The organism is Pseudomonas sp. WS 5532, from assembly GCF_012985445.1.
Taxonomy (GTDB): Bacteria; Pseudomonadota; Gammaproteobacteria; order Pseudomonadales; family Pseudomonadaceae; genus Aquipseudomonas; species Aquipseudomonas edaphica.
Genome location: NZ_JAAQWK010000010.1, coordinates 57672 through 173014, shown reverse-complemented (window position 1 = coordinate 173014; position 115343 = coordinate 57672). Strand labels below are relative to the sequence as shown.

At 61.3% G+C, this 115343-nt stretch carries 93 protein-coding genes and 1 pseudogene (2 of these 94 cut by a window edge); 57 read left to right on the top strand and 37 right to left on the bottom strand.

Translation table 11 applies throughout. The features are described 5' to 3' along the window. Positions 1 to 810, top strand: partial view of a TonB-dependent receptor gene (locus HBO23_RS18655; protein WP_138450278.1) — the 3' end only. The gene continues 1269 nt to the left of window position 1, outside the view; the window shows 810 of its 2079 coding nt (coding positions 1270-2079); the start codon falls outside the window, past its left edge; it ends in the stop codon at positions 808 to 810. A 131-nt stretch (positions 811 to 941) separates the two neighbouring features. On the opposite strand, the gene HBO23_RS18650 is transcribed toward HBO23_RS18655, so the two are convergent. The 8 genes from HBO23_RS18650 to glnE form a co-directional block, all read right to left on the bottom strand. Beyond that, a complete protein-coding gene (locus HBO23_RS18650) occupies positions 942 to 2384 on the bottom strand; it encodes a lipopolysaccharide kinase InaA family protein (protein ID WP_170039091.1) in 1443 nt (480 codons plus the stop codon). Beyond that, positions 2384 to 3136: a lipopolysaccharide kinase InaA family protein gene (locus tag HBO23_RS18645; protein WP_017138511.1), complete on the bottom strand. Its 753-nt coding sequence runs from the start codon at positions 3134 to 3136 to the stop codon at positions 2384 to 2386. Before HBO23_RS18645 ends, HBO23_RS18650 begins: the two co-directional genes overlap by 1 nt. Next, positions 3133 to 3867 carry a lipopolysaccharide kinase InaA family protein gene (locus HBO23_RS18640; RefSeq protein ID WP_138817155.1) on the bottom strand — a complete coding sequence of 245 codons (735 nt, stop codon included), beginning with the start codon at positions 3865 to 3867 and terminating at the stop codon, positions 3133 to 3135. Before HBO23_RS18640 ends, HBO23_RS18645 begins: the two co-directional genes overlap by 4 nt. Beyond that, positions 3867 to 4673, bottom strand: coding sequence for a lipopolysaccharide core heptose(I) kinase RfaP (gene rfaP, locus HBO23_RS18635; RefSeq protein ID WP_017138513.1), 807 nt, complete (start codon positions 4671 to 4673; stop codon positions 3867 to 3869). Before rfaP ends, HBO23_RS18640 begins: the two co-directional genes overlap by 1 nt. Beyond that, entirely contained in the window at positions 4670 to 5794 is a 1125-nt protein-coding gene (locus HBO23_RS18630; RefSeq protein WP_017138514.1) for a glycosyltransferase family 4 protein, read from the bottom strand. The genes rfaP and HBO23_RS18630 overlap by 4 nt, the downstream gene beginning before the upstream one ends. Beyond that, entirely contained in the window at positions 5794 to 6855 is a 1062-nt protein-coding gene (gene waaC / locus HBO23_RS18625; protein WP_170039089.1) for a lipopolysaccharide heptosyltransferase I, read from the bottom strand. Before waaC ends, HBO23_RS18630 begins: the two co-directional genes overlap by 1 nt. A gap of 1 nt (position 6856) precedes the next feature. After that, complete coding sequence (gene waaF / locus HBO23_RS18620; RefSeq protein WP_170039087.1) at positions 6857 to 7891, bottom strand: lipopolysaccharide heptosyltransferase II; 1035 nt, start codon at positions 7889 to 7891, stop codon at positions 6857 to 6859. Between the two features lie 229 nt (positions 7892 to 8120). Next, positions 8121 to 11060 carry a bifunctional [glutamate--ammonia ligase]-adenylyl-L-tyrosine phosphorylase/[glutamate--ammonia-ligase] adenylyltransferase gene (gene glnE / locus HBO23_RS18615; RefSeq protein ID WP_170039085.1) on the bottom strand — a complete coding sequence of 980 codons (2940 nt, stop codon included), beginning with the start codon at positions 11058 to 11060 and terminating at the stop codon, positions 8121 to 8123. Between the two features lie 383 nt (positions 11061 to 11443). Here glnE and aceE point away from each other — a divergent pair, with 383 nt between their 5' ends. The 4 genes from aceE to msrA all read left to right on the top strand — a co-directional run bounded on the left by aceE (position 11444) and on the right by msrA (position 19458). Further along, positions 11444 to 14089: a pyruvate dehydrogenase (acetyl-transferring), homodimeric type gene (gene aceE, locus HBO23_RS18610; protein ID WP_017138519.1), complete on the top strand. Its 2646-nt coding sequence runs from the start codon at positions 11444 to 11446 to the stop codon at positions 14087 to 14089. Between the two features lie 11 nt (positions 14090 to 14100). After that, positions 14101 to 15738 (top strand): dihydrolipoyllysine-residue acetyltransferase, encoded by a 1638-nt coding sequence (gene aceF, locus HBO23_RS18605; RefSeq protein WP_170039083.1) that lies wholly within the window; start codon positions 14101 to 14103, stop codon positions 15736 to 15738. A 306-nt stretch (positions 15739 to 16044) separates the two neighbouring features. After that, positions 16045 to 18738: a GGDEF and EAL domain-containing protein gene (locus HBO23_RS18600; protein ID WP_017138521.1), complete on the top strand. Its 2694-nt coding sequence runs from the start codon at positions 16045 to 16047 to the stop codon at positions 18736 to 18738. 72 nt (positions 18739 to 18810) lie between these two features. Then, positions 18811 to 19458: a peptide-methionine (S)-S-oxide reductase MsrA gene (msrA, locus tag HBO23_RS18595; RefSeq protein WP_017138522.1), complete on the top strand. Its 648-nt coding sequence runs from the start codon at positions 18811 to 18813 to the stop codon at positions 19456 to 19458. 96 nt (positions 19459 to 19554) lie between these two features. Here the strand turns inward: msrA and rlmJ are convergent, their stop codons facing one another. Then, positions 19555 to 20391, bottom strand: coding sequence for a 23S rRNA (adenine(2030)-N(6))-methyltransferase RlmJ (gene rlmJ, locus HBO23_RS18590; RefSeq protein WP_017138523.1), 837 nt, complete (start codon positions 20389 to 20391; stop codon positions 19555 to 19557). Positions 20392 to 20641: 250 nt separating this feature from the next. Here rlmJ and HBO23_RS18585 point away from each other — a divergent pair, with 250 nt between their 5' ends. Continuing rightward, positions 20642 to 21919 (top strand): O-acetylhomoserine aminocarboxypropyltransferase/cysteine synthase family protein, encoded by a 1278-nt coding sequence (locus HBO23_RS18585; protein ID WP_170039081.1) that lies wholly within the window; start codon positions 20642 to 20644, stop codon positions 21917 to 21919. Here the strand turns inward: HBO23_RS18585 and HBO23_RS18580 are convergent. Both HBO23_RS18580 and HBO23_RS18575 read right to left on the bottom strand, forming a co-directional pair. Next, a complete protein-coding gene (locus tag HBO23_RS18580; RefSeq protein WP_170039079.1) occupies positions 21905 to 22630 on the bottom strand; it encodes a DUF4123 domain-containing protein in 726 nt (241 codons plus the stop codon). The genes HBO23_RS18585 and HBO23_RS18580 overlap by 15 nt on opposite strands. A 15-nt stretch (positions 22631 to 22645) precedes the next feature. After that, on the bottom strand, positions 22646 to 24658 hold the full coding sequence (locus HBO23_RS18575) for a type VI secretion system tip protein VgrG (RefSeq protein ID WP_170039077.1): 2013 nt from the start codon (positions 24656 to 24658) through the stop codon (positions 22646 to 22648). 186 nt (positions 24659 to 24844) lie between these two features. On the opposite strand from HBO23_RS18575, the gene HBO23_RS18570 reads away from it, so the two are divergent. Continuing rightward, the gene (locus HBO23_RS18570; protein ID WP_099548069.1) at positions 24845 to 25333 is read left to right on the top strand and encodes a DUF2165 domain-containing protein; all 489 of its coding nucleotides are present in this window, start codon (positions 24845 to 24847) and stop codon (positions 25331 to 25333) included. 139 nt (positions 25334 to 25472) lie between these two features. Here the strand turns inward: HBO23_RS18570 and putP are convergent, their stop codons facing one another. Beyond that, positions 25473 to 26957, bottom strand: a complete 1485-nt coding sequence (gene putP / locus HBO23_RS18565) for a sodium/proline symporter PutP (protein ID WP_017138528.1) — start codon at positions 26955 to 26957, stop codon at positions 25473 to 25475. A 460-nt stretch (positions 26958 to 27417) separates the two neighbouring features. On the opposite strand from putP, the gene putA reads away from it, so the two are divergent. Next, a complete protein-coding gene (gene putA, locus HBO23_RS18560; RefSeq protein ID WP_017138529.1) occupies positions 27418 to 31371 on the top strand; it encodes a trifunctional transcriptional regulator/proline dehydrogenase/L-glutamate gamma-semialdehyde dehydrogenase in 3954 nt (1317 codons plus the stop codon). Between the two features lie 210 nt (positions 31372 to 31581). Beyond that, entirely contained in the window at positions 31582 to 33384 is a 1803-nt protein-coding gene (locus HBO23_RS18555) for an acyl-CoA dehydrogenase (protein WP_170039075.1), read from the top strand. Here HBO23_RS18555 and HBO23_RS18550 read toward each other — a convergent pair. Next, positions 33381 to 33674 carry a cell division protein ZapA gene (locus tag HBO23_RS18550; RefSeq protein WP_017138531.1) on the bottom strand — a complete coding sequence of 98 codons (294 nt, stop codon included), beginning with the start codon at positions 33672 to 33674 and terminating at the stop codon, positions 33381 to 33383. The genes HBO23_RS18555 and HBO23_RS18550 overlap by 4 nt on opposite strands. Beyond that, positions 33671 to 33901, bottom strand: coding sequence for a hypothetical protein (locus tag HBO23_RS18545; protein WP_017138532.1), 231 nt, complete (start codon positions 33899 to 33901; stop codon positions 33671 to 33673). The genes HBO23_RS18550 and HBO23_RS18545 overlap by 4 nt, the downstream gene beginning before the upstream one ends. A 277-nt stretch (positions 33902 to 34178) precedes the next feature. Between HBO23_RS18545 and HBO23_RS18540 the strand changes: the two genes are divergently transcribed. The 5 genes from HBO23_RS18540 (at position 34179) to trxC (ending at position 43366) form a co-directional block, all read left to right on the top strand. Then, positions 34179 to 35804 (top strand): methyl-accepting chemotaxis protein, encoded by a 1626-nt coding sequence (locus tag HBO23_RS18540; protein WP_170039073.1) that lies wholly within the window; start codon positions 34179 to 34181, stop codon positions 35802 to 35804. Positions 35805 to 36065: 261 nt separating this feature from the next. Further along, on the top strand, positions 36066 to 37808 hold the full coding sequence (locus HBO23_RS18535; protein ID WP_017138534.1) for a potassium/proton antiporter: 1743 nt from the start codon (positions 36066 to 36068) through the stop codon (positions 37806 to 37808). Positions 37809 to 37864: 56 nt separating this feature from the next. Beyond that, positions 37865 to 41203, top strand: coding sequence for a mechanosensitive channel MscK (gene mscK / locus HBO23_RS18530; protein ID WP_017138535.1), 3339 nt, complete (start codon positions 37865 to 37867; stop codon positions 41201 to 41203). A 48-nt stretch (positions 41204 to 41251) separates the two neighbouring features. Then, on the top strand, positions 41252 to 42715 hold the full coding sequence (gene selO / locus HBO23_RS18525) for a protein adenylyltransferase SelO (RefSeq protein WP_170039071.1): 1464 nt from the start codon (positions 41252 to 41254) through the stop codon (positions 42713 to 42715). Between the two features lie 216 nt (positions 42716 to 42931). Further along, positions 42932 to 43366 carry a thioredoxin TrxC gene (gene trxC / locus HBO23_RS18515; RefSeq protein ID WP_017138537.1) on the top strand — a complete coding sequence of 145 codons (435 nt, stop codon included), beginning with the start codon at positions 42932 to 42934 and terminating at the stop codon, positions 43364 to 43366. A gap of 125 nt (positions 43367 to 43491) precedes the next feature. Here the strand turns inward: trxC and HBO23_RS33680 are convergent, their stop codons facing one another. After that, the gene (locus HBO23_RS33680) at positions 43492 to 43713 is read right to left on the bottom strand and encodes a DUF6124 family protein (protein WP_346343060.1); all 222 of its coding nucleotides are present in this window, start codon (positions 43711 to 43713) and stop codon (positions 43492 to 43494) included. 478 nt (positions 43714 to 44191) lie between these two features. Continuing rightward, positions 44192 to 44962: a ParA family protein gene (locus tag HBO23_RS18510; protein ID WP_017138539.1), complete on the bottom strand. Its 771-nt coding sequence runs from the start codon at positions 44960 to 44962 to the stop codon at positions 44192 to 44194. 317 nt (positions 44963 to 45279) lie between these two features. Here HBO23_RS18510 and HBO23_RS18505 point away from each other — a divergent pair, with 317 nt between their 5' ends. The 20 genes from HBO23_RS18505 to HBO23_RS18410 are packed head-to-tail and all read left to right on the top strand — an operon-like array spanning position 45280 to position 62675. Next, complete coding sequence (locus HBO23_RS18505; RefSeq protein ID WP_099548064.1) at positions 45280 to 45999, top strand: beta-ketoacyl synthase chain length factor; 720 nt, start codon at positions 45280 to 45282, stop codon at positions 45997 to 45999. Next, complete coding sequence (locus HBO23_RS18500) at positions 45975 to 46787, top strand: lysophospholipid acyltransferase family protein (protein WP_017138541.1); 813 nt, start codon at positions 45975 to 45977, stop codon at positions 46785 to 46787. Before HBO23_RS18505 ends, HBO23_RS18500 begins: the two co-directional genes overlap by 25 nt. Then, a complete protein-coding gene (locus HBO23_RS18495) occupies positions 46765 to 47034 on the top strand; it encodes a phosphopantetheine-binding protein (RefSeq protein WP_017138542.1) in 270 nt (89 codons plus the stop codon). Before HBO23_RS18500 ends, HBO23_RS18495 begins: the two co-directional genes overlap by 23 nt. A gap of 9 nt (positions 47035 to 47043) precedes the next feature. Continuing rightward, positions 47044 to 47298 carry an acyl carrier protein gene (locus tag HBO23_RS18490; protein WP_003187949.1) on the top strand — a complete coding sequence of 85 codons (255 nt, stop codon included), beginning with the start codon at positions 47044 to 47046 and terminating at the stop codon, positions 47296 to 47298. Then, positions 47295 to 47840, top strand: a complete 546-nt coding sequence (locus HBO23_RS18485; RefSeq protein WP_017138543.1) for a membrane protein — start codon at positions 47295 to 47297, stop codon at positions 47838 to 47840. Before HBO23_RS18490 ends, HBO23_RS18485 begins: the two co-directional genes overlap by 4 nt. Then, positions 47837 to 49507, top strand: coding sequence for an acyl-CoA synthetase family protein (locus HBO23_RS18480; protein ID WP_170039069.1), 1671 nt, complete (start codon positions 47837 to 47839; stop codon positions 49505 to 49507). The genes HBO23_RS18485 and HBO23_RS18480 overlap by 4 nt, the downstream gene beginning before the upstream one ends. A 55-nt stretch (positions 49508 to 49562) precedes the next feature. Further along, positions 49563 to 50297 carry a glycosyltransferase family 2 protein gene (locus tag HBO23_RS18475; RefSeq protein ID WP_017138545.1) on the top strand — a complete coding sequence of 245 codons (735 nt, stop codon included), beginning with the start codon at positions 49563 to 49565 and terminating at the stop codon, positions 50295 to 50297. Further along, complete coding sequence (locus tag HBO23_RS18470; RefSeq protein ID WP_170039067.1) at positions 50294 to 51229, top strand: glycosyl transferase; 936 nt, start codon at positions 50294 to 50296, stop codon at positions 51227 to 51229. Before HBO23_RS18475 ends, HBO23_RS18470 begins: the two co-directional genes overlap by 4 nt. Beyond that, the gene (locus HBO23_RS18465; protein WP_099548062.1) at positions 51213 to 52754 is read left to right on the top strand and encodes an aromatic amino acid ammonia-lyase; all 1542 of its coding nucleotides are present in this window, start codon (positions 51213 to 51215) and stop codon (positions 52752 to 52754) included. Before HBO23_RS18470 ends, HBO23_RS18465 begins: the two co-directional genes overlap by 17 nt. Next, positions 52747 to 53172, top strand: a complete 426-nt coding sequence (locus HBO23_RS18460; protein ID WP_058422380.1) for an acyl-CoA thioesterase — start codon at positions 52747 to 52749, stop codon at positions 53170 to 53172. The genes HBO23_RS18465 and HBO23_RS18460 overlap by 8 nt, the downstream gene beginning before the upstream one ends. Next, positions 53169 to 53864 carry an outer membrane lipoprotein carrier protein LolA gene (locus HBO23_RS18455; RefSeq protein WP_170039065.1) on the top strand — a complete coding sequence of 232 codons (696 nt, stop codon included), beginning with the start codon at positions 53169 to 53171 and terminating at the stop codon, positions 53862 to 53864. Before HBO23_RS18460 ends, HBO23_RS18455 begins: the two co-directional genes overlap by 4 nt. After that, positions 53854 to 56166, top strand: coding sequence for an MMPL family transporter (locus HBO23_RS18450; protein WP_170039063.1), 2313 nt, complete (start codon positions 53854 to 53856; stop codon positions 56164 to 56166). Before HBO23_RS18455 ends, HBO23_RS18450 begins: the two co-directional genes overlap by 11 nt. 33 nt (positions 56167 to 56199) lie before the next feature. Then, positions 56200 to 57447, top strand: a complete 1248-nt coding sequence (locus HBO23_RS18445) for an NAD(P)/FAD-dependent oxidoreductase (RefSeq protein WP_099487812.1) — start codon at positions 56200 to 56202, stop codon at positions 57445 to 57447. Beyond that, a complete protein-coding gene (locus HBO23_RS18440; protein WP_017138552.1) occupies positions 57444 to 58178 on the top strand; it encodes a class I SAM-dependent methyltransferase in 735 nt (244 codons plus the stop codon). Before HBO23_RS18445 ends, HBO23_RS18440 begins: the two co-directional genes overlap by 4 nt. After that, positions 58175 to 58657, top strand: a complete 483-nt coding sequence (locus HBO23_RS18435) for a hypothetical protein (protein WP_099548057.1) — start codon at positions 58175 to 58177, stop codon at positions 58655 to 58657. The genes HBO23_RS18440 and HBO23_RS18435 overlap by 4 nt, the downstream gene beginning before the upstream one ends. Next, positions 58654 to 59820: a beta-ketoacyl-[acyl-carrier-protein] synthase family protein gene (locus HBO23_RS18430; protein ID WP_170039061.1), complete on the top strand. Its 1167-nt coding sequence runs from the start codon at positions 58654 to 58656 to the stop codon at positions 59818 to 59820. Before HBO23_RS18435 ends, HBO23_RS18430 begins: the two co-directional genes overlap by 4 nt. Further along, positions 59817 to 60278 carry a hotdog family protein gene (locus HBO23_RS18425; protein ID WP_017138555.1) on the top strand — a complete coding sequence of 154 codons (462 nt, stop codon included), beginning with the start codon at positions 59817 to 59819 and terminating at the stop codon, positions 60276 to 60278. The genes HBO23_RS18430 and HBO23_RS18425 overlap by 4 nt, the downstream gene beginning before the upstream one ends. Next, complete coding sequence (gene fabG / locus HBO23_RS18420; protein WP_099548055.1) at positions 60275 to 61003, top strand: 3-oxoacyl-ACP reductase FabG; 729 nt, start codon at positions 60275 to 60277, stop codon at positions 61001 to 61003. Before HBO23_RS18425 ends, fabG begins: the two co-directional genes overlap by 4 nt. Continuing rightward, positions 61003 to 62229: a beta-ketoacyl-ACP synthase gene (locus HBO23_RS18415; RefSeq protein ID WP_099548054.1), complete on the top strand. Its 1227-nt coding sequence runs from the start codon at positions 61003 to 61005 to the stop codon at positions 62227 to 62229. Before fabG ends, HBO23_RS18415 begins: the two co-directional genes overlap by 1 nt. 26 nt (positions 62230 to 62255) lie before the next feature. Beyond that, positions 62256 to 62675 (top strand): hypothetical protein, encoded by a 420-nt coding sequence (locus tag HBO23_RS18410; protein WP_017138558.1) that lies wholly within the window; start codon positions 62256 to 62258, stop codon positions 62673 to 62675. Positions 62676 to 63029: 354 nt separating this feature from the next. Here the strand turns inward: HBO23_RS18410 and HBO23_RS18405 are convergent, their stop codons facing one another. Next, positions 63030 to 63923, bottom strand: a complete 894-nt coding sequence (locus tag HBO23_RS18405; RefSeq protein WP_170039059.1) for a LysR family transcriptional regulator — start codon at positions 63921 to 63923, stop codon at positions 63030 to 63032. A gap of 124 nt (positions 63924 to 64047) precedes the next feature. Here HBO23_RS18405 and HBO23_RS18400 point away from each other — a divergent pair, with 124 nt between their 5' ends. Further along, the gene (locus HBO23_RS18400; protein ID WP_170039057.1) at positions 64048 to 65322 is read left to right on the top strand and encodes an MFS transporter; all 1275 of its coding nucleotides are present in this window, start codon (positions 64048 to 64050) and stop codon (positions 65320 to 65322) included. Between the two features lie 117 nt (positions 65323 to 65439). On the opposite strand, the gene hemE is transcribed toward HBO23_RS18400, so the two are convergent. The 10 genes from hemE to pilM all read right to left on the bottom strand — a co-directional run bounded on the left by hemE (position 65440) and on the right by pilM (position 79923). Continuing rightward, positions 65440 to 66507 carry a uroporphyrinogen decarboxylase gene (gene hemE, locus HBO23_RS18395; protein WP_099548052.1) on the bottom strand — a complete coding sequence of 356 codons (1068 nt, stop codon included), beginning with the start codon at positions 66505 to 66507 and terminating at the stop codon, positions 65440 to 65442. A 238-nt stretch (positions 66508 to 66745) separates the two neighbouring features. After that, on the bottom strand, positions 66746 to 68164 hold the full coding sequence (locus HBO23_RS18390; RefSeq protein ID WP_003187920.1) for an FAD-dependent oxidoreductase: 1419 nt from the start codon (positions 68162 to 68164) through the stop codon (positions 66746 to 66748). Positions 68165 to 68196: 32 nt separating this feature from the next. Then, positions 68197 to 72642: a glutamate synthase large subunit gene (gene gltB / locus HBO23_RS18385; RefSeq protein ID WP_169986593.1), complete on the bottom strand. Its 4446-nt coding sequence runs from the start codon at positions 72640 to 72642 to the stop codon at positions 68197 to 68199. Positions 72643 to 72996: 354 nt separating this feature from the next. After that, entirely contained in the window at positions 72997 to 74565 is a 1569-nt protein-coding gene (locus HBO23_RS18380) for an AAA family ATPase (RefSeq protein WP_138450213.1), read from the bottom strand. A 10-nt stretch (positions 74566 to 74575) separates the two neighbouring features. Next, on the bottom strand, positions 74576 to 75676 hold the full coding sequence (gene aroB, locus HBO23_RS18375; protein ID WP_017138566.1) for a 3-dehydroquinate synthase: 1101 nt from the start codon (positions 75674 to 75676) through the stop codon (positions 74576 to 74578). 123 nt (positions 75677 to 75799) lie between these two features. Further along, on the bottom strand, positions 75800 to 76318 hold the full coding sequence (aroK, locus tag HBO23_RS18370; protein WP_017138567.1) for a shikimate kinase AroK: 519 nt from the start codon (positions 76316 to 76318) through the stop codon (positions 75800 to 75802). Between the two features lie 4 nt (positions 76319 to 76322). Then, positions 76323 to 77651 carry a type IV pilus secretin PilQ family protein gene (locus HBO23_RS18365; protein WP_017138568.1) on the bottom strand — a complete coding sequence of 443 codons (1329 nt, stop codon included), beginning with the start codon at positions 77649 to 77651 and terminating at the stop codon, positions 76323 to 76325. Between the two features lie 69 nt (positions 77652 to 77720). Continuing rightward, positions 77721 to 78722, bottom strand: a complete 1002-nt coding sequence (locus tag HBO23_RS18360) for a pilus assembly protein PilP (protein WP_170039055.1) — start codon at positions 78720 to 78722, stop codon at positions 77721 to 77723. Beyond that, positions 78719 to 79270, bottom strand: coding sequence for a PilN domain-containing protein (locus tag HBO23_RS18355; RefSeq protein WP_170039053.1), 552 nt, complete (start codon positions 79268 to 79270; stop codon positions 78719 to 78721). Before HBO23_RS18355 ends, HBO23_RS18360 begins: the two co-directional genes overlap by 4 nt. Next, positions 79267 to 79923, bottom strand: a complete 657-nt coding sequence (gene pilM, locus HBO23_RS18350; RefSeq protein ID WP_138450206.1) for a type IV pilus assembly protein PilM — start codon at positions 79921 to 79923, stop codon at positions 79267 to 79269. The genes HBO23_RS18355 and pilM overlap by 4 nt, the downstream gene beginning before the upstream one ends. 216 nt (positions 79924 to 80139) lie before the next feature. Here pilM and HBO23_RS18345 point away from each other — a divergent pair, with 216 nt between their 5' ends. Next, the gene (locus HBO23_RS18345) at positions 80140 to 82605 is read left to right on the top strand and encodes a penicillin-binding protein 1A (protein ID WP_138450204.1); all 2466 of its coding nucleotides are present in this window, start codon (positions 80140 to 80142) and stop codon (positions 82603 to 82605) included. A gap of 448 nt (positions 82606 to 83053) precedes the next feature. Here the strand turns inward: HBO23_RS18345 and HBO23_RS18340 are convergent, their stop codons facing one another. After that, on the bottom strand, positions 83054 to 84322 hold the full coding sequence (locus tag HBO23_RS18340) for a malic enzyme-like NAD(P)-binding protein (protein ID WP_099548044.1): 1269 nt from the start codon (positions 84320 to 84322) through the stop codon (positions 83054 to 83056). Between the two features lie 288 nt (positions 84323 to 84610). Next, positions 84611 to 84838, bottom strand: a complete 228-nt coding sequence (gene rpmE / locus HBO23_RS18335; protein ID WP_017138574.1) for a 50S ribosomal protein L31 — start codon at positions 84836 to 84838, stop codon at positions 84611 to 84613. 342 nt (positions 84839 to 85180) lie between these two features. On the opposite strand from rpmE, the gene HBO23_RS18330 reads away from it, so the two are divergent. From HBO23_RS18330 to HBO23_RS18285, 10 genes are all read left to right on the top strand, one after another. After that, a complete protein-coding gene (locus HBO23_RS18330) occupies positions 85181 to 87400 on the top strand; it encodes a primosomal protein N' (RefSeq protein ID WP_138452622.1) in 2220 nt (739 codons plus the stop codon). A gap of 204 nt (positions 87401 to 87604) precedes the next feature. Continuing rightward, positions 87605 to 89341 carry an arginine--tRNA ligase gene (gene argS / locus HBO23_RS18325; RefSeq protein ID WP_169986597.1) on the top strand — a complete coding sequence of 579 codons (1737 nt, stop codon included), beginning with the start codon at positions 87605 to 87607 and terminating at the stop codon, positions 89339 to 89341. A gap of 1 nt (position 89342) precedes the next feature. Continuing rightward, positions 89343 to 90044: an SPOR domain-containing protein gene (locus tag HBO23_RS18320; RefSeq protein WP_017138577.1), complete on the top strand. Its 702-nt coding sequence runs from the start codon at positions 89343 to 89345 to the stop codon at positions 90042 to 90044. A 258-nt stretch (positions 90045 to 90302) separates the two neighbouring features. Next, positions 90303 to 90833 (top strand): ATP-dependent protease subunit HslV, encoded by a 531-nt coding sequence (hslV, locus tag HBO23_RS18315; protein ID WP_010563201.1) that lies wholly within the window; start codon positions 90303 to 90305, stop codon positions 90831 to 90833. Between the two features lie 36 nt (positions 90834 to 90869). Continuing rightward, positions 90870 to 92207 (top strand): ATP-dependent protease ATPase subunit HslU, encoded by a 1338-nt coding sequence (gene hslU / locus HBO23_RS18310; RefSeq protein WP_017138578.1) that lies wholly within the window; start codon positions 90870 to 90872, stop codon positions 92205 to 92207. A 183-nt stretch (positions 92208 to 92390) separates the two neighbouring features. After that, the gene (locus HBO23_RS18305; RefSeq protein ID WP_017138579.1) at positions 92391 to 92768 is read left to right on the top strand and encodes a DUF971 domain-containing protein; all 378 of its coding nucleotides are present in this window, start codon (positions 92391 to 92393) and stop codon (positions 92766 to 92768) included. Between the two features lie 249 nt (positions 92769 to 93017). Then, positions 93018 to 94697 (top strand): class II poly(R)-hydroxyalkanoic acid synthase, encoded by a 1680-nt coding sequence (gene phaC / locus HBO23_RS18300; protein WP_099549478.1) that lies wholly within the window; start codon positions 93018 to 93020, stop codon positions 94695 to 94697. A gap of 166 nt (positions 94698 to 94863) precedes the next feature. Then, entirely contained in the window at positions 94864 to 95709 is an 846-nt protein-coding gene (gene phaZ, locus HBO23_RS18295) for a poly(3-hydroxyalkanoate) depolymerase (RefSeq protein WP_017138580.1), read from the top strand. An 88-nt stretch (positions 95710 to 95797) separates the two neighbouring features. Further along, the gene (gene phaC / locus HBO23_RS18290) at positions 95798 to 97480 is read left to right on the top strand and encodes a class II poly(R)-hydroxyalkanoic acid synthase (protein ID WP_170039051.1); all 1683 of its coding nucleotides are present in this window, start codon (positions 95798 to 95800) and stop codon (positions 97478 to 97480) included. Between the two features lie 27 nt (positions 97481 to 97507). Continuing rightward, positions 97508 to 98128 carry a TetR/AcrR family transcriptional regulator gene (locus tag HBO23_RS18285; protein ID WP_017138582.1) on the top strand — a complete coding sequence of 207 codons (621 nt, stop codon included), beginning with the start codon at positions 97508 to 97510 and terminating at the stop codon, positions 98126 to 98128. A gap of 173 nt (positions 98129 to 98301) precedes the next feature. Here the strand turns inward: HBO23_RS18285 and HBO23_RS18280 are convergent, their stop codons facing one another. The 3 genes from HBO23_RS18280 to HBO23_RS18270 all read right to left on the bottom strand — a co-directional run bounded on the left by HBO23_RS18280 (position 98302) and on the right by HBO23_RS18270 (position 100119). Further along, a complete protein-coding gene (locus tag HBO23_RS18280; protein ID WP_138454123.1) occupies positions 98302 to 99303 on the bottom strand; it encodes a phasin family protein in 1002 nt (333 codons plus the stop codon). Positions 99304 to 99315: 12 nt separating this feature from the next. Further along, positions 99316 to 99738 carry a phasin family protein gene (locus tag HBO23_RS18275; protein ID WP_017138584.1) on the bottom strand — a complete coding sequence of 141 codons (423 nt, stop codon included), beginning with the start codon at positions 99736 to 99738 and terminating at the stop codon, positions 99316 to 99318. A gap of 105 nt (positions 99739 to 99843) precedes the next feature. Beyond that, positions 99844 to 100119: a polyhydroxyalkanoic acid system family protein gene (locus HBO23_RS18270; protein ID WP_017138585.1), complete on the bottom strand. Its 276-nt coding sequence runs from the start codon at positions 100117 to 100119 to the stop codon at positions 99844 to 99846. A 145-nt stretch (positions 100120 to 100264) separates the two neighbouring features. Here HBO23_RS18270 and ubiE point away from each other — a divergent pair, with 145 nt between their 5' ends. From ubiE to HBO23_RS18215, 11 genes are all read left to right on the top strand, one after another. Beyond that, positions 100265 to 101035 (top strand): bifunctional demethylmenaquinone methyltransferase/2-methoxy-6-polyprenyl-1,4-benzoquinol methylase UbiE, encoded by a 771-nt coding sequence (gene ubiE, locus HBO23_RS18265; RefSeq protein ID WP_003171186.1) that lies wholly within the window; start codon positions 100265 to 100267, stop codon positions 101033 to 101035. Then, positions 101035 to 101658 (top strand): SCP2 sterol-binding domain-containing protein, encoded by a 624-nt coding sequence (locus HBO23_RS18260; RefSeq protein WP_017138587.1) that lies wholly within the window; start codon positions 101035 to 101037, stop codon positions 101656 to 101658. Before ubiE ends, HBO23_RS18260 begins: the two co-directional genes overlap by 1 nt. Further along, a complete protein-coding gene (ubiB, locus tag HBO23_RS18255; RefSeq protein WP_169986599.1) occupies positions 101655 to 103259 on the top strand; it encodes a ubiquinone biosynthesis regulatory protein kinase UbiB in 1605 nt (534 codons plus the stop codon). The genes HBO23_RS18260 and ubiB overlap by 4 nt, the downstream gene beginning before the upstream one ends. A 41-nt stretch (positions 103260 to 103300) precedes the next feature. Then, entirely contained in the window at positions 103301 to 103693 is a 393-nt protein-coding gene (hisI, locus tag HBO23_RS18250) for a phosphoribosyl-AMP cyclohydrolase (protein ID WP_012721796.1), read from the top strand. Between the two features lie 2 nt (positions 103694 to 103695). Next, positions 103696 to 104028, top strand: a complete 333-nt coding sequence (locus tag HBO23_RS18245; RefSeq protein ID WP_017138590.1) for a phosphoribosyl-ATP diphosphatase — start codon at positions 103696 to 103698, stop codon at positions 104026 to 104028. A 25-nt stretch (positions 104029 to 104053) separates the two neighbouring features. After that, positions 104054 to 104332, top strand: a complete 279-nt coding sequence (locus HBO23_RS18240; protein ID WP_056860633.1) for a twin-arginine translocase TatA/TatE family subunit — start codon at positions 104054 to 104056, stop codon at positions 104330 to 104332. 10 nt (positions 104333 to 104342) lie between these two features. Continuing rightward, positions 104343 to 104744, top strand: a complete 402-nt coding sequence (gene tatB / locus HBO23_RS18235; protein ID WP_017138592.1) for a Sec-independent protein translocase protein TatB — start codon at positions 104343 to 104345, stop codon at positions 104742 to 104744. Next, positions 104741 to 105532: a twin-arginine translocase subunit TatC gene (gene tatC / locus HBO23_RS18230; protein ID WP_017138593.1), complete on the top strand. Its 792-nt coding sequence runs from the start codon at positions 104741 to 104743 to the stop codon at positions 105530 to 105532. Before tatB ends, tatC begins: the two co-directional genes overlap by 4 nt. Then, entirely contained in the window at positions 105529 to 106236 is a 708-nt protein-coding gene (locus HBO23_RS18225) for a 16S rRNA (uracil(1498)-N(3))-methyltransferase (RefSeq protein ID WP_058422360.1), read from the top strand. Before tatC ends, HBO23_RS18225 begins: the two co-directional genes overlap by 4 nt. Positions 106237 to 106428: 192 nt before the next feature. Then, complete coding sequence (locus HBO23_RS18220) at positions 106429 to 108345, top strand: methyl-accepting chemotaxis protein (RefSeq protein ID WP_017138595.1); 1917 nt, start codon at positions 106429 to 106431, stop codon at positions 108343 to 108345. 137 nt (positions 108346 to 108482) lie between these two features. Further along, on the top strand, positions 108483 to 110390 hold the full coding sequence (locus HBO23_RS18215) for a methyl-accepting chemotaxis protein (RefSeq protein WP_017138596.1): 1908 nt from the start codon (positions 108483 to 108485) through the stop codon (positions 110388 to 110390). A gap of 56 nt (positions 110391 to 110446) precedes the next feature. Here the strand turns inward: HBO23_RS18215 and HBO23_RS18210 are convergent, their stop codons facing one another. The 5 genes and pseudogenes from HBO23_RS18210 to mdoH all read right to left on the bottom strand — a co-directional run. Next, on the bottom strand, positions 110447 to 111181 hold the full coding sequence (locus tag HBO23_RS18210; protein WP_017138597.1) for an amino acid ABC transporter ATP-binding protein: 735 nt from the start codon (positions 111179 to 111181) through the stop codon (positions 110447 to 110449). After that, a complete protein-coding gene (locus HBO23_RS18205; protein WP_170039049.1) occupies positions 111174 to 112133 on the bottom strand; it encodes an amino acid ABC transporter permease in 960 nt (319 codons plus the stop codon). Before HBO23_RS18205 ends, HBO23_RS18210 begins: the two co-directional genes overlap by 8 nt. A 123-nt stretch (positions 112134 to 112256) precedes the next feature. Continuing rightward, positions 112257 to 113054, bottom strand: a complete 798-nt coding sequence (locus HBO23_RS18200) for a transporter substrate-binding domain-containing protein (RefSeq protein ID WP_099549483.1) — start codon at positions 113052 to 113054, stop codon at positions 112257 to 112259. 220 nt (positions 113055 to 113274) lie between these two features. Further along, positions 113275 to 114075 (bottom strand): transporter substrate-binding domain-containing protein, encoded by an 801-nt coding sequence (locus tag HBO23_RS18195; protein ID WP_017138600.1) that lies wholly within the window; start codon positions 114073 to 114075, stop codon positions 113275 to 113277. 111 nt (positions 114076 to 114186) lie between these two features. After that, positions 114187 to 115343: pseudogene (mdoH, locus tag HBO23_RS18190) on the bottom strand (glucans biosynthesis glucosyltransferase MdoH) (it continues 1488 nt past the right edge of the window).

Sequence of the window (115343 nt, the reverse complement as noted above, 5' to 3'; positions counted from 1 at the left end):
AGCGACGGCAATGACAGTGGCAGCAAGACCTACCAGAAGAACACGCCTTCGGTCAGCGTGATGTACGCCTTCACGCCGGACCTGCATGGCTATGTGAGCGCGGGCAAAGGCTTCGAAACCCCGACCCAGGCCGAGTCGGCGTATTCGACCACTTCAAATGGCTTCAACTTCGCCTTGAAGCCGTCAGTCAGCAAACAATTTGAAGTCGGCTTGAAGGCAAAGATAGGCCAGGACACGCGTGTCAACGCGGCCCTGTTTCAAATCACCACTGACGACGAACTGGTGGTGCTGTCATCCAAGGACGGCCGCACTACCTACCAGAACGCCGGCCGCACCTTGCGCCGAGGCTTCGAACTGGGCATCGAAAGCCAGCTCTCGGAACAATGGAGCACCAACCTCGCCTATACCCGCCTGCAAGCCACCTATGACAGCGATTTCATGGGCGGCGGCAAGCCTGTGGACAAAGGCAACTACCTGCCCGGCGTACCGCAAACCACGCTCTTCGCCGAGCTGAACTGGAAACCCCGCGACTGGGTCAGCACCGCCCTCGAAGGCATGTACCGCAGCAAGGTCTACGTCGAAGACACCAACCAGCAACGCGCCGCGCCGGGCTACAGCGTGTTCAACTGGCGGGCGCGCTTCGAACAAAAGGTGGAGCACTGGACCTTTCACCAGACGGTGCGCCTGGATAACTTGCTGGATCGCCAGTATGTCGGTTCGGTAATTGTTGGGGACGGCAACTTCCGTTACTACGAGGCGGCGCCGGGAAGGTCGTGGTATGCGGGGGCCGGGGCTGAATACCAGTTCTGAGTATCGGACTGATCGTTCCCACGCTCCGCGTGGGAATGCATCCCGTGACGCTCCGCGTCACCTTGCACGTGGCTTGAGGAGCGGGACGCAGAGCGTCCGGGGCGGCATTCCCACGCTGAGCGTGGGAACGATCATTGCACCTGTTTGGGCAAACGCTGATCTATAAGCTGGTACAGCGCACTGCTCTCAGGCCAGTTACGCATAAACCGCGCGCGGTCCTTGGCGAACGCCGGCGCGAAGCTTGCGACCGAGCTGTGCTGACACATGGCGTCCAGGTCGATCAACGCCCAGCGATCCTCGGCCCAGAACAGGTTATGGCCCTTGAAATCACCATGGCTGATGCGCTCGCGGATCAGCTCGGCGAACAAGTGGTCCAGGGCCAGCAGTTCATTCTCGGGCGCATCGCCTTTCTCAACATACGGCGCAAAACGCTCGATGATGTCCGGCCCCGGCAGGTATTCAGTCACCAGGTAAGCCCGGCTGCGCAGCCACAAAAAACGTTTTTCCAACACCGCCAGCGGTTTGGGCGTGGCGATGCCGAGGAACGCCAGGCGGTTGCCCTCGCGCCACGAATGCCAGGCCCGGCTGGGGCGCCAGAAGCGCTTGAGCCAATGGGCAAACCCCTTGATGTTATAGCGCTTGATCACCAGTGGCCGCCCGCCCGCTTCGACCTTGGCGACGGTGGCCGCACCACCGGTTTTGTACAAATGGCCTTGGTCGAGCAGCGCGTCGGCCTGCTCCAGCACCGGCAGCATCGCCGCCTCTTCCTCACGACGAATCGCACGCAAAGCAAAGGCGCCACGCACCACGCTGAACAGCGTGCATTCACGGCCGACCTTGTTCAAAAAGTCTTTCAAGCGCCAGGCGCTGACCTTGCGCACCTGTTTTTCCAGCGCTTGCAGCGGCAAGGCGTGCTCGCCGTTGCCCAGCAGGTAGTACACCAGCAATTCTTCGGTGAACGGCTCGAGGTTTTTCGGCAACTGGGCGAAGAACACGCCAAGGTTTTCCAGCACCCGGTTGCGCGACAGCGGCTTGCCCGCCTCCTCAACACGAATCCCGGCGCCATCAATCAGATACAGCTTGCCGTCCTGGCGCAGCAGGTTGTCCAGGTGCAGGTCTTCCTGCCACAGGCCTTTGGCGTGCATCTGCGCAATTGCGCCCAACGCCTCTGCGAGCACAGCCGTTTGCTCGTCCGCCAATGGCGGCAACCCTTCGACCGCCTGCCAGGCATCGGCAAGGCTTTCGGCGCCTTCGATAAATTCAAACAGCAGCCAGCCGCCCTCGCCTTCCTGCAAGCCATCGGCCAGCAACTGTGGCGTGGTCAGGCCCTGCTCGGCCAGCAGGCGCACGCCGCTGAGTTCGCGCTGAAAATGCCGCGCCGCCTTGCTGCCCACCAGCAATTTGGCCAACACCGGGCGGCCGCGCCAGACGGCGGCGCCCACGTAGCGTTCGCCCGGCAACACGCGCAACAGGTTAAGCAGTTGCAGCTGGCCGGTGCCTGCGGCGTCGGCCAACTCGAGGGTCAGCGGCAGCTCAGGCGTGCGGCCGGCTTTTTTCAGTTCGGACAAGCGCATCAGCGCTTCTCCTTGTGGCTGCGCCGGGCCGTCAGGCGCTCGAACCAGGCGCCCACCAGCGCACTGTCTTCAGGCTGGTCCAGATACGCCGCCAGCAGTTGCCGCACTTGCGCATCCGACCACTGCGGCGCGCGGCGCAGCAACGGCTCCAGGTCCTTGATCCGATCACGCCGGCCGAACAGCAGCGGGCGGGTTTTCTCCAGGTCGATCAACTGCGCGGCATAACCGTCTCCGAGCGGTTGCAGGAAAATATGCTTGGGGTAAAAACAGCCATGCACTTGCCCTACGCTGTGCAGGTGGCGCGCCAGCTGACCACAGGCCAGCAAGATCGCACGGTGCTGGTCGTCACTCAGCTGCGGCCATTGTTCGAGCAGTGAATCCAGGTCATTCCAGCCATCCAGGGCTCGGGTCAGCAACATCGCGCGGCGCTCGCCTTCAACCTTGCGCTCACCGAAAAACGCCGCCTGCAACGCCGGAATGCCCAGCTTCCGGTAGCGGCTGATATTACGGAACTCGCGGGCAAACGTCGGCTCGCCAAACGGCTTGCTGAGCGTGCGCGTCAGGTAGTTGCTCTGGCGCTTGAGGTAGTAACCCTGGCCATCAAGCTCCAGGCGAAACACGCTGCTCCAGCCGCCGTCGCTGGTATTGGGTTCATCCACCGCGTCCAGTTGCCTGGCCCACAGCGCATCGAAGTCAGCCAGGCCGTGGCGCGCAAGCAATGCGCGATCATCGGCCGCCAGGAAATCAGTCATTCGCGCCCCTCGAAAAACTTCACCACGTGACGGATTCGCTGTTTGTCCGAAGCCGTCAGGTGCGTACGTTGGCGGTATTGCATGTAGAAACGCAGGCGCTGGGTGGCCGACAAGTGATACTTGGCGACTTTATCCAGGCAGGCCAGGTCCTTGGTAATACGGTACTTGAGCCAGAAACCGCGCCAGAAATCGCCGTTGGGGCAATCGATCAGGTACAGCGTACGGTTATCGTCAACCAGCAGGTTGCGCCACTTCAAGTCGTTATGGGTAAAGCGGTGTTCGTGCATCGTGCGCGTGTATTCGGCGAGCTGACGGCTGATCACGTTGACCCACTGGGGGTCTTTCAAGCACGGATCGTTACGATCGGCCAGCACCGACAGGTCTTCGGTCTTGGGCAGCTCGCGGGTAATCATCGCCCCGCGCGCATAGGCCAAACCCTTGCGCTCAAGGCCCCAGGCCACCACGTCGGCGGTGGGAATCCCCCACTTGGCGAAGCGCTTGAGGTTCTGCCATTCGGACTTCACCCGAGGTTTGCCCAGGTAACGGCGCAAGCCTTTGCCGGCGCCTACGTAGCGTTTGACGTAGTAATTGACCCCGCCACGCTCCACCCGAATCACTTCCGACAAGGGGTCGCGCGTCAGTCGCTCACCCTGCAAGGCAAACACCGCCTCCAGGCTACCAAAGTCATCCGCCAGGGCGGCGTAAGCAGGTTCCAGGTTCCAACCCGCCATCAGATCGCATCCCCCAGGCGTTGCTTGCGCGCATACAGCTTGTCGGCCTTGCGCTGCAACAAGCTCAGGGACGCCGACTGCTCGGCCAGGATCTGGCGCAGCGGCTGGCGGAAGTAGCCTTTGAGAAAGCGCAGTTTGTCGCGCTGAGTCAGGCCGATGTCCAGCGCCGAGTAGTACAGCGCGGACAAGTCCTTGTCGCGCCAGCGCAGCGGCAGATGGGCACGCAATTGGGCACGGTGCAGGTCGATCACTGAAAGCTTGATGGTGCGCGCATCGATCGGCCGGGACGTATCCAGCAGGAAGTGGCACAGGTAGCAGTCGCGGTGATTGACGCCGCCACGGTGCATGTCGCCGACCATGCGTGCCAGTTCGGCAGTGAGCGCATGGCGCAATGCCGGTGCCGGCGGCTCGGCCACCCAGTTGACGGTCAGGTCTTCCAGGCTGATGGTCGGGGCCAGTTCTTCGGTGATGATGAACGAGTGCTGGTCGGCCGGGTTGCTGCCTTTTTCACCGAAGGCCACGCCGGTCATGGTCGGCACACCCAGTTCCTGCAAGCGGTGGATGGCCGACCATTCCAGGCCGGCACCCAACACCGGCAGCTTGGCGGTGATCAGGTTCTTGAAGATCTCGCCCCAACCGATGCCACGGTGGATTTTCACGAAATACGGGCGGCCCTCCACCTCGGTACGCAAGGTGCGACGCGCCGCCAGTTCACGAAATACCTGGCCTTGCAGTTTCTCGACTTCGGCAAAGGCGTCACGCCCGGCCCATAAGGTCTTGAACGGTTCGGCAAGAATCAACTTCATCGTTTCGGCTCCGCCAGAATCACATCTGCCGCGTGCTGCGGCATGCTGTAGAGGTCGGCCGTCTCGGCGAAGGCCAAACCATTGCGGCCCCAGGCCGCGCGCTGTGCAGTGTCGGTAAGCATGTGCGTGAGGTACTGGTTGAGCTGCGCTTGTTCAAACGGCTCATCCAGCACCAGCCCGCTGTCGGCTTCGCCAATGTAGTGGGCATACCCACACACCGCCGAGACCAGCACCGGCAACCCGGCCACCAGGGCTTCGAGCAACACGGTACCGGTATTTTCGTTGTACGCCGGGTGAATCAACAGGTCGGCGCCCAGCAGGAAACGCGGGATATCGCTGCGGCCCTTGAGGAACTGCACGTTATCGCCCAGCCCCAACGTGGCGCTCTGCAACTGGAATACTTTGGGGTCGTCCTGGCCGATTACAAACAGGCGCGTACGTTTTTTAAGCTCGGTCGGTAGCGCGGCCACGGCCTTGAGGCTGCGGTCGACGCCCTTGGTCTTGAAGCCGGAACCGATTTGTACCAGCAGCAACTCGTCGTCGCGCAGGTTGAACTCCTTGCGGAAACCTTCGCGGATTTCGGCCGCATTTGGCGGCGCGCGGCGGTCCTGGGCAATGCCCGGCGGCAGCAGGTGGAAGCGCTCCAGCGGCGTGTCGTAATGCTTGATGAACAGCGGTTGCTGCACTTCGGAGATCATCAACACTTCGGTCTTGGCGTCTTTGGCGAACACCGCACGTTCGTACTCGGCAAAGTGCTTGTAACGGCCAAAGCTCTTGTACAGCGAGTGGCGCAGGTTTTGCGCCTTGTCTTCAAAGCAGCCGTCGGCGGCATAGTAAACGTCCAGGCCGGGCATTTTGTTGAAGCCGATCAAACGGTCCACCGGGCGCTTGGCCAGGTCAGCTTCCATCCAGGCCAACAGTTTCTCGTTGCGCCGATGGTTGAAGAACGCCTTGACCGGCGCCACCAGCACTTCAAAGCCGGGCGGAATCTCGCCTTCCCAGATCAGCGTGTAGACCCGAATCGTATGGCCGCGCTGCTGGCACTCCAGGGCGATGCGCATGAAGTCGCGCTGCAGGCCACCGAAGGGGAAATATTTGTACAAAACAAAAGCCAGTTGCATCAGTGCAGCTCCTCAGCCAATAACAACGTGCTCAGTCGGTTTGCCACACGCTCAGGGTTCAAGCGCGTGAAGCACAGGGGTGACTCGCGCTTGATGTCGAACCGACGCAGGTCGTCGGCCGTCGGTTGATAAGTACAGGTTTTTTGCAGGCACGGTGCGCATGGGAAGTCGCTGGCCAAGTGAATCTGGCCTTTGCCGTAGGCGCCGGTCAGGCCCGGGTTGGTGGGGCCGAACAGGGAGATGGTCGGCACGTCCAGCGCGGCGGCCAAGTGGCCCAGGCCCGTGTCCACCGCCACACAGGCGCGGGCACCGGCGAGCACACGGGCGACGCCGGCCAGGTTGAGTTTGGGCAGCACTTCGGCGTTTTGCAGGCCTTGGGCCAGACGCTCGGCGCGGGCCTTTTCGGCGGCATTGCCCCATGGCAATTTCACGTCCACACCCAGGCGGCCCATGCGTTCGGCCAGCTCACGCCAGTAGGCTTCGGGCCAGTGCTTGGTGTCCCAGGTGGTGCCATGCAGCAGCAGTACAAAGGGTTTTTTCGGCGGCAGACCGAGCAACTTGTCGACGCTCAGGCCGTAGTCGCCCAGGCCTTTGGGCAAGTCATAACCCAACGCCACGGCGAACAGCTGGCGCAAGCGTTCTACTGCATGCTGCCCACGGGCCACGGCCAGCCGGCGCGAGTAGAAACGCGCAGCCATCGGTTCACGGGCAGAATTCTTATCAAAACCGGCCACCGGCGCGCGTACATAGCGCGTCAGCCAGGCGCTTTTGAGCAGCCCTTGGGCATCGATCACCAAATCGTATTTGGTCGACTGCACGCTCTGCTTGAAGCGCCGCCATTCGCCGCTCTTGATGGTTTGCCAGATGTTCTTGCGCCAGCGACGAATCGCCACCGGGATCACTTTGTCCACGGCTGGATGCCAGGTGGGAATCTCGGCAAAGCCTTCTTCCACCACCCAGTCAAAGCGGATGCCAGGGATCGCCCGCGCCGCGTCGGTCAGTGCCGGCAAGGCGTGGATCACATCGCCCAGGGATGAGGTCTTGACTACCAATACGCGCAAACTAGCGAACCTCGACCGCGGAACCCTGCAACCGCTGCAAGGCTTCATTCACCGGCTGCGGCAACAACTGACGCATGCAGTTGTAATGGCCAAAACGGCAGGTACGCTCAAAACACGGGCTGCAATCCAGGCCCAGGCGCACCACCTCAACCTTGTCGGCCAAAGGCGGGGTGAAACCGGGCGACGTCGAGCCATACACCGCCACCAAGGGGCGGTTCAGCGCGGCCGCCACGTGCATCAGGCCGGAGTCGTTGGACACCACCGAATCGGCGCAGGAGAGTAAATCGATAGCCTCGGCCAGCGACGTGTCGCCACTGAGGTTCACCGCTTCTTCACGCAGGCCGGGGATCAGGCGCTGGCGAATGTCTTCGCCGACCGGGTGATCCTTCTTCGAACCAAACAGCCACACCTGCCAGCCTTCGCGAATCTTCATCTCGGCGACTTTGGCGTAATGCTCCGACGGCCAGCGCTTGGACTCGCCAAACTCGGCGCCGGGGCACAGCGCCAGCACTGGACGGTCAAGCGCCAGGCCGAACTTGACCAGCGCCGCGTCACGGCTCACCGGATCGATCTGCAGGCTCGGGCGCGGGTACGGCGTGGGCAACTCGGCGCCGGGCTCGTAGGCCAGCGCCATGAAACGTTCGATCATCAGCGGGTAGCGCGCCTTGTCGAGGGTGCGCACGTCATTAAGCAACACGTAGCGAAACTCGCCGCGCCAGCCGGTACGCTTGGGGATGCCGGCAAAGTACGGCACCAACGCCGACTTGAGCGAGTTGGGCAGCAAAATCGCCTGGTCGTACTGGCCGACCATGGATTTACCGATGCGTCGGCGCGTCGCCAATTCAAGGGCGCCATGGCCGAGCGGGAAGCTCAAGGCCGTGCGCACTTCGGGCATGCGCTCGAGGATCGGCCGGCTCCACTCAGGGGCGAGCACGTCGATTTGGCAGTCGGGATGACGTTGCTTGAGGCACTGGAACAGTGTCTGCGCCATCACCATGTCACCGACCCAACTAGGCCCAACGATCAGAATATTCATGTAGTTTCCACAAACGATGCGGGGAGGCTTATGCCTCCCCGCATCGTTATTTACTGTAGGTCACGGTAGCCACTTTGTGTCAGAACTGGCTTGTGTGGGAGCTGGCTTGCCTGCGAAGGCATCAACTCGGTATCACTGATAAACCGAGGCGTCTGCATCGCGGGCAAGCCCGGCTCCCACACAAAGCTGTGTGTCCACATTAGATTGGCATCCCACATTTAATCGAGTTTCAGCTTAACCCCAGTTCATTCCAGATTCGCTTCACCTGGCGCCGTTCGTCGGCGAACTGATCCCCGGCTACCGTGCCGGCCTCGTTTTGCAAGGCCTGGCGGTGCGCGGCGGAACGGTAGGCCTTATACACCTCCCGCAGCAGATGGGCATCGGCAGCGGGCATCAGCCCGACCTGCTCCAGGCCTTCCAGAATGCGGATATTGTCGGTATAGCGCAGCAACGATGGATGTTGCGCAGACCACGCCAAAGCCGCGTATTGCACCATAAATTCAATATCGACGATACCACCGGCGTCTTGCTTGAGGTCGAACACGGTCGTCGGCTCGAAGGCGTTCGCCCCCGTCCCGGCAGCCGTCGCCTTGGTGCCCAGGTTATCGCGCATCTTGGCGCGCATCTCGCTGACCTCCTGGCGCAGCTTCGCCAAGTCACGTTCACGCCCCAGTACGTTAGCGCGTACCTGCTCGAACGCATGGCCGACATCCTGACTGCCCACCAGTACCCGCGCGCGGATCAGGGCCTGATGTTCCCAAGTCCAGGCTTCATTTTCCTGGTAGCGCTCAAACGCCCCAAGCGAGCTGACCAGCAAACCGGAGGCGCCGGAAGGTCGCAGGCGCATGTCCACTTCATACAATTGGCCGGAGTTGGTCTGGGTGGTGAGCAGGTGAATGATCCGCTGGCCCAGACGCGTAAAGAACTGCGCGCCGTCGATGGGTTTGGCGCCATCGGTCTCGGCCTGGGGATCACCGTCGTGGATGAACACCAGGTCAAGGTCCGAGCCATGCCCCAGCTCGATGCCGCCGACTTTCCCGTAACCCACAATGATGAACCCCGGGTCGCACAGGCTGCCGTCCACGCGCTGCGGTGAGCCATGACGGGCGACCGTCTGGCGCCAGGCCAGGGCCAGCACTTGTTCGAGGATGGCTTCGGCGAGCCAGGTCAAATAGTCGCTGACCTTCATCAACGGCAGGCTACCGGCGATTTCCGAAGCGGCTACACGCAGGCGGTGGGCCAGTTTGAAGTGACGCAAGGCCTCCATCTGTTGTTCAAGGTCATCTTCGGGGATGCGTGTGAGGCGCTCACGCAGCTCAGCGGCGAGCTCCGGCGCCAAAGGTGGCTTGAACAGGCGGCCTTCGTTGAGCAACTCATCGAGCAGCAGCGGGAAGCGCGTGATTTGCTCGGCAATCCACGGGCTGGCGGCGCACAGCGTCAACAAGCGGCGCAGGGCGTCGGGGTTTTCGGTCAGCAGCACCAGGTAAGCAGAACGTCGCGCCACAGCCTCCACCAGCGGCAGCACGCGCTCGAGCACCAGATCCGGGTTGGCGTGCTCGACGGCCTGGGCCAGCAGGCGCGGGATAAAGGCGTCGAGCCGCTCGCGACCGAGGCGCTGCATGGCGCGCAACTGCGGGCTGCCACGCAGGCCAGCCAGGGCTTTGAGGGCTTTGGACGCGTCAGTAAAACCACCCTCGGCCAGTTGGCGACAAGCGGCGTCTTCGTCCTGGGTCTCTTCCCACAACGGTAACCACTCCCCGCCCACCACCAGCTCGCTTTCTTCGCCTTCTTCTTCGTCAGGATCAGCAATCACCTGACGGAAGTGCCAGTCCACCCGGCCACGCCAATACATCAGGCGCTCATGGAACGCGGCCCAGTCGACAAAGCCCAGCATAAAGGCAATGCGCGCCTGATCTTCGGGGCTGTCCGGCAGCATTTGCGTCTGACGGTCGGCAATCGCCTGGATCGCGTGCTCGGTATAGCGCAGGAATTCATAGCCATTGCGCAGTTCGGCGATCACCGCAGGCGGCAAGTAGCCCTGGCCTTCCAGCGTGCCGAGCACCATGAGCAACGGCCGCTGCTGCAGGCTCAGGTCGCGGCCACCGTGGATCAACTGGAACGCCTGGGCGATAAATTCCACCTCGCGGATGCCGCCCGAGCCCAGCTTGATATTCTCGGCCATGCCCTTGCGCCGCACTTCCTGCTGGATCAGCTGTTTCATGGTGCGCAATGCTTCAATCGCAGAAAAATCCAGGTAACGGCGGTAAACGAACGGGCGCAGCATATCCAGCAATTGCGCGCCGGCCACCTGGTCGCCGGCCACCACGCGCGCCTTGATCATGGCGTAGCGTTCCCAGTCGCGGCCCTGATCCTGGTAGTACTGCTCCAGCGCATTGAAGCTGAGCACCAACGCACCGGCTGAACCATAGGGCCGCAGGCGCATGTCGACACGGAACACAAAACCATCGACCGTCATGGGGTCGAGCGACTTGATCAGTTTTTGACCAAGTCGAATGAAAAACTCCTGGTTGTCCAGCGCGCGCTTCACGCCCACCGTCTCGCCGCCTTCGGGGTAGGCGAAGATCAGGTCGATGTCCGATGACAGGTTCAACTCCACCGCGCCGAGCTTGCCCATGCCGAGGATGACCATGTGCTGGGCTTCGCCGCTGCGCCGGCCAGTGGGCGTGCCGAACTGTACGCAGTGGCGCTGGTACAGCCACTGGTAAGCCTGGTCGATGCTGGCGTCGGCCATGTCGGAAAGGTCGCGACAGGTTTGCACCAGGTCCGCCTGTCGGGTCAGGTCGCGCCAGATAATGCGCACTTGCTGACGCGTGCGTTGGCGGCGCAGCACCCGGCCCAACTCATCTTCTGTTTCGGCCTGTTGCACGGCACCGGCGATCTGACTGCACAGCTCACCGGGCGCAAAGCCGCGGTCCAGCTCGCCCCAGGCCACCAGTTCAAGCAACATCAAAGGGTCACGAACACTCTGTTCAATGACGAAATCACTGGCGGCGCACACCCGGGCAAAGTCGGCCCACCGTTGCGGCGTCCACGCAGAAAGTCCATGATCGGCGTCCAGCGCGGCCACTGCGTCACGAAATGACTGCTCGGCCCGCTGGGCAAAAGGCAAGAGAATGGCCGGCAGTTCGGCCAGCGTTGGAAGGCTCATGGTCTATCCTTGATCGGCGCGCGAAAGGCATGTGGTTGTGAAGGCAAGAACCACGCTTGGTGAAGGACTGTCGAACAAAGGTTAGAAATAGCTGAAATTAATTTCATCTTGGCAGCCAGCATCAAACTTTCACCTTTTCTTGTTCGCAAATGATCAACAATAACGATTATGCTCACCAGCCAGACCGAGCCATACGCTCAGTCTTGTGTAGTTTTACTACTCGTATATACATTCGAAAGGCTGAAATGGCCGACGATTTGTAGTAAAACTACAGGACGCCGAAGCAACCTTCGGCCATCCAAGAATTTATGTCGTCTGCCCACAAGGCCAGTCGCAAACTTCAGGCAACCGATTCTGGTAGCCTTTCCGCCCTGGAGCAAGCCATGCAAGACCTCGATCCCGTCGAAACCCAGGAATGGCTGGACGCCCTGGAATCGGTTCTCGACAAAGAAGGCGAAGACCGTGCTCATTATTTGATGACCCGTATGGGCGAACTCGCGACCCGCAGCGGCTCGCAATTGCCTTACGCCATCACCACGCCATACCGCAACACCATCCCCGTTACCCACGAAGCACGCATGCCTGGCGACCTATTCATGGAACGCCGCATTCGCTCGCTGGTACGTTGGAACGCCATGGCGATGGTAATGCGCACGAACTTGAAAGATTCTGACCTGGGCGGTCACATCTCCAGCTTCGCTTCCAGCGCAACCCTGTATGACATCGGCTTCAACTACTTCTTCCAGGCCCCGACCGACGAACACGGCGGCGACCTGATCTACTTCCAGGGCCACACCTCGCCAGGCGTCTATGCCCGTGCGTTCATGGAAGGCCGCATCACCGAAGAACACATGAACAACTTCCGCCAGGAAGTGGACGGTAACGGCCTGTCGTCGTACCCGCACCCTTGGCTGATGCCTGATTTCTGGCAGTTCCCGACAGTATCCATGGGCCTTGGCCCGATCCAGGCGATCTACCAGGCACGCTTCATGAAGTACCTGGAAGCCCGTGGCTTCATCCCTGAAGGCAAGCAGAAAGTCTGGTGCTTCCTGGGCGACGGCGAGTGTGACGAGCCGGAATCCCTGGGCGCTATCTCCCTGGCTGGCCGCGAGAAGCTCGACAACCTGATCTTCGTCATCAACTGCAACCTGCAGCGCCTCGACGGCCCGGTTCGCGGCAACGGCAAGATCATCCAGGAACTCGAAGGCGTGTTCCGCGGTGCTCAGTGGAACGTGACCAAAGTCATCTGGGGCCGTTTCTGGGACCCACTGCTGGCCAAGGACGTCGACGGTATCCTGCAACGTCGCATGGACGAAGTCATCGACGGCGAGTACCAGAACTACAAAGCCAAAGACGGCGCGTTCGTACGTGAACACTTCTTCAACACGCCTGAACTCAAGGCAATGGTTGCAGACCTGTCCGACGACGAAATCTGGAAACTCAACCGTGGCGGCCACGACCCGTACAAGGTCTACGCGGCGTACCACGAAGCGGTCAACCACAAAGAACAACCTACCGTCATCCTGGCCAAGACCATCAAAGGTTATGGCACCGGTGCCGGCGAAGCGAAGAACACTGCGCACAACACCAAGAAAGTTGATGTTGAAAGCCTGAAGCTGTTCCGCGATCGCTTCGACATCCCGGTCAAGGATGAAGAGCTGGAAAACCTGCCGTTCTTCAAGCCGGAGCCAAACAGCGCCGAAGCCCGCTACCTCAGCGAGCGTCGCACTGCACTGGGCGGTTTCGTGCCACAGCGCCGCGCCAAGTCTTTCGACATCCCGACTCCGCCACTCGATACCCTCAAGGCTATCCTGGACGGCTCGGGCGACCGTGAAATCTCCACCACCATGGCTTTCGTGCGCATCCTGGCGCAGCTGGTCAAGGACAAGGAAATCGGTTCGCGTATCGTCCCGATCATCCCGGACGAAGCCCGTACCTTCGGTATGGAAGGCATGTTCCGTCAGTTGGGCATCTACTCCTCCGTCGGCCAGCTCTACGAGCCAGTCGATAAAGACCAGGTGATGTTCTACAAGGAAGACAAGAAGGGCCAGATCCTCGAAGAAGGCATCAACGAAGCGGGCGCCATGAGCTCCTTCATCGCTGCCGGTACTTCGTACTCCAGCCACAACCAGCCGATGCTGCCGTTCTACATCTTCTACTCGATGTTCGGCTTCCAACGTATCGGCGACCTGGCGTGGGCAGCAGGCGACAGCCGTACCCGTGGCTTCCTGATCGGCGGCACCGCCGGCCGGACCACGCTGAACGGCGAAGGCCTGCAACACGAAGACGGTCACAGCCACATCCTGGCTGCCACCATCCCGAACTGCCGCACCTTTGATCCAACCTACGGCTATGAGCTGGCGGTGATCATCCAGGACGGCATGAAGAAGATGACCGAAGAGCAGCAGGACGTTTTCTACTACATCACTGTGATGAACGAGTCCTACCAGCAACCTGCCATGCCGGCTGGTGTTGAGGAAGGCATCATCAAGGGCATGTACCTGCTCGAAGAAGACACCAAGGAAGCGGCGCACCACGTGCAGCTGATGGGCTCCGGCACCATCCTGCGTGAAGTGCGTGAAGCGGCGAAGATCCTGCGTGAAGAGTTCAACGTCGGCGCTGACGTGTGGAGCGTTACCAGCTTCAACGAACTGCGTCGCGACGGCCTGGCAGTCGAGCGCAACAACCGCCTGCACCCAGGTCAGAAACCAGCCAAGAGCTACGTCGAAGAGTGCCTGGCCGGCCGTAAAGGTCCAGTCATTGCCTCTACCGACTACATGAAGCTGTTTGCTGAACAGATTCGCCAGTGGGTCCCGTCCAAGGAATTCAAAGTCCTGGGCACCGACGGTTTCGGCCGCAGTGACAGCCGCAAAAAGCTGCGTCACTTCTTCGAAGTTGACCGTCACTTCGTGGTGTTGGCAGCCCTGGAAGCCTTGGCTGACCGTGGTGAGATCGAACCTAAGGTGGTGGCTGACGCTATCGTCAAGTTCGGGATCAACCCGGAAAAACGCAACCCACTGGACTGCTGAGGAGATTTTTTGTGAGCGAACTCATTCGCGTACCTGACATCGGCAGCGGTGAAGGTGAAGTAATCGAGCTGTTTGTGAAGGTCGGCGACACCGTCGAAGCCGACCAGAGCATCCTGACCCTGGAGTCGGACAAGGCGAGCATGGAAATCCCTGCTCCCAAGGCCGGCGTGGTCAAGAGCCTGAAAGTGAAGCTGGGCGACCGCCTGAAAGAAGGCGACGAACTGCTGGAACTGGAAATCGAAGGCGCCGCTGATGCGGCCCCTGCGCCAGCCCCGGCTGCCGCTGCTGCACCCGCACCTGCCGCTGAAAAACCTGCTGCTGCCGAGGCCCCTGCGGCCCCGGCTGCTGCTCCGGCCGCTGCCACTGTCCAGGACATTCATGTTCCGGACATCGGCTCGTCGGGCAAGGCCAAGATCATCGAGCTGCTGGTCAAGGTCGGCGACACCGTCGAAGCCGACCAGTCACTGATCACCCTGGAGTCCGACAAGGCCTCCATGGAAATCCCATCGCCGGCTGCCGGCGTAGTGGAAAGCATCGCGGTCAAGCTGGAAGACGAAGTCGGCACTGGCGACTTCATCCTCAAGCTCAAAGTACAAGGCGCTGCACCTGCTGCTGCGCCAGCACCGGCTGCTGCTCCGGCTGCCAAGGCTGAAGCTGCTCCGGCGGCTGCCGCTCCTGCACCTGCTGCAAAAGCCGAGGCCGCACCGGCTCCGGCGGCTGCGCCAAGCGGTGCCAAAGTTCACGCCGGCCCTGCCGTGCGTCAGCTGGCCCGTGAGTTCGGCGTTGAGCTGAACGCTGTGTCGGCCACCGGCCCACATGGTCGCGTGCTGAAGGAAGACGTGCAGGTTTACGTCAAAGCCATGATGCAGAAAGCCAAGGAAGCTCCGGCTGCCGGCGCTGCTACGGGCGGCTCGGGCATTCCACCGATCCCGGTCGTGGACTTCAGCCGCTTCGGCGAAACCGAAGAAGTGCCGATGACCCGCCTGATGCAAATCGGCGCGTCGAGCCTGCACCGCAGCTGGCTGAACATCCCGCACGTGACTCAGTTCGACCAGGCCGATATCACCGACCTGGAAGCGTTCCGCGTTGCGCAGAAAGCCGTAGCCGAAAAAGCCGGTGTGAAACTGACCGTGCTGCCACTGTTGCTCAAGGCGTGCGCGCACCTGCTCAAGGAGCTGCCGGACTTCAACAGTTCGCTGGCACCAAGCGGCAAGGCGATCATTCGCAAGAAGTACGTGAACGTAGGTTTCGCGGTGGATACCCCGGACGGCCTGCTGGTTCCTGTGATCAAGAACGTTGATCAGAAGAGCCTGCTGCAACTCGCCGCTGAAGCTGCTGCGCTGGCTGCCAAGGCCCGCGACAAGAAGCTCACCGCCGACGACATGCAAGGCGCTTGCTTCACGATCTCCAGCCTCGGTCACATTGGCGGTACTGGCTTCACGCCAATCGTCAACGCGCCGGAAGTGGCGATCCTGGGTGTGTCCAAGGCCACTATCCAGCCTGTGTGGGACGGTAAAGCGTTCCAGCCGAAGCTGATGCTGCCGCTGTCGTTGTCCTACGATCACCGTGTGATCAACGGCGCTGCTGCTGCCCGCTTCACGCAGCGTCTGAGCCAACTGCTCAACGACATCCGCACCATCTTGCTATAAGCCTCAAACGGGCCTCCCTGTCACCGGGGAGGCCTGGCACTACCGATTTCCGAGCGCCACGCTCGTACCTCAACCCCGCCACTTGGCGGGGCTTTTTTTGGGTGTCTGTTGAACACGCAAAACAGGTTTGTACACCTTCCATCACCCCGATTGCAGAAATCCCCCACGCGGCCGATAACAGGGTTATAGCACTTAGCCTTCATCCTCTCTTGTCAGTGCGTGCTGCATGATGCAACCTTGCCGCAGGTGACAGTAAAGAGGGCGTGAGCCCGGCGCCGTGCGCATCTTCCCAAGCGAGTTTCCCCCATGAAAAGCCAACCCGATGTCGCCCGTATGGCGGCCGAGGTAGTGACGCAATTACCGGTGCCTTCGCGCCTCGGTATGCTGCGTTTCGAGCGGCTTAATGAGGCAAGCTGGGCGCTGCTGTACCTGGACCCCAATTGCGAGCGCCAATTCGGCCTGCCGGCGGTGGAACTGTGCGCCTTGATCGGCACCCCCTACGCCAGCCTGATGGAACCCCAGGCGCGCTATCAACTGCACGACACCATCCAGCAGCAGTTGGCCCATAGCCCGCATTACCTGGTGCGCTACACCCTGCACACCAACGATGGGCCATTGAGCCTGCTGGAGATGGGCGAGGCGTATAAACAACACAATCGCCACCTGTTGCGCGGCTACCTGATGGTGGTCGACGGCCTGTTCAGCGAAATCCCCACCGCCGCCCCGACCGCCGACCTGGAAAACCAGAACAGCCGCCTGCAGATTGCCCTGGAACTCAACCAGCGTGCCCAGCAGGAACAGCTGCAGCACCTTGAACGGGTACGCGCCCAACAGGAGCTGATCCTGCTGCTGGCGCGCCAGCGCTACACCACGCCGAATTCGCTGCAAGAAGCCGCCGAGCTGATCACCCGCAGTGCCTGCGATATCTACCAGATCGACTGCGCCAGCATCTGGAACCTCGAAGGCCAGCGCCTGGTGCCGATCTCGGCCTACCACCGCGAAGACCAGCAGCACCACTTGCCCGAAGCGATTGACGCCAGCAACTTCCCGGATTACCTGGAAGCCCTGCATTCGAGCCGTGCCATCGACGCCACCCACGCGATGCGTGACCCGCGCACCCGGGAAATGGCCGAGAGCCTGCGCGCCAAGGACGTCCACGCCATGCTCGACGCCAGCATCCGCGTAGATGGTCAGGTCGTCGGTGTGTTGTGCCTGGAGCAAAGTGGCAGCTCGCGTGCCTGGCAGTCGGATGAGATCGCCTTTGCCGGCGAGCTGGCGGACCAGTTCGCGCAAGTGATCAATAACCACAACCGCCGCACCGCCACCAGCGCCTTGCACCTGTTCCAGCGCGCGGTGGAACAAAGCGCCAACGCCTTTCTGCTGGTCAATTGCGACGGCGTGGTGGAGTACGTCAACCCAAGCTTTACCGCGATCACCCAGTACAGTGCCGAAGAAGTCCACGGCCACCGCCTGGCACAGTTGCCGGCCCTGGAAAACCTCAGCGAACTGCTGTTCGACGCGCCGTCGAGCCTGGCCAAGAGCAACAGCTGGCAGGGTGAATTCAAGAGCCGGCGCAAAAACCTGGAACCCTATTGGGGCCAGCTGTCGATCTCCAAGGTGTATGGCGACAACCGTGAGTTGACCCACTACATCGGCATCTACGAAGACATCACCCAGACCAAGCTCGCGCAGCAGCGTATCGAGCGCCTGGCCTACACCGATAACCTGACCAACCTGGGCAACCGCCCGGCGTTTATTCGCAACCTTGATGAACGCTTCGCCCGCGACAGCGACAGCCCGATCAGCCTGCTGCTGGTGGACATCGACAACTTCAAGCGCATCAACGACAGCCTCGGTCACCAGACCGGTGACAAACTGCTGATCAGCCTGGCCCGGCGCCTGCGCAACAGCCTGAGTGCCGGTGGCAGCCTGGCGCGTTTTGCCAGTAACGAGTTTGCGGTGTTGCTGGACGATACCGACCTTGAGACCGGCCAACAGGTGGCCAGCCAATTGCTGACCACCCTCGACAAGCCGATGTTTGTCGACAACCAGTTGATCAGCGTCACCGGCTCCGTGGGCCTGGCCTGTGCACCGCTGCACGGCCGCGACCCACAGACCCTGATGCGTAACGCCGGTTTGGCCCTGCACAAGGCCAAGGCCAACGGCAAACATCAGGTGCAGGTCTTCACCGAGGCCCTGAACGCCGAGGCCAGTTACAAGCTGTTCGTGGAAAACAACCTGCGCCGCGCCCTGACCCAAAACGAGCTGGACGTGTTCTACCAGCCCAAACTGTGCCTGCGCAGCGGCCGCTTGCTGGGCATGGAAGCGCTGCTGCGCTGGAATCACCCGGAAAAGGGCATGATCCGCCCGGACCAGTTCATCAGCGTGGCCGAAGAAACCGGGTTGATCATCCCCATCGGCAAATGGATCGCGCGCCAGGCCTGCCGCATGAGCAAGCAGTTGAGCGCAGGCGGCATGGGCAATCTGCAGGTGGCGATCAACCTGTCGCCCAAGCAGTTCTCCGACCCGGACCTGGTGGCGTCGATCGCCACCATCCTCAAGGAAGAACAACTGCCGGCCAACCTGCTGGAGCTGGAGTTGACCGAAGGCTTGCTGCTCGAAGCCACCGAAGACACGCGCCTTCAACTCGACCAGCTCAAGAGCTTCGGCCTGACCCTGGCCATGGACGACTTCGGCACCGGCTACTCGTCGCTGAGCTACCTGAAAAAATTCCCCATCGACATCATCAAGATCGATCGCAGCTTTATCCACGAAATCCCGGACAACCAGGACGACATGGAGATCACCTCGGCGGTCATCGCCATGGCCCATAACCTCAAGCTCAAGGTAGTGGCCGAGGGCATCGAGACGGCCGAACAGCTGGCGTTCCTGCGCCGCCATCGCTGCGATGTGGGCCAGGGCTACCTGTTCGACCGGCCGATCCCCGGCGCAGAGCTGTTGGAAAAGCTTAAACGCTATCCGCGCGGGCCAATCGCCTGACAGCGCTGTAACACTCGGGCACACTGGCTGTCTGTCTTAATACATAACTCAATCTGACTGAGAGGACTGATCATGGTCTTGCGCTCGGAAATTCTGGTGAACAAAAACGTGCTGCCGACTCAAGAACAAGCTTTGCCTGGCCGTGAAACGCCGATGAACCTGCCCGAAACCCACTTCGTCAACGGCAACCCGCTGCTTGGCCCCTTTGTCGACAACGTAGAGTTTGCGATCTTCGGCCTCGGTTGCTTCTGGGGTGCCGAACGGCGGTTCTGGCAGCGCGACGGCGTGGTCAGCACCGTGGTCGGTTACGCCGGTGGCTACACGCCGAACCCGACCTACGAAGAAGTCTGCTCGGGCCTGACCGGCCACAGCGAGGTGGTACTGGTTGTGTTTGACCAGGACAAGATCAGCTATGAAGAACTGCTGAAAATGTTCTGGGAGTTGCACAACCCCACCCAGGGCATGCGCCAGGGCAACGACATCGGCACCCAATACCGCTCGGTGATCTACGCGGTGAAACCTGAGCATCTGGAAGCGGCCAAGGCCAGCGCCGATGCCTATCAGGCTGAATTGAACAAGGCGGGCCTGGGTGTGATCACGACTGAAATCGAACAAGCCCCGACGGTGTATTTCGCCGAGGCGTACCACCAGCAGTACCTGGCGAAGAATCCGCAAGGCTATTGCGGCATCGGCGGTACCGGCGTGACCTGCCCTATCTGACGCCAAAAGCATCGCGGGCAAGCCCGCTCCCACCTTGGAATGCATTCCAAATGTGGGAGCGGGCTTGCCCGCGATAGCGTTCCGACAGGCGACTCATTACTCAGCGATGAGCCAATCCATCTGCCACCCACCCTGGGTCTGACCAAGTTTCTTGGACAGCCACGGCAGCAGCTCACGAAGCTCCTCCTCCAGCCCCCACGGCGGGTTGGCAATCGCCAGGCCCGAGCCGGTCAGGGTGTTGGGCGTGTCCAACGGATGCACCAGCAATTCCACACGCAGCAGCTTCGGCGCGCCGGTGCCGGCCAGGTCCTGATAGAAACGCCGCAGCATGCGCTGGTCCTTCACCGGGTACCAGATCGCCGCGACGGTCTGGCGCATGCGGCTGACCGCTTCCTTGAGGGACGCCGCGCAGCGCTGCATCTCATCAAGTTGTTCAAACGGGGGATCGATCAGCATCAACGCGCGTTTTTCCGGCACTGGCAGCAAAGCACGTGGCACATGCCAGCCTTCGCCCAAGTGCACTTTGACCCGGCGATCGCCTTTCATGTTGTCCTTGAGCAGCACGCCGTCTTCCGGGTGCTTCTCATTAAGCAATACACGGTCCTGGGGCCGCGTGAGGCGGCGCGCCAGCTCCGGCGAGCCTGGGTAGTAGCGCAGCTGGCCGTCCGGGTTCATCTCGTGCAGCACACGCATGTAGTCGGCGGTGAGTGGCGGCAGGTCGCTTTCGCCCCACAGGCGCGCAATGCCTTCCAGGTATTCGCCGGTGCGGTTGGCCTGGTCGCCCTGCAAGTCGTACAGGCCAATCCCGGCGTGGGTGTCGAGGTAGGCGAACGGCTGCTCCTTGCGCGACATCAGGGCGATGAGGCGGGTCAAGGTCAGGTGTTTGAAGACATCGGCGTGGTTGCCGGCGTGAAAGGCGTGACGATAATTCATGGTTGCTCCTGCGCAGGGGGCGAAGTTTACCTTCTACGGCGGCAAAGGTGCAGGGCTGCGTGTCGGGCGGTGCTTATGTCGCAAAGGCAGGCGCACTGCCGAAAACAATCTATGGCTGCTGTGGGAGCTGGCTTGCCTGCGATGGCATCACCGCGGTATTACCCATACACCGCGGTGCTGGCATCGCAGGCAAGCCAGCCCCCACATTGCTTGGGGGCAACCCTGGAATCCAAGGAGGTCAACCCGCATCATGAAAGACGCCACCATTGCATTGCACCACGGCTTCAAGTCGGACCCGACCACCAAGGCCGTCGCCGTGCCGATCTACCAGAACGTCGCCTTCGAGTTCGATAATGCCCAGCATGGCGCCGACCTGTTCAATCTGGACGTGCCCGGCAACATCTACACACGCATCATGAACCCTACCAACGACGTGCTGGAGCAGCGCATTGCCGCCCTTGAAGGCGGTATCGCCGCCCTGGCCGTGTCGGCCGGTAGCGCGGCAATCCACTATGCAATCCAGACCCTGACCCGTGCGGGCGACAATATCGTCACCACGCCCCAGCTTTACGGCGGCACCTACACCTTGTTCGCCCACCTGCTGCCAAGCTTTGGCGTCGACGTGCGCTTCGCCCGCGACGACTCTGCCCAGGCCATCGCCGACTTGATCGACGACAACACCAAGCTGGTCTACTGCGAAAGCATCGGCAACCCGGCAGGCAATATTATCGACATTGAAGCCCTGGCCGATGTCGCCCATGCGCGCGGCGTACCGCTGATGGTGGATAACACCGTGGCCACGCCGATCCTGTGCAAGCCGATTCAGTTCGGCGCCGACATCGTGGTGCACTCGGTCACCAAATACGTGGGCGGCCATGGCAACTCCCTGGGCGGTGTGATCGTCGACAGCGGCACCTTCCCCTGGACCCAATACCCGGAAAAATTCCCCGGCCTCAACCAACCGGAGCCGGCCTACCACGGGGTGGTCTACACGGAAAAGTTCGGCCCCGCCGCCTTCATTGCCCGCGCCCGCACTGTGCCGTTGCGCAACACCGGGGCTGCGCTGGCGCCGATGAATGCATTTCTGTTGCTGCAAGGCCTGGAAACCCTGGCCTTGCGCATGGAGCGCCATACCGAAAACGCGCTGAAGGTTGCGCAGTTCCTGCAAGGCCACGCCGAGGTGGAGTGGGTCAGCTACGCCGGGCTGCCGGACCACCCGCACCACGCCTTGGCGCAGAAATACATGCAGGGCAAACCCTCGGCGATCCTGTCATTCGGCTTGAAGGGCGGCTATGACGCGGGCGTGCGTTTCTACGATGCCCTGCAAATCTTCAAGCGGTTGGTGAATATTGGCGATGCCAAATCCCTGGCCTGCCACCCCGCGTCCACCACTCACCGGCAGATGAACGAGCAGGAACAGGCCAAGGCCGGCGTGAAGCCGGAGATGATTCGCCTGTCGGTCGGCATCGAGGCGATTGAAGACTTGATCGAGGACCTGCAGCAGGCCCTGGCTTCAACTCAACTCTGAAGCCAGATAATCCGCCAGCGCTTGAGGGCTGACGTCGGGCCTGCGCGAAAAGTAGGCGACCTTGTGCCGCAAGGTCGCAGGCCTGAACGCGGTGTAGAGGTCCGGGCGCTGCTCTTCGAGCCATTGCAGCAGGTTGCCGATCAGCACCTGCGGCGATCGCTCTGCCAAGTGCTCAAGCAGCGACGCAGGCACTTGCCACCATGGGCTGGCCTTGGCCGCCGTGGCCGGGCTGGTGCTGACGGCCAGCGGCTGGCCATTGATCAGGTAGCGCTGAAACACCGGCAACACGCGTGCGGCCTCATCGCCGAGCTTCTGCAGAATGGGCAGCCACTGAGCGCCATCCCAAAAGCGTAAAAACACCGCCTGCTCATCCGGCAACCACACTTTGGTCAGGCCTTGCAGGTGCGCAGCCACCGTCTCCGGCGGGCTGGACGAGACCGCGAGCCAACCCCAGTCCGTTGCCTCGGCGCTGGCGACCCAATCAAGGAAGGCACTGCCCGGCTCAACAATGCCCACATAAGGCATGACGTCGACCCATTCGGCGTAAGCCGTACCGGCCCATATCGAATGCGGCAATTTCCTCGGTGCCAGGGTTTGCCATGCATTAAGCGGCCTGGCTTCGCTGGCGCTGCCCAACACTGCGTAGAGGCGCTCCTCGGGTTGTAGTGGCCACTGTGCGAGCCAGGCGCTGGGAACCATGGACTGAGACATCGGGATAAATTCCATTTAAGGGTGAGAGTGTCCGGGAATATCACACTGGCCGTTCTTGCAGCGCTCACACTCCTCGCAAAACGGCGCACTGCGCTTGAGGCTGGCAACCTGTACGCCACTGAGTGGTGCAGCAACAGCCGCTGACAACTTTGCGGTGACACCCGGCATCAGCGGCATCGGCACAGCAGCGGGCGCACCGCCAACCTGGATCGGCACACTGCTGAAAATTCCGGCGGCCGACAGCGTGATCGATTGCCCTCCGGCCTGGATTGTCACGCTGGCGCCCGCATCGATGACCACGCTTTGCCCGGCGCCGATCTGGATGGTCCGCCCGGCCCGCACCTGCTGCGAGCCAGCGACGACCAGATGATCATCCTGCTTGAGTTCCGCGAGGCGATTGCCATGGGTGATGCGCTGCTCTTCACCCAGCAGCTCATGGTGGGATTCGCCACCCACCTTGAGCCGACGCTGGTTATCCACCTGGACGTGTTGGTCATGCAAGACGTGCTGGGTCCAGTCGCGCTGGGCACGCAGGTAAATCTCCTCGGCGCCTTTGCGATCCTCAATGCGCAACTCGTTGTAACCGCCGCCGCCCGGAGTGCTTTGGCTTCGGAACAGGCTGCGGGTCTTTTCCGCCGGCAGGTCAAGGGGCAACAGATTCGCCGCGTTGGGCAGGCAGCCCATCACCAGCGGCATATCCACGTCGCCATTGACGAAGCCCACCAGCACCTCCATGCCGACCCGCGGGATCAGCACCGCACCGTAACGGTCGTGAGCCCAGCCGCTGGCTACCCGCAGCCAGCAACTGGAGTACTCGTTGTGTCCGCCGTCGCGATCCCAGGCCATCTGCACTTTGACGCGACCGTATTCGTCGCAATGGACCTCAGCGTCGGCAGGCCCGGTGACCACTGCGTTCTGGTAGCCCGATATTTGCGGGCGGGACATGATCAGCGGCGTTCGAAACGGCACATCCCAAGGTGTGACGACAAACTCATTGTGGTAGCCGGGGGAGACGCCATCGTCATAAGTGTCAGGCGCAGATTCCTCAAGGACCTGAGGCTGTTGCCCTGAATGGTACAACCGGGTAACCAACCACAAATTATTCCATTCCGGACGAGGGTGCCCGGTCATCTTCAGGAACTGCCCAGTGGACAAGGCCGGCTGGTCACCACTACCGCTGGCTTGGCGAAAGTCACTGCGATGACGCTCAAGCACCCGTTGCGCCAAGTACTTGCCATGGGTTCGATCAGTGAAGTGCCCAGGGTAGTACTGCTCATTCAGCACAGGCTGTTGCCCGCTGGATGCCGCGCTTTCCAGGACCAGACCGGGCTTTTTGAAATCATAATCGCGCACGCTTACGCCGGTGGTGCGGGTCTCCAACCGCAGGATGAAGTGCTTGATCGCAGGGGCCCCGGCCACCATGGCGGAACCGGCCGAGTAGGGAGTGGCTTGGTCTGGCTGGGTGAACACGCTTTGGTCATCGCCAAACACCAACAGATGGCGTTCGGGGCTGTGCTGGAAGTGATAGTGAATGCCCGACTCCACGCACAAGCGCTGAATGAACGCCAGATCGGTTTCGCCGAACTGAACACAGTACTCACGCTCGGGGTATTGCCCACTCAGCTGAAACGCAAAGGCATCACCCTGGATACCCTGTGCCTCCAGTGCCAGCGCAATGATCTGCGGCACGGTTTTTTTCTGAAAGATCCGCTGGTGCGTGCTGTGTTCCAGGTAAGCCAACTGCGGCACCAGGGTGATCTGGTAACGGGTCAGGCGCTTGCCGGAATCGCCTTGCGCCACCCGGTACACCTGGCCATGAACGCCGTGTCCTTGCGCATCAAACCCCAGGAACGCCTGACGGTGCAGGAGGCTATCGAGGTCCAGGTCGGGTTGTTCGCTCACCAACTCAAGGTCAAAACGAAAAGGCAGGCTGATAAATTCATCACCCGAAAACCCTCGAACCTTGAGTTCACTGGGCTGCCCATCAAGGGTCAGGTTAAAGGCACTTTGATTGGCAAGAGCAAACATCCGGTGTCTCTCCGCAAGGGGTGGGCGAGCGATTCTGCACCAGCTTTTCACCCACCAGAGCACACCACAGACAAATCAGTAAGCTCCTACACCCTGGGTGCCGGATTCTTCATGTATCTGGCGTCGAAGGCACGCCAAGGCCGTGCTAGCGTAATAGCTCCTCCTCACCGGATCACTGGAAAAAGCATGGCCACCCGCTACGCAAAAATCATCCTGACCCTGGCCCTCGCCGCCTTCGCCACCCTGGTTGCGTTCAACAACATCACGGACTACGGCTCCAACTTCGCCTTCGTCCAACATGTGTTGAGCATGGACACCACCTTCCCGAACAACGCCGCCATGTATCGGGCAATCACGACGCCGTGGATGTGGCACGCGGCCTACGTGCTGATCATTCTCGGCGAGGCGCTCACCGCTGTACTGCTGGCGCGGGGCGCGCTATCGCTATGGCGCGCGCGGCATGCAGGCGGGAGCGAATTCAACCGCGCCAAGGCAGGTGCAACAGCCGGCCTGACCCTCGGCTTTGTGGTGTGGTTTTTTGGCTTTATGGTGGTCGGCGGTGAATGGTTTCTGATGTGGCAGTCCCATCAGTGGAACGGCCAGGAAGCGGCATTCAAGTTCTACATGGCGATCCTGGGCGTGCTGATTTTTCTCAATCAGCCGGATGCTGGCTGAACTGGCAGCGGGACGCGGAGCGTCCGGGGTGGCATTCCCACGCGGAGCATGGGAACGATCAAAACGATCAAAAAAAGGCCCGCTATCCTAAGGATGCGGGCCTTTTTTCTAACGCAATTGGCGCTTACCGCCCACCGAGTTACTTGTTGAGGTTGTAGTCTTTTTCCGCTGCATCAAAACGCTCGACCATACCCGCAGTCGGTGCGCCCATCTTGCTCACGAAATAGATCGCCAGGCTGGCGAAGATAAAGCCCGGGATGATTTCGTACAGGCCCAGCAGATTGAAGTGCTTCCACACGATCACGGTGATCGCGCCGACCAGAATACCGGCCAGTGCGCCGTTACGGGTCATGCCTTTCCAGATCACCGAGATCAGCACCACAGGGCCGAACGCAGCGCCGAAGCCTGCCCAGGCGTAGCTCACCAGGCCCAGTACGCGGTTGTCCGGGTTGGCGGCCATGGCGATGGCGATCAGGGCCACCAACAGCACCATCGCGCGACCCACCCACACCAGCTCAACCTGGGAGGCGTTTTTGCGCAGGAAGGTTTTGTAGAAGTCTTCGGTCAGCGCGCTGGAGCACACCAACAGTTGGCAGCTCAGGGTGCTCATCACCGCCGCCAGGATGGCCGACAGCAGCACGCCCGCGATCCATGGGTTGAACAGCAGCTTGGCCAGCTCGATAAACACACGCTCGTGGTTCTCGGTGACAGGACCGGCCACTTCCGGGTGCGCGGAGAAGTAAGCAATACCGAAGAAGCCCACCGCCACGGTGCCGGCGAGGCACAGGATCATCCAGGTCATGGAGATGCGACGCGCCTTGGCGATCGACTTCACCGAATCCGCCGCCATGAAACGCGCGAGGATATGCGGCTGGCCGAAGTAACCCAGGCCCCAGCCCATCAGCGAGATGATGCCGATGAAACTGGTGTTTTTGAGCATGTTGAAGTTGTCGGGGTTCTTGGCTTCGATCGCCAGGAACGTGGTGTCGACACCACCGGTGGCCAGCAGCACGATGATTGGCGTGAGGATCAGCGCGAAGATCATCAGCGTAGCTTGCACAGTGTCGGTCCAGCTGACCGCCAGGAAGCCACCCACGAAGGTGTAGGCGATGGTCGCCGCAGCACCGGCCCACAGCGCGGTCTCGTAGGACATGCCGAAGGTGCTTTCAAACAGACGGGCGCCCGCCACGATGCCGGACGCGCAGTAGATGGTGAAGAACACCAGGATCACTACCGCAGAGATGATCCGCAGCAGGCCGCTTTTATCTTCGAAACGGCTGGAGAAGTAATCCGGCAGCGTCAGGGCGTCGCCGTTGTGCTCGGTCTGCACCCGCAGGCGACCGGCCACGAACAGCCAGTTGAGGTAGGCACCGACGATCAGGCCGATGGCAATCCAGCTTTCCGACAGGCCGGACATGTAGATCGCGCCCGGCAAGCCCATCAGCAACCAGCCGCTCATGTCCGAGGCACCGGCCGACAAGGCCGTGACCACGCTACCGAGGCTGCGACCGCCGAGGATGTAATCAGAAAGGTTGTTGGTGGAGCGATAGGCCATGAAGCCGATCAGCACCATTGCTGCGATGTAGATCACGAATGTGATCAGGGTTGGATTGCTAACGCTCATAGGAGTGACGCCCTGGCTTTGTTTTTATGTAGCAGCGGTCTGGCAGACGGCCACCCATTGGTAACGGGTAGACGATACGGCGAGCCGCGCATTTATGACTGGCGTTTCCCCAGGAAAGCCGCCAGCCGATGAACCGACCCTTGCGAGTGGTTGCACCTTGGGCGCGAATGCTATTCAACAAAGTAAATAAGGTGCAACCAGTTTCTTGAGATTAAGTTGCACCTCGATATGTTTTCGCGAAAATACCGGGTTTTTGCTCCTTTTCGGAGCAAGAACAGCCGATTTTAGAAGTAAACGCACCAAGACGCAGCGTATTCCGTCGAGGGCCGAAATTTTTCCCGATCACGATCGAAAAATTCCTGAACAATTTGGGTTGCACCCGGTTGCACCTCTGCATGCGCAAAGCTAATCTTGCCGCCAGCAGATGCCACTCGGTAGTGGCACCCATGAGGATAAAAAGATGGCAACGACCACCCTTGGGGTCAAACTCGACGACCCGACCCGCGAACGCCTCAAGGCAGCCGCGACCTCCATTGATCGCACGCCGCACTGGCTGATCAAGCAGGCGATTTTCAATTACCTGGAGAAACTCGAGGGTGGTGCAACCCTGACCGAGCTCAATGGCTCGGGCAGCAAGGACGCTGAAGACGCCGGCGAAGTGCAACCGGACCACGCCCACCAGTGCTTCCTGGAGTTTGCCGAAAGCATTCTGCCGCAATCGGTATTGCGCGCCTCGATCACCGCCGCTTACCGCCGCCCGGAGCCGGAAGTGGTGCCGATGCTGATCGAGCAGGCGCGCCTGCCGCAGCCAATGGCCGAGGCCACCAACAAGCTGGCCGCCTCGATTGCCGAAAAACTGCGCAACCAGAAGAGCGCTGGCGGCCGTGCCGGTATTGTTCAGGGCTTGCTGCAAGAATTCTCCCTGTCGTCCCAGGAAGGCGTAGCGCTGATGTGCCTGGCCGAAGCGCTGCTGCGCATCCCGGACAAGGGCACCCGCGACGCGCTGATCCGAGACAAGATCAGCACCGGCAACTGGCAGCCGCACTTGGGCAATAGCCCATCGCTGTTCGTTAACGCGGCCACCTGGGGCTTGCTGCTGACCGGCAAACTGGTCGCCACCCATAACGAAGCGGGCTTGACCTCGTCCCTGAGCCGCATCATCGGCAAGAGCGGCGAGCCGATGATCCGCAAGGGCGTCGACATGGCCATGCGCCTGATGGGCGAGCAGTTCGTCACCGGCGAAACCATCGCCGAAGCCCTGGCCAATGCGAGCAAGTTCGAAGCCAAGGGTTTCCGCTATTCCTACGACATGCTCGGTGAAGCCGCGCTGACCGAACACGACGCCCAGAAGTACCTGGCCTCGTACGAACAAGCCATTCACTCCATCGGCAAAGCCTCCCACGGCCGTGGGATTTATGAAGGCCCGGGCATCTCCATCAAACTCTCGGCACTGCACCCGCGTTACAGCCGTGCGCAGTACGAGCGCGTGATGGACGAGCTGTACCCGCGCCTGCTGTCGCTGACCTTGCTGGCCAAGCAATACGACATCGGCCTGAACATCGACGCCGAAGAGGCCGACCGCCTGGAGCTGTCGCTCGACCTGCTGGAACGCCTGTGCTTCGAGCCGCAACTGACCGGCTGGAACGGCATCGGCTTCGTGATCCAGGCCTACCAGAAGCGTTGCCCGTATGTGATCGACTACGTGATCGACCTGGCACGCCGCAGCCGCCATCGCCTGATGATCCGCCTGGTAAAAGGCGCGTACTGGGACAGCGAAATCAAACGCGCCCAGGTCGAAGGCCTGGAAGGCTACCCGGTGTACACCCGCAAGGTGTACACCGACGTTTCCTACATTGCCTGCGCACGCAAACTGCTGTCGGTGCCGGAAGTCATCTACCCGCAGTTCGCCACGCACAACGCCCACACGCTGTCGGCCATTTACCATATCGCCGGTCAAAACTATTACCCCGGCCAGTACGAGTTCCAGTGCCTGCACGGCATGGGCGAACCGCTGTACGAGCAGGTTGTAGGCAAGGTTTCCGAGGGCAAGCTGAACCGTCCGTGCCGCGTGTACGCTCCGGTCGGCACCCACGAAACATTGCTGGCGTACCTGGTGCGTCGCCTGCTGGAAAACGGCGCCAACACCTCATTCGTCAACCGCATTGCCGACCATACCATTTCGATTCAGGAGCTGGTGGCCGACCCAGTGGCCAACATCGAGCAGATGGCCACGCTGGAAGGCGGCTTCGGCCTGCCGCACCCGCGTATCCCGCTGCCGCGTGACCTGTATGGCAGCGACCGCGCCAACTCGGCCGGTATCGACCTGGCCAACGAACATCGCTTGGCGTCGCTGTCTTGCGCACTGTTGGCCACCGCGCACAACAACTGGAAAGCCGCGCCGATGCTGGGCTGCGCTTCCAGTAATGAAGCCGCTGCAGCGGTGCTGAACCCGTCCGATCTGCGTGATGTGGTGGGCCATGTACAGGAAGCCACCGTCGAAGACGTCGACAATGCGATCCAGTGCGCGATCAACGCCGGCCCGATCTGGCAGGCCACGCCGCCCGCCGAACGTGCCGCGATCCTGGAGCGCGCCGCCGACTTGATGGAAGGCGAGATCCAGCCGCTGATGGGCCTGCTGGCCCGTGAAGCCGGCAAAACCTTCGCCAACGCCATCGCCGAAGTGCGCGAAGCCGTGGACTTCCTGCGTTACTACGCGGTGCAGGCGCGCAACGATTTCACCAACGATGCCCACCGCCCCCTCGGGCCAGTGGTCTGCATCAGCCCGTGGAACTTCCCGCTGGCAATCTTCAGCGGTCAAGTAGCCGCTGCACTGGCCGCCGGTAACCCGGTACTGGCCAAGCCGGCCGAACAAACCCCACTGGTGGCCGCACAGGCCGTGCGTATCCTGCTCGAAGCCGGTATCCCGGAAGGCGTGCTGCAACTGCTGCCGGGCCAGGGCGAAACCGTCGGTGCCCGTCTGGTCGGTGATGATCGCGTCAAAGGCGTGATGTTTACCGGTTCCACCGAAGTGGCGCGCCTGCTGCAACGCAATGTCGCCGGTCGCCTGGATGCCCAGGGCCGCCCGATCCCGCTGATCGCCGAAACCGGTGGCCAGAACGCGATGATCGTCGACTCTTCGGCGCTCACCGAACAAGTGGTGATCGACGTCGTTTCCTCGGCCTTCGACAGCGCTGGCCAGCGTTGCTCGGCCCTGCGCGTACTGTGCCTGCAGGAAGATTCGGCCGACCGCGTGATCGAAATGCTCAAGGGCGCCATGGCTGAATGCCGCCTGGGCAACCCGGAGCGCCTGTCGGTGGATATCGGCCCGGTGATCGACGCCGAAGCCAAGGCCGGCATCGAGAAACACATCCAGGCCATGCGCGACAAAGGCCGCAACGTGTACCAGGTGGCGATCGCCGACGGCGAAGAGATCAAGCGCGGCACCTTCGTGATGCCAACCCTGATCGAGCTGGAAAGCTTCGACGAGCTGCAACGCGAGATCTTCGGCCCGGTACTGCACGTGGTGCGCTACAAGCGCAAAGAGATCGACCAGTTGATCGGCCAGATCAATGCCTCCGGCTACGGCCTGACCCTGGGCGTGCACACGCGCATCGACGAGACCATCGCCAAGGTGATCGACAATGTGCATGCCGGTAACGTCTATGTGAACCGCAACATCGTTGGTGCCGTGGTCGGCGTGCAGCCGTTCGGCGGCGAAGGTTTGTCGGGTACTGGCCCGAAAGCTGGCGGTCCGCTGTACCTGTACCGCCTGCTGTCGACTCGCCCTACGGATGCCATCGAGCAATCCTTCGTGCGCGGCGACAAGCTGGCTGCACCGGACGTGCGCCTGCGCGACGCCATGAGCCAACCGCTGACCACCCTGAAAACCTGGGCCGACAGCAACACGTTCAGTGACCTGAGCGCCCTGTGCAGCCAGTTTGCCGCACAGTCGCAAAGCGGTATCACCCGCCAACTGGCCGGCCCGACCGGCGAGCGCAACAGCTATGCCATCCTGCCCCGCGAGCACGTGTTGTGCCTGGCGGAAGTGGAAGGCGACCTGCTGACGCAACTGGCGGCGGTATTGGCGGTTGGTGGCTCGGCGGTATGGCCGGAAACTGACCTGACCAAAGCCTTGTTCCCACGCCTGCCGAGGGAAGTTCAGGCGAAGATCAAGCGTGTGGCTGACTGGACCAAGGACGAGGTGGTGTTCGACGCCGTTGTGCACCACGGTGATTCCGACCAACTGCGTGCGGTGTGCCAGCAAGTGGCGCAGCGCGGTGGCGCGATTGTTGGGGTGCATGGTTTGTCGCAAGGTGAGACGGCGATTGCGCTGGAGCGCCTGGTGATCGAGCGGGCATTGAGCGTTAACACGGCTGCGGCGGGTGGTAACGCGAGCCTGATGACCATCGGTTAACTCATGTGGGAGCTGGCTTGCCTGCGATAGCGGTGGGCCAGTGACTTAGATGTCAGCTGGCACGGCCTCATCGCGGGCAAGCCAGCTCCCACATTGACCGCATCCAACCTTTCGCCCGCGTTCTGCCCCTCCATCACGCAAATCAATCTTGCTATCCAGCCTCTATTCGCGCACTTAGACTCAGGCCATTCCCTTCAAAGGTAAGCCGCCATGTCCGAGACGCTGCTCAGTTCCCGCAATCTGGCTTTCGAGCTGTACGAAGTCCTCGATGCCGAGGGCCTGACCCAGCGCGAGCGGTTTGCCGAGCACAACCGTGAAACCTTCGACGCCGCCATCAGCACGGCGCGCAGCATTGCCGAGAAGTATTTCGCGCCGCACAACCGCAAAAATGACGAGAACGAACCGCGCTACGAAGATGGCCAGGCGATCCTGATCCCTGAAGTCAAATCCGCCGTGGACGCTTTTCTGGAAGCGGGCTTTCTGAACGCTGCCCGCAGTTTCGAAGCCGGTGGCATGCAGTTGCCTACCCTGCTCTCCCAAGCCTGTTTCGCGCACTTTCAGTCGGCCAACGCAGCGTCAACGTCCTACCCGTTCCTGACCATGGGCGCCGCCAACCTGATCGAAAGCTTCGGCACCGAGGCGCAAAAACAGCGCTTCCTGCAGCCGATGATCGAAGGCCGCTTCTTCGGCACCATGGCCCTCACCGAGCCACATGCCGGCTCGTCGCTGTCGGATATTCGTACCCGCGCAGAGCCTGCGTCCGACGGCACGTATCGACTCAAGGGCAACAAGATCTTCATCTCCGGCGGCGACCACCCGCTGTCGGAAAACATCGTGCATATGGTGCTGGCCAAGCTGCCGGACGCGCCGCCTGGGGTGAAGGGCATTTCGCTGTTTATCGTGCCCAAATTCCTGGTCAACGAGGATGGCAGCCTGGGCGCGCGTAACGACGTGCTGCTGGCCGGGCTGTTTCACAAGATGGGCTGGCGGGGCACCACGTCCACAGCGCTTAACTTCGGCGATAACGGCAACTGCGTCGGCTATCTGGTGGGCAAACCCCATCAGGGCTTGAGTTGCATGTTCCAGATGATGAACGAGGCACGCATCGGCGTGGGCATGGGTGCGGTGATGCTGGGTTACGCCGGCTACCTCTATTCACTGGAATACGCCCGCGAACGCCCGCAAGGTCGCCTGCCTGACAGCAAAGACCCGAGCACCGCGCCGGTTTCGATTATCCAGCACGCCGATATCAAGCGCATGCTGTTGACCCAGAAAGCCTATGTGGAAGGTGCCTTCGACCTGGGCCTGTACGCGGCTCGGTTGTTTGACGACACCACCACGCTGGAAACCGAAGTCGAGCGCAAGCACGCCCACGAACTGCTCGACCTGCTCACGCCCATCGTCAAATCCTGGCCATCGGAGTTCTGCCTCAAGGCCAACGAACTGGCGATCCAGATCCTCGGCGGCCACGGCTACACCCGCGAATACCCGGTGGAGCAGTACTACCGCGATAACCGCCTGAACCCGATCCATGAAGGCACCCACGGCATCCAGTCCCTGGATTTGCTCGGGCGCAAGCTCGCGCAAAACGGCGGCGCGGGCTTGAAGCAACTGGTCCGCCTGATCGCCGAAACCGGCGCTCGGGCTCAGGAATACGCCTCACTGACGGCCCTGCGCGAACCGCTGGAGCAATTGGTCAGCCGCCTGCAAAGCGTGACGATTGGCCTGCTGACGGATCTCGCCCACGGCAAGGTCAACAGCAGCCTGGCGAACTCGGCACTGTACTTGAAGGTGTTCGGGCACACGGTGATTGGCTGGCGCTGGCTGGAGCAGGCGATTCGCGCCGAGGAAGGTTTGGCCAAGGGGAATGCGGCCGATGTGGCCTTTTATAAAGGCAAGCTCCAGGCCGCCCGGTACTTCCTGACCTGGGAAGTACCGAGCTGCCATCATGAACTGGCGATTCTGGAGGCACGCGATGACACGTGCCTGGGCATGCAGGACGCGTGGTTCTAAGGCGTTCCGATCGCCTTGGATATCACTTCGACCGTGGCGCTGACTTGCTCTTGGTAACGGTCGAGTTCCTGCTGGTGATGCTTTTGCATGTCGATCTGCTCGGCGCACAGGTTCAGCGCAGCCAGTACCAATAATTTGTCACCGATCAGGGTCGGGTACTTTTTCTTGGTGGTGGCCAGGGAGGCCTTGAGCATGGTCACGGCGTGCATCAGGGTTTGATCCTCCCCTTGCGGCGCCTTGATCGAGTAATCCTCTCCGAGAATCGAAACGACCTTTATCCCTTCATTCATGCGCCGACAGGCCCTGCGCTCACACGCTCAACCAGCGCCTGGATACGCGCGGCGGTGGCGCCATGTTTTTCTTCCTGTTCCATCAGGTTCAGTTGCAGGCTGTCGTTTTCATCCTTGGCGCGGGCCAGTTCCGCCTTCAGGGCTTCATTGCTGCCGAGCAGGTCTTGGTTTTGTTGTACGAGGTCAGTGACCAGCTGTTCAAGCTGGCTGAGGGATGCTTCTAACATTTTGATTTCTCGGGCATTTTCAAAGGGCGGTGACGATAAAGAAAATTCACCTCGGATGCCAGGGTTATCCCCGGCAGGCAGCCCGTTTTTTAAGGGCCGGGCCGCACTTTCGAGCCTTAGTGACTGCATTTACCCGATCTGGTTCCTGAATCCGTCCAACCCCTCGTCAGATGCGACAAAAGCGCGCGCCCCCTTAAGACTTTAGTCGCATGGCCGATACGCAATGCACACCTCGTCTCATGGCCGCACGGATCGCGCTTCTCCCCAGGACTCCCGCATGTCTCTTCGTAATATGAATATCGCTCCGAGGGCCTTCCTTGGCTTTGCGTTTATTGGCGCGCTGATGTTGTTTCTCGGCGTGTTCGCCTTGAACCAGATGAGCAAGATTCGCGCAGCCACCGAAGACATCACCCAGTCCAGCGTGCCGAGCATTCGCGCCCTCGACGAATTCACCCAGCTGACCCTGCGCCTGCGCGTGCTGTCGTACCGCCTGCTGACCAACCGCGAGCCGGACGTGCAGCAAAAAACCCTGGAAGCCTTTGAGCTGCGCAACCAGCAGATTCGTGCCGCCCAAGGCGTCTACGAAAAACTTATAGAAAGCAGCGAAGAGCGCGCCACCTACAACGAATACGTACGTTTGCTCGGCCAGTACCATCAGATCGAGGAGCGCATGAAGAGCCTGTCACGCGCCAACCAGATTGATGAGCTGCGCGCCTTGCTCAACACCGAATTACTGAGTAATTCCGAGCAAGTCAACGCGGTGCTCACGCGCCTGCTGGACATCAACAACCAAATGGCCAACGCCACCAACCAAGAAGCCAAAGACCAATACGACATGGCCTTTGATCTGGTAGTGGGCCTGCTGATCATTGCCACCGCGCTGACCCTGCTGTTCGCCTGGCTGCTGACCCGCAGCATCACGCTGCCCATTGCCCAGGCCCTGGAAGCCGCCGAAGAAGTCGCTGAAGGCAACCTCACACGCCCGATCAAGGTTGATGGCAACGATGAAGCCGGCCGCCTGCTCGCTGCCATGGCCAAGATGCAGGACAAGCTGCGCGACACCCTGCAACGCATCGCTGGCTCCGCGACCCAGCTTGCGTCCGCGGCAGAAGAACTGAATGCCGTCACCGACGAAAGTGCCCGTGGCCTGACCCAGCAGAACAATGAAATCGAGCAAGCCGCCACCGCCGTCAACGAGATGACCAGTGCCGTTGAAGAAGTCGCGCGCAACGCGGTGAGCACCTCCGAAGCCTCGCGCAACGCCACCACGTCTGCCGGTGACGGCCGTGACCTGGTGCAGGAAACCGTCAGCGCCATCGAGCGCATGAGCGGCGATGTGCAAGCCACCGCCACCTTGATTGGCAACCTGGCCAATGAGTCCCGCGATATCGGCAAAGTGCTCGACGTGATTCGCGGCCTGGCCGACCAGACCAACCTGCTGGCCCTGAACGCCGCGATTGAAGCGGCGCGCGCCGGTGAAGCCGGTCGTGGGTTTGCCGTGGTGGCCGATGAAGTGCGCGCGCTGGCCCATCGCACCCAGCAGTCGACCAGCGAGATCGAGCGGATGATCGGCAGCATTCAGGCCGGCACCGAGCATGCGGTGGATTCGATGCGCAACAGCACCGAACGTGCGGAGTCGACGTTGAACATCGCCAAAGGCGCGGGAATGTCGCTGGACACCATCAACACTGCGATTGTGGAGATCAACGAACGCAACCTGGTGATCGCCAGCGCGGCCGAAGAGCAGGCGCAAGTGGCGCGGGAAGTGGACCGTAACCTGGTGAATATTCGTGATTTGTCGGTGCAGTCGGCCACGGGTGCCAGCCAGACCAGTGCGGCGAGCAGTGAGTTGTCGCGCTTGGCGGTGGACCTGAATGGGATGGTGGGGCGCTTCAGGCTCTAACTGACACCAGTGATCCCTTGTGGGAGCTGGCTTGCCTGCGATAGCAATCTAACAGTCAATAACCCCAGTGACTGATACACCGCTATCGCAGGCAAGCCAGCTCACACATTGACAGCGGACGCAGAGCGTCCAACGAGGCATTCCCACGCAGAGCGTGGGAACGATCTTTTGACAGCACAGCAATTCAACAGGTTAGAATCGCTGGCACGCAGACTGCATGGTCAGTTTGCGCCCCGTCTTCCCCGCTCTGGAGTACTGCCTTTGAATGCAACGACCATCAACAGCCTGTTCTTGATCGGCGCGTTGCTGGTGGGTGCGAGCATTCTGGTGAGTTCTCTTTCCTCGCGCTTAGGGATCCCGATTCTGGTGATCATCCTGGCGGTGGGCATGGCCGCCGGCGTCGATGGCGGCGGCATCATCTTCGATAACTACCCAACCGCGTACCTGGTGGGCAACCTCGCATTGGCCGTGATCCTGCTCGACGGCGGTTTGCGCACACGGGTGGCGAGTTTTCGCGTGGCACTCTGGCCGGCGTTGTCGCTGGCCACGGTGGGGGTGTTGATCACCACCGGCCTCACCGGCATGGCGGCGGCCTGGCTGTTCGACCTCAATATCATCCAAGGCTTGCTGATCGGCGCGATTGTCGGCTCCACGGACGCCGCAGCCGTGTTCTCACTGCTGGGCGGCAAGGGCCTGAACGAGCGGGTCACCGCCAGCCTGGAAATCGAATCCGGCAGCAACGACCCGATGGCGGTATTCCTCACCGTCACCCTGATCGACATGCTGGCCAGCGGCCAGACCGGCCTGCACTGGAGCTTGCTGGCTCACCTGATTCGCGAATTCGGCATCGGCGGCATCGTCGGCCTGGGCGGCGGCTGGCTGATGCTGCAAATGGTCAACCGCATCAACCTGGCCACCGGCCTGTACCCGATCCTGGTGATCGCCGGTGGCCTGGTGGTGTTCGCCCTGACCAATGCCCTGCACGGCAGCGGCTTCCTCGCCGTGTACCTGTGCGGGCTGGTGATCGGCAACCGCCCGGTGCGCAGCCGTCATGGCATTTTGCATATGCTCGATGGCATGGCATGGCTGGCACAGATCGGCATGTTCCTGGTGCTGGGCCTGCTGGTCACACCCCATGACTTGCTGCCCATCGCCCTGCCGGCGCTGGGCCTGGCGCTGTGGATGATCCTGTTTGCGCGGCCGCTGTCGGTGATGGTCGGCCTGCTGCCGTTCAAGGCCTTCCACGGCCGCGAAAAAGCCTTTATCGCCTGGGTCGGCTTGCGCGGCGCGGTGCCGATCATTCTGGCGGTGTTCCCGCTGATGGCCGGCCTGCCGCACGCGCAGCTGTACTTCAACCTGGCGTTCTTTATTGTGCTGGTGTCGCTGCTGGTGCAAGGCACCAGCCTGCCGTGGGTGGCCAAATTGCTGAAGGTCACCGTGCCGCCGGAACCGGCGCCCATCTCCCGCGCCGCGCTGGAAGTGCACGTCACCAGCGAGTGGGAGCTGTTCGTCTACCGCCTGGGCGCGGAAAAATGGTGCATCGGCGCCGCCCTGCGCGAGCTGAAAATGCCCGAAGGCACACGCATCGCCGCACTGTTCCGTGGCCAGCAACTGCTCCATCCGTCGGGTAGTACGGTGCTGGAAGTCGACGATTTACTCTGCGTGATCGGCCACGAACACAACCTGCCGGCCCTCGGCAAACTGTTCAGCCAGGCGCCGCAACGCGGCCTCGACCTGCGTTTCTTCGGCGATTTCGTGCTCGAAGGCGACGCCCAGCTGGGCGCGGTCTCCGCCCTGTACGGGCTTAAGCTCGACGGCATCGACCCGGATATGCCGCTCAGCAGCTTCATCACCCAGAAGGTCGGCGGCGCGCCCATCGTCGGCGACCAGGTGGAGTGGAACAACACAATCTGGACCGTCGCGGTCATGGACGGGAACAAGATCGGAAAAGTCGGCGTCAAATTCCCCGAAGGAAGTCGTCCAGGCCCTGGACTCTTCCTCTAAACTGCGAGGCTATGGCGCCACGCCACCAGCCTCTTTACCTTGCTCGACCGGTATCCATGACCCTACTGCGCACCTTTTTAGCCACTGCCCTGCTGGGCCTGACCCTCTGCGTGGGCAACGTCTACGCCGCCGACCCGCCCAGCACCGACGCCATCCAGCAAAGCCTGGACAAGCTGCCCGACCGCAAGCTGCCCGACGCCGACATGAAGGCGTTGCAGAGCATCCTGCAACAGACGTTGACGTACCTGGGCAACAAGCAGGATTACGAGCAGCGCCTGGCCGACCTCAAGCGCCAGCTGGCAGACGCCCCGCGCCAGACCACCGACAACCAGCGTGAATTGGTGCGGCTCAAGGCAACTAAAATTGTCCCCGTGGCCCAACGCTATGCCTCGCTGCCCGTGCCGCAACTTGAGCAATTGCTCGTGCAGCGCAGCACCCAACAAGGCGACCTGCAAAAAGAGTTGGCCGACGCCAACAGCCTGACCATCGCCGCCCAAACCCGTCCCGAGCGCGCCCAGACCGAAATCAGCAGCAGCCAGACGCGCATCCAGCAGATCAATTCGATCCTCAAGGCTGGTAAAGACAACGGCAAAACCCTCAGCGGCGACCAGCGCAACCAATTGAATGCCGAACTTGCGGCCCTTAATGCCCTGATCCCGCTGCGCCGCCAGGAACTGGCCGGCAACAGCCAACTGCAAGACCTGGGCAACAGCCAGCATGACCTGGTGGTGGAAAAGACCGCGCGCCTGGAACAAGAGATCCAGGACCTGCAAACCCTGATCAACCAGAAACGCCTGGCCCAGTCCCAGCAGACCGTGACCCAGCAGTCCATCGAAGCGCAAAAGGCCGGCGGCAGCAGCCTGCTCGCGACCGAAAGCGCGGCCAACCTCAAGCTCTCCGACTACCTGCTCAAAAGCACTGATCGCCTCAATGACCTGACCCAGAAAAACCTGCAGACCAAGCAGCAACTGGACACCGTCACTCAAAGCGACTCGGCCCTGGACGAGCAGATCAATGTGCTCAAGGGCAGCCTGCTGCTCTCCAAAATCCTCTACAAACAAAAACAGGCGCTGCCGCGTCTTACCGTCGACCGCAACCTGGCGGACGACATCGCCAACATTCGCCTGTACCAGTTCGAGGTCAACCAGCAACGCGAACTGATCAGTACGCCCAGCACCTATGTGGATAGCCTGCTGGCCAATCAGTCGCCGGATGACGTGACGCCACAATTGCGCCGCACTTTGCTGGAACTGGCGATCACTCGCAGCGACCTGCTCGAACGCCTGAGCCGTGAGCTGAGCGCGCTGCTGAACGAATCTATCACCCTGCAACTGAACCAGAAACAACTGCTCAGCACCGCCACCAACCTGCGCGCGACCCTCGACGAGCAAATGTTCTGGATCCCCAGCAACAAGCCGCTGGACACCGAGTGGCTGGAAACCGTGCCGGACCACCTGACCAAGCAAGTCACCACCCTGCCGTGGGCTTCGAGCGTCAGCGAACTGTATGACGGCCTGACCCAGCGCCCGCTGCTGTTCTTGCCGTTGCTGCTGTTGATTGGCGCACTGCTGTGGCGGCGTAAAGCCTTGTACGCGCGCCTGAAAAAGATCCACCTCGATATTGGCCACTTCAAGCGCGACAGCCAATGGCACACGCCGGTGGCCATCCTGGTGAATATCCTGCTGGCGCTGCCGGTGGCCCTGGCGCTGGCATTGTGCGGCTACGCGCTGCAAATAGACGCCCGTGGGCAAAACGCCAACTTGGGCGCGGCCTTGCTGCTGATCGCCCAAGCGTGGCTGGTGTTCTACACCGCCTACCGGATTCTCGCGCCGGGTGGCGTGGCCGAACTGCATTTCCGCTGGGAAAAGCCCCAGGTCGAATTCCTCCAGGGCTGGATCCGCAAGCTCGGGCTGGTGGTGCTGGCGCTGGTAGCCGTAGTGGCCATCGCCGAACACCAGCCGGCCGCGCTGGCCGACGACGTGCTGGGTATCGCTGTGGTGCTGACCTGCTACGCGCTGATGGCCTGGCTGCTGAGTCGCCTGCTGCTGCACAGCCCGACCCACGAAAAAGCCTCATTGTTCCGTAAGGCCGTGGGCCTGGTGTTTACCGCCCTGCCCGTCGCGCTGTTTATCGCCGTGTGCTTTGGCTACTACTACACCGCGCTCAAACTCAGCGACCGGCTGATCAACACGCTGTACCTGCTGATGTTCTGGCTGGTCATCGAGGCCACCTTTGTCCGCGGCCTCGGCGTTGCTGCACGACGCCTGGCCTATGCCCGCGCCCTGGCCAAACGCCAGGCCGCCAAGGAAGCCGGCGACGGCGAAGCGGTGATCGAAGAACCGACCCTGGACATCGAGCAGGTCAACGAACAGTCCATGCGCCTGATCCGCCTGGCCTTGCTCGGCGGCTTTATCGCCGCGCTGTACTGGGTGTGGAAAGACCTGATCACTGTGTTCTCCTACCTGGACAACGTGACCCTCTACGAATACACCAGCGGCACTGGTGCCAATATCAGCATGGTGCCGATCAGCATCGGCGACTTGCTCGGCGCCTCGATCATCGTCGGCATCACCTTCGCCCTGGCGCGCAACCTGCCCGGCCTGCTCGAAGTACTGGTGCTGTCCAAGCTGGACCTGGCCCAAGGCAGCGCTTATGCCACGACCACCTTGCTGTCCTATGTGATCGCCGGCGTCGGTTTCGTCTCCACCTTGTCCACCCTCGGCGTGAGCTGGGACAAGTTGCAATGGCTGGTGGCGGCGCTGTCGGTGGGGTTGGGCTTTGGTATGCAGGAGATCTTCGCCAACTTTATCTCCGGCATCATGATCCTGTTCGAACGCCCGGTGCGCATCGGCGACACCATCACCATCGGCAACCTGTCGGGCACGGTGAGCAAGATCCGCATCCGCGCCACCACGATTACCGACTTCGACCGCAAGGACATCATTGTCCCGAACAAGACGTTTATCACCGGGCAACTGATCAACTGGTCACTGACCGACACCATCACCCGCGTCACCCTGAAACTCGGTGTGGACTACGGCTCTGATCTGGACCTGGTGAAGGAATTGCTGCTCAAGGCCGCGCGTGAAAACCCGCGCGTGCTGAAAGAACCCGAACCCCATGTGTACTTCCTCAACTTCGGCGAAAGCACCCTCGACCACGAACTGCGCATGCACGTGCGCGACCTGGGTGACCGCAACCCGGTGATCGACGAGGTGAACCGCTTTATCAACCGCGAGTTCAAGAACCACCACATCAACATCTCGTTCCGCCAGATGGAGGTCTACCTCAAGAACCTTCACGGCCAGGAATACAAGCTGGTGGAAGTCGACGCACCGACCAAACCCGCCAACGACGGCGGCGTGCAAGAACCGCCGCCGAGCAAACTCGACTAAACGCCCTATCCCCAGCAGAATGCTCGGACATTCTGCTGGAGATGGCCGGTGAAAGCCCTCGACGAACTGACCTTCGACAACCGCTTCGCACGCCTGGGCGACGCGTTTTCAACCCACGTACTGCCTGAGCCCCTCGACGCGCCGCGCCTTGTGGTGGCGAGCGACGCCGCCATGGCCTTGCTCGACCTCGACCCGACCGTGGCCGAAACGCCGGTATTTGCCGAGCTGTTTGGCGGGCACAAACTGTGGGCCGAAGCAGAACCGCGGGCAATGGTCTATTCCGGGCACCAGTTCGGCGGCTATACCCCGCAACTGGGCGATGGCCGCGGGTTGTTGCTGGGTGAGGTGTACAACCAGGCCGGCGAGCATTGGGACTTGCACCTCAAGGGCGCCGGGATGACGCCGTATTCGCGCATGGGCGATGGGCGTGCGGTGCTGCGCTCTTCGATTCGTGAGTTTCTCGCTTCCGAAGCCCTGCATGCCTTGGGTATTCCCAGCAGCCGCGCCCTCTGCGTGATTGGCTCCGACACGCCGGTATGGCGCGAGAAACAAGAGCACGGCGCCATGGTATTGCGCTTGGCTCACAGCCATATCCGCTTCGGGCATTTCGAATACTTCTACTACACCAAGAAGCCCGAGCAGCAGGCCGAATTGGCCGAGCACGTGTTGAATCTGCACTACCCCGAGTGCCGCGAACAGCCCGAACCGTACCTGGCGATGTTCCGCGAAATCGTCGAGCGCAATGCCGAAATGATCGCCAAATGGCAGGCCTATGGCTTCTGCCACGGCGTGATGAACACCGACAATATGTCGATCCTGGGCATCACCTTCGACTTCGGGCCGTTTGCGTTTCTGGATGATTTTGACGCGCACTTCATCTGCAACCATTCGGACCATGAAGGGCGCTACTCCTTCAGCAACCAAGTGCCGATCGGGCAGTGGAACCTGAGCGCGCTGGCCCAGGCGCTGACGCCGTTTATCAGTGTGGATGCCTTAAAAGAAGCCCTTGGGCTGTATCTGCCGCTGTATCAGGCGCACTACCTGGACCTGATGCGTCGACGCTTGGGGCTCACCACGGCTGAAGACGCTGACCAGCCACTGGTGGAACGCTTGCTGAAACTGATGCAGAACAGCGGCGTGGACTACACGCTGTTCTTCCGCCGTCTGGGTGATGAGTCTGCGGCACTGGCCGTGGCGCGCTTGCGCGATGACTTTGTCGACCTGGCCGGGTTTGATGCCTGGGCTGATCAATACAAGGCTCGCGTCGCACGGGATGGCGATTACAGCGAGGCACAGCGCCGTGAACGCATGCACGCAGTTAACCCGCTGTACATCCTGCGCAACTATCTGGCGCAAAACGCCATCGCGGCTGCCGAGTCAGGCGACTACAGCGAAGCGCGGCGGCTGCATGAGGTGCTGAGCAAGCCTTTTGAAGAGCAGGCCGGGATGGAGCAATACGCCCAGCGGCCACCGGACTGGGGCAAGCATTTGGAGATTAGTTGCTCGTCGTAAGATGATCGTTCCCACGCTCCGCGTGGGAATGCCGCCTGGGACGCTCCGCGTCCCGCCTTTTGCAGTGCATCTGCGCACGGGTGACGCGGAGCGTCACGGGATGCATTACCACGCGGAGCGTGGGAACGATCAGTGTTTCATCCTTTTCGCCTGGTCTTGATAAACCTCGTTGCCGGCTCCAGATTGAACCCATTGGCCACGTCCTAGGAGCCCACCATGTCCGAACCTCTTGTAATCCCCTGCCCGCATTGCAACGGCCTCAACCGCATCCCCGGCGAACGCTTGGGTGATGCGCCTAAATGCGGGCGCTGCAAGCAGCCTGTTTTGTTGAACAAGCCCTTCGAGCTGAAACAAGGCGACTACGCCAGCCAGATCAAGGGCGACCTGCCGTTGTTGGTGGATGTGTGGGCCGAGTGGTGTGGGCCGTGCAAATCGTTTGCGCCGGTGTTTGAGCAGGCGGCTGGGCAGTTGGAGGGTAAATGCCGATTGGCCAAGCTTGATAGCGAGGCTAATCAGCAGCTGTCGGCGCAGTTGGGGATTCGCTCGATTCCGAGTTTGATTCTGTTCAAGAACGGCCGTGAAGTGGCGCGCCAGAGTGGCGCGTTTCCGTTGCCGCAGTTGATGAGTTGGTTGCGTAGCCAAGGGGTGTAAACCAGCCCCTCAAGCAACGGGGTCAACTGTGGGAGCTGGCTTGCCTGCGATGGCCTCACCTCGGTCTGACTGATAGACCGAGTTGCCTGCATCGCAGGCAAGCCAGCTCCCACATTGACCGCGTTTTAAGCTCGGGCTACGGGGGTTTCGTGGTCCATCATCTGGCCGACCAGCATTACGCCGAGTTCGCTTAATTGATGGATGGCCAGGGCCACGTCGCGGTGTTCGCCGGTGAGGTCGTTGGACAGCTTGAGTAACAGCGTACGGACGGAAGAGAAGGTTTCGTAGCTGTTGAGTACGAGGGTTTCGGTAGGGAGGTTGGGTGCAACTGTATAAAGGTTAACAATAAATCGTCTCCGAGCAGGAGCCGCAACCAGCCGCTACTAAACGGAGGGTGGCAGCTGTACGCAGGTTAGTAGACCGGGGAGACTCACCGGCGCGCTCGAAAGCGCCCTCCGTACAGCCACCATCAAATACAGGACAGTCCTGATCAATGATTTGCTGTACGTCTCACCACGGGCTACTAAACCCGATCACTGAACATTCAGTGACCCGAGAACCTTAGAGACGCCCATCCAGACGCACAAGCCGGGCGATTCTGGCTTAGCTGTAGGCAACGATACAACCCACAACCCCATTTGCCAGACCCTTCCTACAGCCTCCGTAGGAACAATCCAAATCCCCCTGCTGAAACACTAAAACAAATGTGGGAGCTGGCTTGCCTGCGATGGCATCACCTCGGTCTAACTGATAGACCGAGTTGTCTGCATCGCAGGCAAGCCAGCTCCCACATGAGTTCACAGGGGATTTGTGTTGCTATAGGGATCAGGCATTTTCCAGCAAGTTATGCAGCTCCACAAACTGCAACGTCAGCTTGTGCCGTGGGTCCAGGTGGATCAGCGGCTTGCTCTCCTGGTGCGACTCGCGCATGCGCACCGAGCTGGCCAGGTACACCGGCAGTACCGGCAAACCTTCGGCAATCAACTCATCCAGCATCTGCTGCGGCAGGCTCGCACGGGCCTGGAACTGGTTGACCACGATGCCTTCCACTTCAAGGCCTTCGTTGTGGTCTTCCTTCAATTCTTCGATTTCACGCAACAGACCATACAACGCCTGGCGCGAGAAGCTGTCGCAATCAAACGGGATAAGCACGCGATCAGCGGCAATCAACGCCGAAACCGCATAAAAATTCAGTGCAGGCGGCGTATCCAGGTAAATCCGGTCGTAATCTTCGCTCAACTCATCCAGCAGCTTTCGCAGCTTGTTGATCTTGTGCTTGGCCTCAAGCTTGGGCTGCAGGTCTGCAAGCTCAGCGGTCGCGGTGATCACATGCAGGTTGTCGAACGGCGTTTCGTAGATATCCACCTGGTTTTTCTTCGAAAACGGCCCCGAAGACAGGGTTTGCTTGAAGAAGTCGGCAATGCCCATCGGGATATCGTCGCCGGTCAGCCCTGTGAGGTACTGAGTTGAGTTCGCTTGTGCATCGAGGTCCACCAACAGGGTCCGATAGCCTTCACTGGCGCTCACCGCCGCCAGGTTGCAGGCAATGCTGGACTTGCCAACGCCGCCTTTTTGATTGAACACCACACGCCGCATGGAAAAAACCTCCGTGTATCAATGAATGTCCGAGTGTAGAGGGCAAAAGCGCCTGTTAGCTACCTCGTTCATCCATGCACTGGCGCATCACCTGTCGAACAAAAGGAGGAGTCCTACAATCCACACACCGCACGGGTAAAGGACAATCTGTAAATCTTTTCCGGCAAATTGTATTCATCCGTGAACAATTCTTTACCAAAGTTTGCTAGAACCCCACGGCACCGGGATAATGCGCGCCATTCGGCCATTGTTCCCTGTCCCGGTATTCGGGGCCAACGGCTGCACATGGAAGCCCGCAGGGGCGGGATAACTTCTCAGTGATCACTTTCAATATCGACCAATGGCGCGCCTGGGCTCCGGGCCTTGAGACTGCGCACGACTGGCGCGCCTGGTGCCAGGCTCCGGTGTTAGTGCCGGCCAGCGATGCGTCACCCGACGTGTCGTTCCTGCCCGCCATGCAGCGCCGCCGCCTGAGCCGGCTGGCGCGCATGGCGTTCAGCGTGGGCTGGCCGTTGGCCGAGGGCCGGCAAGACCTGCCGCTGGTGTTTGTTTCCCGGCACGGCGAAACCCCGCGCACCCTCGATATACTCAGCGACCTGGCCAACGACGAGCCGCTGTCGCCCACCCAGTTCAGCCTGTCGGTGCATAACGCGGTGATTGGCCTGTGGTCGATCCTGCGCAATGAGACCTGCGAAATGACCGCCCTCGCCGCCGCCGGCGACGGCCTGGAACACGGCATGCTCGAAGCCGCCGCGCTGCTCAACGAAGGCGCCCCGGCGGTGTTGCTGGTGATCACCGAAGAACAACCGCCTGCGGCTTACGCCGACTGGATCCGTGACGTGCCCTTCCCTTATGCCCTCGGCCTGCTGCTGACCCCGGGCGACGAGTGGCAACTGGAACTAAACAGCGGCGCTGTCCAACTCACTCAAACCCAGTGGCCCCACGCCCTGAACCTGCTGCGCACCCTGCTTACCGAGCAGGCCACCTGCCAACATGCCTGGAAGAACCGTGTATGGAACTGGCAACGCAAGCCCTGACCGACAAGCCACGGGACGCCTATTACTGGCGCCTGTTCGCCACCGCCGCGAGCTTCTTCTGCTTCGGTGTCGGCGGGCTGTGCCTGCGTTTGCTGGTGTTCCCGCTGCTCAGTTGCCTGCCAGGCAGTGCCGCTAAACACCAGCGCCGCGCCCGCCACACCATCAGCAAGCTGTTCTGGCTGTTTATCCGCATGATGCAACGCGCCGGTGTGCTGACCTACAGCGTTGAAGGCGCAGAAAACCTCGGGCGCCCCGGCCAGATGATCATCGCCAACCACCCGTCGCTGATCGACGTGGTGTTTTTGATCGGCCTGATGCGCCAGACCAACTGCGTGGTCAAGCAGAGCCTGTTCCAGAACCCGTTCACCCGTGGGCCGGTGCGCGACGCCGGTTACATCAGCAATGACGGCAGCGCCGATATGCTCGATGCCGCGGCCGATGCGCTGCGCGATGGCCAGACGCTGATCATCTTTCCCGAGGGCACACGCACCACGCCCGGCGTAGCACCGGCCTTTCATCGCGGCGGCGCGGCCATTGCGCTGCGCGGTGCGACAATCATCACCCCGGTGGTGATCAAGGTCAGCCCCACCACCCTGACCAAGGCCGAACCCTGGTATCGCATTCCCAAACGCCGTTTTCACTTCAGTTTGCGCGTAGGTGCCGATATAGACCCACAGGCGTTTGCCACACTGGGGCCAGCGCCCCAGGCTTCACGCAAGCTCAACGATTACCTGCATCACTATTTCATTAAGGAGCTCGCCGAAGATGAGCAACCAACACAGCCTTGAGCACGACATAAAGGCGCTGATCATCGAGGCCCTGGGCCTGGAAGACATCAGCCCCGACGACATTGGCAGCGACCAGACCCTGTTCGGCGAAGGCCTGGGCCTGGATTCGGTGGACGCCCTGGAGTTGGGCCTGGCGATCCAGAAAAAGTACGGCATCAAGATCGATGCCGACGCCAAAGACACGCGCAATCACTTCACCAACGTGGCCAGCCTTGCGGCATTCGTCACGGCTAAAAAGGCAGCTTGAGACCGGACCATGCAAACTCGTGACGATATTTTCAACACCCTGCGCGATGCCTTGGTGGAACTGTTTGAACTGCCGCCTGAGCGCGTCACCCTCGACGCCAACCTGTACCAGGACCTGGAAATCGACAGCATCGATGCCGTGGACCTGATCGACCATATCAAGCGCCAGACCGGCAAGAAGATCGCCGCCGAAGAGTTCAAGGCGGTGCGCACTGTCAACGACGTGGTTGAGGCGGTGTACCGTCTGGTCCAGCCTGCCGCATGAGCCGGCTGATCGGCCTTGGCCTGTTGCTGGCGGGGCTGCTGTACCCTTTTGCGGTGTATTACGGCACCGAGCACTTCGCGCCGTGGCAATTCGGTTTGCTGCTGGGCAGCCTGTGGCTGTTGCGTGCGCTGACCGGCGCACGGCGCCCCGGCAGCCGCTGGATGGCCGTAGCGGTGATCGTGTTCTGCCTGCTGTTGGCCTGGTTCGACAACCCGCAGTTGCTGCGCTGGTACCCGAGCCTGGTCAGCGCGTTCATGCTGGCGCTGTTCGGCATGAGCCTCAAATACGGGCCGCCGATGGTCGAGCGTCTTGCACGCATGACCGACCCGCAGCTGCCGCCCAAAGCAATTGTGTACACGCGCCAGGTCACCGTGGTGTGGAGTGTGTTTTTTCTGTGTAATGGCTTGCTCGCCGCCGCCCTCACGCTGTGGGCGCCACTGAGCTGGTGGACGTTGTACAACGGCCTCATCGCCTACGGGCTGATGGGGCTGCTGTTTGCCGTGGAATGGCTGGTACGACAAAGGGTTCGAGGCCGCGTATGAATGGGTTGAAACTTGAGCACTTGCTGCTTGAGCCGCTGGAACAACGTTCGGTCACCACCGAACCTGCGATGAATCACGCCCAACTCTGCGAGCAGGCCCTGAGCCTCGCGGCGGGCCTGCAGGCGCGCGGTATCCAGCGCTTGGCGGTGCATCTGGAAGACGCTGGCGTGCTGGCGATTGCTTTGCTGGGCGCCTGGCGGGCCGGAGCCAGCGTGTTGTTGCCTGCCGACTTGCAACCGCAGACCCGCCAACGCTGGGACGACAGCGTAGACGCCTGGCTGACAGAGGAAGCCGACCTGGACGCGCTGTATCAGGCGCCACTGAGCCCTGCCGCGCTCGACCTCGACACCTGCCAATTGAGCCTGTGCACCTCCGGCTCCAGCGGCGAACCCAAGCGCATCGACAAGACCCTGCGCCAACTGGCCAACGAAGTGGCGGCGCTGGAAGCGCTGTGGGGCGCGGGCCTCAAAGACGCCTGCATCATCGGCAGCGTGGCCACCCAACATATCTACGGTTTGCTGTTCCGGGTGTTGTGGCCGCTGTGCGCCGGCCGCACCTTTGTGCGCAAGCAACTGGCCTTCCCTGAAGACATGCAGCGCGCCAGCCGCGAACATGCGCAATTTGCCTGGGTCGCCAGCCCCGCACTGCTCAAGCGCATGGGCGACAACCTCGACTGGCCCGCACTGAGTAAAGTGTCGCGAGTGTTCTCCTCCGGCGGCGCGCTGCCAGTGGAAGCCGCCGGCAGCCTGTACGACCGCTTGCAGCAATGGCCGACGGAAATCCTCGGCAGCTCGGAAACCGGCGGCATCGCATGGCGCCAGGGTGCACAGCCGTGGCAGCCATTTGCCGATGTGGAACTGAGCCAGGATGCCGACGGCGCCCTGCGCATTGCCTCGCCGTACCTGCCGGCCGGGCATATCGAACAAACCGCCGACGCGGCGCGAATTCATTCCGATGGCCGCTTCGATCTGCTCGGGCGCCTGGACCGCATCGTCAAACTGGAAGAAAAACGCATCTCCCTGCCCATGCTCGAACAGGCACTGCTGACCCACGCCTGGGTCGCTGAAACCCGCCTGGGCGTGGTGCAGGAAAATCGCGCTTCACTTGGCGCGCTGGTGGTGCTGAGCGCCGAGGGCCTGCATGCGCTGCGCAACCAGGGGCGACGCAGCGTCACCCAAACCCTGCGCGAGCATTTAAGCCAACATTGCGAAGCCCTGGCCCTGCCACGTCGCTGGCGTTTGCTGCGCCAGCTGCCGCTGAACAGCCAAGGCAAACTGCCCCAGGCTGACGCAGAGGCATTGCTGCTGGCACCACGCCCAAAAGCACCCGAAGTGCTGGAACAGGTCGAAGCCAACGGCGAATGGACTGTGCAACTGAGCATCCCGCCGGACCTGGCCTACTTCAGCGGCCATTTCCCGGTCACGCCGGTGCTGCCCGGCGTGGTGCAGGTGGAATGGGCCTTCAACCTCGGCCAGCAACTGCTCGATTTACCCGCGACCTTTGCCGGGATGGAAGTGCTCAAGTTCCAGCAACTGGTGCGCCCTGGTGATCAGGTTGAACTGCACCTGCGCTTCGATCCGGAGCGCGGCAAGCTGTACTTCGCGTACCGCAACGGCGATGCGGCCTGCTCCAGCGGCCGGATTCAATTGGTGGCTGCGCATGCATAAGCTCTTGTGGCAAGCCTGCTCGCCACAGGTTGTTCAATCGCTGGCTGGGTACGCCATGCATAACCCCTGCGCCCTCATCCCGGTGTACAACCATGAAGCCGCCGTGCCCGCCGTGGTTCACAGCCTGTTGAACAGCGGCCTGCCGTGCCTGCTGGTCGATGACGGCAGCAGCCCGGCGTGCGCGGCGGTATTGGCGCAACTGGCAACGCTCGATCACGTCACCTTGTTGACCCTGCCAAACAACCAAGGCAAAGGCGGCGCGGTCATGGCCGGTTTTCGCGAAGCCGCGCGCCTGGGCTACACCCACGCGCTGCAGGTAGACGCCGACGGCCAGCACGACCTGCGCGAAGTCGACAGCTTCCTCGACGCCTCGCGCACGCACCCAAATGCGGTGATCTGCGGCTACCCCGAATACGACGACAGCGTGCCCAAAGGTCGCCTTTACGCGCGCTACCTGACCCACGTGTGGGTGTGGATCAACACCCTGTCGCTGCAAATTCGCGACTCGATGTGCGGTTTTCGCGTGTACCCGCTGGCGCCGACGCTGGCCTTGATGGATTCGGCGTACATCGGCACGCGCATGGATTTCGACTCCGACATCCTGGTACGCCTGGCCTGGCGCAACCAGCCGATGCGCTGGCTGCCGACCCAAGTGCATTACCCTACCGATGGCGTGTCACACTTCCGCCTGTTCCGCGACAACGTGCGCATCAGCGCCATGCACACCCGGCTGTTCTTCGGCATGCTGGTACGCGCGCCGATGATTGTGTGGCGACGGTGGCAGGCATGAGCGACAGCACCAAACACTGGGCCGACCGCGAAGAGCGCGGCAGCTTCTGGCTGATGAAACTCACCGCGTTCGCGGCCAAAGTACTGGGCCGCCGCCTGTTGAGCCCGATGCTGTACGGCATCGTTTTGTACTTTTTCCTGTTCGGCCGCACAGCGCGCCAAAGTGCCTGGCAATACCAGCAGCGCCTGGCCGACTGGAGCGGGCGCGCTGCGTTGCGGCCCAGCCATAAAAGCGTGTTCGCGCAGTTCATGGCCTTCGCCGACTCCTTGCTCGACAAGCTCGACGTGTGGAACGGCAAGCTGCGCATCGAACAGATCGAAATCAACGACCCGGCGCAATTGCGCGGGCAGTTACGCGGCGAGCGCGGCCAGATGCTGGTGGGCGCGCACTTGGGCAACCTGGAGGTGTGCCGCGCACTCGCAGAGATTGGCGAACAAGTCACCATGAACGTGTTGGTACACACCAAGCACGCCGAACAATTCAACCGCCTGCTGGGCGAGGCCGGGGCCACGCATTTGCGCCTGATTCAGGTCAGCGAGCTGGACCCGGCGACCATGCTGTTGCTCAGCCAGCGCCTGGACGAGGGCGAGTGGCTGGCGATTGCCGGTGACCGCGTGCCCCTGCACGGCGGGCGCAAGGTGCGCGTGGATTTTCTCGGGCATGCCGCCGCCTTCCCCCAAGGCCCGTGGCTGCTGGCCGGCTTGCTTAAATGCCCGGTCAACCTGCTGATGTGCCTTAAGCACAATGGTCGCTACCGCCTGACCATTGAGCCGTTCGCCGCATTGATCGAATGGAAGCGCAGCACCCGCGAACACGTCATCGCCCAGTGGACCGCCCGCTACGCCGCACGCCTGGGCGAGTTTTGCCTGGAGGCGCCCCAACAATGGTTCAACTTTTACCCTTTCTGGAAGACCGATGACCCCGCATCTTGAGCCGGTAATTTTTGGCGAACGCCACCTGCCAATCGAAGACGTGCTGGCCTTGGCCAACCGTCAGGCGCCCACGCAATTGCAGGATGACGCTGCCTATCGCCAGCGCATCGCCAAGGGCGCGCAGTTCCTCGACTCGCTGCTGGACAAGGAAGGCGTGATCTATGGCGTGACTACCGGCTACGGCGACTCCTGCGTGGTGGCGGTGCCGTTGCAGCACGTCGAGGCGTTGCCGCGTCACCTCTACACCTTCCACGGTTGCGGCCTGGGCAAGTTGCTCGACGCACAGGCCACCCGCGCCGTACTCGCCGCACGCTTGCAGTCGCTGTGCCACGGCGTGTCCGGCGTGCGTGTGGAGTTGCTGGAGCGCCTGCATGCGTTCCTCGAACACGACGTGCTGCCGCTGATCCCGGAAGAAGGTTCAGTGGGCGCCAGCGGTGATCTGACGCCGCTGTCCTACGTGGCGGCGACCCTGTCCGGTGAACGCGAAGTGCTGTTCCGTGGCGAACGCCGCCAGGCTGCCGACGTGCATCGCGAACTGGGTTGGGAGCCGCTGGTATTGCGCCCCAAAGAAGCCCTGGCCTTGATGAACGGCACCGCCGTAATGACCGGCCTTGCCTGCCTGGCCTTCGCCCGCGCCGACTACCTGCTGCAACTGGCCACGCGCATCACCGCATTGAACGTGGTAGCGCTGCAAGGCAACCCGGAACACTTCGACGAGCGCCTGTTCGCCGCCAAGCCGCACCCGGGGCAGATGCAAGTGGCCGCCTGGCTGCGCAAGGACCTGGCGATCGATGCGCCGACTGCGCCGCTGCATCGTTTGCAGGATCGCTACTCGCTGCGCTGCGCGCCCCATGTGCTGGGCGTGCTGGCCGACAGCCTGAACTGGCTGCGCTCGTTCATTGAAATCGAGCTGAACAGTGCCAACGACAACCCGATTATCGACGCCGAAGAAGAGCGCGTGCTTCACGGCGGGCACTTCTACGGCGGGCATATCGCCTTTGCCATGGACAGCCTCAAGACCCTGGTGGCTAACGTCGCCGACCTGCTCGACCGTCAGCTCGCGCTGCTGGTGGATGTGCGTTACAACCACGGCCTGCCGAGCAACCTGTCCGGCGCGCCGGCCGACCGCGCGATGATCAACCACGGCTTCAAGGCCGTGCAGATCGGCACCAGCGCCTGGACCGCCGAAGCGCTGAAAAACACCATGCCGGCCAGCGTGTTCTCGCGCTCCACCGAATGCCATAACCAGGACAAGGTGAGCATGGGCACCATCGCCGCCCGCGACGCAATCCGCGTGCTGGAGCTGACCGAACAGGTCGCCGCCGCCACCTTGCTCGCCGCCAACCAGGGCGTGTGGTTGCGCGCCCAGGCTGAAGACGCACGCCCACTGCCACCAGCACTGGCGGCCATGCATATCGAGCTGGCCAAAGACTTCCCGCCGGTGATCGAAGACCGCGCATTGGAAGGCGAACTGCGCCTGTGCCTCAAACGTATCGCCGAGCAACACTGGAGGCTGCATGCGTAGCCAGGGCGTTTTGCATTGCGACACGCAAATCCTCGTGCCGTTTTTTGATGTCGATACCATGAACGTGGTGTGGCACGGGCATTACGTGAAGTACCTGGAAGTGGCGCGCTGCGCGTTGCTGGACAAGCTCGGCCACAACTACACGGCGATGCTCGAATCCGGCTACGCCTGGCCGGTGATCGACATGCAGCTGCGCTATGTGCGCGGCGCAGTGTTCGGCCAGACCATCAACGTGCGCGCCAGTCTGGTGGAATGGGAGAACCGTTTGAAGGTGAACTACCTGATCACCGACCTGGCCAGCGGCGAGCGCCTGACCCGCGCCAGCACCGTGCAAGTGGCGGTAGAAATCGCCAGCCGCGAGATGCAGCTGGCCTCGCCCGCAGTCTTTACCAACGCAGTAGAAAGGGCCTTGAAATGAGATCCAATGTGGGAGCGGGCTTGCCCGCGATGGTCGTCAACGATAACGCGCTTCGCCTGATACTACGCGGCGCCCTCGGGTTCATCGCGGGCAAGCCCGCTCCCACAGGGATTGTGCTAATCCTGTTGTTGTGTATTCCAGGCCTGGCCCACGCCTTCGACCTGCAGCAGCTAAGCGACCAACTGGCCAAACCCGCCGTAATCCACGGCAGCTTCATCCAGGAAAAACACCTGCGCGCCCTGCCCCAGCCACTGGTCAGCAAAGGCACGTTCGTACTCGCCAAAGACCACGGCCTGCTGTGGCTGTTGAAAACCCCGCTGCAACAGGACTACCGCATCAGCGCCCAAGGCATCGCTCGGCGTGACGCCAATGGCTGGCAATTGCTGCCGAACAAGAGCGCCGGTGCCGAGCAGAATCGCCTGTTCCTTGCCGTACTCCAAGGCGACAGCAGTGGCTTGCAGCGCGATTTCGAGCTGCAGCTGCAAGGCGAAGCCCAACAGTGGAAGCTGACGCTGGTCCCACGTTCGCTGCTGCTCAAGCAGGTATTCACCCAGATCAATATCGACGGCGGCGAGCTGGTGCAAACAATCGAACTGCTCGAAACCCAGGGCGACAGCACCGTGCTGCGCATGCAGGACAGCACTGCCGGCCAACCGTTGAGCGAATCGGAGCAACACGACTTTGCCCAGTGAGCGCTGGCTGCCACGCCTGTTCCTGATCCTGCTGGTGGCGGTGTTGGCGCTGGCCGGCTGGCAGTGGCGCCATGGCGCGCCATTGTCGGCCAACCTGATGGAACTGGTGCCGGGCAGCACGCCGGATGCGCTGGAACTCAAGGCAGAACAGCGTATGCAGGAACCGCTGAACCGCGAAATGCTGGTGTTGGTGGGGCATGCCGATCGGCAAAAAGCCGTAGCAGTGGCGCAGCAAATGGGCGAACGCTGGCAGGCCAGCGGCCTGTTTGAAAAAGTGCAGTGGAACCTGCAAGCCGACTTGCCCGCCCTGCGTGAACAATTGCTGCGCGGTCGGCTGGCGATGCTCTCGGCCAAGGACCGCGAGCAACTGATCGAGCACCCAGACGCGTTCATTCAGCAGCGCGTGCAAGCGCTGTTCGACCCGTTTACCGGGTTCAGCCTGGTGCCGAGCCAGGACGACTGGCTGGGCCTTACCGGTCGCATCCAGAACAGCCAGCCGCAGCACGGTTCGGTGCAGCTCGATATCGGCAGCGGCGCCTTGATTGCCGATGCCGACGGCAAAAGCTGGGTGCTGCTGCGTGCGCGCACCACCGGCAATGCCTTTGACATGAAACTGCCGCTGCAAGTGGCGGACCTGCTCCAGGCCAGTCGCGAACAGGCCAGCGAGCAAGGCGCGCAATTGCTCGCTGCCAGCGGCCTGCTTTACGCCGCCAACGGGCAGCAACAGGCCACGCGGGAAATCACCTGGGTGGGCGGTGGCGCCACGCTGGGCATCCTGTTGTTGCTGTTGCTGGCGTTCCGGCGCTGGCGGGTGCTGCTGGCGTTTGTGCCGGTGCTGGTGGGTATGCTGTTTGGCGCGGTAGCCTGTGTGGCACTGTTCGGCCATATGCATGTGATGACCCTGGTGCTGGGCTCCAGCCTGATCGGCGTGGCGGTGGATTACCCGCTGCATTACCTGTCCAAAAGCTGGAGCCTGCAACCCTGGCGCAGCTGGCCGGCATTGCGCCTGACCTTGCCAGGGCTGAGCCTGAGCCTGGCGACCAGTTGCATTGGCTACCTGGCGCTTGCATGGACGCCGTTCCCGGCGCTGACGCAAATCGCCGTGTTCTCCTCCGCCGGTTTAGTCGGTGCCTACCTGTCGGCGGTGTGCCTGCTGCCCGCGCTGCTCAAGGGTGTGGAGCTGCGCCCGGCACAGTGGCCGCTGCGGATTGCCGAATGCCTGTGGCTATTGCGCGCCGCGCTGCTCAAGCGCGTGCCAAGCCCGGTGCTGCTGGCACTGTTGCTGCTGTTTTGCGCGGGCGGCCTGTGGCACTTGAACAGTAAAAATGATATCCGCCAGTGGATCGGTGCCCCGCCGCAATTGCTGCAAGAAGCGCAGGCCGTGGCGCGCATCACTGGTTTCCAGCCCACCAGCCAGTTTTTCCTGGTGCGCGCCGACAACCAGCAGCAGTTGCTGGAACGCCAGGCCGCCCTGGGCGAACGCCTGGATCAGTTGGTGAACATGGGCAAGCTGCAAGGCTACCTGGCGCTCAACCAACTGGTGAGCCTGCCGGCTGAGCAGCAACACCTTCGTGATGCGCTGAACAACCTCGCGCAGCACTGGCAGCCGCTGCTGGACCTTGGCGTGCCGGCCAGCGCGCTGCAAGCCGAAGTCACGCAACTGCAAGCGCTGCCCACCGAAGACATCGATGCCGCGCTGGTTGGCCCATTGGCTGAGCCTTGGCGCACCTTGTGGCTGGGGCCGGTAAACGGCGGCGTGGCGGCGATGGTCAGCCTGCAAGGCCTGAACAACCCGGCGCTGTTGCGTGTGCAAGCGCTGGACTTACCCGGCGTGCAACTGGTTGACCGGCTGGGTGATTTGAACCGAGTGTTTGCCGACACGCAGATCAGCGCGGCTGAGTTGAAGCTGATGTCGTGTGTGCTGATCGTGCTGTTATTGATTATGCCGTTCGGTGTTGGCGGTGCCCTGCGCATCGTCGCCCTGCCACTGCTCGCGGCGCTGTGCAGCCTCGCCAGCCTCGGTTGGCTGGGCCAGCCGCTGACCTTGTTCAGCCTGTTCGGCCTGCTGTTGGTCACTGCCATCAGCGTCGACTATGCGATCTTGATGCGCGAGCAGATCGGCGGCGCGGCCGTGAGTCTTTTAGGTACGCTGCTGGCAGCACTGACGACCTGGTTGTCGTTTGGCCTGTTGGCGGTGTCGAGTACACCCGCCGTGAGCAATTTCGGCCTGTCGGTCAGCCTCGGCCTGGCGTTCAGCTTTATGCTGGCGCCTTGGGCCGGGCATCAGAAGCACGCCTTATGAATGTGTTAATCGCCAAAGTGGCAAGGAGCCCTCGTGCCCACAGTTGAAATGGAACGTCGCCAGGTGGTGGTGATTGGTGCCGGGCCATCCGGCGCTATCGCCGCCGCGCTGTTAAAGCGCAACGGGCATGATGTATTGATTATCGAGCGCGAGCATTTCCCACGCTTCTCGATTGGCGAAAGCCTGCTGTCGCACTGCATCGACTTTATCGAAGAAGCCGGCATGCTCGACGCCGTACAGGCCGCGGGTTTCCAGGTAAAAACCGGCGCGGCGTTCGCCTGGGGCGAGCGCTACAGTGCGTTTGATTTCGGTGACACCTTCAGCAACGGCAAGCCCACCACCTTCCAGGTGCAGCGCGGCGAGTTCGACAAGTTGCTGGCTGATCAAGCGGCGCTGCAAGGCGTAGAGATTCGCTATGGCGAAAGCATCGTCGGTGTGGATTTCGCCGGTGAAAGCCGCTACCTGCACGTGCGTCGCCAGAATGGCAGCGAGTATCACCTCAAGGCCAAGTTCGTGCTCGATGCCAGCGGCTACGGCCGCGTGCTGTCGCGCCTGCTGGACCTGGAAGCACCGTCGAATTTCCCGGTGCGCCAGGCGGTGTTTACCCACGTTGAAGATCACATCACACACCCAGGTTTTGATCGCAGCAAAATCCTCGTCACCACTCACCCGACCCAACGCGATATCTGGTTCTGGACCATCCCGTTCAGCCATGGCCGCTGCTCGGTAGGCGTGGTGGCGGCAAAAGAACATTTCGACGGCCGCGACAGCGACCTCGACGCCTGCCTGCGCGGTTTCATCGCTGAGACGCCAAGCCTGGCGGGCGTGCTGCAAAACGCCGTGTGGGATACGCCCGCGCGTACCCTCGCCGGCTATTCGGCCAACGTCAAAACCCTGCACGGCCCGGGCTTTGCGCTGCTGGGCAATGCGGCGGAATTTCTCGACCCGGTGTTCTCTTCCGGCGTGACCATCGCCATGCGTTCGGCGAGCATGGCCGCAGCGCTGTTACATCGCCAACTCAAGGGCGAAACCGTCGACTGGCAAACCGAGTTCGCCGAGCCGCTGAAACGCGGGGTCGACACCTTCCGTTGCTATGTCGAAGGCTGGTATGCAGGCACCTTCCAGGACGTGATCTTTCACCCAGGCAGCTCGCCGGAGATTCGCCGGATGATCAGTTCGATCCTCGCCGGTTACGCCTGGGATGAGCGCAACCCGTTTGTCAGCGAGCCCAAGCGGCGGCTGCGGATGTTGTCTGAAATTTGTGCGGGTGAGCCGGTATGAGTAGCCAATACCTGAGTAAAAACTACGTCGAAGAAACCAAATTCGGCTTCTGGTTCCTGCGCAGCCACACTTGGCAGCACCATGTATTGCGCGTGGCGATCAACGACCTGCGCGGCCTGTTCACCGACCCGCTGCCCGTGGCGCCGGTGCTGCTGGACGCCGGTTGCGGCCAGGGCAAGTCGTTCCAGTATTTGCAGCAGGTGTTCGCGCCACAGCGCCTGATCGGCCTGGATGCCGACCCGCACAGCCTGGAGCTGAGCCAGGCAGAAGCCAAGCGCCAAGGCTTGGCCATCGAGCTGATCGGCAGCGACTGCGCCACACTGCAGGTGCCGGACGCAAGCGTCGACATCCTGTTCTGCCACCAGACCTTTCACCATCTGGTGGAACAGCATCGCGCCTTGAAAGAGTTCTATCGCGTCCTTAAGCCGGGCGGCTATCTGCTGTTTGCCGAATCCACCGAAGCCTATATCGACACTTGGGTGATTCGCTGGCTGTTCCGCCACCCGATGCATGTGCAGAAGAGCGCTGAAGAATACCTGGAGATGCTGCGCGAGCAGGGTTTTGAGTTCGGCCCGCAGAACGTTTCGTACCCGTATTTGTGGTGGAGCCGCTCCAGCGATTTCGGCCTGCTGGAACGCTGGGGCCTGCGCAGCCCACCACCGGTTGGCCAGCGCGAAGAAACGCTGGTCAACTGCGTGGCGCGTAAACCTTTAGCGAGCGCCGAAACATGATTCGTATGCTGTTGATGGGTTGCCTGTTGCTGTTGAGCGCCTGCGTCAGCCAGCCGCCACTGCCCGAAAAAACCCCAGCCCTGGCCTTGCCCATGCAACTGCACGTGCAGCGCCGCGCCGACGGCCAAACCCAGGATTGGCTGCTGGTGATCCAGCGCGAAGGCGCGGCCATTCGTTGGTCGATGATGGACCCGCTGGGCATTCCCCAGGCCCGGCAAAAGCTGATCAATGGCCAGTGGCAGGCCGACGGCTTGCTGCCGCCCAACCCCCAGGCGCGTGAGCTGTTTGCGGCGCTGTTGTTTGCGCTGACCTCGGCCGATGACGTGCCCACGCTGTACCCGCGTGCCCAGGCGATGGACCTGACGCGCACGCTGCCGGGGCATTGGCAGATCGTCTATCAGTCCTCCGAGGTGTTCAGCGTGAACATGGCGGGCCAGCCGTTGAGCTACCGCATCACCCCACTGGGGGCGGCGCGATGACGGCTTACCTGAATGCCCTGGGCGTGATCTGCTCCCTGGGCCGCGGCCAGGCTGAAGTCAGCCGCAGCCTGTTTGCCGGCGATTGTTCCGGCATGCGCGCCGAAAGCGGTTGGGTGCCAGAGCGCGTGCTGCCGGTGGGCGGCGTGCGCAGCGAGCTGGTGGCAATCCCGGCTGACCTACGCCCGCAGAGCAGCCGCAATAACCAGTTGCTGCTGGAAGCGGCCTTGCAGATTGAAAGCGAGCTGCGCCAGGCAATCCACACCTACGGCGCCTCGCGGGTTGGCATTGTGCTGGGCACCAGCACCTCGGGCATCGATGAAGCCAGTCGCGGCATCGCGCATTACCTGCGTGGGCAGCAGTTCCCGGGCGACTATGACTACCAGCAACAGGAACTCAGCGCACCGGCGAATTTTCTCGCTGACTGGCTACAGGTAAGCGGCCCGGCCTATGTGATTTCTACTGCCTGCACTTCCAGCGCCCGTGCGCTGATGAGTGCCCAGCGCCTGCTCGACCTGGGTGTGTGTGATGCGGTGATCTGCGGCGGTGTCGACAGCCTGTGCAAGCTGACGCTGAACGGCTTTACCGCGCTGGAAGCGGTCGCCAGCGAACGCTGCAATCCGTTTTCGGTGAACCGCAACGGCATCAATATCGGCGAAGCGGCAGTGCTGTTTCTGATGACCAAAACACCTGCGCCGATTGCCTTGCTCGGCAGCGGCGCCAGTTGCGATGCGCACCATATCTCCGCGCCAGAGCCCAGCGGCAAAGGTGCGTTGCAGTCGATGCGCAAGGCCTTGGCCAGCGCCAAACTTGAACCGGAACACATCGGTTACCTGAACCTGCACGGCACCGCGACCCAACACAACGACGCCATGGAAAGCCTGGCCGTCGCCAGCCTGTTTCCTCAAGGCGTAGCGTGTTCGTCGACCAAGCCCATGAGCGGCCACACCCTCGGTGCCGCAGGCGCGCTGGAAGCGGCGTTCTGCTGGTTGAGCCTGATGCATGACCGTGTGCCGCCGCATGTGTGGGACGGTCAAGCCGATCCGGCGCTGCCCGCGCTGCAGTGGGCACAGACCGGCGACACCTTGAAAAAACGCTACCTGATGAGCAACTCGTTTGCCTTCGGCGGCAATAACGTCAGCCTGATAATCGCGGAGGCCCCATGATCGATTGGCCACTCGCCGAACTGCTGCCCCACGCGGGCGACATGATCCTGATCGACCAGGTGCTGTCATTCGATGAAGAGCAGGTTCACACCCGCGCCACCGTCAAGCCCGGCGGCCTGTTCAACCGGCCGGACGGCAGCCTGCCAGCCTGGGTCGGCATCGAGCTGATGGCGCAAAGCGTCGCCGCCTATGCCGGTTGCCGCGCGCGCCAGAACGGCGAGGCAGTGGAACTGGGTTTCCTGCTCGGCACGCGCAAATTCGAATGCAACGTGGAACACTTCCCGGCCGGCGCCGAGCTGCGCATCCACGGCCTGCGCTCGCTGGAAGACGACAACGGCATGGGTGTGTTCGAATGCCACCTGACCGGTGACGGTATCCAGGCCAGCGCACGTTTGAACGTATTTCGACCGCCCCAGGCGGCCAATTATTTAGATGAATCGAAGGACTCAACGCCATGACTGAATCCGTACTGGTCACCGGCTCCAGCCGTGGCATCGGCCGCGCCATTGCCCTGCGCCTGGCCCAGGCCGGGCATGACATCGTGCTGCATTGCCGCAGTGGCCGCGCTGAAGCGGACGCGGTAAAGCTCGAGATCGAGGCGCTGGGCCGCAAGGCGCGGGTGCTGCAATTTGATGTGGCGGATCGTTTCAGCTGCAAGGAAATCCTTGAAGCCGACGTGGAGCAGTATGGCGCCTATTACGGCGTGGTGCTCAACGCCGGCCTGACACGCGACGGTGCGTTCCCGGCCCTCTCCGAAGACGATTGGGATGTGGTGATGCGCACCAACCTGGATGGTTTCTACAACGTGCTGCACCCGGTGATGATGCCGATGATTCGTCGTCGCGCCGCTGGCCGTATCGTTTGTATCACGTCGGTTTCCGGTTTGATCGGCAACCGTGGCCAGGTCAACTACAGCGCCTCCAAAGCCGGTTTGATCGGCGCGGCCAAGGCGCTGGCTATTGAACTGGGCAAGCGCAAGATCACCGTCAATTGCGTCGCCCCCGGCTTGATCGACACGGCGATGCTGGATGAAAACGTGCCGGTCGAAGAACTGATGAAGATGATCCCGGCGCAACGCATGGGCACCCCGGAAGAAGTCGCCGGGGCAGTGAATTTCTTGATGTCGGCCGAGGCCGGCTATATCACGCGCCAAGTGCTGGCCGTGAATGGAGGCCTGTGCTGATGAAGCGCGTCGTCGTCACCGGCATGGCCGGCATGACCTCCCTGGGCAGCGATTGGGACACCATCGCCGCCAACTTTCGCGCCAACCGCAGCGGCATCCGGCGCATGGATGAGTGGGACCGTTTTACCGAACTGAACACGCGCCTGGCCGGGCCGATCGACGACTTTGTCGTGCCCTCGCACTGGACGCGCAAGCAACTGCGCAGCATGGGCCGCGTGTCGCGCCTGGCGGTGTGGGCGGCGGAACAGGCGTTGCAGGATGCCGGGTTGCTCGGCGACGAATCGATCAAGGACGGGCGCATGGGCGTGGCCTGTGGCTCATCCACCGGCAGCACCGATGAGATCAAGGCGTTCGGCAATATGCTGCTGAACTCGGTGGCCGAGGGGCTGAATGCCAACTCCTATGTGCGCATGATGCCGCACACCACAGCAGCGAATATCAGCATCTTCTTTGGCCTCACCGGGCGGCTGATCCCGACCTCCAGCGCCTGCACCAGCGGCAGCCAGGGCATTGGTTACGCCTACGAGGCGATCAAGTTCGGCCGCTTGCCGTTGATGCTTGCCGGCGGCGCCGAAGAGCTGTGCCCCACCGAAGCCATGGTGTTCGACGCGCTGTACGCCACCAGCCTGAAAAACGACGCGCCGCAGACCAGCCCACGCCCTTACGACAGCGGCCGCGACGGCCTGGTGATCGGCGAAGGCGGCGGCATGCTGGTGCTCGAAGAACTGGAGCACGCCCTGGCGCGCGGTGCGCATATCCACGCCGAGTTGGTCGGCTTCGGCAGCAACGCCGACGGCCAGCACACCACACGCCCGGAGCAGAAAACCATGCGCCGCGCCATGGAACTGGCCCTGGAAGATGCCGGGCTTGAGCCATCCGCCATCGGCTACGTCAATGGCCACGGCACCGCCACCGACCAGGGCGACATCGCCGAGACGCTGGCCACCAGCAGCCTGTTCGGCAGCCGCATGCCGATCAGTTCGCAGAAAAGCTTCCTGGGCCACACTTTGGGCGCGTGCGGCGCACTGGAATCGTGGTTCAGCATCGAAATGATGAACCGCGACCAGTATGTGCACACCTTCAACCTGGATGCCGTCGACCCGCAATGCGGCGAGCTGGATTACCTGCAAGGTGGGTTTCGCGAGATGCACAACGACTACGTGATGAACAACAACTTTGCCTTTGGCGGCGTCAACACTTCGCTGATCTTTCGCCGCTGGTCCTGATTTTTTAATTGACTGGAGAAAACGGAATGTCTTCCTTGCTACGCGCCACCCTGATCACTCTGGCTTTGCTGACCACCGCCGGTTGCACCAACAAACCCGTGCTAAACACCCAGCACGATTTGCCGGTCACGGCCCAGCTCAGCGAAGAAAAAATCAAACAGGTGATCGTCGCGGCCCTGCAAAAACGCGAATGGACCGTGCAACGCCTGAGCCCGCAACTGGTGCAGGCCGAAATCACTGTGCGCAACCAATTCCACGCCGAAATCGATATCCGCTACACCCGCACCAGCTACGCCATCACCTACCGCGACAGCCGCGACCTGGGCTACAAGGACGGCAAGATCCATCGCAACTACAACCGCTGGGTGAGCATGCTGGATCGCGACATCATGGCGGGCTTGCAGAGTGCGGGTATCAATGGCGTGGAGGCCTTAAAGCAGAACTGAGGCTTTCGCATCCAAATGTGGGAGCTGGCTTGCCTGCGATGGGCATAGGTATCTACACAACTTTTAAAAGCACCCTATTTCTCCTGTGGCGAGCAGGCTTGTCCTGCGTTGGGCTGCGAAGCAGCCCCAAACCCAGTCGCTGAGTTCTTTCAGGAAAATTGCAGTGCCTGTACTGGGGCCGCTTCGCAGCCCAACGCAGGACAAGCCTGCTCGCCACAACAGCCCACCTGCCACAGACTTCGTGTTAACCGGTTGTGTAGATACCTATGCTGCGATGGGATCACCTCAGTTTTTCTGATAAACCGAGGCGCCTGCATCGCAGGCAAGCCAGCTCCCACTTTTGACCGTGTTCGACTATAAGATCGCCTGGCGCGTCAGCAGCTCCACAAAGGCCTTGGCCATTGGCGTTTGCGCACCCTTGCGTTGCACCAGCCACACCGCCGTCACGGCCTCCCGATCGAGCAAGGTGCGATAGACCACGCCATCAATGCGGATGCGCTGGTAAGACGCCGGCAGCACCGACACCCCCAACCCCGCCGCCACCAGGCCGATGATGGTCATCGCTTCTCCAGCTTCCTGGGCGAAGTGCGGGCTGAAGCCGGCATCGCGGGCCAGGTTGAGCAGCTGAGCGTAGAGGCCGCTGCCGTAGGTGCGCGGGAAAAATACAAACGGCTCTTCGGCCAGTTGCGCCAGGTGCAGGCCGCGCTCGCTGCCTTCCACCAACGGATGGCCAGCGTTCAATACCGCAACCAACGGCTCGCGCATCAACTCGATCACGCTTAGAGAATCCGGCAACGGCAGCGGGCGCATCAGGCCCACCTGATTCGACTCATCCACCAGCGACTCGGCCACTTCGGTGCTGCTCATTTCCTGCAAATTCAGGTGCACCGCCGGGAAGGCTTTACGAAACGCAAAGATCGCCTGTGGAATGCTGGCGTTAAATGGCGCCGACGAGGTGAAGCCGATCTTCAGTTCGCCTAACTCCCCCAATTGCGCGCGGCGGGCAACGTCGGCGGCTTTATCCACCTGCGCCAACACCAAACGCGCCTCGTGCAGGAACAATCGGCCGGCCTCGCTCAGCTCAACCCGACGATTGGTGCGCTCAAACAAGCGTGCGCCGACTTCCTGTTCCAGCGCCTGGATCTGCTGGCTCAACGGCGGTTGAGAGATGCCCAGCACCTGCGCGGCGCGGCCAAAATGCAGCTCTTCGGCGACGGCAATGAAGTACCGCAAGTGACGCAATTCCATGCAAACCTCATTAGGTCGTAAAAGCTCTTAAACAGGTCGAACAATATATTGGAAAGAATCATTAGGCAGCTATATTCTTTTTCGTATTGCCAGTCCTGGCAGGCTTTTCCTCCCCGAGGTCCCCGTGAAATCTGCTGTCGCGCCATTCGCTCAAGAAGTCCCGCCTACCGCCTTGGATGAGGTGGTCGCCCAGCTCAATGACGCGTACATCGAAAAAGGCACGCCGATGTTCATGCGCACGGTGCTGGCGCTGTTCTCCGGCGGGTTTGCCACCTTTGCCCTGCTGTACTGCGTGCAACCGATGATGCCGGCGTTATCCCACGAGTTTTCCATCAATGCGGCGCAAAGCAGCCTGATCCTTTCTGTTGCTACGGCGATGCTGGCGCTCGGCCTGCTGGTCACCGGGCCAATTTCCGACCGCTTGGGGCGCAAGCCGGTGATGGTTTCAGCCCTGTTCTGTGCCGCACTGGCGACCATCGCCAGCGGCTTGATGCCGAGCTGGGAAGGCATTCTGCTGATGCGTGCGCTGGTGGGCTTGTCGCTAAGCGGCCTGGCCGCCGTGGCGATGACTTACCTGAGCGAAGAGATCCACCCTCAGCACATTGGCTTGGCCATGGGCCTGTACATCGGCGGCAACGCGATTGGCGGCATGAGCGGGCGTCTGATCATCGGCGTGTTGATCGACTTTGTCAGCTGGCACACCGCGATGCTGATCATCGGCGCGCTGGCGCTGATCGCAGCCACGGTGTTCTGGAAAATCCTGCCTGAATCGCGCAACTTCCGCGCCAGCAGCCTGAAGCCGCGTAACCTGGTGAACGGTTTTGTCATGCACTTCAAGGACGCGGGCCTGCCGTGGCTGTTCCTCGAGGCCTTCCTGTTGATGGGCGCATTCGTGACGATGTTCAACTACATCGGCTATCGCCTGTTGGCCTCGCCCTACGAACTTAGCCAGGCGGTGGTTGGCCTGTTGTCGCTGGTGTACCTGTCAGGCATCTACAGCTCGGCGAAAATCGGCTCTCTGGCTGACCGTCTCGGCCGCCGTCGCGTACTGTGGGGCACCATCGTCTTGATGCTGTCGGGGATGCTGCTGACCCTGTTCACGCCGCTGTGGCTGGTGGTGCCGGGCATGCTGATCTTCACCTTCGGCTTCTTCGGCGCGCATTCGGTAGCCAGCAGCTGGATTGGGCGGCGGGCGGTAAGGGCCAAAGGGCAGGCGTCGTCGCTGTACCTGTTCTGCTACTACGTGGGGTCGAGTGTCGCGGGGACGGCGGGCGGGTTCTTCTGGCACTTTGCCGGGTGGAACGGGATTGGCGGGTTTATCGTGGCGCTGTTGATTGGCGCGCTGTTGGTGGCGCTGAAGCTGGCGAAGTTGCCGCCGCTGGGGAATGTAAAAACCTGACGCGGTCCTGCTTTTAATGTGGGAGCTGGCTTGCCTGCGATGGCGGTGATGAATTCACTACTGCTATCGCAGCGGTGCGACGATTCGACAAGCCAGCTCCCACATTAGGTTTGCGTTTTATTCGTGGTATTGCGCCGACAGCTCATGCACTGCACGCAGGAACGCGCCAGCGTGCTCCGGGTTCACTTCCGGGGTGATGCCATGGCCGAGGTTGAACACGTGGCCGCTGCCCTTGCCATAGCTGGCCAGGATGCGGCCGACTTCGGTGCGGATCGCTTCCGGCTTGGCGTACAGCACGGTCGGGTCCATGTTGCCTTGCAGCGCCACGCGGCTGCCCACGCGCTGCCGGGCTTCGCCGAGGTCGCAGGTCCAGTCCAGGCCCAGCGCATCGGCACCGGCATCAGCAATGCTTTCCAGCCACAGGCCGCCGCCTTTGGTGAACATGATGACCGGCACTTTGCGACCTTCGTGTTCGCGGATCAGGCCGCTGACGATTTTGCGCATGTAAGCCAGGGAGAACTCCTGATACGCCGCCGACGACAGGTTGCCGCCCCAGGTGTCGAAGATCTGCACCGCTTGCGCGCCAGCCATGATCTGGCCGTTGAGGTAGCTGGTAACCGACTGCGCCAGCTTGTCCAGCAACAGGTGCATGGCTTGCGGGTTGTCGTAAAGCATGGCCTTGGTTTTGCGGAAGTCTTTCGACGAGCCGCCTTCGACCATGTAGGTAGCCAGGGTCCACGGGCTGCCGGAGAAGCCGATCAGCGGCACGCGGCCGTTAAGCTCGCGGCGGATGGTGCTCACGGCGTCCATCACGTAGCCGAGGTCTTTATGCGGGTCCGGGATCGGCAGGGCTTCGATGTCGGCCAGTGTGCTGACAACTTTTTTGAAACGCGGGCCTTCGCCGGTTTCAAAATACAGGCCTTGGCCCATGGCGTCAGGAATGGTGAGGATATCGGAGAAGAGGATGGCCGCATCCAGTTGTGGGTAGCGGTCCAGCGGCTGCATCGTGACTTCGCAGGCGAACTCCGGGTTCATGCACAGGCTCATGAAGTCGCCGGCATTGGCGCGACTGGCGCGGTATTCCGGCAGGTAGCGACCGGCTTGACGCATCATCCACACGGGCGTGACGTCTACGGGTTGCTTGAGCAGGGCACGAAGGAAACGGTCGTTCTTGAGGGCAGTCATGTCGGCATCCGCAAAAAAAGTGCGGGCATTTTCTCAGAGCGCGACGCAAAAGGCACGGAGTGAGCCGTGCCTTTTGTCTATCGGGTCAATTTGTCGCGGTGTCTTGCGGTATGACAGACACCACCAAACCCTATCTGGAATGGGGTTTGTGTGGGAGCTGGCTTGCCTGCGATGGCGGTGGTGAATTCACTATCGCTATCGCAGGCAAGCCAGCTCCCACCGTTGACCGTGTTTCAACTCAAACTTGCAGGTAATCCAGGATGCCTTCGGCGGCGTTGCGGCCTTCGAAGATCGCGGTCACTACCAGGTCAGAGCCGCGCACCATATCGCCACCGGCGAAGATTTTCGGGTTGCTGGTCTGGTGCTTGTACTGGCCTTGTTCCGGGGCTACCACGCGGCCCTGGCTGTCGGTCTGGATTTCGAACTGCTCGAACCACGGCGCCGGGCTTGGACGGAAACCGAAGGCGATAACCACGGCATCAGCCGGGATGATTTCTTCGGAACCCGGGATCGGCTCGGGGCTGCGACGGCCACGGGCGTCCGGCTCGCCGAGACGCGTCTCGACCACCTTCACACCTTCAACACGGTCTTCACCGACGATGGCGATCGGCTGGCGGTTGTAGAGGAACTTCACGCCTTCTTCCTTGGCGTTCTTCACCTCTTTGCGCGAACCGGGCATGTTGGCTTCGTCACGACGATAAGCACAGGTCACCGACTTGGCGCCCTGGCGGATCGAGGTGCGGTTGCAGTCCATCGCGGTGTCACCACCGCCCAGTACCACGACCTTCTTGCCTTTCATGTCTACGAAATCTTCCGGCGACTTTTCAAAGCCCAGGTTGCGGTTGACGTTGGCGATCAGGAAGTCGAGCGCGTCATACACGCCCGGCAGGTCCTCACCGGCAAAGCCGCCCTTCATGTAGGTGTAGGTGCCCATGCCCATGAACACGGCGTCGTATTCGGCGAGCAGTTGCTCCATGGTGATGTCTTTGCCGATTTCGGTATTGAGACGGAACTCGATACCCATGCCGGTGAAGACTTCACGACGGTGGCTCAGCACGGTTTTTTCCAGCTTGAACTCGGGAATACCAAAGGTCAGCAGGCCGCCGATTTCCGGGTTCTTGTCGAACACCACCGGGGTCACGCCACCACGCACCAGTACGTCGGCGCAGCCCAGGCCCGCCGGGCCTGCACCGATGATCGCAACGCGCTTGCCGGTCGGCTTGACCTTGGACATGTCCGGGCGCCAACCCATGGCGAACGCGGTGTCGGTGATGTACTTCTCCACCGAACCGATGGTCACCGCGCCGAAGCCGTCGTTAAGGGTGCAGGCACCCTCGCACAGACGGTCCTGGGGACAAACCCTGCCGCAGACTTCCGGCAGGGTGTTGGTCTGGTGCGACAGCTCGGCGGCAGCGAGGATGTTGCCCTCGGCCACCAGCTTGAGCCAGTTGGGAATGAAGTTGTGCACCGGGCACTTCCATTCGCAATACGGGTTACCGCAACCCAGGCAGCGGTGGGCCTGGTCGGCCGAGTGCTGGGGTTTGAAGGGTTCGTAGATTTCCACGAACTCTTTCTTGCGTTGACGCAACAGTTTCTTCTTCGGATCTTTGCGCCCGACATCGATGAACTGGAAGTCGTTATTCAGACGTTCAGCCATGTTAAAACCTCATCAAACTCTTCAGGCGCATATCACTGCGGGTTGGCACGGATGCTGGAAAGCAACGATTTCAGGTTGGCAGCCTTGGGCTTGACCAGCCAGAAACGACGCAGGTAATCATCGAGGTTTTCGGCGAGGTTACGGCCCCATTCGCTGCCGGTCTCCTCGACGTACTCGTCCAGCACGTGCTGCAAGTGGTTCCGGTAGGACTCCATGGCTTCGCCGCTGATCCGCTGGATCTCGACCAACTCGTGGTTGACCTTGTCGACGAAGGTGTTGTCCTGGTCAAGCACGTAGGCGAAACCGCCGGTCATGCCCGAGCCGAAGTTGTAACCGGTCTTGCCCAGTACCGCGACAAAGCCACCGGTCATGTACTCGCAGCAGTGATCGCCAGTGCCTTCCACCACGGTGTGGGCACCGGAGTTACGCACGGCGAAACGCTCACCGGCAGTACCGGCAGCGAACAGCTTGCCACCGGTGGCACCGTACAAGCAGGTGTTGCCGATGATGGCACTGTCCTGAGTCTTGTAGATGCTGCCTTTAGGCGGAACGATAACCAGCTTGCCGCCGGTCATGCCCTTGCCCACGTAGTCGTTGGCGTCACCTTCGAGGTACATGTGCAGGCCGCCGGCGTTCCATACGCCAAAGCTCTGGCCGGCTGTGCCGTTGAAGCGGAAGGTGATCGGCGCTTTCGCCATGCCTTGGTTGCCGTGCTTGCGCGCGATTTCGCCGGAGATGCGTGCGCCGATCGAACGGTCGCAGTTGCAGATATCCAGGGCAAAGTCGCCACCGCTGGCGTCATTGATCGAGGAACTGGCCATTTCGACCATCTTCTCGGCCAGCAGGCCTTTGTCGAACGGCGGGTTGCGGTCCACCTGGCAGAATTGCGGCTTGTCTGCCGGGATGTGATCGCTGCCCAACAGCGGCGTCAGGTCCAGATGGTTCTGCTTGGCGGTCTGGCCTTCGAGGATGTCGAGCAGGTCGGTACGGCCGATCAGCTCTTCCAGCGAACGCACGCCCAGCTTGGCCAGCCACTCACGGGTTTCTTCGGCGACGTAGGTGAAGAAGTTCACCACCATGTCGACGGTGCCGATGTAGTGATCCTTGCGCAGCTTCTCGTTCTGAGTGGCGACGCCGGTGGCGCAGTTGTTCAGGTGGCAGATGCGCAGGTATTTGCAGCCCAGGGCGATCATTGGCGCAGTACCGAAGCCGAAGCTTTCGGCGCCAAGGATCGCGGCCTTGATCACGTCGAGGCCGGTTTTCAGGCCGCCATCGGTCTGCACCCGCACCTTGCCGCGCAGGTCGTTGCCGCGCAGGGTCTGGTGGGTTTCAGCCAGGCCGAGTTCCCACGGTGCGCCAGCGTACTTGATGGAAGTCAGCGGCGAAGCGCCGGTGCCGCCGTCATAGCCGGAGATGGTGATCAGGTCGGCATAGGCCTTGGCCACACCGGCGGCGATAGTGCCCACGCCAGCTTCTGCCACGAGCTTCACCGAGACCAGCGCCTGCGGGTTGACTTGTTTCAAGTCGAAAATCAGCTGCGACAAGTCTTCAATCGAATAGATGTCGTGGTGCGGCGGCGGCGAAATCAGGGTGACGCCGGGCACTGCGTAACGCAGCTTGGCGATCAAACCGTTGACCTTGCCACCAGGCAGTTGGCCGCCTTCGCCGGGCTTGGCGCCCTGGGCGACTTTGATCTGCAGCACTTCGGCGTTAACCAGGTATTCCGGCGTTACACCGAAACGACCCGTCGCCACTTGCTTGATTTTCGAGCTCTTGATGGTGCCGTAGCGCGCCGGGTCTTCGCCGCCTTCGCCGGAGTTGGAACGCGCACCCAGGCGGTTCATGGCTTCGGCCAGGGCTTCGTGAGCCTCGGGCGACAAGGCGCCCAAAGAGATACCGGCGGAGTCGAAGCGCTTGAGGATCGATTCCAATGGCTCGATTTCACTGATGGCCAGCGGCGTGTCCAGGGTTTTCACCTTGAACAGGTCACGGATCATCGACACCGGGCGGTTATCCACCAGCGCGGTGTATTCCTTGAACTTGGCGTAGTCGCCCTGCTGCACGGCGGCTTGCAGGGTGTTGACCACATCCGGGTTGTACGCGTGGTATTCGCCACCGTGCACGAACTTCAGCAGGCCGCCTTGCTGGATCGGCTTGCGCGCGCTCCAGGCTTCGGCTGCCAGGGCTTTCTGTTCGGCTTCGATGTCGACGAAACGTGCGCCCTTGATACGGCTTGGCACACCACGGAAGCTCAGCTCGCAAACCTCTTCGGACAGGCCGATGGCTTCGAACAGCTGTGCGCCACGGTAAGACGTGACGGTGGAGATGCCCATCTTCGACAGGATCTTCAGCAAGCCCTTGGTGATGCCCTTACGGTAGTTCTTGAACACCTCATAGAGGTCGCCCAGTACTTCACCGGTACGGATCAAATCACCCAGCACTTCGTAGGCCAGGAACGGGTAAACCGCCGAGGCGCCGAAACCGATCAACACTGCGAAGTGATGCGGGTCGCGGGCAGTAGCCGTTTCCACGAGGATGTTGGAGTCGCAACGCAGGCCTTTTTCGGTCAGGCGATGGTGCACCGCGCCGGTGGCCAAGGAGGCGTGGATCGGCAGCTTGCCTGGCGCGATGTGACGGTCGGTCAGCACGATCTGGGTACGACCGGCGCGCACAGCCTCTTCGGCCTGATCGGCGACGTTGCGCACAGCGGCTTCAAGGCCGAGGCTCTCGTCGTAGTTCAGGTCGATGATCTGGCGGTCGAAACCTGGACGCTCCAGGGTCATCAACGAGCGCCATTTGGCCGGGGAAATGACCGGCGAGCTGAGGATCACACGGGAGGCGTGCTCAGGCGATTCCTGGAAGATGTTGCGCTCGGCACCGAGGCACACTTCCAGCGACATCACGATGGCTTCACGCAGCGGGTCGATCGGCGGGTTGGTCACCTGGGCGAACTGCTGGCGGAAATAGTCATACGGCGTGCGCACGCGCTGGGACAGCACGGCCATTGGCGTGTCATCGCCCATGGAGCCGACCGCCTCATAGCCTTGCTCACCGAGCGGGCGCAGCACTTGGTCGCGCTCTTCGAACGTGACCTGGTACATCTTCATGTACTGCTTGAGCTGGTCGACGTCATAGAAAGCCGAACCGTGGTCGTTGTCTTCCATGGTCGCCTGGATGCGCAGGGCGTTCTTGCGCAGCCATTGCTTGTACGGGTGACGCGACTTCAAGCGGTTGTCGATGGCGTCGGTGTCGAGGATCTGCCCGGTTTCGGTGTCCACGGCCAGGATCTGGCCCGGGCCTACACGGCCTTTGGCGATCACGTCTTCAGGCTTGTAGTCCCACACGCCGATTTCCGACGCCAGGGTGATGAAGCCGTTGGTGGTGGTCACCCAACGCGCCGGGCGCAGGCCGTTACGGTCGAGCAGGCACACCGCGTAGCGGCCGTCGGTCATCACCACGCCGGCCGGGCCGTCCCACGGCTCCATGTGCATCGAGTTGTACTCGTAGAACGCACGCAGGTCCGGGTCCATGGTCTCGACGTTCTGCCACGCAGGCGGGATGATCATGCGCACGCCACGGAACAGGTCAATGCCGCCGGTGACCATCAGTTCGAGCATGTTGTCCATGCTGGAGGAGTCGGAACCCACGCGGTTAACCAGCGGGCCGAGCTCTTCGAGGTCCATCAAATCGTTGGCGAACTTGGTGCGACGGGCCACGGCCCAGTTGCGGTTGCCGGTGATGGTGTTGATCTCGCCGTTGTGGGCGAGAAAGCGGAATGGCTGAGCCAGCGGCCATTTCGGCAGGGTGTTGGTGGAGAAGCGCTGGTGGAACACGCAGATTGCGGTTTGCAGGCGCTCGTCGCTCAGGTCTGGATAGAAGGCGGTCAAATCCGCCGGCATCATCAGGCCTTTATAAATGATGGTCTTGTGCGAAAAGCTGCAGATGTAGTGGTCGGTGTCGGCGGCGTTGGACACCGACGAACGACGACGCGAGGTAAACAGCTTGATCGCCATGTCCTGATCGCTGAGGCCATCGCCTGCGATGAACACTTGTTCGATCTGCGGCAGGCGCTCCAGGGCCAGGCGGCCGAGCACGCTGGTGTCGATCGGCACCTTGCGCCAGCCCACCAGTTGCAGGCCGGCAGCCAGGATCTCGCGGTTCATGTTCTCGCGAGCGGCTTCGGCTTTTACCGGGTCCTGATTGAAAAACACCATGCCTACGGCGTACTGCTTGGGCAGGTCGACAGCAAATTGCTCTTTTGCGACAGCGCGCAGGAACTGGTCGGGTTTTTGAATCAGCAAGCCGCAACCGTCACCGGTCTTGCCGTCGGCGTTGATCCCACCGCGGTGGGTCATGCAGGTCAGGGCCTCGATGGCCGTTTGCAAAAGGGTATGACTGGGCTCGCCCTGCATGTGGGCTATCAGGCCGAAACCGCAGTTATCCTTGAATTCATCGGGTTGGTACAGACCTGCTTTCATAGACACTTTCTCACCAGGCTGCCTCTTATATCGAGGCAAATTTCTTTTCAATTCAACCGGTTACCTTCCACGCCGAACGTACGCCGGCTTAGCGGGGGCAAAAGGGAGGTCATTGTACACACCGACACGAACGCTCACAAATTTAGCGACGAAATGTCGCAAATCTATGTCGCATTTATGAAAGGTTTAAAGCGATATGCTGTGCTAGTCAAAACTTTTTTAATTCTGACCGCTACGACTCAAAAGCTACTGTGACGCAGACACCGCAAGGCGCGCGGCCTTGAGGGCAGCACGCACTTGCGGTTTTAATTTTGAGGTGCCGGGAGAGGCGGCCTGGGTAAGGCCGCCGAATCTTCAGCGAGTTGTTGCGAGTTCTTGTTGAACGCTGGCAACAGTGCGAGGCCAAGGTTTACCAGCCTGAACCTTCGCTGGCAAGGCTTTGATAGCGGAATCAGCTGCTGCACGGCTTGGGAAGCTGCCGTAGGTGATCACGTAGAGAGGCTTGCCGTTGAGCACTTTCTTGAAATAACGGTACTGGCCGCCCTGCTCTTTCACAAACGCCTGGGCGTTGGCTTCGGAGCTGGTGCCCAGGATCTGCACGACGAAATTACCGGTTGGCTGGCTGGTGTACCAGCTGCTGCCGGCGGCGGCAGGGGCAGCGGCCTTGGCAACAGCGGCAGGTTTTTCAGCAGGCTTGGCGGCCGGTGCCGGCTTGGCCACTGGCGCAGGCGCGACAGGCTTGGCAACCGGGGCAGGCTTGGCAGTGGCAACGGTCGGCGCTGGCGTCGGCTTGGCAACTGGAGCGGCTGCCGGGCCAGCCGGAACGCCGGCAGGCGGTGCGGTGGTGGTTACGGTTGGCGGCGTGGCGCTGGAGCCTTCCACCGGCACACCATCGTCACCTTCAGAGATACCACCGGCGGCTTCAGCGAGCGGGCCGCGCATGACTGGCTGGCCGACCATCGGCAGGTTGGTCGGTTGGCCGGAGTTGGCGAATTCGACATTTGGCGTGGGCTTGCCCAGTGGCAACTGCGCCTGTTCGGTTGGCGCACCGGCGGTGGCGGGTGCCTTGCTGCGACCCGGGATCAACCAGGCAGCAGCGACAGCGACCACGACCACGGCAGAAATCGCCAATACGTGCTTCTTAGGCATAGTAAACCCCATCTTTGGACGCTTAACCGCAGAGCGGCTGGCAATCATGGCTTCGATCAAGGCATCGCGGGCAACCTGGTTGATGGTGCCAGGCCAGCCGCCTGCGCTTTCGTGAATATCAGAGATCTGATTTGCCGTGAAAAGTTCGATACCGGCACCGGCGCCTTCGAGGCGTTGAGCCAGGTATTCGCGGGTTTCTTCCTCTTCGTACGGCTGCAATTCGATGACGTGAAACAGCTCCTGCTCACCGCTGATCTGCTCCAGATCGGCGATCAAGGACGACTCACCAAACAGGAACACATGCGGGCGCCCTTCCGGCGTACCCGCCGCCAGCGCCAGCAGCGCTTCCAGGGCGGATTCGTCGAGCTGCTCGGCATCGTCCACCAGCAAGTAGACTTCCTGGCCGGTGAGGCCCAACTGCACAACCTGCTTGAGGATCGCGTTCGGCTCGGCATTGGCAACGTTCAGCGCCTGGGCAACCTGGCGCAGTACGCCGGCTGCATCACCGGCACCACGGGCCGATACCACCACGCTCTGTACCGATTGCTTGTTGGTGCTGGCAACCAGCGCCTGGCGCAGCAGGGTCTTGCCACTGCCCAACGGGCCGGTCACAACCAACAACAGTTGGCTGTAGCGCGCCAGGTGGTGCAACTGACCGAGCACCGGCTTGCGCTGGGCAGGGAAAAATTTGAAGCCGGGAACCCGTGGAGCAAAAGGGTCGTGGCTTAACTGGTAGTGGCCGAGGAACGCCTCGTCGGCATGCAAACTAGTCATCGGGATCTTATTAACCTTTAAGCTGGGCCAGGGCGCGGTAATCCGCTCCCAGCGTGGCCTGTAAAATCTCTTTCGGATAATCGTCGGTCACTACCGCTTCGCCCATGTGGCGCAGCAGCACCAGTCGCAGGCGACCGTCGATCACTTTCTTGTCGATTGCCATATGTTCGAGGAAATCCGCCTCGGTCATCTCTTCCGGCGGAATAACCGGCAAGCCGGCGCGCTGGAACAGATGGATGCCGCGATCACGCTCCTGGGCGCTGATCCAGCCCAGGCGTTGCGACATTTCCAGTGCCATTACTGTGCCAGCCGCCACGGCTTCCCCGTGCAACCACACACCATAGCCCATGTGCGTTTCGATCGCATGGCCGAAGGTGTGGCCCAGGTTCAGGGTGGCGCGCACACCGGACTCCCGTTCGTCGGCATTCACCACCAGCGCCTTGGCGGCGCATGAACGGGAAATCGCTTCGGTCAGTGCCACCTGGTCCAGGGCACGCAGGGCGTCCATGTGTTCTTCGAGCCAGGTCAGGAACGGCTCGTCACAAATCAGCCCGTACTTGATGACCTCCGCCAGACCGGCCGACAGCTCGCGCGGCGGCAAGGTGTTGAGGGTCGCGGTGTCGATCAGCACGGCTTGTGGTTGATAGAACGCACCCACCATGTTCTTGCCCAGCGGGTGGTTGATGCCAGTCTTGCCGCCCACCGACGAATCGACCTGGGACAACAAGGTGGTCGGCACCTGGATAAAGTCCACGCCGCGCTGGTAGCAAGCTGCGGCAAAGCCGGCCATGTCGCCGATCACGCCGCCGCCCAGGGCGACCACCGTGGTACGTCGGTCATGCCGTGCAGTCAGCAGGCCGTCAAAGATCAGTTGCAGGGTTTCCCAGTTCTTGTGGGCCTCGCCATCGGGCAGGATCACCGAAATCACCGAGTAGGCCGCAAGGCTGCGGCTCAGACGCTCAAGATACAGCGGCGCGACCGTTTCATTGGAGATGATCGCCACTTGCCGACCGGCAATATGCGGTGCGAGCAACTCGGGCAGGTCCAACAAACCTTCGCCAATATGGATTGGGTAGCTGCGCTCGCCTAGATCGACCTTAAGTGTCTGCATGTGTCCCCGCGTGAAGAAATATGTACGATCGGCAACGCTCGGATTTTCGTCGCCTGATGGCTCTGCGCCATACTCCGGAGGAGGATGGCGCGCCGCCGAGAATAGCGCATTTCGGGCCTGGCTTTAACGGGGTGGCAACTGCTGCAAACGCTCAAGAATGTCGAGAACCACCATTCGAGGCGGCCGCTCATCGGTTTCGACCACCAGATCGGCGATTTCCCGATACAGCGGATCACGCAGCGTGAGCAGGTCCCGCAAGGTTTTTGCCGGGTCTGCGGTACGCAGCAATGGGCGGTTGCGATCGCGCGCGGTACGCCCCACCTGCTGCTCGACCGATGCATGCAAATAAACCACGCGACCACCGGCATGCAGCGCCCGGCGGTTTTCATCGCGCATCACTGCACCGCCGCCGGTGGCCAATACCACGCCATCGCAGCCGCACAGCTCGGCAATCATCGCCTGCTCGCGGTCGCGAAAGCCCAGTTCGCCTTCCTTATCGAAGATCCATGGGATATTGGCACCCGTGCGCAATTCAATTTCCTTGTCGGAATCTTTGAACGGCAGGCGCAGCTCTTTGGCCAGCAAACGGCCGATGGTGCTTTTTCCAGCCCCCATCGGTCCTACAAGAATCAAATTTCGCACAGAATCAACGACTCACAGCAATCGCCTGGTTATTCATAATACGCGGAGTCAGGAATACCAGCAGCTCGGATTTTTTCTCCGCCAGCACATCGCGCCGGAAAAGGCGGCCAAGATACGGTACATCGCCCAAAAATGGCACTTTATCTACCACTTTGCTTTGCGTATTGGAGAAAACCCCGCCAATGACGATGGTCTCGCCATCCTTGACCCGCACCTTGGCGTTGACTTCGTTTTTCTTGATCGGCGGTACGTCGTTGAGCTTGTTCAGGTAGTCCGGCTCGTCCTTGGTGACCTTGACCTCCATAATCACCCAGCCATCCGGGGTGATTTGCGGGGTCACCTCCAACGACAGCGAGGCCTCCTTGAACGACACTGAGGTGGCGCCACGCGAGCTGGACTCCTGGTAAGGAATCTCGGTGCCCTTGAGGATGCGCGCGGTTTCCTTGTCGGACGTGACCACCTTGGGCTGTGAGACGATTTCGCCGTTGCCGGTTTTTTCCATGGCCGTCAGTTCCAGGTCGAGCAACAGGTTGTCGGTAATAAAAGCGATGCCCAAGCCAGACGTACCGGCCAGCGAGCCCATATCGACAAACGGCGAGCTGGGCGGATTCTCCGGTGGCTCCGCACCCTCGGCCAACGGCTTGCTGATACCGCCCGCGCCCCAGTTGCCGCGATTGAGCCGCCCGCCCCAGCGCACGCCCAGGCTTTTGTCGTAATCGACATTAGCCTCGACAATCCGCGCCTCGATCATCACTTGGCGTACCGGTACATCCAGCTGCGCCACGATGCGCCGCAGCTCGTCAATTTGCTCGCGGGTCTGGTAGGCGATGATGTTATTGGTGCGATCATCCACCGCCACCGAGCCGCGCTCATCGGTAAAGCCGTCAACGCCTGTCACCGACTGGAACAACTTGGCCAGGTCCGCCGCCTTGGCGTAATTGACCTGCAACAGCTCGCGCCGCAAGGGCGCCAGCTCTTCCATCTGCTTGCGCGACTCCAGCGCCAGCAGCTCGCGGGCCGCCAATTCTTCGGCGGGTGCCACCAGCAAAACGCCGGCCTTCACGCGCTTATCCAAGCCTTTGGTTTGCAGCACCAGATCCAGCGCCTGGTCCCAGGGCACATCCTTGAGCCGCAAAGTGATCGAGCCTTGCACTTCATCACTGGCCACCAGATTAAGCCCGGCCACATCCGCAATTTGCTGCAACACGGCGCGCAATTCGATGTTCTGGAAGTTGAGGGTCAGCGTGTCGCCGTTGTAGGCGCCACTGGGAACCACGCTGCCAGGAGGCGGCAGCTGGATCAGATCGACGCGATTGGGCACAGCAAATGCCATCGGTGCCGTGAACGCTATCCATAGCGCCACACCGAAGGACGAGAAAGTCCTTTTCATTGTTTGATTCCGTTATGAGTTGACGTTTAAAACCAGGGTTCGCGAACGCGCAAGCCATGCGCCCTGTTCGTCCGGGAACAGTTCGACCAGTTCGATGTGGCCGGAATGAATGGCCGTGACCCGGCCATGGTTAGGCCCCAGGTAGTCGCCGACCGCCAGCCGGTGCACGCCAGAAGATGTGCGCAGCAGGGCGAATGTCTGCAGGCCATGGGGCAGTGCTTCGACCGACACTGCATCGATTGAAAGCGTGCCGACCATTTCGAACTGGTCGACAGCCAGGCCTTCCAGTGGGCCGCGCTTGCGCGCCAAGTCCGGCGCAAGAGCGGGTTGGCCCGGCACATGGTCGACCTGCGCCGCAGGCGGCTGGAACGGGTCACGCTGGGACGCTGCCTCATAGACAAAGTGCGCCCCCTGCTCGACAGCCATTCCAGGCTTGCCGCGCGCGGACAGGCCACGGTAAGTCTTGGCCAGCAAATCAAGGCGCAATAACGCCCCTTCAGACCGAAGCACCACATCCTGCACAGTGACGATCCGCGGCAAACCACCCAGGGCAGTCACGAAGCTCGCCAGGTCGTGGTAGGCACCCAACACACCGACTTGTACCGGCTCCTCGATGTAGTACGGCTGCGTCTGTTCATCCAGTACCGTGACACCTTCGACCACCAAACCGTTGGCCGCCGCCAGCCGCGCCATGTCTTCGAGCAAGCCCGGCATGTCCGATTCGCCGGGCAACTGCCGCAACAGCTCGGCAACCTGCGCCTGGGCTCTCTGGGCCTGATGGGCACGCACCTCAAGATCGGCGGCCAGGCTGGTCTTTTGCGTAAGTTGCTGTTGCAACATCAGCGTCTGCGCTTGCAACCCTTGCAACTGTTCACGTGCCGGAGCCAGCAGCCATCCATCGCCCACCACCCACACCAATCCCCCCAGCGCGCAGCCGAGCAGAAGCTTGGCCGGTAGGGGCCATTTGGCAGCGTTGTGAGAAAGCGTGGAAAAGTCGAGCCTGGGCAGGCTCAAGGCTGGGCCTCGGTGGATTCCCCTTGGCGCACCATCAACTGGAATTCGTTGCCGCCGCCTTGGCCTTGCGCACGCACGTGCTGCAGCCGGGTTGCGTGGGCACCTTCAGAGGCCTCGAGGCGGCGCATCAGTTGAGCGATATCCTGGCTGGACTCGGCACTGCCACTGACACTCACCGTATTGCCCTTGGCAACCACCTCATGCAGGTGCACCCCATCGGGCACGGCACGGGCGAGTTGGTCCAATAGCTGGGCGCCGGCCGAGCGAGATTCGTGCAGGTCCTGTACGACCTTCATTCGCGCGGCCAATTGCTGGCTCTGCTCCTGCAAGTCATCGATGGTCTTGAGGCGCGAGTCCTGGATGGCGACGTCTTTGTTGAGGTGGCTGTTGCGTGTCACTTGCCGGTCGATCGCCTGATCGATGACCTGGTTCGCCAGCCACACCGCCGCGAGTGCCACACCGGCGAACCCCAGCAGAAATAGCAGGAAGTATTTGCGCCGCCGTTCTGCCTGCGCCTGGCGCCAAGGCAAAAGATTGATTCGTGTCATCCAGCGAAACTCCTCAGGGCCAGCCCGCAAGCAATTCCCATCCCGTGGGCATCCACGGCCCATTGTGCGCCATCGACTCGATGGCCCGGCATGAAGCTGGCGAAATCCTGACGGCAAGCGCGCTCCAATGCAAACCCTTCGACATCCACCACCCTCGCAACCAGCCCGGCCAGGGCCAAAACCGCTGCGCGGGCCTCGACCTGCTCCTTCAGGCACGCAGCCAGCACCACCTCGACCCGCGCCGAGTCCTTAGCTAAAGGGCCGCGCACCTGAAAATCGATGGCGACGTCATCCAGTGGGTAAGGGATGTACTGGTCGGCTTCCATCTGGATCATCCAGGCCATCTCTTCGTCACTGAGCCCCGCCTCCATGTCGATCACCCGCGTGATGACCGATGGCCCCGATACCGCCACTGCCGCCTGCCGGACGGACGAGTGCAACCGGGACAATGCCTGCTGCAGTGCCTGCCCCACCCCTTCAAGGTCCAACAACGTGCCATCGACGACAGCATTGGCGGGCAGCCCCTGCGCGACGTATGCCTTGACGCTGTAGGCGCCGGCGGTGTGGTCCAGTTCAATCAGCTTGATTCCGGTGTCATTGATGTCGACGCCCAGCAGGGTGTCGGCTTTGCGCCTGAAAAATCCCTTTCTCATAAAACTCCCTAAAACTTTGCCTGTCATACCGCCTGATTGCCGCTGGGAATCGTGCATTCGGTCGACTTGTTTGGCCGCCACGAATGACGCCCCAGGCCGAAAATGCTTTAATGCCCAGCGTTTTTTCCCGCTTTTTCCTGCTGCTCGGGTCGATCCATCGTTTGCCATGCATGCCCCGACGCGTAACTCATTCTTTTCTCTGGAAATCCAAAAGCCTTGATTCGTCTGCTGAAGTTTTTCGGGTACTCCATTGTCGCGATCGTCTGCGGGCTGCTGCTCGTACTCAGCGGGGCCTACCTCTACCTTAGTCCGGGTTTGCCCTCAGTAGAGGCACTCAGAAGTATCCAGTTGCAGATTCCTTTGCGGGTCTACAGCAGCGATGAAAAACTGATCGCGGAGTTCGGCGAAATGCGCCGCACACCGATCCGTTTCGCCGACATTCCACCCAATTTCATCAACGCCCTGCTCTCGGCTGAAGACGATAATTTCGCCAACCACTACGGCGTCGACCCAGGCAGCCTGGTGCGCGCAGCCACCCAGCTGGTAAAAAGCGGACACATTCAATCCGGCGGCAGCACCATCACCATGCAGGTGGCGAAGAACTTCTTCCTCACCAGCGAGCGCAGTTTTTCGCGCAAGGCCACCGAAATCCTGTTGGCGCTGCAGATCGAACGTCAGTTGACCAAGGACGAAATCCTTGAGCTGTACGTCAACAAGATCTACCTGGGCAATCGCGCCTACGGGATCGAAGCCGCTTCGCAGGTGTACTACGGCAAGTCGATTCGTGATGCCAGCCTGGCGCAGATGGCAATGATCGCCGGCCTGCCCAAGGCGCCGTCGCGCTTCAACCCGCTGGCCAACCCGGCGCGCAGCAAGGAGCGTCGCGACTGGATCCTGGGGCGCATGTACAAGCTGGGCAAAATCGACCAGGCCGCCTACGAGAGCGCCGTGGCCGAGCCGCTGAACGCCAGTTACCACGTGCCGACACCGGAAGTGAATGCGCCGTATATCGCTGAAATGGCACGTGCCGAGATGGTCGGCCGTTATGGCAGCGAGGCCTACACCGAAGGCTTCCGCGTGACCACGACCATTCCAAGCAACCTGCAGGAAATCGCCAATAACTCAGTACGCGACGGTTTGGTGACCTACGACCAGCGCCATGGCTACCGTGGCCCCGAATCGCGCCTGCCGGGCAAGACCCTGAGCGCCTGGACCACCGAGCTGGGTAAACAGCGCCCGATCAGCGGCCTGGAACCCGCCATCGTCACTCAGGTGAAGAAGGATGGCGTGCAAGTGCTCACCCGCAGCGGCGAAGGCCATGTGTCGTGGGACAGCATGAAATGGGCACGCCCGTTCCTGAACACCAACAGCATGGGCCCGATGCCCAAGCAGCCGTCGGACGTGGCGCAAGTCGGTGACTTGATCCGCGTGCAACGCCAGAAAGACGACAGCCTGAAATTCAGCCAAGTGCCTGTGGCCCAGGGCGCTCTGGTGTCCCTGGACCCGCAGAACGGTGCGATCCGTGCGCTGGTCGGCGGCTTTGCCTTCGAGCAGAGCAACTACAACCGCGCCACCCAGGCCAAGCGCCAGCCGGGCTCAAGCTTCAAACCGTTTGTCTACAGCGCCGCGCTGGATAACGGCTACACCGCCGCCAGCCTGGTCAACGACGCACCGATCGTGTTTGTCGACGAGTACCTGGACAAGGTCTGGCGCCCGAAGAACGACACCAATACCTTCCTCGGCCCGATCCGTATTCGCGAGGCGCTGTACAAGTCACGCAACCTGGTCTCGATCCGCCTGCTGCAGGCGATGGGCGTGGGCAAGACCATCGACTACATGACACGCTTTGGCTTCGCCAAGTCGGATCTGCCGCCGAACCTGTCCCTGGCGCTGGGCACCGCGACCCTCACGCCGATGGAAATTGCTACCGGCTGGAGCACCTTTGCCAACGGCGGCTACAAGATCACGCCGTACCTGATCGACAAGATCGAAAGCCGCAATGGCGACACGCTGTTCACCGCCAACCCGCCACGCGTGCCGGGCGACGTGGTAAACGGTGTGGCTGCACCCGATGGCATTGCAGCACCGAACAACGGCGGCATCACCATTGAGCCGACGCCAGGCGCAGCACCGGCCGCCAATGCCGCCGTGCCCGCCGAGCCACAGGCACCAGCAGTGGCCGAGCGTGTGGTGGATGGTCGTACCACCTACATCCTCAACAGCATTCTGGAAGACGTGATCAAGAAAGGCACCGGCCGCCGCGCCCTGGCCTTGGGTCGCGCGGATATCGCCGGCAAGACCGGTACCACCAACGAGTCCAAGGATGCCTGGTTCTCCGGCTACAACGCCGACTACGTGACCACCGTGTGGACCGGCTACGACCAACCGGAAAGCCTGGGCCGCCGTGAGTTTGGTGGCACCGTCGCACTGCCGATCTGGATGAGCTACATGGGCGCGGCCTTGAAGGACAAGCCGCTGCATACCCAGGCTGAGCCGGAAGGTATTCTCAGCCTGCGGATCGACCCGGTCAGCGGCCGTGCGGCATCACCCAGCACGCCGAATGCGTACTTCGAGCTGTTCAAGAGCGAAGACACGCCGCCGTCGGTCAACGAGCTGGGCAACGGCGTTGCACCGGGCAGCCCACTGCCGGCGGATGAGGCGGCGCCGATCGATCTCTTCTAATGTGACACAGCTCCACTGTGGGAGCTGGCTTGCCTGCGATGGCCATAGGCATCTACACAACTTTTGAAGGCCGCCACTTTCTCCTGTGGCGAGCAGGCTTGTCCTGCGTTGGGCCGCGAAGCGGCCCCAAACCCTGACACTGAGTACTTTCAGGAAAATTGCAGCGCCTTTACTGGGGCCGCTTCGCAGCCCAACGCCGGCGGGGCGACGATTCGACAAGCCTGCTCGCCACAACAGCCCACCTGCCACAGACTTCGTGCTAACCGGCTGTGTAACCTATGCTGCGATGGCGGTGTATCAGCCACTGATTCACCCCCTGGTACACCGCCATCGCGGGCAAGCCCGGCTCCCACAGGGTTTACCTGGCGCCTGAAGACCGTATTCATCAGCCACAAAAAAAGCCCCGACTCGCAAGAGCCGGGGCTTTTTGTTGGTGCGCTACAACGGCTTAGCCGTTGAACACATCATCCACGCTTTTCAGCGGGTAGTGCTTCGGATACGGCAGGGTAGCCACACCGGTCTCGATCGCGGCTTTGGCCACGGCATCCGAGATCAGGGTGATCAGGCGCTTATCCATTGGTTTCGGGATGATGTACTCACGACCGAATGCCAGTGGGGCACCACCGTAGGCATCGCAGACATCCTGAGGTACCGGCAGCTTGGCCAGTTCACGCAGGGCGTTGGCGGCAGCCACTTTCATCTCTTCGTTGATGCGCTTGGCGCGAACGTCCAGGGCACCACGGAAGATGAACGGGAAGCCCAACACGTTGTTGACCTGGTTCGGGTAGTCCGAACGGCCGGTGGCCATGATCACGTCGTTGCGAGTGGCGTGGGCCAGCTCAGGCGAGATCTCCGGGTCCGGGTTGGAGCAGGCGAACACGATCGGGTTGGCCGCCATGGACTTCAGGCCTTCGGCGCTCAGCAGGTTCGGGCCGGACAGGCCAACGAACACGTCGGCACCGTCGAGGGCGTCAGCCAGGGTGCGCTTGTCGGTGGCGTGGGCAAACATCGCCTTGTACTGGTTCAGGTCGGTACGCTCGGACTGAACAACGCCCTTGCTGTCGACCATGAAGATGTTTTCCAGCTTGGCGCCCATGCTCACCAGCAACTTCATGCAGGAGATGGCCGCAGCACCAGCGCCCAGGCAGACGATCTGGGCGTCAGCCAGGGTTTTGCCAGCGATTTCCAGGGCGTTGATCATGCCGGCCGCAGTAACGATCGCGGTGCCGTGCTGGTCATCGTGGAATACCGGAATGTCGCACTGTTCGATCAGGGCCTTTTCGATCTCGAAGCACTCAGGTGCCTTGATGTCTTCCAGGTTGATGCCACCGAAAGTGATGGAGATGCGCTTTACAGTGTCGATGAAAGCTTGCGGGCTTTCGGAATCGACTTCGATGTCGAAAACGTCGATGCCGGCAAAGCGCTTGAACAGCACGCCCTTACCTTCCATTACTGGCTTGGAAGCCAATGGGCCGAGGTTGCCCAGGCCGAGAATCGCGGTGCCATCGGAAATCACTGCAACCAGGTTGCCTTTGCCGGTGTACTTGTACGCCAGTTCAGGGTCGCGGGCGATTTCACGTACGGGCTCGGCAACGCCAGGGCTGTAGGCCAGCGACAAGTCGCGGGCAGTGGCAGTGGCTTTGGTGAGCTCTACACTCAGCTTTCCTGGACGAGGATGGGCGTGATATTCGAGAGCGGCAGTTTTCAAATCAGACATATCGGCATTCCGCTTTTACTGTTGGTCGACGGACCGCCGAGGATACGCGTGTGAGAAAGTCCCCACAAGACTGGTCAGTCACTGCCGTCAAGGGCCGCGCACTACGACTTTCGGCCAAGAGCCACGGGATACAAGGGCTTAACTGTTCACAATTACGATAAAAAATGTCTACAATTATTTTATTAAAATCGCTTTGAGTGCAGCACGGTCAAATCGCAGGCACAAAAAAGGCGCCCACAAGGGGCGCCTTTTTCAACAGCTTGCAAAAACCCTGGGGGCTTTTGAGCCTTACTCTGCAGCAGCAGGCTTCTTGCCGAAAGCACCAAAGCGATCTGCGAAGCGCTGTACACGGCCGCCGGTGTCCAGAGTTTTCTGCTTACCGGTGTAGAACGGGTGGCACTCGTTGCATACGTCAGTACCCAGTGGCTTGCACAGGTTCGAACGCGTTTCGAACTTGTTGCCGCAGCTGCAGGTTACTTCGATAGTTTCGTACGCTGGATGGATATCGGCTTTCATGGTGACTTCCTCGGGCTAGCGTGCCGCCACTCGACACTATTGTCGAATACCGCACGTAATTAGGCCGCGGATTCTACCAGACCTTTTTAAACGCGCAAGCGGCGCCTCCCGTGCTTTGCCTACATAAAAGCCCCTTTCATCAGAAAAACCCAACACACCACCGCCCATCTGCAAGGACGCACTTTTTTGTGGCGAGCAGGCTTGCCCTGCGCTGGGCAAGCCTGCTGCTCGCCACAACAAGCCCGGCGCCCACAGAAGTGCCGCAAGACAGGACACCCCCACCGCAGGTCTGCTAGGCTCCCGCCCCTGCGCCACTGCCTGCCTTTATATGAGACTCCCCGCGTGCCCGACGCCATTTTGCGCCTAGCCCTGCCATCGCCCCTGCGCCGCCTGTTCGACTACCGAGCCCCGGCCGGCGTGTTGCGGGCGCAGTTGCAGCCGGGCATGCGCGTGCGCGTGCCGTTTGGCCGTCGCGAGATGATCGGCATCCTGATCGAAGTGGCCGACCACAGCGAAGTCCCCGCCGAAAAGCTCAAGCCAGCCCTGGCCATCCTCGACGCTACACCGCCGCTGCCGCCCGCGCTGTTCAAGTTATGCCTGTGGACCGCACAGTATTACCAGCATAGCCTCGGCGATACCCTGAGCTGGGCACTGCCGGTGCTGCTGCGCCAGGGCGAACTGGCTGAAGCACGCCAGGAGCGTTTCTGGTCGATGGTGCCCGGCGCGCGCCTGGATGACCCACGCATCGCCCGCGCGCCACGCCAACGCGAAGCCCTCGCGACCCTGGCCCAACACCCCCATGGCGTAGCCCACCAGTTGTTAAGCAAGCTGATGCTGAGCAAAGACAGCCTCGACTTGCTGCTGGCAAAGGGCTTGGTGCAGGTGGAAATCCGCAAGCACGCGCCGGACCCGCGCCATGACCACTGGCTGGCTCAACCGGAGTTGCCGCTGAACCCCGAGCAACGCGCCGCCTATGAAGCCATTCGCGCCGGTTTCGACAGCTTCCATGCCTTCCTGCTCGCCGGCGTCACCGGCAGCGGCAAGACCGAAGTGTATTTGCAACTGATCCGCGAAACCCTGCAAGCCGGCAAGCAGGCACTGGTGTTGATCCCGGAGATCAACCTCGGCCCGCAAACCCTGGCGCGTTTCGAGCAACGTTTTAACGCGCGCATCGCGCTGGTGCATTCGGCGGTCAACGACCGCGAGCGCCTGGAAGCCTGGCTGGCGGCGCGGGACGGCGAGGCCGACATTATTATCGGCACCCGCTCGGCCCTGTTCACGCCGATGAAAAACCCCGGGCTGATCATCATCGACGAGGAGCACGACGGCTCCTATAAACAGCAGGAAGGCCTGCGCTACCACGCCCGCGACCTGGCGCTGGTACGCGCGCGCCAGGAAGACATCCCGATTGTGCTCGGCTCGGCTACACCGTCCCTGGAAAGCCTGCACAACGCCTACACCGGCCGTTATGGCCTGCTGCGTCTCAACGAGCGCGCAGGCGGCGCCAAGCAACCACGGTTTCTGCGCCTGGATGTAAAAAGCCGCCCACTGGACAGCGGCATTTCCGGGCCGATGCAGCAAGCCATCGGCCAAACCCTCGCCGCCGGCCAGCAAGTCCTGGTGTTTCTTAACCGTAGGGGCTTTGCGCCGACGCTGCTGTGCCACGACTGCGGCTGGATGTCCGAGTGCGAACGCTGCGATGCGCGCATGACCGTACACCAGCGCCACGGCGAGCTGCGCTGCCACCACTGCGGCCATGTGGAGCGCGTGCCGCGCCACTGCCCACAATGCGGCAAAGTGGATTTGCGCCCCGTGGGTGCGGGCACCGAGCGTGCCGAGGAGCGCCTGGGCATTCTGTTTCCGGATTACCCGGTGCTGCGCGTCGACCGCGACAGCACCTCGCGCAAAGACGCGATGAACCAGCTGTTCGCGACCATTCAGAAAGGCCAGCCGTGCATCCTGATCGGCACGCAGATGCTCGCCAAAGGGCACCACTTCCCACGGGTAACGCTGGTGTCGATCCTGGACGCCGACGGTGGTTTGTTCTCCGGCGACTTCCGCGCCAGCGAACGCATGGCGCAACTGATCGTGCAGGTGGCAGGCCGTGCCGGGCGCGCCGAAGAGCCGGGCAAGGTGATTATCCAGACGCATCTGGCCGACCATCCCTTGCTGATTCAACTGACAGAACAGGGCTACTTCGCTTTCGCCGAACAGGCCCTGAGCGAACGCCGCTCCGCCGGCCTGCCGCCGTTTGCCCACCTGGCACTGTTGCGCGCCGAAGCGCACAAGCCAGGGCAGGCCGAAAATTTTCTCGACGAGGCATGCAGCGCCGCCGAACGTTTGCTCGGTGAGTTGAGTCTGGCCGGCATCGAATTGCTCGGCCCAGTCCCCGCGCCGATGGAGCGGCGCGCCGGGCGATATCGCGCTCAGCTACTCTTGCAGGCAACGTCCCGTGCACCGCTGCATCGACTATTAAATAGCTGGATGCTTGCCCTGGAGCAAATGCCCAGCGCCCGCCAAGTGCGATGGTCGTTGGATGTGGATCCGGTAGACCTGTATTGATTGCGAAATCGCTATCGCAGGCAAGCCAGCTCCCACATTTTGAAATATGAACCCCCTTAAATGTGGGAGCGGGCTTGCCCGCGATGAGGTCCGCAGGTCCATCAACCTGTCTGAACGGTTGGCAAGCCCGCCCTCGCCACGGATAATGCCGAGTTTTTCCACCTGCGCATCGCGCACCGCCGCTTGCGGTCGAAAGAGAACACCATGAAAGACACCATTCGCCAGCTGATCCAACAAGCCCTCACCCAACTCGTCAACGAAGGTGTGTTGCCTGAAGGCCTGTCGCCGGCGATCCAGGTGGAAAACACTCGCGACAAGACCCATGGCGACTTTGCCAGCAACATTGCGATGATGCTGTCCAAGCCTGCCGGCATGAAACCGCGTGACCTGGCGGAGAAAATCATCGCCGCGCTGCCAACCGACGAGAGTGTGACCAAGGCCGAAATCGCCGGCCCAGGCTTTATCAACTTCTTCCAGAACACCCAGGCCCTGGCTTCGCGCCTGGACGCGGCCCTGGCCGACGCCAACATTGGCGTGCGCAAGGCCGGCCCCGTGGAGCGTGTAGTGATTGACCTGTCGGCACCCAACCTGGCCAAAGAGATGCACGTGGGCCACCTGCGCTCGACCATCATTGGCGACGGCGTGGCACGGGTGCTGGAGTTCCTGGGTGACGACGTGATCCGTCAGAACCACGTGGGCGACTGGGGCACCCAGTTCGGCATGCTGATGGCCTACCTGCAGGAAAACCCGATCACCAGCAACGAGCTGGCCGACCTGGAAAACTTCTACCGCGCCGCCAAAAAGCGCTTCGACGAATCCGAAGAGTTCGCCGACCGCGCCCGTGGCCTGGTGGTCAAGCTGCAAGCCGGCGATGAAGATTGCCTGGCGCTGTGGGGCCGTTTCCGTGAGATTTCGCTGTCGCACTGCCAGGAAATCTACGAGCTGCTCAACGTGAAGCTGACCATGGCCGACGTGATGGGCGAAAGCGCCTACAACGACGACCTGATCAACGTGGTCAACGACCTCAAGGCTGCCGGCCTGTTGGTTGAGAGCAACGGCGCGCAGTGCGTGTTCCTCGAGGAATTCAAGACCGCCGACGGCGAGCCGCTGCCAGTGATCATCGTCAAGGCCGACGGCGGCTACCTGTACGCCACCACTGACCTGGCAGCCGTGCGCTACCGCAGCGGCGTGCTCAAGGCCGACCGCGCGCTGTATTTTGTCGACCAGCGCCAGGCCCTGCACTTCCAGCAAGTGTTCGAAGTGGCGCGCCGCGCAGGCTTCGTCACCCACCCGATGCACATGGAACACATGGGTTTTGGCACCATGAACGGCGCCGATGGCCGCCCGTTCAAGACCCGCGACGGCGGCACCGTGAAGCTGATCGACCTGCTCAACGAAGCCCAGGACCGTGCCTACAACCTGGTGAAGGAAAAGAACCCGGAGTTGGCCGAAGCCGACCTGCGCAATATCGCCCGCGTGGTAGGTATTGGTGCGGTGAAGTACGCCGACCTGTCCAAGCACCGCACCAGCGACTACAGCTTCAACTTCGAACTGATGCTCAACTTCGAAGGCAACACCGCGCCGTACCTGCTGTACGCTTACACCCGTGTGGCCGGCGTGTTCCGCAAGCTGGGCAAGGATTTCAGCGAGGTTGAAGGCCAAATCGTGCTGGATGCCCCGCATGAACAGGACCTGGCGGCCAAGCTGGCGCAGTTCGGCGAAGTGCTCAACAGCGTCGGTGAAAAAGGCACGCCGCATATCCTCTGCACGTATTTGTACGAAGTCGCCGGTCTGTTCTCCAGCTTCTATGAGAACTGCCCGATCCTTACGGCAGACGACGAAGCGCAAAAGCAAAGTCGCCTGCGCCTCGCCGCACTGGCTGGACGGACCCTCAAGCAAGGCCTGGAACTGTTAGGCCTGGAAACCCTGGAGCGTATGTAAGTTGGCTGCCAAGAAAAAACCTGCACCCAAGCGCGGCGCCAGCCGCTATCAGGCACCGGCGAAGAAGCCAATCCCGGGCTGGCTGTGGATGGCTATCGGCCTGGCGGTCGGCGCGTTTGTGGTGATCCTGATGAAGCTGGAGCCCGGCAAGGGTGATGACGTCAAACGGGTCAAGCAAGAACAGCAGAAGGCCACAAAAATCGCCGAGGCCAACAAGACCGCGCCGAGCCCGACCGCGCCGGTAAAGCCCAAGTACGACTTCTACACGCTGCTGCCGGAGTCGGAAGTGATCGTGCCGCCTGACGCCGTGCCGGAGAAAACCCTGCCGACGCCACAAGTGCCGACCACGCCGGTGACACCAGCGGAAGCCGCGAAAATCGACACCGCACGCGCTCAAGCCGCGTTGGCCGGGATCACTCCGCCGCCACCGCCACCGGTGGCGACCACCAAGGCGGCGCCGGTGACCAAGTTCTTCCTGCAAGCGGGCTCGTTCCCGAAACAGGCGGATGCGGATCGTGTGCGTGCGCAGATCATCCTGTTGGGCCAGTCGGTAACAGTTGAGTCCGGCACCGTGAAGGATGCGACCTGGTATCGCGTATTGGTCGGGCCGTTCAGCAACCGTGAACAGCTGACCGTGGCGCAGAAGCAACTGGCGGGTGCAGGCTTTAGCAATCTGTTGTTACAACAACGCCAGAGCCGTTGATTCCGGCTCAACGCCGATCAAAATGTGGGAGCTGGCTTGCCTGCGATAGCGATGTAGCAGTCCATATTTTCAGTGACTGACACACCGCTATCGCAGGCAAGCCAGCTCCCACAGTTGGTTTTGCGGTGCTCTCTGGAAGGTGTCAGACCAGCAAACACCACTCGTCCGCACACACGTCCTACGGTTGAAATCCCCCCCGCCACCCCCATATGAGATTCCATCAGGGCATTTTCGCCCCGCTGCGTGGAGACTCTCCCCTTGACCACCATCGTTTCAGTACGTCGCCACGGCAAAGTCGTCATGGGCGGCGACGGCCAGGTTTCACTGGGCAACACCGTGATGAAAGGCAACGCCAAGAAAGTGCGTCGCCTGTACCACGGCCAGGTTCTCGCCGGTTTCGCTGGCGCCACTGCCGACGCCTTCACCCTCTTCGAACGCTTCGAAGGCCAGCTGGAAAAACACCAGGGCCACCTGGTTCGCGCCGCTGTCGAACTCGCCAAAGAATGGCGCACCGACCGTTCCCTCAGCCGCCTGGAGGCCATGTTGGCGGTCGCCAACAAAGACGCGTCCTTGATCATCACCGGTAACGGCGATGTGGTTGAACCCGAGCACGGCCTGATCGCCATGGGTTCCGGCGGCGGCTACGCCCAGGCGGCAGCCAGCGCCCTGCTGAAGAAAACCGACCTGTCGGCCCGCGAAATCGTCGAGACCGCCCTGGGTATCGCCGGCGATATCTGCGTGTTCACCAACCACAACTTCACCATTGAGGAGCAGGACCTCGCCGAGTAAGCCGTAGGCTTATTCCGCTTGAGGCCGCCAAACACTATGTCCATGACTCCCCGCGAAATCGTCCATGAACTTAATCGCCATATCATCGGCCAGGACGATGCCAAGCGCGCCGTTGCCATTGCGCTGCGTAACCGCTGGCGCCGGATGCAACTGCCTGAAGAACTGCGCGTTGAAGTAACGCCCAAGAACATCCTGATGATCGGGCCGACAGGCGTGGGTAAAACCGAAATCGCCCGGCGCCTGGCCAAACTGGCCAATGCTCCGTTCATCAAGGTCGAAGCCACCAAGTTCACCGAAGTGGGCTACGTAGGCCGTGACGTCGAGTCGATCATCCGTGACCTGGCCGATGCCGCCCTGAAAATGCTCCGCGAGCAGGAAGTGACCAAGGTCAGCCATCGCGCCGAAGACGCCGCCGAAGAACGCATCCTGGATGCCCTGCTGCCACCGGCACGCATGGGTTTCAACGAAGACGCCGCGCCAAGCTCGGATTCCAACACCCGTCAGCTGTTCCGCAAGCGCCTGCGTGAAGGCCAACTGGACGACAAGGAAATCGAGATCGAAGTGGCCGAAGTGTCCGGCGTCGACATCTCCGCACCGCCCGGCATGGAAGAAATGACCAGCCAGTTGCAGAACCTGTTCGCCAACATGGGCAAGGGCAAGAAGAAAAGCCGCAAGCTCAAGGTGAAGGACGCGCTGAAGCTGGTGCGCGACGAAGAAGCCGGGCGCCTGGTGAATGAGGAAGAGCTCAAGGCCAAAGCCCTGGAAGCGGTGGAGCAGCACGGTATCGTGTTTATCGACGAGATCGACAAGGTGGCCAAGCGCGGCAACTCCGGCGGCGTCGATGTGTCCCGCGAAGGCGTACAGCGCGACCTGCTGCCGCTGATCGAAGGCTGCACGGTGAACACCAAGCTGGGCATGGTCAAGACCGACCACATCCTGTTTATCGCCTCCGGCGCGTTCCACTTGAGCAAGCCCAGCGACCTGGTGCCGGAGCTGCAAGGCCGTCTGCCGATTCGCGTGGAACTCAAGGCGCTGACCCCCGGCGACTTCGAACGTATCCTCAGCGAGCCGCATGCTTCGCTCACCGAGCAATACCGCGAACTGCTGAAAACCGAAGGTTTGGGCATCGAATTCCAGCCGGACGGCATCAAGCGCCTGGCGGAGATTGCCTGGCAGGTCAACGAGAAGACCGAAAACATCGGTGCCCGTCGCCTGCACACCCTGCTTGAGCGTCTGCTGGAGGAAGTGTCCTTCAGTGCTGGCGACATGGCCGGTTCGCAGAATGGCGAAGCGATCAAGATTGACGCTGAGTACGTCAATAGCCACCTGGGCGAATTGGCGCAGAACGAAGATCTGTCTCGTTATATCCTGTAAGCCTCACAGAAAACGGCTTGTGTCGGAGCCGGACTTGTGTGGGAGCTGGCTTGCCTGCGATAGCATCACCTCAGTGTTTCTGAAACACCGAGGTGTCTGCATCGCGGGCAAGCCCGGCTCCCACACAAGCCAGCTCCTACAGTTTTAAGCCGGTTCTAAGGACTATCTCTGGGCGGTTCTCCAATGACCAAATTCCCCACCGCTGTAAACCTGCACAAAACCTCCAACACCCTCGGCCTTACCTATGGGCCGAGCGAGGTCTACCAGCTCCCCGCTGAGCTGCTACGCACCCACTCGCCTTCCGCCGAGGTCCAGGGCCACGGCAAACCCATCCTGCAGTTCGGCAAGCTCAACGTGCGGCTGATCAAGATAGAACCAGCCGGTCAATATGCACTGAAATTGACCTTCGACGACGGCCATGACAGCGGACTGTTCACCTGGGACTACCTCTACCAGTTGGCCGTGCGCCAGGATGCGTTGTGGGCCGATTATCTGGCTGAGCTTAAAGCCGCCGGCAAAACCCGCGACCCGAGCGAATCGGTCGTGCGGCTGATGCTCTAACTCAGGCGTCTCGCTCTTTAGAGGGCATTTTCTAATTTCATCTGCTTGAATGCCCTGTCGCGTGGTCAACGATTGGCCCGCTTGCGAAAAAAATTAAACTCGGGTAACCAATGGAACTGGCAAGTTCCCTGCATTTGACGATGCGGTATCAACGGTCACCCGAGTCGCAGTACCAGGCTGGTGTCGTGTATCGAAATTGGGTGCGCAGCAATCGCCGGTACTCGTCTTTCGGACAATGGAGCGTCGTAGATGAGTAACAAGAATAACGATGACTTGAAACGCCAGGCCTCGGAAAACACCCTGGGGCTGAACCCGATCATCGCGTTACGCAAAAAGGATTTATTGGCCTCAGCGAAGATGGTACTGACCCAAGCCATCAAGCAACCGTTGCACAGCGTCAAACACGTCGCGCATTTTGGCGTGGAATTGAAGAACGTGATGTTCGGCAAATCCGCACTGGCCCCCGAAGGCGACGACCGTCGCTTCAACGACCCGGCGTGGAGCCAGAACCCGCTCTATAAGCGTTACCTGCAAACTTACCTGGCGTGGCGCAAGGAACTGCACGACTGGATCGGCGACAGTAACCTGTCGGAACAGGACATCAGCCGCGGCCACTTCGTGATCAACCTGATGACCGAAGCCATGGCCCCCACCAACAGCGCGGCCAACCCGGCGGCGGTCAAACGCTTCTTTGAAACCGGCGGCAAAAGCCTGCTTGATGGCCTGTCCCACTTGGCCAAAGACATGGTGCACAACGGCGGCATGCCCAGCCAGGTCAACATGGGCGCCTTTGAAGTCGGCAAGACCCTGGGCACCACTGAAGGCGCCGTGGTGTTTCGCAATGACGTGCTGGAGCTGATCCAGTACAAGCCCATCACCGAGCAGGTGCACGAACGCCCACTGCTGGTGGTGCCGCCGCAGATCAACAAATTCTATGTATTCGACCTGAGCCCGGAGAAGAGCCTGGCGCGCTTCTGCCTGCGCAATGGCCAGCAGACGTTTATCGTCAGCTGGCGCAACCCGACCAAGGCGCAGCGCGAGTGGGGCCTGTCGACCTATATCGAGGCGCTCAAGGAAGCGGTCGATGTGGTCACGGCGATTACCGGCAGCAAAGACGTGAACATGCTCGGCGCCTGCTCGGGCGGCATCACCTGCACCGCCCTGCTGGGCCACTACGCGGCGCTGGGCGAGAAGAAGGTCAACGCCCTGACCCTGCTGGTGAGTGTACTGGACACCACCCTGGACACCCAGGTGGCGCTGTTTGTCGACGAACAGACCCTGGAAGCCGCCAAGCGCCACTCCTACCAGGCCGGTGTGCTGGAGGGCCGCGACATGGCCAAGGTATTCGCCTGGATGCGCCCCAACGACCTGATCTGGAACTACTGGGTCAATAACTACCTGCTCGGCAACGAGCCGCCGGTGTTCGACATCCTGTTCTGGAACAACGACACCACACGTTTGCCGGCCGCCTTCCATGGCGATTTGATTGAGCTGTTCAAGAACAACCCGCTGGTGCGCGCCAATGCCCTGGAAGTGTGCGGCACGCCGATCGACCTCAAGCAGGTGACCGCCGATATCTATTCCCTGGCCGGCACCAACGACCACATCACGCCGTGGCAGTCGTGCTACAAATCGGCGCAGCTGTTTGGTGGCAAAGTGGAGTTTGTGTTGTCCAGCAGCGGGCATATCCAGAGCATCCTCAACCCGCCAGGCAACCCCAAGGCGCGTTACCAGACCAGCGATGGTTTGGCGGGCAAGCCGCTGGAGTGGCAGGAGAATGCCACCAAGCATACTGACTCATGGTGGCTGCATTGGCAGGCGTGGCAGGCCGAGCGGGCGGGCAAACTGAAGAAAGCACCTACAAGCCTGGGTAACAAAGCCTATGCCGCAGCTGAGGCGGCACCGGGTACTTATGTGCACGAACGATAAGCAGATTTTGCGGTAGAAATGCGATCAATGTGGGAGCTGGCTTGCCTGCGATAGCGGTGGGCCAGCTAGATGATGAGCTAACTGAAAGATTGCTATCGCAGGCAAGCCAGCTCCCACAGGAACCTAGTTTTTCCAGACAAATAGCGCCACTTCACAGGGCTTGAGCATGCCGCAACCGTTCATCTTCCGTACCATCGACCTGGATGGCCAGACCATCCGTACGGCGGTACGCCCGGGCAAGCCTCACTTGACGCCGCTGCTGATCTTCAACGGCATCGGCGCCAACCTTGAGCTGGTGTTTCCGTTCGTCCAGGCGCTGGACCCGGACCTGGAAGTGATCGCCTTCGATGTGCCAGGTGTGGGGGGGTCTTCCACACCCAGCGTGCCCTATCGTTTTCCCGGCCTGGCCAAGCTCACCGCACGCATGCTCGATTACCTGGACTATGGCCAGGTGAATGCGGTGGGTGTGTCCTGGGGCGGCGCGTTGGCGCAGCAGTTTGCCTATGACTACCCCGAGCGCTGCAAAAAACTGATCCTGGCGGCGACGGCAGCCGGGGCCTTTATGGTGCCGGGCAAACCCAAGGTGCTATGGCTGATGGCAAGCCCCAGGCGCTATATCCAACCGTCCCACGTGGTGCGCATTGCACCGATGATTTATGGCGGCTCGTTCCGCCGCGACTCCAAACTGGCCGCCGAACACGCCAGCAAGGTGCGCTCGGCGGGCAAGCTCGGTTACTACTGGCAGCTGTTTGCGGGCCTTGGCTGGACCAGCATTCACTGGCTGCACAAGATCCGCCAGCCGACGCTGGTGCTGGCCGGCGACGACGACCCGCTGATCCCGCTGATCAATATGCGCATGCTCGCCTGGCGCATTCCCAACGCACAGTTGCACATCATCGATGATGGCCACTTGTTCCTGATCACCCGCGCCGAAGCCGTGGCGCCGATCATCATGAAGTTTCTTGAAGAGGAGCGCCTGCGTGCGGTGATTCACCCTCGACCAGCGGTGTAAGGACTACGCCGCCGCGCAACTTGCCAGGAACCGACTATGGTTCTGAATTGGCGTGCCTGTTGATGGCTTGACGAAGGAGTGTTGGCTCATGCGAGAAAGACCCGTGACGAACCCGGCGCCCACCCCGGCCGCGTTCATCAACGCGCAAAATGCGATCAGTGGCCTGCGGGGCCGCGATTTGCTGGCGACGCTGCGCAGTGTCGCCAACCATGGCTTGCGCAACCCGCTGTACACCGCTCGGCACGCCCTGGCCTTGGGCGGCCAACTCGGTCGCGTGCTGCTGGGTGAAACCGTACAGGCCCCCAACCCCGCTGACAGCCGCTTCTCCGACCCCACCTGGACGCTTAATCCGCTGTACCGGCGCAGCCTGCAAGCCTATTTGAGCTGGCAGAAACAAACGCGTCACTGGATCGACGACAGCTCGATGAGCGCCGATGACCGCGCCCGCGCGCACTTTGCCTTCTCGCTGATCAACGATGCCGTCTCGCCCTCCAACACCTTGCTCAACCCGCTGGCCATCAAGGAGCTGCTCAACTCCGGCGGCAACAGTGTGGTGCGCGGCGTGAGTAATTTGTTTAACGATTTGTTGCACAACAACGGCCTGCCCAGCCAGGTCAGCAAACACGCTTTTGAAGTGGGCAAAACGGTGGCAACGACCGCGGGCTCCGTGGTGTTTCGCAACGAGCTGCTGGAACTGATCCAGTACAAGCCCATGAGCGAAAAGCAGTACGCCAAGCCGTTGCTGGTCGTGCCGCCGCAAATCAACAAGTACTACATCTTCGATCTCAGCCCCGCCAACAGCTTTGTGCAGTACGCCCTGAAAAACGGCCTGCAGACGTTTATGGTCAGCTGGCGCAACCCGGATGTGCGTCACCGCGAGTGGGGCCTGTCCACCTATGTGGCGGCGCTGGAGGAAGCGCTGAACGTGTGCCGGGCCATCACCGGCGCCCGTGAGGTCAACCTGATGGGCGCCTGCGCCGGTGGCTTGACCATCGCCGCGCTGCAAGGCCACCTGCAAGCCAAGCGCCAGCTGCGGCGCATCTCCAGCGCCAGTTACCTGGTGAGCCTGCTGGACAGCCAGATCGACAGCCCCGCCACCTTGTTTGCCGACGAACAGACCCTGGAGGCCGCCAAGCGCCGCTCCTACCAGCAAGGCGTGCTGGAGGGTCGAGACATGGCCAAGGTCTTCGCCTGGATGCGCCCCAACGATCTGATCTGGAATTACTGGATCAATAATTACCTGCTGGGCAAAGAACCGCCGGCGTTCGACATCCTCTACTGGAACAACGACAACACGCGCCTGCCCGCCGCGTTGCATGGCGACCTGCTGGACTTCTTCAAGCACAACCCGCTCAGCCATCCGGGTGGCCTTGAGGTGTGCGGCACGCCCATCGACCTGCAGAAGGTCACAGTGGACAGCTTCAGCGTGGCCGGGATCAACGACCACATCACGCCGTGGGACGCGGTGTATCGCTCCACGCAACTGCTGGGCGGCGAGCGGCGCTTTGTGCTGTCCAACAGCGGGCATATCCAGAGCATCCTCAACCCGCCGGGCAACCCCAAGGCCAACTACGTCGAGAACCCCAAGCTGAGCAGCGACCCGCGTGCCTGGTACTACGACGCCAGTCACGTCGAAGGCAGCTGGTGGCCACAGTGGCTTGCGTGGATCCAGCAACGTTCGGGCGTGCAACGCGAAACACTCACCGCCCTGGGCAACCAGAATTACCCACCGATGGAAGCGGCGCCAGGCACTTACGTGCGGGTGCGCTGAACTCAACGATCACATTAAGAAGACTGGATGAAGACCCGCGACCGTATCCTTGAATGTGCCCTGCAGTTGTTCAACCACAAGGGCGAACCGAACGTGTCGACCATGGAGGTGGCCAATGAAATGGGGATCAGCCCCGGCAACCTTTATTACCATTTCCATGGCAAGGAGCCCTTGGTGCTCGGGTTGTTCGAGCGTTTCCAGAATGAACTGGCGCCGCTGCTCGACCCGCCGGCAGATGCGCAACTCAAACCCGAAGATTACTGGCTGTTCCTGCACCTGATCATCGAGCGCATGGCCCACTACCGGTTCCTGTTCCAGGACCTGTCGAACCTGGCCGGGCGCCTGCCAAAGCTGGCCAAGGGCATTCGCAACTTGCTCACGGCGCTCAAGCGCACCCTGGCTTCACTGCTTGCGCGCTTGAAGGCGGCGGGGCAACTGGTCAGTGATACCCAGGCACTGGGGCAATTGGTGGAACAGATCACCATGACCCTGCTGTTTTCCCTGGACTACCAGCGGATTCTCGACCGCGAGGGCGAGGTGCGGGTGGTGGTGTACCAGGTCATGATGCTGGTGGCGCCGCATCTGCTATTGCCGGCGCGGCAGGCAACTGAGCGGTTTGCGCTCAAATACCTGGATGATATCGATTAAAAATGTGGGAGCGGGCTTGCCCGCGATAGCAATTTATCAGCCAATACCTGGGTGGCTGACACTCCGCCATCGCGGGCAAGCCCGCTCCCACACTGGAAATGCGGTGTATATGAGACTTCCATAAAAAAACGCCCGACCTTCACAGGCCGGGCGTTTTTTGTGCCCTGAAAAAATCAGGACTGACTGGATGGCGTCGGGGTTACCGGCGTTGCAGTCGGGGCGGCAGGAGCATGTGTCGGTGCGGACACCGAATTGGCTGTAGAAGCGGTTGGCGCTGGAGTTGCAGGCTTGGCCGCAACAGCAGGTTTGGACGCTGCTGGCTTCTTGGCTACTGCTGGCTTCTTCGCGGCGGCAGGTTTTGCCGCAGGCTTGGCAGCCACAGGTTTTGCTGCAGCAGGCTTGGCAGCGGCTTTAGCGGCGGCTGGTTTGGCTGCAGGTTTCGCAGCGGCCGGCTTGGCAGCAGGTTTGGCAGCGGCGGTTTTAGCCGCAGGCTTGGCCGCTGGTTTTGCTGCTGCTTTGGCAGCCGGCTTAGCCGCAGGCTTGGCAGCGGCTTTAGCGGCCACGGGTTTTGCTGCAGGCTTGGCAGCCGGTTTGGCAGCTGCGGTTTTTGCAGCGGGTTTTGCCGCAGCTTTAGCCGGGGCCTTGGCCGCAGGTTTGGCAGCTGGCTTGGCGGCCGCTTTAACCAGAGGCTTGGCGGCGGTTTTGGCAGCCGGTTTAGCAGCCGCAGTTTTAGCCGCAGGCTTGGCAGCCGGTTTAGCGGCGGCGGTTTTGGCTGGAGCCACTTTAGCGCCGGTGAGTTTTTCGATTTGCTTGGTCAGGGTATCGACCTTGCTGTGCAGCGTCTTCAGTTCCGCTTTGCTGGGCACGCCCAGTCGCGAAATGGCACTGTTGAGACGCTTGTCGAAGGTTTCTTCCAACTTGCCCCAAGTGTCAGAAATGCTCGACTTGGCAGAGCCGGCAGTGGCCTTGGCCGCTTCAACTTTTTTACCAACCGTGGTCTTGGTCAACTTCTCGGCCTTTTCGCCGTCCTTGACCAATGTCTCGAAGTATTTGCCGCCGTCACTGCTAACCTTCGAGTACACGCCTAAACCAGCAAGCCAGATCTTACGGGAATATTTTTCAACCTCCCCGATCCACGAGCTGCCTTCTTTCTGAGTAGTCTTTTTAACAGCCATCCCGATGTCTCCTTAGTGTTTACGCGCGACACGTTCTAGCAATGTCGTCAGCTCTTCGAGCTTAGCAGAGAGTGTCTCCACGTCATGTTTAGACGCAATGCCGATTCGATTCAAGGCACTTGCAACACGCGTGTCAAAAGCTTTTTCAACTTTATCCAGTTGAACTTCAACCAAACCTTTGACGCTGGAGACATTACTCTTTACTTGGTCAATCTGACTGTTGGCAGCATCAAGTTGTTCAACCACAACTTTTTTGCCTTTACTTTCAACATGTTGACCGGTCTTGACCAGCTCTTTGAAGTACTCGCCGCCTTCGCTGCCGACCTTGGCATAGGCGCCAAGTCCTGCCAGCCAGATCTTGCGGGCGTAGCTTTTAACGTCACTCAGGGCAGTGGACTGAAGGTCGATTTTTTTCTTCAAAATAACTTTGGCCATGGTGCACCTCACGCAGATTAGGGTCGAGGAACGGCCCGCAGGAGTTGAGGGCTTGGGCACAAAGTAGGCTGGAAAATTAGAATCGGCACCCTAAGAACACATTGATCAGGCCAGCGCCTTATCCAGGGCTTTCTCGATTTCAGACTTGATGGTGCCGCTCATGGCCGACATCAACAGGCCCAATTCAACATCAATGCGCAGCGATTCATCGGCGACTAACACCGTGCCTTTAACCCCCGAACGCTTGAGGTTCAGGCTATCGCCCGACCACGATGACTCCAGGCCATATTGCTCCTTGAGTTTGTGCGCCAACTTCTCGGCCTTCGCGCGCGCGCCTTCTTTACCCAGGGAATGTGCACGCTCAACGGTAATACGGGCCATTGCAATGACTCCTCTTTATATCGACTCAGAACACCTGCCATGCGGCAAAAGGTCTCGATGAACACCTATCTTACCTTCAGCCTTGCCAAGACAAAGCAGGCGGTGGGGATTATCATGTCCCGCATTCTCTTTTGGTGACAGCGATATGACTGATCAGCGCAAAGGCAGCGATGCCGAACCCACCACTCACTTCGGCTTCAAGAACGTTCCGGAAAGCCAGAAAGCGGAAAAAGTCGCTGAGGTGTTCCACTCCGTTGCGGCCAAGTACGACCTGATGAACGACGTACTCTCGGGCGGCATGCACCGCCTGTGGAAGCGCTTCACCATCGAGTTGTCGGGTGTACGCACCGGCAACCGCGTGCTCGACATCGCCGGCGGCACGGGCGATCTGGCGGCCAAGTTCTCCAAGCTGGTTGGCCCGACCGGCCAGGTCGTGCTGGCGGACATCAACGGTTCGATGCTCAAGGTCGGCCGTGATCGCCTGCTGGATAAAGGTGTGGCCGGCAATATCGAGTTCGTCCAGGCCGATGCGGAAAAGCTGCCGTTCCCGGACAACCATTTCGACTGCGTGACCATCGCCTTCGGCCTGCGCAACGTGACCCATAAAGAGGACGCCATCCGCTCGATGCTGCGCGTACTCAAGCCGGGCGGCCGCCTGTTGGTGCTGGAGTTCTCCAAGCCGACCAACGCGCTGATGTCCAAGGTCTACGACACTTACTCGTTCGCCTTCATGCCGCTGATGGGCAAGCTGATCACCAATGACGCCGAGAGCTACCGCTACCTGGCCGAATCGATCCGCATGCACCCCGACCAGGAAACCCTGAAGTCGATGATGGTAGAAGCCGGTTTCGACCGCGTGACCTACCACAACATGACCTCAGGCATCGTCGCCCTGCACCGCGGCATCAAGCCCTGATGCTGTTCGCAGGCCTCCTCGCCAGCGTCGAACACGGCATCAACCGTGTCCTGCGCCTGGACAGCACCGCCCTGGCGCGGCTTGCGCACTTGAACGGCAAGGTCATTGCCGTCGATTGCACCAGCCCCGCCCTGCAGCTGTTTATCCTGCCCAGCGATGAAGGCCTGCTGCTCGCCGGCGATTGGGCCGCCGAGGCCGACTGCACCCTGCGCGCACCCGCCTCGAGCCTGTTGCACCTGGCGCTGAGCCGCAACAAGACCGCGATCCTGCACAGCCCCGACGTGGAGCTGGAAGGCGACAGCGCCGTGCTGATGGACCTGGCCGCCGTGCTGCAAGACCTGGAACTGGATTGGGAATACGAGCTGTCACGCTGGATTGGTCCGGTGGCCACCCAACTGATCAGCGGGCACCTGCGCAGCCGCTCGCGCTGGTACCAGCAAGGGTTCGCCAGCCTCAACCAGAACCTCGCCGAATACCTGAGCGAAGAATCGCGCACCCTGGTCGGAGAACGGGAAGCGCAAGCGCGCTTTCGCGAACTCGACAAGGCCAAAATCGACCTGGAACGCCTTGAGGCACGCTTCGAGCGCCTGAGCCGTTCCCTTGATCCAAGCGATAACGCATGAAGCTGCTCGCCGTCCGCCGTTTGTTTCGTATCCAGCGCGTCGTAATCCGCTACCGCCTCGATGACCTGCTGTTCGCCCTGCCGTTGCCGTGGTTTTTGCTGGCCGTGCGCTATGTGTTGCCGTGGCGCTGGTTCCCGCGCAAACCGCTGGAACTGAGCCGTGGCGCGCGCCTGCGCCTGGCGTTGCAGGACCTGGGGCCGATCTTTATCAAGTTCGGGCAGATCCTCTCGACACGCCGCGATTTGCTGCCCGAAGACATTGCCGACGAGCTGATGCTGTTGCAGGACCGCGTGCCGCCGTTTGATTCCCAGCAGTCGATGAAGCTGATCGAAGAACAACTGGGCAAGAAGATCAGCGAGGTGTTCAGCCGTTTCGACGTCGAGCCACTGGCCTCGGCCTCGGTGGCGCAGGTGCATGCCGCACAATTGAAGACCGGCGAAGAAGTGGTGGTAAAGGTCATCCGCCCCGGCCTCAAGCCGATCATCGGCCAGGACCTGGCGTGGCTGTTTATCCTCGCCCGCGCCGCCGAACGTTTCTCCGCCGATGCGCGCCTGCTGCATCCGGTGGACGTGGTTGCCGACTACGAAAAGACCATCTACGACGAACTCGACCTACTGCGCGAAGCGGCCAACGCCAGCCAGCTCAAACGCAACTTCGAAGGTTCAGCGCTGCTGTACGTGCCGCAGGTGTATTGGGACTGGTGCCGTCCCAAAGTGCTGGTGATGGAGCGCATCTACGGCGTGCAGGTCACCGACCTCGCCACTCTTGCCGACCAGCGCACCGACATGAAGATGCTTGCCGAGCGCGGCGTGGAAATCTTCTTCACCCAGGTGTTTCGCGACAGCTTCTTCCACGCCGACATGCACCCGGGCAACATTTTCGTCAGCACCGTCAACCCGTGGAGCCCGCAATACATTGCGATCGACTGCGGCATCGTCGGCAGCCTGACCCCGGAAGACCAGGATTACCTGGCACGCAACCTGTTCGCCTTTTTCAAGCGCGATTACCGCCGCGTGGCGCAGTTGCACATCGATTCGGGCTGGGTGCCAGCCGAAACCAAGCTCAACGAATTCGAAGCCGCGATCCGCACGGTGTGCGAGCCGATCTTTGAAAAACCGTTAAAAGATATTTCCTTCGGCCAGGTGCTGATGCGTCTGTTCCAGACCGCGCGGCGCTTCAATATGGAAGTGCAGCCGCAGCTGGTACTGCTGCAAAAAACCTTGCTCAACATCGAAGGCCTGGGCCGCCAGTTGTACCCGGACCTGGACTTGTGGAACACCGCGCAGCCGTTCCTGGAACGCTGGATGCGCGAGCGCGTCAGCCCGAAAACCCTGCTGGGCAACCTGCACAGCCAGTTCGAACAACTGCCGCACCTGGCCAACATGACCCGCGACCTGCTGGAGCGCATGTCCCAGCCCCACGCCAAAGACCCTGTACCGCCGTGGCACAGGCGCAAGGACGACTGGTTCCTGCGCCTGTTGGGCGCCGCCCATTTGGTCGGCGGCGTGATGCTGGCGATTGGCGGGCCGCTGAACCAACTGGGCCATTGGCCGGCTGGCATCATGGTCGCCGTGGGTGTTTATCTGATCGTGCGCCGATAGCCGATCCGGTTATACACTGTCGCAAATTGCCGGAGCCGAACATGAAAGACTGGCTGGACGAGATCAAGTGGGACAGTGACGGCCTGGTGCCGGCCATTGCCCAGGACTACAAGACCGGGCGCGTATTAATGATGGCCTGGATGAACCGCGAGGCCTTGAGCCTCACCGCCACTGAGCAGCGCGCCATTTACTGGTCACGTTCGCGTGGCAAACTGTGGCGCAAGGGCGAAGAGTCCGGGCACGTGCAGACCCTGCACGAGATGCGCATCGACTGTGACGCCGACGTGGTGATCCTGAAGGTCGAGCAGATCGGCGATATCGCCTGCCATACCGGCCGTCACAGCTGCTTCTATCGCGTGTTCGAAAACGGCGAGTGGAAGGTTGTGGAACCGGTGCTCAAAGATCCGCACGCCATTTATTCCGCAGGACACTGAACATGAGCGATACCCTGAACCGTGTGGCCCAGGTGCTGGAAGACCGCAAAGGCGCGGACGCCGACAGCTCCTACGTCGCAAGCCTTTACCACAAGGGCTTGAACAAGATTCTGGAAAAACTTGGCGAAGAGTCGATCGAGACGATTATTGCCGCCAAAGATGCGCAAATCAGCGGTGATTACAGCGATGTAATCTACGAGACCGCAGACTTGTGGTTCCATAGCCTGGTCATGCTCGCCCAACTGGGGCAGCACCCACAGGCCGTGTTGGATGAACTGGACCGTCGCTTCGGCTTGTCCGGGCATGCAGAAAAGGCCTCGCGCCCGTCCGCCTGAATAACTTTTACAGAGGAATTGCAGCATGGGCATTTTTGACTGGAAACACTGGATCGTCATTCTGGTGGTCGTGGTACTGGTGTTCGGCACCAAGAAACTCAAGAACCTGGGCACTGACGTGGGCGAGTCGATCAAGGGCTTTCGTAAAGCCATGAACGACGATGAAAAACCGGCCGACCCGATGGCCAATCCGGTACCACCGGCGCAGCCTGTACACCCACAGGCCACCCAGCCGATCACCGAGCGTCGTACCTTCGACGTGCAGGCTGAAAAAGTCCAAGAGCCGACCCGCAAAGACTCGTGAGCACTGACTAATGTTTGGTATCAGCTTCTCTGAACTGCTGCTCGTCGGCCTCGTGGCCTTGCTGGTACTGGGGCCGGAACGCCTGCCCGGTGCCGCACGCACGGCCGGCCTGTGGATCGGGCGCCTGAAACGCAGTTTCAACGCCATCAAACAGGAAGTTGAACGGGAAATCGGCGCCGACGAGATCCGCCGCCAGCTGCACAACGAACATATCCTGTCGTTGGAGCAGGAGGCGCGCAAGATTCTGTCGCCGGTTCAGGAGCCCGCCAAACCGGTGGAACCTGTGCCCGAAAACAGCATTGCTCCGGCCGCCGAAGCATCGCCAACCGCGCCCGCCCCGACTGAGCCAGCGCCGACGCCCGTAGCGTCGCCCGCTCCCCATGACCCTACATTGCCGCCGCGAGCCCCATGAGCGCTGATAAACCGGAAAACGACCAGCATATGCCGCTGGTCTCGCACCTCACCGAGCTGCGGACCCGCCTGCTGCGTTGCGTAGCGGCCATTTTCATCATCTTTGCCGGGCTGTTCGCCTTTACCCAGCAGATCTACACCTTCGTCTCCACGCCCTTGCGCCAGTACCTGCCGGCCGGCGCGACGATGATCGCCACCGACGTGTCGTCACCGTTCCTGACGCCGTTGAAGCTGACCATGATGGTCTCGCTGTTCCTGGCGATCCCGGTGATCCTGCACCAGATCTGGGGCTTTATTGCGCCGGGCCTGTACAAGCATGAAAAGCGCATTGCGGTGCCGTTGCTGGTGTCGAGCATCCTGCTGTTCTACACCGGCATGGCCTTCGCGTATTTCCTGGTGTTTCCGCTGATCTTCAAATTCTTCGCCGCCGCCACCCCGGCCGGCGTCGAAATGATGACCGACATCACCAGCTACCTCGATTTCGTGATGACGCTGTTCTTCGCCTTTGGCGTGGCCTTCGAAATCCCGGTGGCCGTGGTGCTGCTGGTGTGGATCGGCGTGGTCGACGTCAAATACCTGAAGAAAGTGCGCCCCTACGTGATCATCGGCTGCTTCGTGGTCGGCATGATCCTCACGCCGCCGGACATTTTCTCGCAGACCCTGCTGGCCGTGCCGATGTGGATGCTGTTCGAGATCGGCATCCTGTTTGGCAGCCTGATCAGCAAGCGTGGCGACCACCCGGATGACCAACCCGTCGACGACGACCAGCCGCCAGCGACGCACCCGTGAACCTGCTGTTGCTTGAGGGGGCCGACTTTATCGCGGCCGACCGGGTGATCCTGCGTGATCGGCGCCTGGTGCATATGCAGGAAGTCCACCGCGCGGTGGTGGGCGACAACCTGCGGGTCGGGCGAATCGGCGGGTTGATGGGCAACGCGCAATTACTGCGCCTGGAAGCCGGTGAAGCCGAGCTGCACGTGAGCTTCGACCAGCCGCCACCGACCAAACTGCCGCTGACCCTGCTGCTGGCCCTGCCGCGTCCAAAGATGCTGCGCCGGGTGCTGCAAACCGTGGCGGCGATGGGCGTGCCGAAGGTGGTGCTGGTCAACAGTTACCGGGTCGAAAAAAGCTTCTGGCAAACCCCGTTCCTGGAACCGGAGGCCGTTCGCGAGCAACTGATCCTCGGCCTGGAGCAGGCACGGGACACGGTGCTGCCCGAGATCAGCATCGAAAAGCGCTTCAAGCCGTTCGTCGAAGACCGCCTGCCAGCCATGACCGCAGGGACTCTGGGCCTTATCGGCCATCCCGGCGATTACCCGGCCTGCCCACGTGGACTGGACGAACCGGTGACCCTGGCCATCGGCCCGGAAGGCGGCTGGATCCCCTACGAAGTGGAGCTGTTGGCCAAGGCCGGCTTGCAACCGGTGCAACTGGGTGCGCGCATCCTGCGCGTAGAAACCGCCGTGACCGCCCTGCTCGCCCGGTTGTTCTGAACACCGACCTGCCCCGAAAAAAGTGGGAGCTGGCTTGCCTGCGATTGCATCACCTGGGTATGCCTGATGTACCGAGGTGCCTGCATCGCAGGCAAGCCAGTTCCCACATTGGTTCTGAGAACCTACAGAAACTTCCTACGCTGCCGATAGCCTCTGAATAAGTCCAAGCCTTGTTCCAAAGGAGATCGCAGCATGTATCGTTGGTTAGCCGAAAAACTGGGGAATGTGAGCGTCAATCGCAAGCTGAGCATAGGCTTTGGCTTGGTGTTGATCCTGACGCTGTTGATCACCTTCACCGGCTGGACCGGCTTGGGCGACGTGATCAGTCGCGGCGACAAACTGGGCTTTATCTCCAGCCTCAACGGCCTGACCAAAGACCTGCGCCTGGCGCGCCTGGACTTTGAAATGCGCCGGGGCGAACAAGGCACCGATGCCGTCAACGGTCTGCTGAAGCAACTGGACGATGGCCTCAAAACCGCCCAAACGCTGATTGAACAACCCGGCGACAAAGCCCTGGTAGAGCAACAGCTGGAAGCCTTGGGCCAATACAAAAAAGCCTTTGGCACAATGGTCCTGGCTGGCCTCAAGCGTGAGGGTGCACGCAGCAAACTCGGCGACACCGCCGACAACGCCGTGGCCAAGATCAATGAAATCGAAGCGACCCTGCTGCAAGGCGACAGCGTCACGCAGTTCAACAGCGTGGTCGAGCTGAGCAAGTTGATCCAACAGTCGCGCTTCCAGGTGCGCGGTTATACCTACAGCGGCAAGACCGAGGCCGAGCAACCAGCCCTGGATGCCATCGACAATGCCCTGAAGAAAATCACTGACCTGCAAGGCAAGCTGCCTGAGCAATACCAGGCCAACCTGCAAGAGGCCGGCGTGTCACTGCAAGCCTACCGCGCCGCGGTCAGCCAGTACCGTGACTCCCAAGTGGCCAGCGCCGCCGCGCTGAAAATCATGACCGCCCAAGGCGATATCCTGCTGGGGCACAGCGAAAAACTCACCACCTCCCAGACCGCCGTGCGCGATGCCGATGCCGCGCAGGCTAAACAGCTGTTGCTGCTGGCCACCGTGCTGGCGCTGATCTTCGGCATTCTCGCCGCCTGGGCTATCACCCGCCAGATCGTGATCCCGCTTAACCAGACCCTCACAGTCGCCGAGCGTGTGGCCTCGGGCGATCTGAGCCATAACCTCAACTCCGCCCGCCAGGACGAGCTGGGCCAACTGCAACGCGCCATGCAGAGCATGACCCTGGGCCTGCGCGAGTTGATCGGCGGTATCAGCGACGGTGTCACCCAGATTGCCAGCGCTGCCGAACAACTGTCGGCCGTGACCGAACAGACCAGCGCCGGGGTTAACAGCCAAAAGGTTGAGACCGACCAAGTGGCCACCGCCATGAACGAAATGGCCGCCACCGTGCAGGAAGTGGCGCGCAACGCCGAAGAAGCCTCCGAAGCTGCCGTTGCAGCGGACCAACAGGCCCGTGAAGGCGACAAGGTAGTCGGTGAGGCCATCGCGCAGATTGAGCGCCTGGCTACCGAGGTCGGTAACTCCACGGTGGCCATGGGCGACCTCAAGCGCGAAAGCGACAAGATCGGCAGCGTGCTCGATGTGATCAAGTCTGTCGCCCAGCAAACCAACCTGCTGGCGCTGAACGCGGCGATTGAAGCGGCGCGTGCCGGTGAAGCCGGTCGCGGCTTCGCGGTGGTGGCCGACGAGGTGCGCAGCCTGGCCCAGCGCACGCAAAAGTCCACCGAGGAGATCGAAGAGCTGATCGTCGGCCTGCAAAACGGCACTCAGCAGGTGGCGACCATCATGGACAACAGCCGGGGTCTCACCGACAGCAGCGTCGAGCTGACCCGACGTGCCGGCAACGCGCTGAGCAATATCACGCGCACGGTCTCAACCATTCAGGCGATGAACTCGCAGATCGCCACTGCCGCCGAGCAACAAAGCGCTGTGGCCGAAGAGATCAACCGCAGCGTGTTGAATGTGCGCGACGTGTCTGAGCAGACCTCCTCAGCCAGTGAGGAAACTGCCGCGTCGAGTGCCGAACTGGCACGCTTGGGGATCTATTTGCAGTCTCTGGTCGGGCGCTTCCGCATCTGACCCGCCCCCACACGGCGGCCAGAGCAAGGCCGCCGCAACTTGTGAAATTTCCTACGCGGTTATCAGCCCGCCACAACCTCGAATCGATTTAGCGTTTCAGCTGTTGCGAAATGCTTCCTCAGATTTGGAGGTTCACCATGTTTCCTCGGCTGACCCGCTTGCTGGTCAACGCCAGCGTCCGTCTCAAACTCGCACTGGGTTTCGGCCAAGTGTTGATGTTAAGCATCCTGATTGCCGCGACCGGCTGGCAGGCCTTGAACGACGTGCTTTATCGCTCACACAGCCTGGCAATCCTGGGGCAATTGGCCCTGGACGCCGAGTCCATGCGCGCCGACAGGATCGTGTACCGGACCCTGACGGACGCCAGCAGCCTGGCCAAAATGAACACGCAGACCGAAAAGATCGACCAGCATCTGGCCGACCTTTCAAGCCGCCTCAAACACCCGGCCGACTTGCAGCGACTGCAGGAAGCAACACGCTTGGTGGCGAGCTTCAAGACAGCGCTGGCGGCCTTGCCCGCTTTGATCGAGCAACGCGAAAGCATCCGCCCGACCCTCAAGAAAACCGCGTTGCAAGCCAGCGATACTCTCGCCCAGTTCGCCAGCGACTTACCGAACCAGGAAGACGAAAAGGCTCTGGATGCTATCGAAAACCTGCGCCAGGCCATGGAGCAGGCCGAAGATCGCGCCCAAAGCCCCGCCTGGGCGGCCGAGTCGCTGCAAGCCTACACCGACGCACTCACCCAGGCGCTCGAAGCCCTGAATGTGGCACAAGCAGCGGTGACCGCGCTGCCCGTGGACGCGGCCCTGCTCAAAGCCGACCTGAGCAGCTACCGCGAACAGTTGACCAAGCTCAAGGACGCCCAGCTCAACACCGAAACCCTGCAAAACCGCTTTGAACAGCAACTCAATGATTTACGCGAGCAAAGCCATCAACTGAGTGACGGCCAGAACAGCAAGCGTGACAGCGAAGCCGAGCAGACCCACACACGACTGCTGAGCGTCACCGTGGCGGCCTTGCTACTCGGTGTACTGGCCGCCTGGTGGATCGCGCGGCAAATAGTCGTGCCTTTACGCGCGATCCTCACCGCCGCCCACCGCATTGCTGACGGCGACCTGAGTCGAGACATTCAAGAGGACCGCCGCGATGAACTGGGCCAGTTGCAGCAGAGCATCGGGCAAATGACCCGCAACCTGCGCAACCTGATCAGCGGTATCGGCGACAGCGCCCGGCAGATCGCCAGTGCCGCAACGCAGCTATCAGCCGTCACCGAGCAGACCCGCGCCGGGGTCAATGACCAGAAGGAGGAAACCGATCAAGTGGCCACGGCGATGAATGAAATGCTCGCCACCGCCCAGGAGGTCGCCCGGCATGCCGAGCAGGCTTCCGTCGCGGCCAATGAAGCCGACCAGGAGGCCAGCGCCGGCGAAAAAGTGGTGACCCAGGCCGTCGAGCAAATCGGGCACCTGGCCCATGAGATGGCGCGTTCGAGCCAGGCGATGATTGCGCTGCAACATGAAAGCCAGAAAATCGGCAGCGTGCTCGACGTGATCAAATCAGTGTCCCAGCAAACCAACCTGCTGGCCCTGAACGCTGCCATCGAAGCGGCGCGTGCGGGCAGTGCCGGCCAGGGTTTTGCGGTAGTGGCCGACGAAGTGCGCAGCCTGGCCCAGCGCACCCAGGAATCCGCCGAAGAAATTGAAGGTTTGATTCTCGGCCTGAATACCGGCACCCAGCAGGTCGCGGACATCATGGACAACAGCCGCAGCCTGACCGACAACAGCGTCGGCCTGACCCGCGATGCCGGCGATGCCTTGGCAGCGATTACGCGCACTGTGTCGATCATCCAGGAAATGAACCCGCAGATTGCCGCCGCCGCCGAGCAGCAAAGCGCGGTAGCGGAAGAGATCAATCGCAGTGTGCTGAAGGTGCGCGATGTCACCGAACAAACCGCTGCGGCCAGTGAGGAAACGGCCGCTGCGAGTGTTCAGTTGACCCGATTGAGCCTGGATTTGCAGACGCTGGTGGGCAAATTCAGGCTTTGATATTCACGGCCCTTGTGGCGAGCGAGCTCGCTCGCCACAGGAAGCTCGGCCTTCAATTACAGAACCTGGCGCAGGAACGCTTGGGCGCGCGGGTCTTTGGGCGCATCGAAGAACTCGGCCGGGGCCGCATCTTCGAGCAATTTGCCGTGGTCGAAGAACAGCACGCGGTCTGCCACTTCACGGGCAAAGCCCATCTCGTGGGTGACGCAGACCATGGTCATGCCTTCCAGGGCCAGGGTCTTCATCACGTCCAACACTTCGCCGACCATTTCCGGGTCCAGCGCCGAGGTGGGCTCATCAAACAGCATTACCTTGGGTTCCATGGCCAACGCACGGGCAATGGCTACCCGTTGTTGCTGGCCGCCGGACAAGCGTGATGGAAACTCGTTGGCCTTCTGTGCGATACCGACCTTTTCCAACAGTGCCAAAGCCTTGGCTTCACGCTCTTGCTTGCCGCGTTTGCGCACGACTTTTTGCGCCAGGCACAGGTTTTCCAGCACGGTCATGTGCGGGAACAAATTGAAGTGCTGGAACACCATGCCGACTTCACGGCGGTAGGCATTCACGTCGGTTTTCGGGTCGGCCAGTTGCAGGCCATCGATGCTCACCGAGCCCGAGTCGAACTCTTCCAGGCCGTTAAGGCAGCGCAGGAACGTGGACTTGCCCGAACCTGAAGGACCGATCACCACCAGCACTTCGCCCTTGGCGACTTGGGTGGTCACGTGGTCTACCGCGCGCACCACCTGGCCACGGGTGTCGAAGACTTTTACCAGATCGCGGACTTCAATCACTTTGCGCGAGCCTCCGCTCAAGCCGGCTGGCCATTTTCGACAGCGGCAGGTTGATCAGCAGGTACAGGCCTGCCACACAGAACAGGATTTCAAAGGGCGAGAACGAGGTGGTGATCACTTCACGACCACTTTTAAGCAGCTCGGTAATCGCGATCACCGAAACCAGCGAAGTGTCTTTCACCAGGCTGATAAATTGCCCAGCCAATGGCGGCAGCACGCGTTTGAACGCTTGCGGCAACACCACATGACGCATCGACTGGCTGGCGCTCAACCCCAGGGAACGGGCGGCCTCGTTCTGACCACGGGTGATGGACTGCACGCCGGCGCGGACGATTTCCGCCACATAGGCGCCGGTGAACAGCGACAACGCGGCAATACCGGCGAATTCGCGGGACAGGTTGAGCACCGTGCCGATGAAGAAGTAGAAAATAAAGATTTGCACCAACAGCGGCGTACCGCGCACCAGTTCGACGTAGATCGTCGACAGATCGCGCAAGGTCGGGTTGCTCGACAAACGGCATAAGCCGGTTGCCAGGCCAATCGCCAGGCCGAGGATTCCGGAGACCACCGACAACCACAAGGTCGTCCACAAGCCCCACATCAGCGGGCCCAGCGCCCAATGCCGGGTTACGCCAATAACATCGCCTTCGGCCACGTCATCGCCACGTGACACTTGCAGGCTGTTGTCGGCCACGGTCAGCTTTTGCTCGGCGCCTGCGTCGTTGCGCAAGGTGACTTCGGCCACATCGCCTTTGCGCACCAGCTCAATGACAGTGGAGATGTCGGCGGCGCGCTGGGAGTTTTCGGCCTGATAGGCGAAGTACTGCGGCACGCGGTTCCAGCGCCACTCGTAGGACATCAACGAGGTGGCGTAGTACAACGCGCCGGCCAGGCCAACCAGCACGACCACGGTCAGCAGGTGCCAGGGCCATTGGGCTTTTTTCTGTTTCATTTCACTTTCCGAAGATGTATCGCCTGGCATGTCGTCATCGCGGGCAAGCCCGCTCCCACAAGGGAACGCATTTCAACTGTGGGAGCTGGCTTGCCTGCGATGAAGTCGACTCGGTGTCAGCCCTTATTCCATGTCCTTGAGCCACTCGGAGCTCTTGAACCACTTGTCATGGATGCGATCGTAGGTGCCGTCGTTGCGGATCTGGTGCAGGAAGTTGTTGATGTAATTGATGCTGTCGAAATCGCCCTTTTTCAGGCCGAACGCCAGGGGCTCGAAGGTGAAGGGTTCTTCCAGGAACACCAGCTTGCCATTACCGACTTTCTTCTCGGCGACCACGTTGTAAGGTGCGTCATACACAAAGGCATCGGCCTTGCCGTTGACCACGTCCAGCACGCCTTCCTGCTCGTTGTCATAGCCGTGGTACTTGGCTTTGGAGATCAGTTTCCTGGCAACCATCTCGCCGGTAGTGCCGAGCTTGGAGGTCAGGCGGTATTTCTCGTCGTTCAAATCTTTGTAGGACTTGATCGTGCCTTCCAGGTCCTTGCGAATCAGCAGGGTCTGGCCGACCACGATGAAGGGTTCGCTGAAGTTCAGGCGCAGGTTGCGTTCCTGAGTCAGGGTCATACCGCTGCCGATCATGTCGAACTTGCCGGTCAGGAAGGCTGGGATAATGCCGTCATAGCCGGTGGACACCAACTCCAGCTTGACGCCCATGGACTTGGCCATGGCCTTGAGAATGTCGACTTCAAAGCCGATGATTTCACCGCGCTTGTCGGTCATCTCGAACGGCATGTAGGTCGGGTCCATGCCGACTTTCAGCGTGCCGCGCTTGACCGCATCGTCGATGGCGCCCGCATGCGCCGCAGTGGCCGCGACCAGCGCGGTGACGCCGAGCATCAGCATCGAAAGATACTTTTTCATCATCAAGTCCCCTGAAAGATTCTTATAAGGCCGGCGCGCAAAAGGGCTGCACCCATTCGGGGTGCGATCCTAACCCACTCGTTGCCCGTCACAAAGGTTTCACGGGTAAATGTTATCGGCGCATGTCGCAAAAGCCCCACAATGGTGCATCACTGCGCAGGGGCTAGACACATCAGTGCAACAGGCCCGCAATTCATTGATGTGTAAGCAGTTATGACGCTTAGTCGATCTCCGCCATCCAGTCCGTGTCCTTGAACCACTTGTCGTGCAGCCGATCGTAGGTGCCATCCTGGGCAATTTGATTGAGGAAGTGGTTGATCCAGTTGAGGCTGTCGTAGTCGCCTTTTTTCAGGCCAAACGCCAGAGGCTCAAAGGTAAACGGTTGCTCAAGGGCAAAGAGCCGGCGGTTTTCCGGCCTGGCCAGCGCAATCAGGTTGTAGGGTGCGTCATGGACGAAGGCGTCGGCCTTGCCCTCGACCACTTGGCGCACGCCTTCTTCCGGCGTGGTAAAAGTGCTCAGGCGCGCCGCGCCCAAAAACCGCTGCGCAGCCGCTTCGCCGGTCGTGCCTTCAGTCGCGGCGATGCGGTAACCCGCCTCGTCGAGATCTTCGATGCTGGCAATCTTGCCGGCCAGGCTGGGGTTCAGCAGCACGGTCTGGCCGACCACAATAAAGGAGTCGCTGAAGTTCAGCTTGAGGTTGCGCTCCTGCGTCACCGTCATGCCGCTGCCGATCAGGTCGAACTTCTTCGCCATCAGCCCCGGTAACAACTCGGTATATGGCACCGCGACCAGTTCAAGCTCGACGCCCAACGCACGGCTCATCGCCTGCAGCAAATCGATTTCGAAACCGACGATGCGGCCCTGCTTGTCCTTCATTTCAAAGGGCACATAGGTGGGCGTGGTGCCGACTTTAAGCACACCGCGTCGAACCGCTTCATCGAGGGCACCAGCGCTCAACCAGCCTGCGTAAATCAATGCGATGACGCCGCTCAGCACCGCCAAACAATACCTTTTGATCATTAATCCCCCTGCGACCTAGTCAATTTGGGGGCGATGCTACCCCAGCGACAGGCACGGCAATACGCTTCGAACAAAGGTCTTTTGTTTCGAAATAACAAGGGGTTAGCGTTATCAAGAAGATGTTCTAAACGCTGTAGGACCAGCGCATCTAACGCCCCCGAGGTGAGCCCTCGGGGGCGTCGGAATCAGGCCGGTTGGGCCTGGGAAGACAGCGGTTGCAGCGGCAGCAATGGCGCGTGCGGATCAGCCTTGACCGAAGCACGCCAGGCACCGAGCCACTCGGCGTGACCTTCAGTCCACACCTGCTGATGCAGGCGAGCCAAGGCTACCGGGTCGCTGAGCAATGCCAGGCGCTCGCCGTTGTTGAGGCCGGCGGGGCCGACTTTCAGCGCGTGGCGCACACGTTCCTGACGCAAGTGCTCGATGGGCTCCGCCTCACGGTGACGCGAGGTCGCCAGGGCACAGGCCAGTGCGTTTTGCTGCGGGTCGACCACGGAGCGCACAAACCCGTCATTGAGGGCGTGCCAACGGTTTTCGTGGGTGTATTGCTCGGTCGACAGCAAAGCTTGCGGCGGGTTGTATTCCTCTGGGATCAGGAACAGGCTCTCGTCGCGAGACTTGAGGCCCAGCTTGACCCGACTGGAGATCACCGACACCGGAATCGACAGCATCAGCGAGCCGACGATCGGAATCAGCCACCACAGGAAGCTTGGGTTCAACCACACCACCAACAGTGCCCACAGAAAGCCCAGCAGGGTCTGTGGACCGTGGCGCTTGACTGCCTCGCTCCATGGCGTGGAGTCGTCGTCACGCTGCGGCGAGTTCCAGGTCGCAGCCCAGCCCAGGAACGCGGCGAGCACGAAACGGGTGTGGAAGATCATGCGCACCGGCGCCAGCAGCATGGAGAACAGCATCTCCAGCAGCATCGACAAGGTCACCTTGAACTTGCCACCGAACTCTTTCGCGCCCTTGGCCCAGATCAGGATGATGCTGAGCAATTTAGGCAGGAACAACAGCACGATGGTGGTGGAGAACAGCGCCACCGCCTTGTCCGGGTGCCATTGTGGCCACAGCGGGTACAGCTGGCGTGGCGCCATGAAGTACTGCGGCTCCATCAAGGTGTTCACCGCCAGCAACGCCGTCGACAGCACCAGGAAGAAGAACCACAACGGCGCCGACAGGTAGGACATCACGCCGGTCAGGAACACCGCACGGTGCACCGGGTGCATGCCTTTGACCAGGAACAGGCGGAAGTTCATCAGGTTGCC

Coding starts and splice junctions, on each gene's coding strand:
- HBO23_RS18650 (WP_170039091.1), bottom strand. CDS start 2,384: ATGCGCTTGTCCGAACTGAAAAAAGCCGGCCGCACGCCTGAGCTGCCG.
- HBO23_RS18645 (WP_017138511.1), bottom strand. CDS start 3,136: ATGACTGATTTCCTGGCGGCCGATGATCGCGCATTGCTTGCGCGCCAC.
- HBO23_RS18640 (WP_138817155.1), bottom strand. CDS start 3,867: ATGGCGGGTTGGAACCTGGAACCTGCTTACGCCGCCCTGGCGGATGAC.
- rfaP (WP_017138513.1), bottom strand. CDS start 4,673: ATGAAGTTGATTCTTGCCGAACCGTTCAAGACCTTATGGGCCGGGCGT.
- HBO23_RS18630 (WP_017138514.1), bottom strand. CDS start 5,794: ATGCAACTGGCTTTTGTTTTGTACAAATATTTCCCCTTCGGTGGCCTG.
- waaF (WP_170039087.1), bottom strand. CDS start 7,891: ATGAATATTCTGATCGTTGGGCCTAGTTGGGTCGGTGACATGGTGATG.
- glnE (WP_170039085.1), bottom strand. CDS start 11,060: ATGAGCCTTCCAACGCTGGCCGAACTGCCGGCCATTCTCTTGCCTTTT.
- aceE (WP_017138519.1), top strand. CDS start 11,444: ATGCAAGACCTCGATCCCGTCGAAACCCAGGAATGGCTGGACGCCCTG.
- HBO23_RS18600 (WP_017138521.1), top strand. CDS start 16,045: ATGAAAAGCCAACCCGATGTCGCCCGTATGGCGGCCGAGGTAGTGACG.
- msrA (WP_017138522.1), top strand. CDS start 18,811: ATGGTCTTGCGCTCGGAAATTCTGGTGAACAAAAACGTGCTGCCGACT.
- rlmJ (WP_017138523.1), bottom strand. CDS start 20,391: ATGAATTATCGTCACGCCTTTCACGCCGGCAACCACGCCGATGTCTTC.
- HBO23_RS18585 (WP_170039081.1), top strand. CDS start 20,642: ATGAAAGACGCCACCATTGCATTGCACCACGGCTTCAAGTCGGACCCG.
- HBO23_RS18580 (WP_170039079.1), bottom strand. CDS start 22,630: ATGTCTCAGTCCATGGTTCCCAGCGCCTGGCTCGCACAGTGGCCACTA.
- HBO23_RS18575 (WP_170039077.1), bottom strand. CDS start 24,658: ATGTTTGCTCTTGCCAATCAAAGTGCCTTTAACCTGACCCTTGATGGG.
- HBO23_RS18570 (WP_099548069.1), top strand. CDS start 24,845: ATGGCCACCCGCTACGCAAAAATCATCCTGACCCTGGCCCTCGCCGCC.
- putP (WP_017138528.1), bottom strand. CDS start 26,957: ATGAGCGTTAGCAATCCAACCCTGATCACATTCGTGATCTACATCGCA.
- putA (WP_017138529.1), top strand. CDS start 27,418: ATGGCAACGACCACCCTTGGGGTCAAACTCGACGACCCGACCCGCGAA.
- HBO23_RS18555 (WP_170039075.1), top strand. CDS start 31,582: ATGTCCGAGACGCTGCTCAGTTCCCGCAATCTGGCTTTCGAGCTGTAC.
- HBO23_RS18550 (WP_017138531.1), bottom strand. CDS start 33,674: ATGAATGAAGGGATAAAGGTCGTTTCGATTCTCGGAGAGGATTACTCG.
- HBO23_RS18545 (WP_017138532.1), bottom strand. CDS start 33,901: ATGTTAGAAGCATCCCTCAGCCAGCTTGAACAGCTGGTCACTGACCTC.
- HBO23_RS18540 (WP_170039073.1), top strand. CDS start 34,179: ATGTCTCTTCGTAATATGAATATCGCTCCGAGGGCCTTCCTTGGCTTT.
- mscK (WP_017138535.1), top strand. CDS start 37,865: ATGACCCTACTGCGCACCTTTTTAGCCACTGCCCTGCTGGGCCTGACC.
- trxC (WP_017138537.1), top strand. CDS start 42,932: ATGTCCGAACCTCTTGTAATCCCCTGCCCGCATTGCAACGGCCTCAAC.
- HBO23_RS18510 (WP_017138539.1), bottom strand. CDS start 44,962: ATGCGGCGTGTGGTGTTCAATCAAAAAGGCGGCGTTGGCAAGTCCAGC.
- HBO23_RS18500 (WP_017138541.1), top strand. CDS start 45,975: ATGGAACTGGCAACGCAAGCCCTGACCGACAAGCCACGGGACGCCTAT.
- HBO23_RS18495 (WP_017138542.1), top strand. CDS start 46,765: ATGAGCAACCAACACAGCCTTGAGCACGACATAAAGGCGCTGATCATC.
- HBO23_RS18490 (WP_003187949.1), top strand. CDS start 47,044: ATGCAAACTCGTGACGATATTTTCAACACCCTGCGCGATGCCTTGGTG.
- HBO23_RS18485 (WP_017138543.1), top strand. CDS start 47,295: ATGAGCCGGCTGATCGGCCTTGGCCTGTTGCTGGCGGGGCTGCTGTAC.
- HBO23_RS18480 (WP_170039069.1), top strand. CDS start 47,837: ATGAATGGGTTGAAACTTGAGCACTTGCTGCTTGAGCCGCTGGAACAA.
- HBO23_RS18475 (WP_017138545.1), top strand. CDS start 49,563: ATGCATAACCCCTGCGCCCTCATCCCGGTGTACAACCATGAAGCCGCC.
- HBO23_RS18470 (WP_170039067.1), top strand. CDS start 50,294: ATGAGCGACAGCACCAAACACTGGGCCGACCGCGAAGAGCGCGGCAGC.
- HBO23_RS18465 (WP_099548062.1), top strand. CDS start 51,213: ATGACCCCGCATCTTGAGCCGGTAATTTTTGGCGAACGCCACCTGCCA.
- HBO23_RS18460 (WP_058422380.1), top strand. CDS start 52,747: ATGCGTAGCCAGGGCGTTTTGCATTGCGACACGCAAATCCTCGTGCCG.
- HBO23_RS18455 (WP_170039065.1), top strand. CDS start 53,169: ATGAGATCCAATGTGGGAGCGGGCTTGCCCGCGATGGTCGTCAACGAT.
- HBO23_RS18440 (WP_017138552.1), top strand. CDS start 57,444: ATGAGTAGCCAATACCTGAGTAAAAACTACGTCGAAGAAACCAAATTC.
- HBO23_RS18435 (WP_099548057.1), top strand. CDS start 58,175: ATGATTCGTATGCTGTTGATGGGTTGCCTGTTGCTGTTGAGCGCCTGC.
- HBO23_RS18430 (WP_170039061.1), top strand. CDS start 58,654: ATGACGGCTTACCTGAATGCCCTGGGCGTGATCTGCTCCCTGGGCCGC.
- HBO23_RS18425 (WP_017138555.1), top strand. CDS start 59,817: ATGATCGATTGGCCACTCGCCGAACTGCTGCCCCACGCGGGCGACATG.
- fabG (WP_099548055.1), top strand. CDS start 60,275: ATGACTGAATCCGTACTGGTCACCGGCTCCAGCCGTGGCATCGGCCGC.
- HBO23_RS18415 (WP_099548054.1), top strand. CDS start 61,003: ATGAAGCGCGTCGTCGTCACCGGCATGGCCGGCATGACCTCCCTGGGC.
- HBO23_RS18410 (WP_017138558.1), top strand. CDS start 62,256: ATGTCTTCCTTGCTACGCGCCACCCTGATCACTCTGGCTTTGCTGACC.
- HBO23_RS18405 (WP_170039059.1), bottom strand. CDS start 63,923: ATGGAATTGCGTCACTTGCGGTACTTCATTGCCGTCGCCGAAGAGCTG.
- hemE (WP_099548052.1), bottom strand. CDS start 66,507: ATGACTGCCCTCAAGAACGACCGTTTCCTTCGTGCCCTGCTCAAGCAA.
- HBO23_RS18390 (WP_003187920.1), bottom strand. CDS start 68,164: ATGGCTGAACGTCTGAATAACGACTTCCAGTTCATCGATGTCGGGCGC.
- gltB (WP_169986593.1), bottom strand. CDS start 72,642: ATGAAAGCAGGTCTGTACCAACCCGATGAATTCAAGGATAACTGCGGT.
- HBO23_RS18380 (WP_138450213.1), bottom strand. CDS start 74,565: ATGACTAGTTTGCATGCCGACGAGGCGTTCCTCGGCCACTACCAGTTA.
- aroB (WP_017138566.1), bottom strand. CDS start 75,676: ATGCAGACACTTAAGGTCGATCTAGGCGAGCGCAGCTACCCAATCCAT.
- HBO23_RS18365 (WP_017138568.1), bottom strand. CDS start 77,651: ATGGCATTTGCTGTGCCCAATCGCGTCGATCTGATCCAGCTGCCGCCT.
- HBO23_RS18355 (WP_170039053.1), bottom strand. CDS start 79,270: ATGACACGAATCAATCTTTTGCCTTGGCGCCAGGCGCAGGCAGAACGG.
- pilM (WP_138450206.1), bottom strand. CDS start 79,923: ATGAGAAAGGGATTTTTCAGGCGCAAAGCCGACACCCTGCTGGGCGTC.
- HBO23_RS18340 (WP_099548044.1), bottom strand. CDS start 84,322: ATGTCTGATTTGAAAACTGCCGCTCTCGAATATCACGCCCATCCTCGT.
- rpmE (WP_017138574.1), bottom strand. CDS start 84,838: ATGAAAGCCGATATCCATCCAGCGTACGAAACTATCGAAGTAACCTGC.
- argS (WP_169986597.1), top strand. CDS start 87,605: ATGAAAGACACCATTCGCCAGCTGATCCAACAAGCCCTCACCCAACTC.
- hslU (WP_017138578.1), top strand. CDS start 90,870: ATGTCCATGACTCCCCGCGAAATCGTCCATGAACTTAATCGCCATATC.
- HBO23_RS18305 (WP_017138579.1), top strand. CDS start 92,391: ATGACCAAATTCCCCACCGCTGTAAACCTGCACAAAACCTCCAACACC.
- phaC (WP_099549478.1), top strand. CDS start 93,018: ATGAGTAACAAGAATAACGATGACTTGAAACGCCAGGCCTCGGAAAAC.
- phaZ (WP_017138580.1), top strand. CDS start 94,864: ATGCCGCAACCGTTCATCTTCCGTACCATCGACCTGGATGGCCAGACC.
- phaC (WP_170039051.1), top strand. CDS start 95,798: ATGCGAGAAAGACCCGTGACGAACCCGGCGCCCACCCCGGCCGCGTTC.
- HBO23_RS18285 (WP_017138582.1), top strand. CDS start 97,508: ATGAAGACCCGCGACCGTATCCTTGAATGTGCCCTGCAGTTGTTCAAC.
- HBO23_RS18280 (WP_138454123.1), bottom strand. CDS start 99,303: ATGGCTGTTAAAAAGACTACTCAGAAAGAAGGCAGCTCGTGGATCGGG.
- HBO23_RS18275 (WP_017138584.1), bottom strand. CDS start 99,738: ATGGCCAAAGTTATTTTGAAGAAAAAAATCGACCTTCAGTCCACTGCC.
- HBO23_RS18270 (WP_017138585.1), bottom strand. CDS start 100,119: ATGGCCCGTATTACCGTTGAGCGTGCACATTCCCTGGGTAAAGAAGGC.
- ubiE (WP_003171186.1), top strand. CDS start 100,265: ATGACTGATCAGCGCAAAGGCAGCGATGCCGAACCCACCACTCACTTC.
- HBO23_RS18260 (WP_017138587.1), top strand. CDS start 101,035: ATGCTGTTCGCAGGCCTCCTCGCCAGCGTCGAACACGGCATCAACCGT.
- ubiB (WP_169986599.1), top strand. CDS start 101,655: ATGAAGCTGCTCGCCGTCCGCCGTTTGTTTCGTATCCAGCGCGTCGTA.
- hisI (WP_012721796.1), top strand. CDS start 103,301: ATGAAAGACTGGCTGGACGAGATCAAGTGGGACAGTGACGGCCTGGTG.
- HBO23_RS18245 (WP_017138590.1), top strand. CDS start 103,696: ATGAGCGATACCCTGAACCGTGTGGCCCAGGTGCTGGAAGACCGCAAA.
- HBO23_RS18240 (WP_056860633.1), top strand. CDS start 104,054: ATGGGCATTTTTGACTGGAAACACTGGATCGTCATTCTGGTGGTCGTG.
- tatB (WP_017138592.1), top strand. CDS start 104,343: ATGTTTGGTATCAGCTTCTCTGAACTGCTGCTCGTCGGCCTCGTGGCC.
- tatC (WP_017138593.1), top strand. CDS start 104,741: ATGAGCGCTGATAAACCGGAAAACGACCAGCATATGCCGCTGGTCTCG.
- HBO23_RS18220 (WP_017138595.1), top strand. CDS start 106,429: ATGTATCGTTGGTTAGCCGAAAAACTGGGGAATGTGAGCGTCAATCGC.
- HBO23_RS18215 (WP_017138596.1), top strand. CDS start 108,483: ATGTTTCCTCGGCTGACCCGCTTGCTGGTCAACGCCAGCGTCCGTCTC.
- HBO23_RS18205 (WP_170039049.1), bottom strand. CDS start 112,133: ATGAAACAGAAAAAAGCCCAATGGCCCTGGCACCTGCTGACCGTGGTC.
- HBO23_RS18200 (WP_099549483.1), bottom strand. CDS start 113,054: ATGAAAAAGTATCTTTCGATGCTGATGCTCGGCGTCACCGCGCTGGTC.
- HBO23_RS18195 (WP_017138600.1), bottom strand. CDS start 114,075: ATGATCAAAAGGTATTGTTTGGCGGTGCTGAGCGGCGTCATCGCATTG.